Origin of the sequence: Streptomyces sp. NPDC050085, from assembly GCF_044460595.1 — a bacterium.
Classification (GTDB): domain Bacteria; phylum Actinomycetota; class Actinomycetes; order Streptomycetales; family Streptomycetaceae; genus Streptomyces.
The window spans coordinates 461372-576714 of record NZ_JBITJZ010000001.1; the positions used below are offsets into that span (position 1 = coordinate 461372).

General features: G+C 71.2%; 94 protein-coding genes, 2 tRNA genes and 3 pseudogenes (2 of these 99 running past the window's edge). 43 read left to right on the top strand and 56 right to left on the bottom strand.

From position 1 onward, the window contains the following. The 4 genes from ACIBUY_RS01875 to ACIBUY_RS01890 all read right to left on the bottom strand — a co-directional run. Positions 1–187: the 5' end (the start) of a DEAD/DEAH box helicase gene (locus tag ACIBUY_RS01875; protein ID WP_399151411.1), read on the bottom strand. Its footprint begins 2618 nt before the window's first position; only the first 187 of its 2805 coding nucleotides appear in the window; it begins with the start codon at positions 185–187; its stop codon lies beyond the left edge, outside the window. A 186-nt stretch (positions 188–373) separates the two neighbouring features. Beyond that, positions 374–461: transfer RNA gene (locus ACIBUY_RS01880), tRNA-Leu, on the bottom strand. 181 nt (positions 462–642) lie between these two features. After that, positions 643–727: transfer RNA gene (locus ACIBUY_RS01885), tRNA-Leu, on the bottom strand. Between the two features lie 123 nt (positions 728–850). After that, positions 851–1132: an ANTAR domain-containing protein gene (locus tag ACIBUY_RS01890; RefSeq protein ID WP_365574140.1), complete on the bottom strand. Its 282-nt coding sequence runs from the start codon at positions 1130–1132 to the stop codon at positions 851–853. Between the two features lie 383 nt (positions 1133–1515). Here ACIBUY_RS01890 and ACIBUY_RS01895 point away from each other — a divergent pair, with 383 nt between their 5' ends. The 6 genes from ACIBUY_RS01895 to ACIBUY_RS01920 are packed head-to-tail and all read left to right on the top strand — an operon-like array spanning position 1516 to position 10351. Beyond that, a complete protein-coding gene (locus ACIBUY_RS01895; RefSeq protein ID WP_399151412.1) occupies positions 1516–3906 on the top strand; it encodes a glycosyltransferase in 2391 nt (796 codons plus the stop codon). Then, positions 3903–5441, top strand: coding sequence for an ArnT family glycosyltransferase (locus tag ACIBUY_RS01900; RefSeq protein ID WP_399151413.1), 1539 nt, complete (start codon positions 3903–3905; stop codon positions 5439–5441). Before ACIBUY_RS01895 ends, ACIBUY_RS01900 begins: the two co-directional genes overlap by 4 nt. After that, positions 5438–6712: an alkaline phosphatase family protein gene (locus ACIBUY_RS01905; RefSeq protein WP_399151414.1), complete on the top strand. Its 1275-nt coding sequence runs from the start codon at positions 5438–5440 to the stop codon at positions 6710–6712. The genes ACIBUY_RS01900 and ACIBUY_RS01905 overlap by 4 nt, the downstream gene beginning before the upstream one ends. Then, complete coding sequence (locus ACIBUY_RS01910) at positions 6709–7701, top strand: hypothetical protein (RefSeq protein ID WP_365574152.1); 993 nt, start codon at positions 6709–6711, stop codon at positions 7699–7701. Before ACIBUY_RS01905 ends, ACIBUY_RS01910 begins: the two co-directional genes overlap by 4 nt. Beyond that, positions 7698–8837, top strand: coding sequence for an endo-1,3-alpha-glucanase family glycosylhydrolase (locus ACIBUY_RS01915; RefSeq protein WP_399151415.1), 1140 nt, complete (start codon positions 7698–7700; stop codon positions 8835–8837). Before ACIBUY_RS01910 ends, ACIBUY_RS01915 begins: the two co-directional genes overlap by 4 nt. A gap of 32 nt (positions 8838–8869) precedes the next feature. Continuing rightward, positions 8870–10351: a metallophosphoesterase gene (locus tag ACIBUY_RS01920; RefSeq protein WP_399151416.1), complete on the top strand. Its 1482-nt coding sequence runs from the start codon at positions 8870–8872 to the stop codon at positions 10349–10351. A gap of 24 nt (positions 10352–10375) precedes the next feature. Here ACIBUY_RS01920 and oxc read toward each other — a convergent pair whose 3' ends face one another. Continuing rightward, positions 10376–12139 (bottom strand): oxalyl-CoA decarboxylase, encoded by a 1764-nt coding sequence (gene oxc, locus ACIBUY_RS01925; RefSeq protein ID WP_399151417.1) that lies wholly within the window; start codon positions 12137–12139, stop codon positions 10376–10378. A gap of 251 nt (positions 12140–12390) precedes the next feature. Between oxc and ACIBUY_RS01930 the strand changes: the two genes are divergently transcribed. Beyond that, positions 12391–13935 (top strand): FadD7 family fatty acid--CoA ligase, encoded by a 1545-nt coding sequence (locus ACIBUY_RS01930; RefSeq protein ID WP_399151418.1) that lies wholly within the window; start codon positions 12391–12393, stop codon positions 13933–13935. 11 nt (positions 13936–13946) lie between these two features. Here ACIBUY_RS01930 and ACIBUY_RS01935 read toward each other — a convergent pair whose 3' ends face one another. The 7 genes from ACIBUY_RS01935 to ACIBUY_RS01965 form a co-directional block, all read right to left on the bottom strand. Then, positions 13947–14879, bottom strand: coding sequence for a LysR family transcriptional regulator (locus tag ACIBUY_RS01935; protein WP_365574196.1), 933 nt, complete (start codon positions 14877–14879; stop codon positions 13947–13949). 57 nt (positions 14880–14936) lie between these two features. Beyond that, on the bottom strand, positions 14937–15908 hold the full coding sequence (locus tag ACIBUY_RS01940) for a 2-dehydropantoate 2-reductase (protein ID WP_365574166.1): 972 nt from the start codon (positions 15906–15908) through the stop codon (positions 14937–14939). Between the two features lie 116 nt (positions 15909–16024). Beyond that, on the bottom strand, positions 16025–16249 hold the full coding sequence (locus ACIBUY_RS01945; RefSeq protein ID WP_365574169.1) for a formate dehydrogenase subunit delta: 225 nt from the start codon (positions 16247–16249) through the stop codon (positions 16025–16027). Between the two features lies 1 nt (position 16250). Beyond that, complete coding sequence (gene fdhF, locus ACIBUY_RS01950) at positions 16251–19025, bottom strand: formate dehydrogenase subunit alpha (protein ID WP_399151419.1); 2775 nt, start codon at positions 19023–19025, stop codon at positions 16251–16253. Further along, a complete protein-coding gene (locus tag ACIBUY_RS01955) occupies positions 19022–20635 on the bottom strand; it encodes an NADH-quinone oxidoreductase subunit NuoF (protein WP_365574175.1) in 1614 nt (537 codons plus the stop codon). The genes fdhF and ACIBUY_RS01955 overlap by 4 nt, the downstream gene beginning before the upstream one ends. 2 nt (positions 20636–20637) lie before the next feature. Continuing rightward, positions 20638–21111 carry an NAD(P)H-dependent oxidoreductase subunit E gene (locus ACIBUY_RS01960; RefSeq protein WP_365574178.1) on the bottom strand — a complete coding sequence of 158 codons (474 nt, stop codon included), beginning with the start codon at positions 21109–21111 and terminating at the stop codon, positions 20638–20640. Positions 21112–21280: 169 nt separating this feature from the next. Then, on the bottom strand, positions 21281–22054 hold the full coding sequence (locus tag ACIBUY_RS01965) for an acyl-CoA dehydrogenase family protein (protein ID WP_399151420.1): 774 nt from the start codon (positions 22052–22054) through the stop codon (positions 21281–21283). A 212-nt stretch (positions 22055–22266) separates the two neighbouring features. Here ACIBUY_RS01965 and ACIBUY_RS01970 point away from each other — a divergent pair, with 212 nt between their 5' ends. Continuing rightward, positions 22267–23007: a GntR family transcriptional regulator gene (locus ACIBUY_RS01970; protein WP_399151421.1), complete on the top strand. Its 741-nt coding sequence runs from the start codon at positions 22267–22269 to the stop codon at positions 23005–23007. On the opposite strand, the gene ACIBUY_RS01975 is transcribed toward ACIBUY_RS01970, so the two are convergent. The 7 genes and pseudogenes from ACIBUY_RS01975 to sucC all read right to left on the bottom strand — a co-directional run bounded on the left by ACIBUY_RS01975 (position 22991) and on the right by sucC (position 30606). Further along, positions 22991–23530, bottom strand: a complete 540-nt coding sequence (locus tag ACIBUY_RS01975; RefSeq protein WP_399152147.1) for a beta-class carbonic anhydrase — start codon at positions 23528–23530, stop codon at positions 22991–22993. The genes ACIBUY_RS01970 and ACIBUY_RS01975 overlap by 17 nt on opposite strands. A gap of 207 nt (positions 23531–23737) precedes the next feature. Continuing rightward, positions 23738–24079: pseudogene (locus tag ACIBUY_RS01980) on the bottom strand (CoA transferase); the annotation flags it as partial. Between the two features lie 40 nt (positions 24080–24119). After that, on the bottom strand, positions 24120–25676 hold the full coding sequence (locus ACIBUY_RS01985) for an aldehyde dehydrogenase family protein (RefSeq protein ID WP_399151422.1): 1557 nt from the start codon (positions 25674–25676) through the stop codon (positions 24120–24122). A gap of 189 nt (positions 25677–25865) precedes the next feature. Next, entirely contained in the window at positions 25866–26549 is a 684-nt protein-coding gene (locus ACIBUY_RS01990; protein WP_365580898.1) for a GntR family transcriptional regulator, read from the bottom strand. Positions 26550–26897: 348 nt separating this feature from the next. Next, a complete protein-coding gene (locus tag ACIBUY_RS01995; protein ID WP_399151423.1) occupies positions 26898–28442 on the bottom strand; it encodes an aldehyde dehydrogenase family protein in 1545 nt (514 codons plus the stop codon). Positions 28443–28576: 134 nt separating this feature from the next. Continuing rightward, positions 28577–29461 (bottom strand): succinate--CoA ligase subunit alpha, encoded by an 885-nt coding sequence (gene sucD / locus ACIBUY_RS02000; RefSeq protein ID WP_399151424.1) that lies wholly within the window; start codon positions 29459–29461, stop codon positions 28577–28579. Between the two features lie 11 nt (positions 29462–29472). Further along, positions 29473–30606 carry an ADP-forming succinate--CoA ligase subunit beta gene (gene sucC / locus ACIBUY_RS02005; RefSeq protein WP_399151425.1) on the bottom strand — a complete coding sequence of 378 codons (1134 nt, stop codon included), beginning with the start codon at positions 30604–30606 and terminating at the stop codon, positions 29473–29475. Between the two features lie 117 nt (positions 30607–30723). On the opposite strand from sucC, the pseudogene ACIBUY_RS02010 reads away from it, so the two are divergent. The 6 genes and pseudogenes from ACIBUY_RS02010 to ACIBUY_RS02035 form a co-directional block, all read left to right on the top strand. After that, a pseudogene (locus tag ACIBUY_RS02010) lies at positions 30724–31089 on the top strand (acetolactate synthase); the annotation flags it as partial. Between the two features lie 373 nt (positions 31090–31462). Further along, the gene (locus ACIBUY_RS02015; protein ID WP_399152169.1) at positions 31463–31792 is read left to right on the top strand and encodes a hypothetical protein; all 330 of its coding nucleotides are present in this window, start codon (positions 31463–31465) and stop codon (positions 31790–31792) included. Between the two features lie 15 nt (positions 31793–31807). Beyond that, on the top strand, positions 31808–33037 hold the full coding sequence (gene frc / locus ACIBUY_RS02020) for a formyl-CoA transferase (RefSeq protein WP_399151426.1): 1230 nt from the start codon (positions 31808–31810) through the stop codon (positions 33035–33037). A 4-nt stretch (positions 33038–33041) separates the two neighbouring features. After that, on the top strand, positions 33042–35195 hold the full coding sequence (locus ACIBUY_RS02025; protein WP_399151427.1) for an acetate--CoA ligase family protein: 2154 nt from the start codon (positions 33042–33044) through the stop codon (positions 35193–35195). A gap of 122 nt (positions 35196–35317) precedes the next feature. Further along, positions 35318–36703 carry an OFA family MFS transporter gene (locus tag ACIBUY_RS02030; RefSeq protein WP_365579441.1) on the top strand — a complete coding sequence of 462 codons (1386 nt, stop codon included), beginning with the start codon at positions 35318–35320 and terminating at the stop codon, positions 36701–36703. Between the two features lies 1 nt (position 36704). Then, positions 36705–38090, top strand: a complete 1386-nt coding sequence (locus ACIBUY_RS02035; protein WP_399151428.1) for an OFA family MFS transporter — start codon at positions 36705–36707, stop codon at positions 38088–38090. A gap of 133 nt (positions 38091–38223) precedes the next feature. Here the strand turns inward: ACIBUY_RS02035 and ACIBUY_RS02040 are convergent, their stop codons facing one another. The 15 genes from ACIBUY_RS02040 to ACIBUY_RS02110 form a co-directional block, all read right to left on the bottom strand. Then, on the bottom strand, positions 38224–39408 hold the full coding sequence (locus tag ACIBUY_RS02040; RefSeq protein ID WP_399151429.1) for a sugar phosphate isomerase/epimerase family protein: 1185 nt from the start codon (positions 39406–39408) through the stop codon (positions 38224–38226). Positions 39409–39532: 124 nt separating this feature from the next. Further along, entirely contained in the window at positions 39533–40924 is a 1392-nt protein-coding gene (locus ACIBUY_RS02045) for a nucleotide pyrophosphatase/phosphodiesterase family protein (RefSeq protein WP_399151430.1), read from the bottom strand. Beyond that, entirely contained in the window at positions 40921–42093 is a 1173-nt protein-coding gene (gene eboE / locus ACIBUY_RS02050) for a metabolite traffic protein EboE (RefSeq protein ID WP_399151431.1), read from the bottom strand. The genes ACIBUY_RS02045 and eboE overlap by 4 nt, the downstream gene beginning before the upstream one ends. Positions 42094–42096: 3 nt before the next feature. Next, entirely contained in the window at positions 42097–42948 is an 852-nt protein-coding gene (locus ACIBUY_RS02055; protein WP_399151432.1) for a TatD family hydrolase, read from the bottom strand. Further along, positions 42948–43577: an EboA domain-containing protein gene (locus ACIBUY_RS02060; RefSeq protein WP_399151433.1), complete on the bottom strand. Its 630-nt coding sequence runs from the start codon at positions 43575–43577 to the stop codon at positions 42948–42950. The genes ACIBUY_RS02055 and ACIBUY_RS02060 overlap by 1 nt, the downstream gene beginning before the upstream one ends. Continuing rightward, the gene (locus ACIBUY_RS02065; protein WP_399151434.1) at positions 43574–44443 is read right to left on the bottom strand and encodes a sugar phosphate isomerase/epimerase family protein; all 870 of its coding nucleotides are present in this window, start codon (positions 44441–44443) and stop codon (positions 43574–43576) included. The genes ACIBUY_RS02060 and ACIBUY_RS02065 overlap by 4 nt, the downstream gene beginning before the upstream one ends. After that, complete coding sequence (locus ACIBUY_RS02070; RefSeq protein WP_399151435.1) at positions 44440–45987, bottom strand: UbiA family prenyltransferase; 1548 nt, start codon at positions 45985–45987, stop codon at positions 44440–44442. The genes ACIBUY_RS02065 and ACIBUY_RS02070 overlap by 4 nt, the downstream gene beginning before the upstream one ends. Continuing rightward, positions 45984–47123, bottom strand: coding sequence for an inositol-3-phosphate synthase (locus ACIBUY_RS02075; protein WP_399151436.1), 1140 nt, complete (start codon positions 47121–47123; stop codon positions 45984–45986). The genes ACIBUY_RS02070 and ACIBUY_RS02075 overlap by 4 nt, the downstream gene beginning before the upstream one ends. Positions 47124–47250: 127 nt before the next feature. Then, positions 47251–51078: a ThuA domain-containing protein gene (locus ACIBUY_RS02080; protein ID WP_399151437.1), complete on the bottom strand. Its 3828-nt coding sequence runs from the start codon at positions 51076–51078 to the stop codon at positions 47251–47253. A 204-nt stretch (positions 51079–51282) separates the two neighbouring features. Next, positions 51283–52281 (bottom strand): sugar phosphate isomerase/epimerase family protein, encoded by a 999-nt coding sequence (locus ACIBUY_RS02085; RefSeq protein ID WP_399151438.1) that lies wholly within the window; start codon positions 52279–52281, stop codon positions 51283–51285. Between the two features lie 14 nt (positions 52282–52295). Then, positions 52296–53543 carry a Gfo/Idh/MocA family protein gene (locus ACIBUY_RS02090; protein WP_399151439.1) on the bottom strand — a complete coding sequence of 416 codons (1248 nt, stop codon included), beginning with the start codon at positions 53541–53543 and terminating at the stop codon, positions 52296–52298. A gap of 55 nt (positions 53544–53598) precedes the next feature. After that, entirely contained in the window at positions 53599–54657 is a 1059-nt protein-coding gene (locus tag ACIBUY_RS02095) for a substrate-binding domain-containing protein (protein WP_365579414.1), read from the bottom strand. A gap of 51 nt (positions 54658–54708) precedes the next feature. Beyond that, positions 54709–55719 (bottom strand): ABC transporter permease, encoded by a 1011-nt coding sequence (locus ACIBUY_RS02100; protein ID WP_365579412.1) that lies wholly within the window; start codon positions 55717–55719, stop codon positions 54709–54711. 166 nt (positions 55720–55885) lie between these two features. Beyond that, positions 55886–57382, bottom strand: coding sequence for a sugar ABC transporter ATP-binding protein (locus ACIBUY_RS02105; RefSeq protein ID WP_399151440.1), 1497 nt, complete (start codon positions 57380–57382; stop codon positions 55886–55888). A gap of 151 nt (positions 57383–57533) precedes the next feature. Next, positions 57534–58715: an ROK family transcriptional regulator gene (locus ACIBUY_RS02110; RefSeq protein ID WP_365579408.1), complete on the bottom strand. Its 1182-nt coding sequence runs from the start codon at positions 58713–58715 to the stop codon at positions 57534–57536. Positions 58716–58942: 227 nt separating this feature from the next. On the opposite strand from ACIBUY_RS02110, the gene ACIBUY_RS02115 reads away from it, so the two are divergent. From ACIBUY_RS02115 to ACIBUY_RS02125, 3 genes are read left to right on the top strand one after another with little or no spacing between them, the layout of a single operon-like run. Beyond that, on the top strand, positions 58943–60145 hold the full coding sequence (locus tag ACIBUY_RS02115) for a low temperature requirement protein A (protein WP_365579406.1): 1203 nt from the start codon (positions 58943–58945) through the stop codon (positions 60143–60145). Positions 60146–60166: 21 nt separating this feature from the next. Beyond that, positions 60167–61012: an NAD(P)H-binding protein gene (locus ACIBUY_RS02120; protein ID WP_399151441.1), complete on the top strand. Its 846-nt coding sequence runs from the start codon at positions 60167–60169 to the stop codon at positions 61010–61012. A 21-nt stretch (positions 61013–61033) separates the two neighbouring features. Next, on the top strand, positions 61034–61618 hold the full coding sequence (locus ACIBUY_RS02125) for a TIGR03086 family metal-binding protein (protein WP_365579402.1): 585 nt from the start codon (positions 61034–61036) through the stop codon (positions 61616–61618). 44 nt (positions 61619–61662) lie between these two features. On the opposite strand, the gene ACIBUY_RS02130 is transcribed toward ACIBUY_RS02125, so the two are convergent. The 4 genes from ACIBUY_RS02130 to ACIBUY_RS02145 form a co-directional block, all read right to left on the bottom strand. Beyond that, positions 61663–62343, bottom strand: a complete 681-nt coding sequence (locus ACIBUY_RS02130) for a GntR family transcriptional regulator (protein ID WP_365578913.1) — start codon at positions 62341–62343, stop codon at positions 61663–61665. 153 nt (positions 62344–62496) lie between these two features. Then, a complete protein-coding gene (locus ACIBUY_RS02135) occupies positions 62497–63444 on the bottom strand; it encodes a beta-ketoacyl-ACP synthase III (protein ID WP_365578915.1) in 948 nt (315 codons plus the stop codon). A 113-nt stretch (positions 63445–63557) separates the two neighbouring features. Further along, complete coding sequence (locus ACIBUY_RS02140) at positions 63558–63701, bottom strand: hypothetical protein (RefSeq protein WP_365578917.1); 144 nt, start codon at positions 63699–63701, stop codon at positions 63558–63560. Further along, positions 63661–65022, bottom strand: a complete 1362-nt coding sequence (locus tag ACIBUY_RS02145) for an OFA family MFS transporter (RefSeq protein WP_365578919.1) — start codon at positions 65020–65022, stop codon at positions 63661–63663. The genes ACIBUY_RS02140 and ACIBUY_RS02145 overlap by 41 nt, the downstream gene beginning before the upstream one ends. Before the next feature lie 228 nt (positions 65023–65250). Between ACIBUY_RS02145 and fdhD the strand changes: the two genes are divergently transcribed. Continuing rightward, positions 65251–66126 carry a formate dehydrogenase accessory sulfurtransferase FdhD gene (gene fdhD / locus ACIBUY_RS02150; RefSeq protein WP_399151442.1) on the top strand — a complete coding sequence of 292 codons (876 nt, stop codon included), beginning with the start codon at positions 65251–65253 and terminating at the stop codon, positions 66124–66126. Positions 66127–66211: 85 nt separating this feature from the next. Here fdhD and ACIBUY_RS02155 read toward each other — a convergent pair whose 3' ends face one another. Then, a complete protein-coding gene (locus tag ACIBUY_RS02155; RefSeq protein WP_365578923.1) occupies positions 66212–66643 on the bottom strand; it encodes a MarR family winged helix-turn-helix transcriptional regulator in 432 nt (143 codons plus the stop codon). Positions 66644–66740: 97 nt separating this feature from the next. Between ACIBUY_RS02155 and ACIBUY_RS02160 the strand changes: the two genes are divergently transcribed. Both ACIBUY_RS02160 and ACIBUY_RS02165 read left to right on the top strand, forming a co-directional pair. Beyond that, positions 66741–67664, top strand: coding sequence for a zinc-binding alcohol dehydrogenase family protein (locus ACIBUY_RS02160; RefSeq protein WP_399151443.1), 924 nt, complete (start codon positions 66741–66743; stop codon positions 67662–67664). Positions 67665–67849: 185 nt separating this feature from the next. After that, the gene (locus tag ACIBUY_RS02165) at positions 67850–69031 is read left to right on the top strand and encodes a hypothetical protein (protein ID WP_399151444.1); all 1182 of its coding nucleotides are present in this window, start codon (positions 67850–67852) and stop codon (positions 69029–69031) included. Here the strand turns inward: ACIBUY_RS02165 and ACIBUY_RS02170 are convergent. Next, on the bottom strand, positions 68976–70016 hold the full coding sequence (locus tag ACIBUY_RS02170; RefSeq protein ID WP_365578929.1) for a bile acid:sodium symporter family protein: 1041 nt from the start codon (positions 70014–70016) through the stop codon (positions 68976–68978). The two genes, ACIBUY_RS02165 and ACIBUY_RS02170, sit on opposite strands and share 56 nt — an antisense overlap. A 164-nt stretch (positions 70017–70180) precedes the next feature. Here ACIBUY_RS02170 and ACIBUY_RS02175 point away from each other — a divergent pair, with 164 nt between their 5' ends. Continuing rightward, positions 70181–71059 (top strand): LysR substrate-binding domain-containing protein, encoded by an 879-nt coding sequence (locus ACIBUY_RS02175; RefSeq protein ID WP_399151445.1) that lies wholly within the window; start codon positions 70181–70183, stop codon positions 71057–71059. A gap of 28 nt (positions 71060–71087) precedes the next feature. On the opposite strand, the gene ACIBUY_RS02180 is transcribed toward ACIBUY_RS02175, so the two are convergent. Continuing rightward, positions 71088–72059, bottom strand: a complete 972-nt coding sequence (locus tag ACIBUY_RS02180; protein WP_399151446.1) for an Lrp/AsnC family transcriptional regulator — start codon at positions 72057–72059, stop codon at positions 71088–71090. A 176-nt stretch (positions 72060–72235) separates the two neighbouring features. On the opposite strand from ACIBUY_RS02180, the gene ACIBUY_RS02185 reads away from it, so the two are divergent. The 7 genes and pseudogenes from ACIBUY_RS02185 to ACIBUY_RS02215 form a co-directional block, all read left to right on the top strand. Continuing rightward, positions 72236–73720 carry an MFS transporter gene (locus ACIBUY_RS02185; protein ID WP_365578935.1) on the top strand — a complete coding sequence of 495 codons (1485 nt, stop codon included), beginning with the start codon at positions 72236–72238 and terminating at the stop codon, positions 73718–73720. 235 nt (positions 73721–73955) lie between these two features. After that, complete coding sequence (locus ACIBUY_RS02190; protein WP_399151447.1) at positions 73956–75782, top strand: AMP-dependent synthetase/ligase; 1827 nt, start codon at positions 73956–73958, stop codon at positions 75780–75782. 111 nt (positions 75783–75893) lie between these two features. Continuing rightward, positions 75894–77150: an ABC transporter substrate-binding protein gene (locus tag ACIBUY_RS02195; protein WP_399151448.1), complete on the top strand. Its 1257-nt coding sequence runs from the start codon at positions 75894–75896 to the stop codon at positions 77148–77150. A gap of 22 nt (positions 77151–77172) precedes the next feature. Beyond that, positions 77173–79848, top strand: coding sequence for an ATP-binding cassette domain-containing protein (locus tag ACIBUY_RS02200; RefSeq protein ID WP_399151449.1), 2676 nt, complete (start codon positions 77173–77175; stop codon positions 79846–79848). Then, the gene (locus ACIBUY_RS02205; protein ID WP_399151450.1) at positions 79845–80588 is read left to right on the top strand and encodes an ABC transporter ATP-binding protein; all 744 of its coding nucleotides are present in this window, start codon (positions 79845–79847) and stop codon (positions 80586–80588) included. The genes ACIBUY_RS02200 and ACIBUY_RS02205 overlap by 4 nt, the downstream gene beginning before the upstream one ends. Positions 80589–80722: 134 nt before the next feature. Then, positions 80723–81514: an aldo/keto reductase gene (locus tag ACIBUY_RS02210; RefSeq protein ID WP_399152148.1), complete on the top strand. Its 792-nt coding sequence runs from the start codon at positions 80723–80725 to the stop codon at positions 81512–81514. Positions 81515–81639: 125 nt separating this feature from the next. Next, positions 81640–81738 (top strand): annotated as a pseudogene (locus ACIBUY_RS02215) (glycoside hydrolase family 48 protein); the annotation flags it as partial. A gap of 45 nt (positions 81739–81783) precedes the next feature. On the opposite strand, the gene ACIBUY_RS02220 reads toward ACIBUY_RS02215, so the two are convergent. Continuing rightward, positions 81784–83649 carry a rhamnogalacturonan lyase gene (locus tag ACIBUY_RS02220; RefSeq protein WP_365578945.1) on the bottom strand — a complete coding sequence of 622 codons (1866 nt, stop codon included), beginning with the start codon at positions 83647–83649 and terminating at the stop codon, positions 81784–81786. Positions 83650–83755: 106 nt separating this feature from the next. After that, the gene (locus ACIBUY_RS02225) at positions 83756–84709 is read right to left on the bottom strand and encodes a helix-turn-helix transcriptional regulator (protein ID WP_399151451.1); all 954 of its coding nucleotides are present in this window, start codon (positions 84707–84709) and stop codon (positions 83756–83758) included. A gap of 39 nt (positions 84710–84748) precedes the next feature. Between ACIBUY_RS02225 and ACIBUY_RS02230 the strand changes: the two genes are divergently transcribed. From ACIBUY_RS02230 to ACIBUY_RS02250, 5 genes are all read left to right on the top strand, one after another. Beyond that, on the top strand, positions 84749–85228 hold the full coding sequence (locus tag ACIBUY_RS02230) for a hypothetical protein (protein ID WP_399151452.1): 480 nt from the start codon (positions 84749–84751) through the stop codon (positions 85226–85228). Then, positions 85225–85710, top strand: coding sequence for a hypothetical protein (locus ACIBUY_RS02235; protein WP_365578951.1), 486 nt, complete (start codon positions 85225–85227; stop codon positions 85708–85710). The genes ACIBUY_RS02230 and ACIBUY_RS02235 overlap by 4 nt, the downstream gene beginning before the upstream one ends. Positions 85711–85793: 83 nt before the next feature. Then, positions 85794–86777 (top strand): aldo/keto reductase, encoded by a 984-nt coding sequence (locus tag ACIBUY_RS02240; protein WP_399151453.1) that lies wholly within the window; start codon positions 85794–85796, stop codon positions 86775–86777. A gap of 86 nt (positions 86778–86863) precedes the next feature. Beyond that, positions 86864–88099 carry a serine hydrolase domain-containing protein gene (locus tag ACIBUY_RS02245; RefSeq protein ID WP_399151454.1) on the top strand — a complete coding sequence of 412 codons (1236 nt, stop codon included), beginning with the start codon at positions 86864–86866 and terminating at the stop codon, positions 88097–88099. 39 nt (positions 88100–88138) lie between these two features. Then, complete coding sequence (locus ACIBUY_RS02250; RefSeq protein WP_365578957.1) at positions 88139–88852, top strand: TetR/AcrR family transcriptional regulator C-terminal domain-containing protein; 714 nt, start codon at positions 88139–88141, stop codon at positions 88850–88852. Here the strand turns inward: ACIBUY_RS02250 and ACIBUY_RS02255 are convergent. Further along, a complete protein-coding gene (locus ACIBUY_RS02255; protein ID WP_399151455.1) occupies positions 88842–89549 on the bottom strand; it encodes a class I SAM-dependent methyltransferase in 708 nt (235 codons plus the stop codon). The two genes, ACIBUY_RS02250 and ACIBUY_RS02255, sit on opposite strands and share 11 nt — an antisense overlap. Positions 89550–89582: 33 nt before the next feature. After that, positions 89583–89888 carry a 4a-hydroxytetrahydrobiopterin dehydratase gene (locus ACIBUY_RS02260; protein WP_365578961.1) on the bottom strand — a complete coding sequence of 102 codons (306 nt, stop codon included), beginning with the start codon at positions 89886–89888 and terminating at the stop codon, positions 89583–89585. Between the two features lie 39 nt (positions 89889–89927). On the opposite strand from ACIBUY_RS02260, the gene ACIBUY_RS02265 reads away from it, so the two are divergent. Continuing rightward, positions 89928–90731, top strand: coding sequence for a helix-turn-helix domain-containing protein (locus ACIBUY_RS02265; RefSeq protein ID WP_399151456.1), 804 nt, complete (start codon positions 89928–89930; stop codon positions 90729–90731). Here ACIBUY_RS02265 and ACIBUY_RS02270 read toward each other — a convergent pair. Continuing rightward, complete coding sequence (locus ACIBUY_RS02270) at positions 90713–91153, bottom strand: hypothetical protein (RefSeq protein WP_365578965.1); 441 nt, start codon at positions 91151–91153, stop codon at positions 90713–90715. The genes ACIBUY_RS02265 and ACIBUY_RS02270 overlap by 19 nt on opposite strands. 183 nt (positions 91154–91336) lie before the next feature. Here ACIBUY_RS02270 and ACIBUY_RS02275 point away from each other — a divergent pair, with 183 nt between their 5' ends. From ACIBUY_RS02275 to ACIBUY_RS02295, 5 genes are read left to right on the top strand one after another with little or no spacing between them, the layout of a single operon-like run. Then, positions 91337–95020 (top strand): nitrate reductase subunit alpha, encoded by a 3684-nt coding sequence (locus ACIBUY_RS02275; protein ID WP_399151457.1) that lies wholly within the window; start codon positions 91337–91339, stop codon positions 95018–95020. A gap of 4 nt (positions 95021–95024) precedes the next feature. Then, positions 95025–96677: a nitrate reductase subunit beta gene (gene narH / locus ACIBUY_RS02280; protein ID WP_365578969.1), complete on the top strand. Its 1653-nt coding sequence runs from the start codon at positions 95025–95027 to the stop codon at positions 96675–96677. After that, positions 96674–97273: a nitrate reductase molybdenum cofactor assembly chaperone gene (gene narJ / locus ACIBUY_RS02285; protein WP_365578971.1), complete on the top strand. Its 600-nt coding sequence runs from the start codon at positions 96674–96676 to the stop codon at positions 97271–97273. Before narH ends, narJ begins: the two co-directional genes overlap by 4 nt. Beyond that, on the top strand, positions 97270–97992 hold the full coding sequence (narI, locus tag ACIBUY_RS02290; protein ID WP_365578973.1) for a respiratory nitrate reductase subunit gamma: 723 nt from the start codon (positions 97270–97272) through the stop codon (positions 97990–97992). Before narJ ends, narI begins: the two co-directional genes overlap by 4 nt. Before the next feature lie 22 nt (positions 97993–98014). Then, positions 98015–98878 carry a helix-turn-helix domain-containing protein gene (locus tag ACIBUY_RS02295; protein ID WP_399151458.1) on the top strand — a complete coding sequence of 288 codons (864 nt, stop codon included), beginning with the start codon at positions 98015–98017 and terminating at the stop codon, positions 98876–98878. Between the two features lie 56 nt (positions 98879–98934). On the opposite strand, the gene dnaK is transcribed toward ACIBUY_RS02295, so the two are convergent. The 4 genes from dnaK to ACIBUY_RS02315 form a co-directional block, all read right to left on the bottom strand. Continuing rightward, positions 98935–100773, bottom strand: a complete 1839-nt coding sequence (gene dnaK / locus ACIBUY_RS02300; RefSeq protein WP_365578977.1) for a molecular chaperone DnaK — start codon at positions 100771–100773, stop codon at positions 98935–98937. Positions 100774–100889: 116 nt separating this feature from the next. Next, positions 100890–101315, bottom strand: a complete 426-nt coding sequence (locus tag ACIBUY_RS02305; RefSeq protein WP_365578979.1) for an OsmC family protein — start codon at positions 101313–101315, stop codon at positions 100890–100892. Between the two features lie 55 nt (positions 101316–101370). After that, positions 101371–103170, bottom strand: a complete 1800-nt coding sequence (locus ACIBUY_RS02310; protein WP_399151459.1) for a hypothetical protein — start codon at positions 103168–103170, stop codon at positions 101371–101373. Continuing rightward, a complete protein-coding gene (locus tag ACIBUY_RS02315) occupies positions 103167–104228 on the bottom strand; it encodes an ATP-binding protein (protein WP_399151460.1) in 1062 nt (353 codons plus the stop codon). Before ACIBUY_RS02315 ends, ACIBUY_RS02310 begins: the two co-directional genes overlap by 4 nt. Positions 104229–104445: 217 nt before the next feature. Here ACIBUY_RS02315 and ACIBUY_RS02320 point away from each other — a divergent pair, with 217 nt between their 5' ends. After that, on the top strand, positions 104446–106083 hold the full coding sequence (locus tag ACIBUY_RS02320; RefSeq protein ID WP_365578985.1) for a DUF6345 domain-containing protein: 1638 nt from the start codon (positions 104446–104448) through the stop codon (positions 106081–106083). A 188-nt stretch (positions 106084–106271) separates the two neighbouring features. Here the strand turns inward: ACIBUY_RS02320 and ACIBUY_RS02325 are convergent, their stop codons facing one another. From ACIBUY_RS02325 to ACIBUY_RS02335, 3 genes are all read right to left on the bottom strand, one after another. Further along, complete coding sequence (locus ACIBUY_RS02325) at positions 106272–107666, bottom strand: amino acid permease (RefSeq protein WP_399151461.1); 1395 nt, start codon at positions 107664–107666, stop codon at positions 106272–106274. An 88-nt stretch (positions 107667–107754) separates the two neighbouring features. Beyond that, entirely contained in the window at positions 107755–109869 is a 2115-nt protein-coding gene (locus ACIBUY_RS02330) for a phage holin family protein (RefSeq protein ID WP_399151462.1), read from the bottom strand. 79 nt (positions 109870–109948) lie between these two features. Continuing rightward, positions 109949–110365, bottom strand: coding sequence for a hypothetical protein (locus ACIBUY_RS02335; RefSeq protein WP_365568111.1), 417 nt, complete (start codon positions 110363–110365; stop codon positions 109949–109951). 82 nt (positions 110366–110447) lie between these two features. Between ACIBUY_RS02335 and ACIBUY_RS02340 the strand changes: the two genes are divergently transcribed. Beyond that, positions 110448–111224, top strand: a complete 777-nt coding sequence (locus tag ACIBUY_RS02340; RefSeq protein ID WP_365568114.1) for an MBL fold metallo-hydrolase — start codon at positions 110448–110450, stop codon at positions 111222–111224. Beyond that, complete coding sequence (locus ACIBUY_RS02345) at positions 111221–111859, top strand: DedA family protein (RefSeq protein ID WP_365568117.1); 639 nt, start codon at positions 111221–111223, stop codon at positions 111857–111859. Before ACIBUY_RS02340 ends, ACIBUY_RS02345 begins: the two co-directional genes overlap by 4 nt. Here the strand turns inward: ACIBUY_RS02345 and ACIBUY_RS02350 are convergent. From ACIBUY_RS02350 to ACIBUY_RS02360, 3 genes are all read right to left on the bottom strand, one after another. Beyond that, entirely contained in the window at positions 111839–112888 is a 1050-nt protein-coding gene (locus ACIBUY_RS02350; RefSeq protein ID WP_365568119.1) for an MBL fold metallo-hydrolase, read from the bottom strand. The two genes, ACIBUY_RS02345 and ACIBUY_RS02350, sit on opposite strands and share 21 nt — an antisense overlap. Next, a complete protein-coding gene (locus tag ACIBUY_RS02355) occupies positions 112885–114198 on the bottom strand; it encodes an aminotransferase class I/II-fold pyridoxal phosphate-dependent enzyme (RefSeq protein WP_399151463.1) in 1314 nt (437 codons plus the stop codon). Before ACIBUY_RS02355 ends, ACIBUY_RS02350 begins: the two co-directional genes overlap by 4 nt. A 190-nt stretch (positions 114199–114388) precedes the next feature. After that, complete coding sequence (locus tag ACIBUY_RS02360; RefSeq protein WP_365568125.1) at positions 114389–115135, bottom strand: ANTAR domain-containing protein; 747 nt, start codon at positions 115133–115135, stop codon at positions 114389–114391. Positions 115136–115209: 74 nt separating this feature from the next. Here ACIBUY_RS02360 and ACIBUY_RS02365 point away from each other — a divergent pair, with 74 nt between their 5' ends. Beyond that, on the top strand, positions 115210–115343 hold the start of the coding sequence (locus tag ACIBUY_RS02365; protein WP_365568128.1) for a GAF domain-containing protein. The gene runs 1000 nt beyond the window's last position; only the first 134 of its 1134 coding nucleotides appear in the window; its start codon is at positions 115210–115212; the stop codon falls past the right edge of the window.

Genomic DNA, 115343 nt, shown 5'->3' on the forward strand with positions numbered 1-115343 from the left:
CCCACGGCACGGCGAACCCGCCGTCCCCCCGCGGTGGCCTGCAGACGGTGCGCGCCCGGCCGGGGACGGACTCCGGCTGCAGCCACAGCCCCCACCCGGCGGCGAGCGCCGCCTGCAGCCCGTCGATCCCGGACCTCGGGCCGCCGACCCGAGCCCGCCTGCCAACCGTCGCCTCCTGCACCACCATGTCCCCCCACTACCGGCAGTCACCTTCCCCGCCCGCAGCGTGCCATGATCGGTGCGCCGGTCCGTGCCGGTCCTGAGACATTCACCCGGTCGGTGTGAGCGCCTCGCGCACATCAACGCGACAACAAAAAAGTGCCGGTCGAGATGAATCTCGACCAGCACTCTTCGGATCCCGTGAACCACGGGTTGGTGTCCGAGGGGGGACTTGAACCCCCACGCCCGATAAAGGGCACTAGCACCTCAAGCTAGCGCGTCTGCCATTCCGCCACCCGGACAAGGTGTACGTCGCCCGTGTGCGGGGTCTCCCCGCGGCGACATGACCACCATACCAAGGATGGGGGGCGCCTCTCACCTGCATAAACCTGCCATCGGCCGACATTCCCGCGGAGGCGCGGGCAGATACACGAAAGTGCCGGTCGGGATCTCTCCCGACCGGCACTTCATCGCTACTCTCTGTGTCCGAGGGGGGACTTGAACCCCCACGCCCGATAAAGGGCACTAGCACCTCAAGCTAGCGCGTCTGCCATTCCGCCACCCGGACAAGGTGTCTGCGCGCTGACGAGCAGCCCCGCAGCGACACCACAACGATACCAAGGATTCAGGGTGCCCTTCACCCACGAACCCCCTCACGGTGAGCGACGAAGAGCTGACCGAAAGCGTCCGCTCAGCCCGCCACGACGTCCGCCGCCACCAGTCTCACCTTCCGCCCCTCCCGTTGCGCGAGCGCGACGAGGGCCCGGAAGGCCGTCGCCTCGTCGCAGCCCTGCCGGGCCATCAGCATGCCCTTGGCCCGCTCGATCAGCGCCCGGCCCTCCAGGGCGTCTTTCAACTGACGGTTCTCCGTGCGCAGCGCCTCCATGTCGTCGAGGAGGGCGAGTGCGGCACGGAGCGCGTTCAACAGCGTGGCCGCGGCATCCTCCGGCGCGGCCGGCGGTTCTGAAGACATACCGGCCATCGTTCTCGCGGAACGAAGGGCTCGCCAGAGGGCCCGTGAAGAATGAGCAGACTTTCAACGACACGTAATGCACGGCATACGTCCACGTCCCCCGCTGGGGCGGCTGGGGCCATTCACAGGTCGTGGGACGCCCGTCGCCAACTCCGGTTAACAACAGGAAAATTGCGCCTGGACCCCCACCCAATCAGGGACGAACCGAGCGGGTCCGCGCTAGCCTCTGGCATCTGCTCCTGACCGTGGAGCAAGTACCTGGCACTGCCTCTCTCATCTCCTCCCCGCGCCGCGTCGAGACCGCACGCCGCGAGGGTCACCGCTCGCTTTCTCGGTGCCCGTCGTGCTGCGCGCGCCTCGGGCACGTCCCAGGGGGGACCTTCATGACGCATGTCATCGATACGGGTGTGTCCACGGTCGAGGGGCCACAGCACGCCCCGCCCAAGCTCACGGTCGTGGTGCCCACACGCAACGAGCAGGAGAGCGTTCCGCTGCTCCTGGATCAACTCGGCCCGGCTGTCGCTCCGTTGAACGCCGAGATCCTCTTCGTGGACGACAGTGACGACGCGACCGTGGACGAGATCGGGGCGGCAGCGGTCGGGGCGCCGGTTCCCGTGCGGGTGCTGCACCGGGAGGCGGGCACCCGCGGCGGCGGGCTCTCGGGTGCCGTGGTCGCCGGGGTCCGTGCCGCGCGCGGTGCGTGGGTGCTGGTGATGGACGCGGATCTGCAGCATCCGCCGCAGGCCGCCGCTCTGCTCGCCCGGACCGCGATGCGCGAGGGGATCGATGTCGCGGTCGGCACGCGGTACGCGGGCGGCGGCGCCAGCACCGGGCTCGCGGGTGCCGGGCGACAGGCCACGTCGTCGGGTGCGACCCGGCTGGTCAAGGCGTCCTTCCCGCGCCGTCTCGCGACGGTGAGCGATCCGCTGAGCGGCCTCTTCGCGTTCCGCAGGGACGCCGTGGACGTGGACCGGCTGCGGCCCGTCGGGTTCAAGATCCTGCTGGAGATCCTGGTCCGGCATCCGGCGGCCCGGGTCGCCGAGGTGGCGTACACGTTCGAACCCCGGCAGGCGGGGCGTTCCAAGGCGTCGGCGCGGGAGGGCCTCGCCTTCGTACGGCATGTGGGGCGGCTGCGGCGCTCGGTCGCGGGCGGGCAGCGGCGCCTGGCGCGGATGGCGGCGTTCGGCGCGGTGGGCGCGTCCGGGATCGTCGTGAACACGGCCGCGCTGTGGTTCTTCTTCGACGTGCTCGGGGTGCATCATCTGGTCGGCGCCGCCCTCGCCACGCAGTTCTCGACCGTGTGGAACTTCGTCCTCACCGATGCCCTGGTGTACCGGAAGGAGCAGCGGCGGGGGCGGTGGGCCGGGCGCGCCGGCCGGTTCTTCGCGATGAACAATCTGCTGCTGCTCGCACGGCTTCCGCTGCTGCAGTGGCTCGTCCTCGCGGGCGTCGGAGTGCTCACCGCCAACGCCCTCACCCTCGTACTGCTCTTCCTCCTGCGGTTCCTGCTCAGCGACCGGATGATCTACCGCGGCAGCGAGGCGAAGGTCCGACGCCGTGACCCGGTAAGGGTGCTGGTGGACAGCGGCGGCACCGTGCCCGTCTCCCCCGCCTCGGCCAAGAAGCGGTCGGTGTATCTGCCGTACCGCTACGACGTCGCCGGCACCGTCACCATCGGCTCCCAGATCCGGCTGCCGGAACTGGAGTTCTTCCGCGCCCAGTGGGTCCCGGACGCCGACGTGGACATCGCCGTACGCGTCGGGGACGTGGGGCGGCGCAGGCCGCGGCGGCGGGCCGCGCTCACGGAGGACCCGGGCGAGCAGGGCACGGCACTGCGCTACGAGGAGCATCTGGGCCGGTTCGGCGCCAACTTCCGGGTGGTCCTCGGCCCGCCGATCACCGTGGAGGTGGGGCCGCTGCTCGCCCGGTCCCCGCACGTCGTGTACACGAACGTCGTCGAGGCGCTGCTGCGGTTCGTGCTGATCTCGCGCGGGCGGATGCTGCTGCACTCGGCATGCCTCGAACTCGGCGGCCACGGCGTGATGTTGAGCGCGCTGACCGACACCGGCAAGACGGCGACGATCCTGCGGCTGCTGCGTGAGCACGGCGGACGGTTCCTGTCCGACGACATGACGGTGGTCGACGCGAGCGGGCTCGCCGTGTGCTTCCCGAAACCGCTGACGATCAGCTCCCACACGCTGCGCGCCGTGCAGGCCGAGGATCTGACGCGCAAGGAGTGGCGGCGGCTGAACTTCCAGTCGCGGCTGCACTCCAAGGGCGGGCGGTCGATCGCGCTGATGCTGTCCCGGTTCAACCTGCCGATCATGGGCATCAACGCGCTCACGCAGATCCTCGTACCACCGCCGAAGTACAGCGTGGACCGGCTGGTGCCGTGCCGGCTCGGGTCGCGTACGCGCGTGGAGGAGCTGTTCATCATCGAGCGGGGGGCGCCGCGCCTGTCCGGGCTCGACCCGTCCGCCGCGCTGGAGCGGATGCTGGTCAACACCGAGGACGCGTACGGCTTTCCGCCCTACCGTTACCTCGCGCCCGCGCTGCGCGTCGACGGCATGGACCACGACCGGCTGCGGGCCAGGGAACGGGAGATCCTGACCGGGTTCCTGTCCGGTGTACGGACCCGGGTGCTGGCCTCCGACAGCTTCGGCTGGGCCGACGAGATTCCGCGGCTCGTGGGAGACACCCCGGCACAGCCGGTGACCGTGAACTCCCTGGAGGCGTGGCCTCGTTGGGGTCTGCGCCCCGGCACGGCGGCATGAGCGACCGGCTTTCGCTGCCCGCCAGGGCCCCGCACGCCGCCCCGGAGCCCTCCCCCCAGGGCTCCGGCCGCGGGGCCGCGCTGCGACGGGCGGCGCCGTTGGCCGCGGTGCTGCTCGTCGCGGTGTTCCTGCGCTTCTTCCGGCTGACGGCGACGGGGTTCAACAGCGACGAGGCGGTGTACTCGGGTACCTCCGCATCGCTGGCCGGAGATCCTGAACTCGGCTCGCTCTTCCCGGTGTTCAGGGCGCATCCGGTGCTGTTCCAGTCGCTGGTCTCGCTGGCGCTGCGGGTCCGTCCCGGCGACTGGGCGGCGCGGGCGGTGCCCGCGCTGCTCGGCGCGGCGACGGTGGCCCTGACCTACGCGCTGGGCCGTCGGCTGTACGGGCGGCGGGCCGGGATCGTGGCGGCGCTGCTGCTGGCGGTCATGCCGTACCACGTGGCCGTCAGCCGGCAGGTGCTGCTCGACGCGCCGATGACGCTGGCGGCGACGGGGGCGCTGTACTGCGTCGTGCGGTACGCCGAATCCCTTTCTCCGCGCGACCTGTTGGCGACCGGCGCGATGCTCGGGCTGACGTTCCTCGCCAAGGAGACGTCGATCGTGCTGCTCGGTTCGCTCTACGCGTTCTTCGCGCTGACGCCCTCGGTCCGCACCCGGTGGCGGCATCTGCTGCCCGCGCTCGGGGTGCTGGGGGTGGTGGCGCTCGCACATCCTCTGTCGCAGGCGCTCGCCGGGCACGCGAAGGCCGGCGGGAACTATCTGCTGTGGCAGATGTTCCGTAAGGCCAACCATCCCTATGGGTTCTACGGACGTGAAGTGCCGTTCGCCATGGGCCTGTTGGTGGTCGTGGCGGCTGTGGCGGGGCTCGTGCGGCTGCGGCGTGAGAACACCTGGCGGGAGCGGCTGCTCGTGTGCTGGGTCGCGGTGCCCGCGCTGTTCTTCACGGTGTGGCCGGTGAAGGGGTTCCAGTACCTGCTGCCCGCGGCTCCCGTGTTCGCCGTCCTCGCGGGGCGGACGCTGGCCTCGTTCCCACGGGCGGTGCGGTGGCAGCGGGCGGGGGCGGCGGCCGCGGTGTGCGCGGTGGTCGTGGCGACGGCGGTGCCGACGGTCCTGGCCGTCACCCAGTCTCCCACCAGCACACGGTTCCTGGCGGGCAGCGGGGGTCTGCCCGGCGGGCGGGAGGCCGGGCGATGGGTGCGGGCGAACGCCCCGGACGGGGCACGGCTGCTGGCGATCGGGCCGTCCATGGCCAACGTCGTGCAGTACTACGGCCTGCGGCCGGTCTCCGCGCTCTCCGTCTCCCCCGACCCCGCGCGCCGCAATCCGAGCTATCGGCCGGTGCCCAATCCGGACCGGGCGATGCGCGACGGCACGTTCCAGTATCTGGTGTGGGACGCGTACACGGCACGCAGAACGCCGTTCTTCACCGCCATGTTCCGTGACCTGGTGGGGCGTTACCACGGGAAGGCCGTGTTCACGGCGCGCAACGCGAACGGGGTGACGGTGGTCGTGGTGTACCGGGTGAGGGCGTCATGAGGGCACGGCGGCCGTGGTGGCGGGCCGTGCTCGTCGCTGCGCTGATCGGGGCGATGGCGGCATCCGGCGCGGCGGCGCAGGCGGCAACTCCCCGTCCGCGTACCCCCATTGAGCACTTCGTCTATCTGATGCAGGGCGACCGCACCTTCGACCACTACTTCGGTACGTACCCGGGGGCCGAGGGACCGCCCGCCGACGCGCGGCAGGACGGGATCGCACCGTATCCGCTGCACGGCGCGACTCCCGGGTCGCCGGGGGCCGGGCCCCGCCTCGTGCGACAGCAGGTCGACGGCGGGAAGATGGACTCCTTCGTCTCCGCCATCACGCGGCAAGGGCGGGACGGACGGCTCGCCATGGGCCGTTACGACCGCCGTGACCTGCCCTTCTACTGGAACGCCGCGGACCGGTACACGCTCTTCGACCACTTCTTCTCCTCCTCGCTCGACGGCACCCGCGCGAACCGGGCCCACTGGGTGAGCGGCCGCGCCGACCTGACCGGGCCCACGCTCTTCGACCGGCTGTCCGATGCCGGGGTGAGCTGGACGTTCTATGTGCAGAACTACGATCCGCGGCAGACGTACCGCACCGCGTCCGCGTCGGATCCCGCCACGCAGACGGTGCGGGTGCCGCTGCTCGACATGCCGCGGTTCGTCAACGACCCCCGACTGTTCGGGCACATCGCGGATCTGTCGCAGTACTACCGGGACCTGGAGGAGGGCGCGCTGCCCGCGGTGGCGTTCGTCGCGTCCTCGGGTGCGGCCGAGCGTTCGGCACGGTCGGTGCCCACGGGACAGCGCCTGGTGCGGGAGTTGAGTACGCAGCTCATGGTCAGCCGGTACTGGAAGTCCTCCGCGCTGCTGTGGTCGTACGACGGATCGGGCGGCTGGTACGACCACGTGAAGCCGCCCGCAGGCCGCGGGCTGCGCGTGCCCGCGCTGCTGGTCAGCCCGTACGCGGCGCGCGGCAGGGTCGCGCACGGGACGTACGAGGCGGCGAGCGCGCTCAGGTTCGTCACCGAGAACTGGGGGCTGCGGCCGCTGGGTGCGCGGGACGCGCAGGCACCGAGCCTGGCGTCGGCCTTCGACTTCCAACAGGCGCCCCGGCACGCCGAGTTGATTCCGATGAGCGCCAAGGAGGCGGCGCTGCCCGTGGCGCACCGGCCCTCGTCCGGGATCGTGTACACGGTGTATGCCGGTGCGGTCGCGGTGGCCGTGGCCTGCCTGTTCACGGGGTTCCGGGGGCGCCGGGCGGTCAAGGCGAGGCGGGCGTGAGGCGGGGCGCCGTGCTGGTGTGCGCGCTGCTGCTGTGGGCGGGCGGCGGCTGGTTCACCACGGCCCAGGCCGCCCGAACGGTCACGGTCACCGTGCGGACGGTGCCCGCGCTCGCCGGAGCGCGGTTCGCGTTCGACGGGCAGGTGGCGGTGACGGGGGCCGACGGTGTGGTGCGATTCAGCGGAACGCACGACTTCGCCCCGCACACGCTGACGGTCGACGACAGTCAACTCACCTACAAGGACCGGAGGTTCACGTTCGCGCGATGGGCGGGGCAGCGCGATCCCGATCAGGCGTTCCGGCGCACGGTGCGCGGACTGCCGCGGCGCGCGGACTACGCGGTGACCGCGGCGTTCACCGGCCGCTTCCGGACGACGGTGCGCTGCGTCGACGACCGGGGGCGTGCCGTGCCGGCCGGGCGGATCCCACGGGTGACGCTGCGCGCCGACACCGGGGCGAGCGCCCGGGTTCCGGTGGGGCGGCCGGTGTGGCTCGACGGGCTGCTTCCCGTGTACCGCAAGAGTGTCCTGACCGTGCGGCGTCTGCGGTACGCGCTGGTGGACGCGTCGGCGTACGGGGCCAACACGGTGGACGCCGGGCGGCAGCGGTTCGTGCCCGCGCGGGGCGCGGACGAGGTGGTGTTCACGACTCCGTTCCACGATCTGTCGGTGTCGGGCCGCGACGCCGTGTTCGGTTCGCACGCGGGGCGGCGCGTGCGGGTGGTGCTGCCCGACGGCAGCGTGCGCACGGCGGGCTTCGGAGCCGATCGCACCGCGGTCCTGCGGGATCTGCCGCACGGCCGCTACGACGTCGAGATCATCGGGGCCGAGGGGCTCGGCGCGCTGCAGACCGTACGCCTGTCGCGGGACCAGGCGGTGCGGGTGCGGGTGGTGAGCCGGGCCGACCTGCTGCTCGCGGGCGGTGCGGTGGCGGTGTTCGCCGGAGGGCTGCTCGGGGTGGGGCGGCTGCTGCGGAGGCGGAAGGCATGAGAGGCAGACGGAAGGTGCCGCTGGTGCTCGCGATGGTGCTGTGTCTGCTGGGGCTCGGTCCGTTCGGAGCGCGGGGCGACGCGGCGGCGGACAGCGGGCGCCCTCCCCTGCTCGCGTACTACTACCAGTGGTTCGAACCCGCGTCGTGGCAGCGGGCCAAGACCGACTACCCGAGCCTCGGCCGGTACTCCAGCGACGATGCCGCGGTGATCCGCACGCACATCGCGTGGGCGAAGTCCGCCGGGATCGACGGCTTCGTGGTGAGCTGGAAGTCCGGGACCGTCAACGACCGACGGCTGGAGTCGCTGCTGGACCAGGCGCGCGCACAGGACTTCAAGGTCGCGGTGATCTACCAGGGGCTCGACTTCCGTCGCCGCCCGCTCGCACCCGCCCGCGTGGCCCGGGACTTCCGGCTGCTGCGCGACCGCTACACCCGTGATCCCGCGTTCTTCCGGCTCGGCGGCACACCGCTGGTCCTGTTCAGCGGGACCTGGGAGTACTCCACCGCCGACATCGCCGGCATCACCGGGCCCGTGCGCGACCGGATGCTGGTCCTCGGCACGGAGAAGAACCCGGCGGGGGTGCGGCGCCTCGCGCGGGTGACGGACGGGGACGCCTACTACTGGTCGTCGGTGAACCCGGACACCAACGACCGGCACGCGCCCAAGCTGCGCGAGATGGCGCAGACGGTCAGGGCGGCGCACGCTCCGGGGCAGCGCTACTGGATGGCGCCGGTCGCCCCCGGCTTCGACGCGCGGCTCGTCGGCGGAACGCGCGAGGTGCCGCGCCTGGGCGGGCGCACCCTGGCCCGCGAGTACACGGCAGCCCTGGCATCGAAGCCGGACGTGCTGGGGCTCATCAGCTGGAACGAGTTCAGCGAGAACTCCCACGTCGAACCGTCCGTCGACCACGGCACCCAGGCCCTGGACACGCTGCGCGCGCTGCGCGGCATGCCCGCCGCGTCCACGAACCCCACGGCGCCGGACGCCGCCCACCGCAGTGCCCACTCCACCGCGTCCGCCCGCTGGCCGAACGTGCTGCGGATGGCCGCCGTGGCCGCGCTGGTCGCCTGCGCCGTGCTCGTACCGGTCAGCAGAGCAAGAAGATCCGCGAGAGAGAGGGAGACCCGCACATGACGCTTGGTCTGAGGAACAGCAGAAGATTCCAATTGATCAGCAGCCACGCCCGCCGCACCCGGCGGCGTTCCCTGCTCGGCGCCGCATTCGCCCTGACGCTCGGGGCGAGTGCGGCGCTGTCGTTCGCGGGGCCGGCACACGCCGAACCACCGGGAGCCGACCCGCAGTTGACGCGTGCCCCCTATCTCACGGACGCGACGACGACATCGGTACAGGTGTCGTGGGCGACCACCACCCAGAGCCGCGGCCAGGTCCGCTACGGGCCGCCCGGCGACTGCGCCGCGCACACCGCCACATCGACGGCGCTCGGTTCGCCGATCACGGTCGGCACCCTGCGCGAGTACGCCAACACGGCCCGGATCACCGGCCTGAGCGCGGGCACGGACTTCTGCTACCGCGTCTACACGGGCTCCGGCACGGACCTGCTCGGCACCTTGCCGACACCGACGGCGACCACTCCGGACGCGGCGGACTCCACGGCCCCGTTCACGTTCGCCGTGCTCGGCGACACCGGTGAGACGACGAACAGCGGTGTCGACGACGGGTCGGTGAACGTCAACCAGGCCCATGTGCACCGCCTCATCGGCGAGAGCGGCGCACGCTTCGTCGTGCAGACCGGCGACATCACCCACCCCGGAACGTCGCAGACGCAGTACGGGGACCTCAACCAGACGGGGCCCGGGGTGAGTTCATGGTTCGGGCCGTCCTACTGGGCCGGGCCCGGCATGAAGGTGCCGCTGTTCGGGACCGTCGGCAACCACAGCATGACGCCGACGTATCTGTCGGTGTGGAAGCAGTCCGCGGTCACGGCGGCGTCGAACGGCGTCTTCGACCTGGTCACCTACCCTTCCTACCTGGGTTCGACGGGGATCGACTACCCGACGACGTACTACGCCTTCACCACCGGCGGTGTCCGCTTCTACCTGCTCGACGCGGCCTGGGGGAACTCCAACACCGGTGGCGCGACGGGCGGTACGTGCGGCACGCACTGCGCGATCTACGAGCAGGACGCACACGCCCACTGGCAGCCGGGATCGGCCGAAATGCAGTGGCTGCAGGCCGACTTGGCGGCCCACCCGACGGGCGCGAAGTTCGCGTTCTTCCACTTCCCGCTGCACTCGGACAGCGCGAGCGAGCCCTCGGACACCTATCTGACCGCGCCGGGCGGCCTGGAGGACGTACTGCGCACCGGCGGGGTCGACCTCGTCTTCAACGGCCACTCCCACATCTACCAGCGCAACGACACGACCCCGGTCTCGTACGTGACCGGGGGCGGCGGCGCGGACGTCAACACCGTGGGCACGTCGGGGTGTTCGGCCTCGGACGCGTACGCCGTCGGCTGGTCGTACAGCCGCGGCCGGGGCACGGCGTGCGGGAGTGCGACCGTGCCGACGGACGACGCGCAGGTCTACCACTTCCTGAAGGTGACGGTGAGCGGCGCCGCCGTGACGGTGGCGCCCACCAACTCCCTCGGGCAGACCTTCGACGTGCGGACCCATCCGCTCACACCGTGAGGCCGGGCGACCGGCTTCAGGGGTTCAGGCCTTGGCGGGGCCGATGTTTCCGACGCCCTTCGGGTTGAGGTGGGCGATGTGGCCGCTCTCCGTGCCGGCCGACGGGTCGATGACGCAGTCGATCAGCGCCGGGCCGCCGGATTCGAGGGCCTCGGTGAGGGCCGCGGTGACCTCCGCGGGGGTCGTCGCGCGGTAGCCCTTGCCGCCGAAGGCCTCGATCATGCGGTCGTGGCGGGCCGCAGTCATGAGGGCGGTGGGAGCAGGGTCGTCGGGGCGGCCGCTGGCCTCGTCGCCCCGGTAGACGCCGCCGTTGTTCATGATCACGGTGATGACCGGCAGCTGGTAGCGGCAGATCGTCTCGAGCTCCATGCCGGAGAAGCCGAAGGCGCTGTCGCCCTCGACCGCCACCACCGGCTGCCCGGTCTCCACGGCCGCGGCGATCGCGTATCCCATGCCGATGCCCATGACGCCCCACGTCCCGCTGTCCAGGCGGTGACGCGGAACGGACATGTCGATCACGTTGCGTGCCATGTCGAGCGCGTTCGCGCCCTCGTTGACGAGATACGTCTCCGGGCGCGGCCGCAGCACGTCGCGCACGGCCCTGAGCGCGCCCATGAACTGCATCGGGTGCGGGTCCGCCTCCAGGCGCTTGGCCATCTTCGCGACGTTCTGGGTGGAGCGGGCCGCGAGCTCTTCCTTCCAGGCGGTCGGCGTCGTGATCTGGCCGGGCTTGGCGCGTTCCGCGATCGCGTCGAGCACGGACTCGATGTCGCCGACGAGCGGGGCGGCGATCGGCTGGTTGCTGTCGATCTCCCTCGGCTCGATGTCGACCTGGATGAACTGGGCGTCGGGGTTCCAGCCGCGCTCGCCGTGGTTGAGGAGCCAGTTCAGGCGGGCGCCGACCAGCATGACGACGTCGGCGCGCTTCAGGGCGAGCGAGCGGGCGGTGGCCGCGGACTGCGGGTGGTCGTCGGGGAGGAGGCCCTTCGCCATCGACATGGGTACGTAGGGGACGCCCGTCGATTCGATGAAGTGGCGGATCTTCTCTTCGGCCTGCGCGTAAGCGGCGCCCTTGCCGAGGACGACCAGGGGGCGCTCGGCGGCCGCGAGGAGTTCGATCGCCCGGTCCACGGACTCGGGTGCGGGCAGCTGGCGCGGGGCCGGGTCGACGAGGCGGCTCAGCGTCTTCGCGCCCTCCGCCTTGTCCATGATGGAGCCGAGCACCGCGGCGGGGATGTCGAGGTAGACGCCGCCGGGGCGCCCGGAGATCGCGGTGCGCAGGGCGCGGGCGATGCCGCGGCCGATGTCCTCGACGCGGCTGACCCGGTAGGCCGCCTTCACGAACGGCTGGGCCGCGGCGAGCTGGTCCATCTCCTCGTAGTCGCCCTGCTTGAGGTCGACGAGGTGGCGCTCGCTGGAGCCGGAGATCTGCACCATGGGGAAACAGTTCGTGGTGGCGTTGGCGAGCGCGACCAGGCCGTTGAGGAAGCCCGGCGCGGAGACCGTCAGGCAGATGCCCGGCTTCTTGGTGAGGTAGCCGGCGATCGCGGCGGCGTGCCCGGCGTTCGACTCGTGGCGGAACCCGACGTAGCGGATGCCCTCGGCCTGTGCGAGGCGGGCCAGGTCGGTTATGGGGATGCCGACCACGCCGTAGATGGTCTCGACGTCGTTCATCTTCAGCGCGTCGACGACGAGGTGGTACCCGTCGGTCGGCTCGGCCGGCAGGTCTGCTGCGGCCGCGGTCCCAGCGGGGTTCTCGGCTTGCGAGGGGTTCGAGGGGGCGGTCATGGTCCGGGTCCTCCTTGGGCAGGTCCTGCCGGAGCGGCTACTGACCCCACCTTCGACAGCCCGCCCGTCCGCGTCCAAGACCCATCGGCTTCCAGCCGATAAGCAGCGTCTATCGACTGTGCCACTGGGGCTGTGACCTGCGGTGACGGGTTCGATAAGCGGTCACTATCGGGTGTTCGGCAGTGCGTATTGGACGCGGGTCGCCGCTCCCCTCACGCTCGCTGAGTACGCACAGCCGGAAGGGGGATGGCATGGTCACGTCGGTGTCGGCTCGTGTGTCGGGGACGCCGCACTACCGGCCGCCCGCGGTCACCGGTCTCACCGATCTCCTCGACCGGCAGGTACGGGAACGGCCCGCCGCCCAGGCCCTCGTCGCCACCGGGGACCGGCTGCCGCTCGGCTACCGGGACCTCGCCGCGCTGGCCGACCGACTGGCGCAGGAGCTCGTCTCGGCCGGGCTGCGCCGCGGTGACGTGGTGGGCCTGGTGTCGTCCAACACCGTCGAGTTCGTCGTCGCCCTGCTCGGCGCGGCCCGGGCGGGACTGGTGACGGCGCCGCTGAACCCGGCCGTCACTGCAGCCGAACTCGACTTCCGTACAAGGGAGTTGGGGGCACGGGCCGTGCTCGCCGCCGAACACGGTGTGGGCTGGACCGTGCGGGTGGTGCTGCGGCCGGGCGGCGCGGCCACGGTGGGGCTGCGGCCCGGCGCGCTCGCGCCGGGCGCACCCCGGGGTCTCGCCGAGGACGACGCCCTGGTGCTGTTCACCGCGGGCACCATGGGCCGGGCCCGGACGGTGCCGCTCACGCATGGCAACGTGGCGGCCTCCGTGCGCGGCATCTGCGCCACGTACGAGCTCGGGCCGGGCGACGCGACGGTCGCCGTGATGCCGTTCTTCCACGGGCACGGCCTGTTCGCCACGCTTTTGTCGACCCTGGCGACCGGCGGCCGGGTCCTGCTGCCCGCATGCGGGCGGTTCTCGGCGGAGACGATCTGGGACGACCTGCGGGCCGCGGGCGCCACCTGGTTCACCGCCGTGCCGAGCCTGCACGAGGCGCTCCTCGACCGTTCCGAGACGCAGGACCCGGGACCGCATCCGCCGCCCCTGCGGTTCGTACGCAGTTGCAGCGCACCCTTGAACGCCGCCAGCCAGCGTGCCCTCGAGCGGGTGTTCCGGGCGCCGCTGCTGTCCGCGTACGGGACGACGGAGTCCACGCACCAGGTCTCCAGTGAGCCGCTGCCCGAGCGCGGGCAGCTGCGGCACGGTTCGGTGGGCCGGGCGACCGGGGTGCGGCTGCGGGTCGTCGGCCCGGACGGGCGGGTGTGTCCTGCCGGGGTGCGCGGCGAGGTGTGGGTGCAGGGGCCGACGGTCGCGCGCGGCTACCTCGCCGAGCCCGCGGGCACGGCGCGGGGCTTCACCGCCGACGGCTGGCTGCGCACCGGCGATCTCGGCTCCCTGGACGAGGAGGGGTATCTGTCGCTCGCCGGACGCATCGAGAACCTCATTGCGCGCGGCGGCCGGACGGTCTCGCCGGAGTACGTGGAGGACGTCCTGGCCGGTTGTCCCTCGGTCGCGGAGGCGGCCGTGTTCGGCGTGCCCGACGGGGACGGGCAGCGGGTGGGGGCCGCGGTGGTGGTGCGGGGCGAGGAGAGCGCGGGTCCCGAGGAGATCCTGCGGTACTGCCGCGACCGGCTCGCGGCGTTCGCGGTGCCCGACCGACTCGTCCTGGTCCCCTCGCTGCCGCGCACCGCGCAGGGCGGCCTCGACCGGCTGGCCCTGCGGGAGCGGTACGCGTGAGGACCCTGGGTTCAGCCGACCCGCTCCGGTACCGCCAGCGGCTGGGCGAAGACCTCGTCGAGGCCGAGGCCCGTCGCCGCGCTGACGAAGGCGCGGGCGGCGACCGAGCCGGGGGTGCCCGCGTGGATCGCGACCGAGACCTGGGCCCCGGCCTCCGGGTCGACCAGGGGCAGCGCGCGGGCCCGGCCGACCACCGGCATCGCCCGCAGCCAGGTGTGCGGGACGATGCTCGCCCAGTCCCCGCCGCCCACGTGCGCGTACAGGGAGGCGATCGAGTCGGTCTCGACCTGGGGGGTCACTTCGAGGCCCTGGTCGGCGAAGACCTTGTCGATGTGCCGCCGGATCCGCATGTCGGGGGTGAGCAGGGCGAGCGGGAGCTGTGCCGCGTCGGCCCAGGTGAAGCTGCCCGCGCCGGACGTGGACTGGTCGTCGGACACCAGGAGCAGGTAGCGCTCCTGGTAGAGCGGGACGATCTGCAGGCCCTCCTGGTCGTAGGGGTCGAAGTGGGCGATGGCGACGTCGAGTTCGAAGTCGCGCAGCTGGCGGTGGAGTTCCTTCGTGGACAGGCGCGAGCGCACCTGCACCTTGGCGAGGGGGTGCGCCGAGCAGAACGCGGCGACCGGCAGGGCCAGCGTGGTGGACGCCGTGGGGTCGGTGCCCAGGCGCAGCGTGCCGGTGATGCCGGACTGCACGGCGGCCACCTCCGCCTTGAACGCCTCCTGTTCCGCGAGGATGCGCTTGGCCCAGACGACCAGGCGCTCCCCCTCCGCGGTCAGGCCCTGGTAGGTGTGGCCCCGGTTGATGAGCGTGACGTTCAGCTCGCGCTCCAGTTTGGCGATGGCCGCCGAGAGCGCGGGCTGGGAGACGTAGCAGGACTCCGCGGCGCGCGCGAAGTGCCGCTCGCGCGCCACGGCCACGAAGTACTCCAACTGCCTGAACAGCATGTACGACTCCCTTCCTGCCATGATCCTCGGGTGGCCGGGGCCCCGGCGGCAAGGCTGTTACGGCACCACCGTGCGGGCCAGCAGATCGGTGGCGGCGTGCACGGTGCGCAGCGTCGGTGCCTCGGCGCCGGTGATGTCGGCCATCTCGACGACGGCCGTGACGATGGCGTCGAGCTCCAACTGCTTGCCGGCCTCCAGGTCCTGGAGCATGGACGTCTTGTGGTGGCCGACGCCCTCGGCGCCGCGCAGCCGCTTCTCGATGGAGATGTCGGGCCGGGAGCCGACGCGGGCGGCGATGTCGAGGATCTCCTCCATGACGCGGGTGACCATGGTGCGGGTCAGCGGGTGCCGGCAGATGTCGGCCATGGTGGCCCGGGTGAGGGCGCTGATCGGGTTGAAGGCGGCGTTGCCCATCAGCTTGATCCAGATGTCGTCGCGCAGGTTCTGCTCGACCGGGCACTTGAGACCGCCCGCGACCATGGCCTCGCTGAGCGCCGCGCACCGCTCGGAGAGGCCGCCGCCGGGCTCGCCGATGGAGAACCGGGTGCCCTCCAAGTGCCGTATGACGCCCGGGGATTCGATGACGGTGGCCGGGTACACGACACAGCCGATCGCCCGTTCCGGGGGCAGTACCTTGCTGGTGGCTCCGCCGGGGTCGACGGCCTCGATGCGGCGGCCCTCGTACGGTCCGGAGAGCTGGTGGAAGTACCACCAGGGGATGCCGTTCTGCCCCGCGACGACCGCGGTGTGTTCGCCGAGGAGCGGGGTGATCAGGGCGCCGCTGGTCGGGTACGCGTGGGCCTTCAGGCCGAGGAAGACGTAGTCCACCGGGCCGATCTCGTTCGGGTCGTCGGTGGCGTGCGGGTGGGCGGTGAAGTCGCCGCGCGCGCTGAGGACTTGGACTCCGTGGCGCTGGATCGCCCGCAGGTGGTCGCGGCGGGCGATGAGATGGACCTCGGCGCCGCCGCGATCCAGCGCGGCTCCGACGTAGGCGCCGATCGCTCCGGCGCCGACCACTGCGATCTTCATCGTGACTCCTCCGGGAATTCGAGGGTGTGGGGAGTTACTGAGGAACGTGCGGGTGAGAAACCGGTGGGGCGACGCGGTTGCACGGCCGCGTCGCCCCACCCTCCGTGGGAACCGCTTCAGCGCATGAGCTTCCTTGCGGCGACGACGAGCGGGTCCAGTTCGCCGTCGCCCTCGTCCACGTAGGCGTCCACGTATCCGAAGAGCCGCTCGCGCATCCGCGGATCCCAGAACTTGGTGAGGTGGCCGGCTATCGCTTCGGCAGCCTCGGCGGCCGGGACGTGCGCATGATTCCTGGCGATGTCGTTCGCCATCCGGCACTCGGCCGGCACCGTGGAGGACACGTCAGTTCACCACCGTGGCGCGCGCCGGCCGCACCTGGACGGCGGTCACCTTGTACTCGGGGCAGTTGGTGGCCCAGTCCGAGTTCTCGGTGGTGACCACGTTCGCCCCGGTGACCGGGTGGTGGAACGTCGTGTAGACGACGCCGGTCGGCATCCGGTCGGAGATCTGCGCCGTGAGCGTGGTGGTGCCGACGCGGCTGGAGAGGGTGACCGTGTCACCGTCGCCGATGCCGCGCTCCTCCGCGTCGTGCGGATGCAGTTCGAGGACGTCCTCGGGGTGCCAGGCCACGTTGCCGGTGCGCCGGGTCTGCGCGCCGACGTTGTACTGGCTGAGGATGCGGCCCGTGGTGAGGACCAGCGGGAAGCGGCGGGTGCTGCGCTCGGTGGTCGGCACGTACGACGTGACGACGAAGTGGCCCTTGCCGCGGGTGAACGCGTCGGTGTGCATGATCGGGGTGCCTTCGGGGGCCTCCTCGTTGCACGGCCACTGGACGCTGCCGAGCTTGTCGATGAGGTCGAAGGAGACCCCGGCGAACGTCGGGGTGACCGCCGCGATCTCGTCCATGATCTGCGACGGGTGGTCGTAGGACATGGGGTAGCCCATCGCGGTGGCGATGTCGCAGACGATCTCCCACTCGTGCTTGCCCGACTTGGGCGCCATCACCTGGCGGACCAGGTTGATGCGCCGCTCGGCGTTGGTGAACGTGCCGTCCTTCTCCAGGAAGGAGGCGCCGGGCAGGAAGACGTGGGCGAACTTGGCGGTCTCGTTGAGGAACAGGTCCTGGACGACGACGAGTTCCATCGCTTCGAGCGCGGCCGTCACGTGCCCCAGGTTCGGGTCGGACTGGGCGATGTCCTCGCCGTGCACGAACAGGCCGCGGAAGGAGCCGTCGATCGCCGAGTCGAACATGTTGGGGATGCGCAGGCCGGGCTCGGCGAGCAGGGTGCCGCCCCACAGTTCCTCGAAGACGCCGCGCACCGCGTCGTCGGACACGTGCCGGTAGCCGGGGAGTTCGTGCGGGAAGGAGCCCATGTCGCACGATCCCTGTACGTTGTTCTGCCCGCGCAGCGGGTTCACGCCGACGCCGTCGCGCCCGATGTTGCCGCAGGCCATCGCCAGGTTGGCCATCCCCATGACCATCGTCGAGCCCTGGCTGTGCTCGGTGACGCCGAGGCCGTAGTAGATGGCGCCGTTGCGGGCGGTCGCGTAGAGGCGGGCGGCGGCGCGCAGTTCGGCGGCGGGGACGCCCGAGACCTCCTCGGTGGCCTCGGGGCTGTTCTCCGGCCGGGCCACGAACGCGGCCCACTCCTCGAAGCCCTCGCAGCGCTGCGCGACGAAGTCCTTGTCGACGAGGTCCTCGGTGACGACGACGTGCGCCATCGCGTTGACCACGGCGACGTTGGTGGAGGGCCGCAGCTGGAGGTGGTGGCGGGCCTCGATGTGCGGAGAGCGCACCAGGTCGATGCGGCGCGGGTCGACGACGATGAGCTCGGCGCCCTCGCGCAGCCGCTTCTTCATCCGGGAGCCGAACACCGGGTGTCCGTCGGTGGGGTTGGCGCCGATGACGACGATGACGTCGGCCTCGGCGACCGACCGGAAGTCCTGGGTGCCGGCCGATTCGCCGAAGGTCTGCTTGAGGCCGTAGCCGGTGGGCGAGTGGCAGACGCGGGCGCAGGTGTCGACGTTGTTGTTGCCGAAGGCGGCGCGGACCATCTTCTGGACGACGTACACCTCTTCGTTGGTGCAGCGCGAGGAGGAGATGGCGCCGATCGAGCCCGTGCCGTAGGTGCCCTGGATCTCGCGCATCCGGCGGGCGACCGTGCCGATCGCCTCGTCCCACTCGACCTCGCGCCACGGGTCGGTGACGGACTCCCGCACCATCGGCTTGAGTTGGCGGTCGGGGTGGGTGGCGTAGCCGAAGGCGAAGCGGCCCTTGACGCAGGAGTGGCCCTCGTTGGCTCCGCCGTCCTTGTACGGGACCATGCGCACGAGTTCGTCGCCGCGCAGCTCGGCCTTGAAGCTGCAGCCGACACCGCAGTACGCGCAGGTCGTCACGACCGACCTGGTCGGCATCCCGAGGTCAACGACCGAGCGTTCCTGGAGAGTTGACGTCGGGCAGGCCTGGACGCAGGCGCCGCAGGAGACGCACTCGGAGTCCATGAACGACTCCCCCGCGCCCGCCGACACCTTGGAGTCGAAGCCACGTCCCTCGATGGTCAGCGCGAACGTGCCCTGCACCTCGCCGCAGGCCCGCACGCACCGCGAGCACGCGATGCACTTGGAGGGGTCGAAGTCGAAGTACGGGTTGGAGGTGTCCTTCTCGGCGTCGAGGTGGTTCTCGCCCTCGTAGCCGTAGCGGACCTGGCGCAGGCCCACCACGCCCGCCATGTCCTGCAGTTCGCAGTCGCCGTTGGCGGGGCAGGTCAGACAGTCGAGGGGATGGTCGGAGATGTAGAGCTCCATGACGCCCTGGCGCAGCTTCTCCACCTTGGGCGTCTGGGTGCGCACCGCCATGCCCTCGCTGCACGGGGTGGTGCAGGAGGCGGGGGTGCCGCGGCGGCCGTCGATCTCCACGACGCACAGCCGGCAGGAGCCGAACGCGTCGAGGCTGTCGGTGGCACACAACTTCGGTATGTCGACGCCTGCTTGGGCCGCCGCGCGCATCACGGACGTGCCCTCGGGCACCGTCACCGGCATCCCGTCGATCTCGACGCGGACCGTGGCCGGACCCGGCCGCTCCGGTGTTCCGAAGTCGGGTTCCTTGAGGAGTGTCATGCCGTGCCCTCCGTCCGTGCGGTCACGGATGTGTTGACGGGTTGGATGTCGAGGAGCTTGCGGCCGCCGAGGAAGTCGTCGGGGAAGTGGGCGAGCGCGCTGCGGACCGGCATCGGGGTCAGCCCGCCCATCGCGCACAGCGAGCCGTCGGTCATCAGGTCGCAGAGGTCTTCGAGGAGCGCCAGGTTCTCGTCGCGGTGTGTGCCCGCCACGATGCGGTCGATCACTTCGACGCCGCGGACGGCGCCGACCCGGCAGGGCGTGCACTTGCCGCAGGACTCCTCGGCGCAGAACTCCATGGCGAACCTGGCCTGCGCCGCCATGTCCACGGTGTCGTCGAAGACCACGACGCCGCCGTGCCCGAGCATGGCCCCGGCCTCGGCGAACGCCTCGTAGTCCATCGGCAGGTCGAACCGGTCCTCCGGGAGGTACGCGCCGAGCGGCCCGCCCACCTGCACGGTGCGCACCGGGCGGCCGCTGAACGTGCCGCCTCCGTAGTCCTCGATCAGCTCGCGCAGGGTGATGCCGAAGGCGGTCTCGACGATGCCGCCGCGCTTGATGTTCCCGCCGAGCTGGAAGACCTGGGTGCCGCGGGAGCGGCCGACGCCGAGGTCCTGGTACGCCTTCGGGCCCTCGGCCAGGACGACGGGGACGGTGGTGAGGGTGAGGACGTTGTTCACGACGGTCGGCTTGCCGAACAGGCCCTCGATCGCGGGGATCGGCGGCTTCGCCCTGACCATGCCGCGCTTGCCCTCCAGGCTCTCCAGCATGGAGGTCTCCTCGCCGCAGATGTACGCGCCCGCGCCGACGCGGACGTGCAGCTCGAAGTCGAGTGACGAGCCGAGGATGCCCCGGCCGAGCCAGCCCTCGGCGCGTGCGATCTCGATCGCGGCGCCCATCGTGGCGATGGCGTCCGGGTACTCGGAGCGCAGGTAGATGTAGCCCTCGCTCGCGCCGACCGCGTGCGCGGCGATCGTCATGCCCTCGATGAGCAGGAACGGGTCGCCCTCCATGACCATGCGGTCGGCGAAGGTGCCGCTGTCGCCCTCGTCGGCGTTGCAGCAGACGAACTTCAGCTCGGCCCCTTCTCCTCGGCAGTCCAGGACCGTCTTCCACTTGATGCCGGCGGGAAATCCCGCGCCTCCGCGCCCGCGCAGCCCCGACTCCGTGACCTGGGTGACCACGTCGGCCGGGTCGAGCGCGAGGGCCGCGCGCAGTCCGCGCAGGCCGCCGTGGGCGACGTAGTCCTCGGGCGAGAGCGGGTCGATGACGCCGACGCGGGCGAAGGTGACCCGGTTCTGCCGTGCCAGCCACGGGAGTTGGTCGACGGGGCCGAGGCGCAGCGGGTGTTCGCCGCCGGTCGGCATCCCGGCGGCGAGGAGTCCGGGCACGTCGTCGGGGGTCACCGGGCCGTAGCCGATGCGGCCCTGCTCGGTGACGACCTCGATGAGCGGTTCGAGCCAGAGTGCGCCGCGGGAGCCGTTGCGCACGACCTGCACGTCGAACTCGCCCTGTTCCGCTCCCTGTTGAAGTGCGGTGGCGACCTCGTCGGCGCCGACCGAGCGGGCCGCCGAGTCGCGGGGGACGTACACGATGGTCGGGTTCTGCATCGTCACACCGTTCCGTTGAGGATCGCGCCGAGCCGCTCGGGGCCGACGCGGCCGTGCAGCCGGCCGTTCGCCTCCACCGACGGTCCGAGTGCGCAGTTGCCGAGGCAGAAGACCTGCTCGACGGTGACCGCGCCGTCCGCCGAGGTCTCTCCCAGGGGCAGTCCCGCCTGGCGTGCGTAGTCGACGAGCCGGTCGGCGCCGAGTGCCTGGCAGGCCTCCGCGCGGCAGATGCGGACCGTGCTGCGGCCCGCGGGCTCGCGGCGGAAGTCGTGGTAGAAGGTCACCACACCGTGGACGTCGGCGCGGGAGAGGTTGAACGCGTCGGCGAGGACGGGGATGGCCTCCTGCGGTACGCAGCCCAACTCGGCCTGCACCGCGTGGAGTACGGGCAGCAGCGCGCCGCGCTCGTCGCGGTGCGCGGCCGCCACTCTCCTGACCACGCTCTCGACCGACACGTCCGTCCCGCTGGTCGTCATGATCGCTTCGCCTCCGTCATGCGGGTCCCCGGCGAGAGGCGCAGGGGACGGTGGGACCGTCGAGCACTACCCCATACAGACTTCTGTATACAGAAGCCCAAAGTAAAGACCCTGGCGGGATCCCGGCCTCCACCGGCACCCCCATTCCCTTGATCGGCCCGCCTGTTGATCACACGGCGAGCGAGACGTCCGACCCGGCGGCCGGATCACCCGCCGCCTCCATACCGGCGGCGGCCCGCAGTTCGAGCAGCCACGGCAGGACCGTGTGCAGCAGCACGTCGAGCCCGCCGCCGTCCTCGCCGAGGAGCGCCTCCGCGGGCACGAGCGCCGGGTCCGCCAGCACGGTGGAGGTGGCGCTGCCGCGCGGCCCCGAGCGGGAGGGGCGTGCGGGCACGAACAGGTCGGGCGCGTGGGCGGCAACGGCCCACAGGCTCAAGCCCGTTGAGGCGGACACCGGCCGGGACGACCAGAGGTAGAGGTCCGCCTCCCCGGCCGCGACCACGTGGTGCTTGCGGGCGCGCAGTGCGACGACTCCGCCGGAGCGCTCGGCCGTGCCGCGGGGCGAGAGCAGCGGGGTGCCCACGCCGGGGTCCCCGGCCTCGTCCTCGGCGAGCGCGAGCGAGCACAGGTGCCGCCCGGCCACGATCTCGCGGCGCAGCCAGGGATCGGCGTACGCCTCGAGCACGGCGACGGCGGCGTAGTGGGCCTGGAGCACGGCGGCGGTGGCGGGACAGGCGCGAGCGGTGCGCTCGACCACGTCGGCGGCCTCCGCCAACTCCCGGCCACCGCCGCCGAGTTCGGCGGCGACGGTGAGCCCCAGGAGCCCGGCGCCGCCGAGGGCGGAGACGGCGGCACGCGGGAAGATCCCTCGCGTGCGCACGGCTTCGGCTCCGGGTGCGACGGCTTCGGACAGAACGCGGGTGAGTGCGGTGCGGTACGACACCGGGTGACCCCCTCGTGAGCGACGTCTGGTCCATCTCCCCTACAGGACGATGATTGCATACAGTATTTCGCATTCACTGTTCGCGCCAGAGGTTCGTCGCACTCTTTCCAGGTCCGTCGTTCCCGACCATGGACGGGGCTGCTCATTGCATACTCAACTCGGTATCCCAAGACCTGACGCATCATCAGATCCCCGTGAGGGAGGGGCCGTTCATGCCCGACACATCCACCGCCGTGGCCGCCAGGGGGCCGATATCGCGGCCGGTTCCGCTGCGGCAGGCCGTCTACGACGCACTGATCGAGATGATCATCAACGGCACCCTGGCACCGGGCCAGCGCCTCGTCGAGGCCGAACTCGCCGAGCATCTCGGGGTCAGCCGGCAGCCGGTCCGGGAGGCGCTGCAACGGCTGCAGGCGGCCGGCTGGGTCGACCTGCGTCCCGCACAAGGCGCATACGTCCACTCGCCGACCGTCGAGGAATGTGCCCAACTCCTGGGTGTGCGGGCTGTGTTGGAGACGTACTCGGCACGCGGCGCCGCGCAGCACGCGACGACGAAGGACGTCACGCATCTGTGGGAGCTCCAGGACACGGGCATCGCCGCGCTCGCCGCCGGCGACGCCCGGGCCATCGTGGAGGCCAACGCCCGGCTGCACGCCCACATCACCCGGCTCTCGCGCAACGCGGTCCTGGCCGAGCTCATCCCGCAGGTGGACCAGCGGGTGCGCTGGTACTACATGCCGATCGCCAAGCCGCGCGGCAAGGACGCCTGGAGCGAGCACGCCCTGATCATCGAGGCGATCGCCACGGGCGACCCCGACCGCGCCGAGGCCCTGATGCGCCGGCACACGCAGAACACCACCGACTTCTACTGCAAGCAGATCGCCGCCGCGGTCGGCCTCGTCGACCGACCGCGACAGCGACGGCACGGCCGGGGGATCACGCCCCGGCCGTGACCTCTCTCAGCCATCCGGTCCGTACGTCGAACACGAACCCCCGGACGTCGTCGACGTGCAGCAGGAACGGCGAGGTGCGCACCTTCTGCAGGGACTGCCGCACGTCCTGATCGACGTCCTTGAAGCCCTCCACCGCCCAGCTGGGACGCTGCCCCACTTCCCTCTCGAGCTCGTGCCGGAAGTCGTCGGTCAGACCCTGCAGCCCGCAGCCGGTGTGGTGGACGAGGACCACGCTGCGGGTACCGAGCGCCCGCTGACTGATCGTCAGGGACCGTATGGTGTCGTCGGTGACCACTCCCCCGGCATTGCGGATCGTGTGACAGTCCCCGAGGGCGAGGCCGAGGGCCGCGTGCAGATCGATGCGCGCGTCCATGCAGGCCACGACGGCCACTTCGCGCACCGGGCGCGCATCCATGCCCGGGTCCTCGAACGCGGCGGCGTAGCGGGCGTTCGCCTCGACGAGACGGCCGATCGAGGTCGGGGGCGCGGCCTCGACCTCGTCGGTGGCCGAGGCAGGGCTCATTTCTGCTGTCGACATTCCTGGCTCCCTCAAAGGATTCGGATGCGCGGTCGCGTACAAGGTTCGGTGGCCGCGTTCGAGTGCGGCTCTCGTCCGCAATGAGGCCGCCCCGGACCCGGCGGGTTCGGCGCGGGGCGCGGGGCGGAGTTCAGCAGATCGGCGTCGGGCCGTGTTCAGACGACGCCCTGCCCCTTGAGTGAGGCGGGGGTTGATGGTGTGGATGTGGTCCCAGGTGAAGCCCATGCGGTCGATGGCGCCGGGGCCGAAGTTTTCGACCAGGATGTCGGAGCGGGTGATGAGGGTGGTGAGGAGTTCTTTGCCGCGTTCGGTTTTGGTGTTGAGGGTGATGGAGCGTTTGTTGCAGTTGAGCATGGTGAAGTAGAGGGAGTCGGCGTCGGGGAGGTCACGCAGTTGGGTGCGTGTGATGTCTCCGGACGGCGCTTCCAGTTTGATCACGTCCGCGCCCAGCCAGGCCAACAGCTGGGTGGCGGAGGGTCCTGACTGGACATGGGTCATGTCCAGCACGCGCACACCTTCAAGAGCCTTCGTCATGGTCGCCTCCTTGCCGGTAGTGGTGTCGTACGGGCCGTCGTCACGGCATGAGCTGGTACGCGGGGAAGTTGCCGGGCAGTCGCTCCCCCGCCGGCCCCTGCGTGACGGCGCGGACGAGGAGTTCACCGCCGACGAAGGCGCCGCTCCACGACGCACCGAACCCGCCGAACAACTCCTCGCGGTCACCGCGCGAACGCGGCTTGCCCTCACCGATCTTGAACGCCCTGATCTGCGGCGCGAGCCGGTTGAACGTCGCCTCGTCGTCCGTCGACAAGGTCGCCACCAACGCACCGTTGGACGCGTTCATCGCCGCCAGCAACTCCGCCTCCGTATCCACCAGCACGATCGTGTCCACCGGCCCGAACGGCTCCGCGTGATGCAGCGGAGACGACGCCGGCGGCCCGAGGAGGGTCACGGGAGCCACGTACGCGCTGGTGTCCTGGCCCGGCAGCAGCAGGGACTCGCTCAGCTCGCCCCGGTGCAGCGGCACAGCGCCGCGGCTGATGGCCTCACTGACCAGGTCGGTGAGTTCCTTGGCCTTCGCCGCGTTGATCAAAGGCCCGAAGTCCAGCTCCGGAAACGGGTCTTCGGGCCGCTCGACCGCCAGCGGGTGCCCCACCCGTAGCGGACGTACGGCGGGAAGGTAGGCGTTCAGGAAGGTGTCGAAGGCTTCGCGCTGCACGACGAAGCGCGGGTAGGCCGTACACCGCTGCTTGCCGTAGTCGAACAGCTTCGGAATCGTCGCCGTGAGCTTGCCCCAGTCACTGAAGTTCCAGATCCCCCACGCGTTCAAGCCCTCCTGCTCGAGCACGTGCCGCTTGCCGAGGTCAGCCACCGCCGTCGCCACCGCCGCGCCCGTGTCCCGGCCGCCGACGAACGACACACAACCGATCTCGGGCGCCCGCACCAGGGCTTCGGAGAGTTCACCCCCGCTCCCGCTGACCAGCGTCACCGGAATGCCCTCACGCGCAGCCAGCGCACACGCCAGCGTCAGGCACGACACCCCGCCATCCGTCGGCGTCTTCGCAATCACCGCGTTCCCCGCCAACGCCTGCACCAACATCGCATGCACCAACACACTCATCGGATAGTTCCAACTCGCGATGTTCGACACCGGCCCCGCCAACGGCACCCTCCCCTCCACCATCTCCTCGACGTGATCCACATACCACCGCACCCCGTCGATCGCCCGATCCACATCCGCCGTCGCCAACCGCCACGGCTTCCCGATCTCCCACACCAAGAGGAGAGACAGGAGATCGCGGTGTTCGGCGAGGGCGTCGAGTGTCGCGGTGATGCGTGAACGGCGTTCGGACAAGGGGACGTTGCGCCAGGCGCGGTGCTGATCGAGCGAGGCGCGGACGGCGCGATGGGCGGCCGCCGCGTCAAGCCGCGGCGGGCCCGCGATCGGGCTCCCGTCGACGGGTGACGTGGCCGGCAGCACCCGGCCGTCCGCGTGCCATTCGCCGTTCCAGTAGTTGAGGACCCGGTCGTCCCGGAACGCTTCCGGGGCCACGGCGAGACAGCGCCGCCAGGCGTCGGGCCAGGACGTACCCGCCTTGAGAACAGGGCGAGTTGGAGTGAGGGTGGTGGGCATGGAGGTGTCTCCGCTCTCGGTGCACAGTCGAGACGAGGAGGCCTGAGGCCTTCCTGGGACAGGTGGAGGCGCGTGACGGGCGGGTCACCCGCACCACTCACCGGTTAACCACGGTGACACTCTTCATACAGTATTCGTCGACTGTATGCAATATCCCTGTGTGCCGCTGCCCCGATACTGGCGGTCGGGCTACTTCCCCTGGTCGCGTGCGTGGTACGACGTGCGCGTGTGCTCCGTGTGCAGCCGCATCACCGCCGCGGCCCGCTCCGCGTCACGGGCAGCGAGCGCCGCGATCAACTCCCGGTGTTCGACCCAGGATCGGCGGCCCCGCTGCCGGGCGACCGGCGCGTAGTACCAGCGCACGCGACGGTTCACCTGCGCCGCCAGATCCGCGAGGACCGCATTGCCCGCCAGCTCCATGACCGTGCCGTGCAGCCGGGCGTTGAGCTCGACCGCACCCTCCACGTCCTCGGCGGCGACCGCGCGCTCGCCGGCCGCGCAGAGTTCCTCGAGCACGGCGACGGCCCGGGCGTTCACCCCGGCGACGGCGAGGCGGACCGCCTCGGTCTCCAACAGGGAGCGCACACCCAGGAGTTGATCCGCCTCCTCCTCGCTCGGCTCGTGGACGAACGCGCCCTGGGCCGGGCGCAGATCGACCCAGCCCTCGGTGCTCAGACGCTGCAGCGCCTCCCGCACCGGCTGGCGCGATACGCCGAGCCGTCCGGCGAGTTCGGTCTCGACGAGGTGCGATCCCGGCGGCAGGGTGCGCGTGATGATGAGCTCGAGCAGAGCGTCGTAGATGCGCTGACGCAGCGGCCCCGGCCGCTCCAACTTGGGTACGACCCCTTGCGGCAGTCCAGCGATCGGCAACATCACGACCCCTCCCGAATGCGTCCAGCCTACGGCGCGCGATCACCCGGGACCCCAGTCCTGTGACATCTCTTGCTGGCTCCGAGCTCATCCTGTACACAGTATCCAGTCGACACCTTTCGGCCGGTGGCCGAATCCCGCACGAGGCGCGAAGCGACCTCAAGTGCGGGCCACGGATGGCGACTTGGCCCCTCCCGATACGTGTACGCAGGCGAGCTCCGTATCGCCACGCGGCACGGCGACGGGGTCCTCCGGCGGGGAGCGCCCCCTGCGCCGAGAGGACCCCGTCGCAGCCGTCACCGGCCACGCAGTCCTGCGCGTCTCGTCCTGCGGGTCTCGCGTCTGGCGTGCTCAGGCGCGCTGCGTCGTCGTGTAGTAGTCGGGGAAGTTGCCGGGCAGCCGCTCCCCCGCCGGCCCCTGCGTGACGGCGCGGACGAGGAGTTCACCGCCGACGAAGGCGCCGCTCCACGACGCACCGAACCCGCCGAACAACTCCTCGCGGTCACCGCGCGAACGCGGCTTGCCCTCACCGATCTTGAACGCCCTGATCTGCGGCGCGAGCCGGTTGAACGTCCCCTCGTCGTCCGTCGACAAGGTCGCCACCAACGCACCGTTGGACGCGTTCATCGCCGCCAGCAACTCCGCCTCCGTATCCACCAGCACGATCGTGTCCACCGGCCCGAACGGCTCCGCGTGATGCAGCGGAGACGACGCCGGCGGGTCGAGCAGCGTGACCGGGTGGACGTACGCGCTCGTGTCCTGGCCGTCGAGGAAGCGCGCCGGGTCGGGCGCGGAGCGGTGCAGGGGGACTGCGCCGCGGCTGATGGCCTCGCTGACCTGGTCGGTGAGTTCCTTGGCCTTCGCCGCGTTGATCAGCGGCCCGAAGTCCAGCTCGGGGTAAGGGTCTTCGGCGTTCTCGACCGCCAGCGGATGGCCGATGCGCAAGGTCTGCACAGCGGGCAGATACGCGTTCAGGAAGGCGTCGAAGGCTTCGCGCTGCACGACGAAGCGCGGGTAGGCCGTGCACCGCTGCTTGCCGTAGTCGAACAGCTTCGGAATCGTCGCGGTGAGCTTGCCCCAGTCACTGAAGTTCCAGATCCCCCACGTGTTCAAGCCCTCCTGCTCGAGCACGTGCCGCTTACCGAGGTCAGCCACCGCCGTCGCCACCGCAGCACCCGTGTCCCGACCGCCGACGAACGACACACAACCGATCTCCGGCGCCCGCACCAACGCCCCCGACAGCTCTCCCCCGCTCCCGCTGACCAGCGTCACCGGAATGCCCTCACGCGCAGCCAGCGCACACGCCAGCGTCAGGCACGACACCCCGCCATCCGTCGGCGTCTTCGCAATCACCGCATTGCCCGCCAACGCCTGCACCAACATCGCATGCACCAACACACTCATCGGATAGTTCCAACTCGCGATGTTCGACACCGGCCCCGCCAACGGCACCCTCCCCTCCACCATCTCCTCGACGTGATCCACATACCACCGCACCCCGTCGATCGCCCGATCCACATCCGCCGTCGCCAACCGCCACGGCTTCCCGATCTCCCACACCAGCAACAGGGCGAGCAGTTCCCGGTGTTCGGCGAGCGCGTCCAAGGTGGCGGCAACGCGGGCGCGGCGCTCGGGCAGCGCGATGTGGCACCAGGCGCGGTGCTGGTCAAGGGACGCACGGACGGCGCGATGCGCGGCCGCCGCGTCAAGCCGCGGCGGGCCCGCGATCGGGCTCCCGTCGACGGGGGTGGCGGCGGGCAGGGCGCGGCCGTCGTCCTGCCAGGTGCTGTTCCAGAGGTTGAGGGCGCGGTCGTCGCGGAAGGCCTCGGGCGCGACGGCGAGGCAGCGCCGCCAGGCGTCGTCCCAGGAGGTTCCGGCTTTGAGGGTGGTGGCCATGGTTCTCTCCGCTCTCGGTACGCAGTCGGGGGCGGTCCACGCGCAGGGCTGCCGTGTGGACGGGAGGTGCCCCGCGGGCACCTCCCGTATGCGAACTGCCTTATGGAAATGTCGCCTTGACGGCTAGCAGAGTGTCACTGCTCGTCGGAAAGCCGGTCGAGCACGAGCCGTGCGGTCTCCGTGGGCGTCGACCCGACGCGTACGCCGACGGCTTCCAGCGCCTCCTTCTTGGCCTGCGCCGTACCCGACGAACCGGAGACGATGGCGCCCGCGTGCCCCATCGTCTTGCCCTCGGGTGCGGTGAACCCGGCGATGTAGGCGACCACCGGCTTGCTGACGTTGTCCCGGATGTACGCGGCGGCGCGCTCCTCCGCGTCTCCGCCGATCTCCCCGATGAGGACGATGAGTTCGGTCTCGGGGTCCTGCTCGAAGGCGGCGAGGCAGTCGATGTGCGTCGTACCGATGACGGGGTCGCCGCCGATGCCGACGCACGAGGAGAAGCCGATGTCCCGCAGCTCGTACATGAGTTGGTAGGTCAGCGTGCCCGACTTGGAGACGAGGCCGATGCGGCCCTGCTTGGTGATGTCGGCGGGGATGATGCCCGCGTTGGACTGTCCGGGAGAGATGAGGCCGGGGCAGTTGGGGCCGATGACCCGGGTGCCCTTCTGCTTCGCGTACGCGTGGAAGGCGACGGAGTCGTGGACCGGGATGCCCTCGGTGATGACGACGGCGAGCGGGATGCCCGCGTCGGCCGCCTCCACGACCGCGGCCCTGGCGAAGGCGGGCGGCACGAAGACGACGGTGACATCGGCGCCCGTGGCCCGCATGCCGTCGGCGACGCTGCCGAAGACGGGCACGGACCGGTCGTCGAAGTCGACTGCGGTGCCCGCCTTGCGGGGATTGACCCCGCCGACGACGTTCGTACCCGCGGCGATCATGCGGCGGGTGTGCTTGGTGCCCTCGGCCCCGGTCATGCCCTGGACGAGGACCTTGCTCTCCTCGGTGAGATAGATGGCCATGTCCGGGCTCCTCAGGCGGTCGCGGTGGCGAGGTCGGCGGCGCGGCGCGCGGCGCCGTCCATGGTGGTGGCCTGCTGGATCAGCGGGTGCGGGTGTGCGTCGAGGACGGCGCGGCCGCGCTCGGCGTTGTTGCCGTCGAGCCGGACCACCAGCGGCTTGGTCAACCGGACGCTGTCCAGGGCCTGGACGATGCCGTCGGCGACCTTGTCGCAGGCGGTGATGCCGCCGAAGACGTTGACGAAGACGGACTTGACGGCAGGGTCGGACAGGATGACGTTCAGGCCGTTCGCCATGGTCTCGGCGGACGCGCCGCCGCCGATGTCCAGGAAGTTGGCGGGCCGTGCGCCGCATCCGGCGACGACGTCGAGGGTCGACATGACGAGCCCCGCGCCGTTGCCGATGATGCCGACCTCGCCGTCGAGCTTGACGTAGTTGAGTCCCTTGGCCGCCGCCTCGGCCTCCAGCGGGTCGTCGTGCACGACGCCGGCCGCACCCCAACGCCCTTGCCGGAAGCGGGCGTTGTCGTCGAGGGTGACCTTGCCGTCGAGCGCGAGGATCTGCCCCTGCCGGGTGCGCACGAGCGGGTTCACCTCGACGAGGACGGCGTCCTCGCGGGTCAGGACGGACCACAGGCGTACGAGGACGTCGACGGTCTGCGGCGGAAGTCCCGCCGCCTCGGCGATCTGCGCGGCCTTGGCGGTGGTGACACCCTTGGCCGGGTCGATGGAGATGCGCGCCACGGCCTCCGGCCGGGTGGCGGCGACCTCCTCGATGTCCATGCCGCCCTCGGCGGAGGCGATGGCGAGGAAGGTGCCGCCCGCGCGGTCCAGTACGTAGGAGACATAGAACTCGCTGTCGATGTCGACGGGTTGGGCCAGCATCACCTTGCGGACCGTGTGGCCCTTGATGTCCATTCCGAGGATCTGACGGGCCGTCCGTTCGGCGGCGGCCGGGTCCGCGGCGAGCTTCACACCGCCCGCCTTGCCACGTCCGCCGGTCTTCACCTGAGCCTTGACGACGACTTTGCCGCCGAGCCTGCGCGCGATCTCGCGCGCTTCCTTCGCCGAGGCCGTGACCTCGGCCTGCGGCACCAAAATGCCGTGTTCCGCGAAGAGTTCCCTTGCCTGGTGTTCGTACAGGTCCATTTCCGGCTCCTGAAAGAAGTGCCGCACGCCCCCTGGACACCACCATCGGATGCGGGATACCAAGTTCATACAGTATTCGACCACTGTATGCAATGTACGAAGGGACGGGTGAGCGCCATGCGTCAGTACGCCGCGCAGGACGAGGCGGGAGCCGGCCCGGACCACGAACCCGGCGGTCATCGGCTCGCCGATCTCCTGGTGCACGCACGCCGTCCATTGGTCGTACTCAGCGGCCGGGACTGGTCAACACGCCTTCTGTGGACGGCTGTTGAACTGGTGCGGCGCCTGAACCTGCCCGCCTGCACGGACGGCGCGACCCGGGGCGTACTGCCTCGCGGGGACCGGCACCACGTCCGGCTCGCGCGTCGCTACGCGTACGCGAACGCCGACCTGATCGTCTCCGTCGGCGCGCCATTCGATGGATCCGAGGTCTTGTCGCCGGACGTCACCGTGGTGCAGATTGACCTCGCTCACCGCACCGGCGACGCACCCCGCCCCCTCGGCCTTGGCACGGTCGGGGACGCGGGGCTCGTCCTGGAGCAGGTGACCGCGGCTGCCCCGGGACGCTTCGGCAACGGAGCTGCCCTGCGCACCCCGTGGCTGGACGAGCTGCGTGCCGCGGAACGGATCGCCGTCGACAAGCTCCGCCCGCACCTGCGGTCGGACGCCTCCCCCATCCATCCGTACCGGCTCGCCGGTGAGATCGACGGCTTCCTCACCGAGGACTCGCTCTGCATCGCGGACGGCGGCGGCATCGCCTCCTTCGCCGAGCAGGTCGTGCACCCGAAGGCTCCCGGCAGTTGGCTGGATCCCGGGCCATCGGGCGCACCGGGCGCACCCGGCGCCTGCATCCGGGATGCCGTCGCCGCCCGGCGGGGCCGGCCCGGCACGGAGGTCGTGGCCGTCCTCGGGGGGCGGCGCGCTCGACGGCACCGGCAAGGGCGTCGCGACGCTCGTGCGCCACGACGTCCCGTTCATCGGGATCGTCGCCGGCTCTCAACAGGCCGTCGCCCAGCACGAGTTCGCCCGCCGCCTCGCCGGACACGGCGAAACGGTCCGGGCCCCCCGCGCCATCGGACCGGCCCTGCGCCGCGCTCGCGCGTCGGGCCGGCCGTCCCTGATCACCGTATGGGTCGATCCCGACGCGTACGCCCACGGAACCACGAACCAGAACCCGTACGAGTAGTGAGGTGAGTCGGCAGTGACGAAGGCTCTTGAAGGTGTGCGCGTGCTGGACATGACCCATGTCCAGTCAGGACCCTCCGCCACCCAGCTGTTGGCCTGGCTGGGCGCGGACGTGATCAAACTGGAAGCGCCGTCCGGAGACATCACACGCACCCAACTGCGTGACCTCCCCGACGCCGACTCCCTCTACTTCACCATGCTCAACTGCAACAAACGCTCCATCACCCTCAACACCAAAACCGAACGCGGCAAAGAACTCCTCACCACCCTCATCACCCGCTCCGACATCCTGGTCGAAAACTTCGGCCCCGGCGCCGTCGACCGCATGGGCTTCACCTGGGACCACATCCACACCATCAACCCCCGCCTCATCTACGCCTCCATCAAAGGCTTCGGCGACGGCCCCTACACCAACTTCAAAGCCTACGAAGTCGTCGCCCAAGCCATGGGCGGCTCCATGGCCACCACCGGCTTCCCCGACGGACCACCCCTGGCCACCGGCGCCCAAATCGGCGACTCCGGCACCGGCATCCACACCGTCGCCGCCATCCTCGCCGCCCTCTACCAACGCGAAACAACCGGCCGCGGACAACGCGTCAACGTCGCCATGCAACACGCCGTCCTCAACCTCTGCCGCGTCAAACTCCGCGACCAACAACGCCTCACCCACGGCCCCCTGCCCGAATACCCCAACGACGACTTCACCAACGAAGTCCCCCGCTCCGGCAACGCCTCCGGCGGCGGCCAACCCGGCTGGGCCGTCAAATGCGCCCCCGGCGGACCCAACGACTACGTCTACGTCATCGTCCAACCCGCCGGCTGGAAACCGATCACCCACCTCATCGGCCGCCCCGAACTCGCCGACGACCCCGACTGGGCCACCCCCGAAGCCCGCCTGCCCCAACTCAACAAAATGTTCCAACTCATCGAGGAATGGACCACCACCCTCCCCAAATGGGACGTCCTCGAACAACTCAACACCCACAACATCCCCTGCGGCCCCATCCTCTCCACCAAAGAAATCATCGAAGACCCCTCCCTCATCGCCAACGACATGATCATCGACGTCCCCCACCCCCAACGCGGCACCTTCAAAACCGTCGGCTCGCCGCTCAAACTCTCCGACTCACCCACCACCATCACCACCTCCCCCCTCCTCGGCCAACACAACGAAGAGATCTACATCAACGAACTCGGCCTGGGTGACGAGGAATTGCGCCTTCTCAAGTCGAACGGAGTGATCTGAATTGATGGCACAGGACCCGACCGCGACGGTGCGTGACCTGCTCGACGCCGTACGCGCCGAGGGGCGCACCGCGCTCACGGCGCCCGAGGGCAAGGTGATCGCCGACGCCTACGGGATCGCCGTCCCGGGCGAGGAGCTCGCGACCGACGCCGCCGCGGCCGTGGCGGCCGCGGCGCGCTTCGGCAAGCCCGTGGTGATGAAGATCGTGTCCCCCGACATCCTGCACAAGACGGATGCCGGCGGTGTCGTCGTCGGTGTGCAGGGGGACGACGACGTACGCGCCACCTACGACAGGATCATCGAGAACGCCCGCGCCTACTCGCCCGACGCCCGCATCGAGGGCATACAGGTGCAGGAACTGCTGCCCACCGGGGCGGAGTCGCAGGAGGTCATCGTCGGGGCGGTCACCGACCCGACGTTCGGCAAGGTCGTCGCCTTCGGGCTCGGCGGTGTGCTGGTGGAGGTCCTCAAGGACGTCACCTTCCGCCTCGCTCCCCTGACCGACGACGAGGCCCTCGGGATGCTCGACTCCATCAAGGCCGCCGAGATCCTGCGCGGGGTGCGCGGTGCGCGGGGAGTCGACCGCGCGGCACTCGCCGAGCAGATCCAGCGGGTGTCGCAGCTCGTCGCGGACTTCCCGGAGATCGCCGAGATCGATCTCAACCCGGTGATCGCGACCCCAAAGGGCGCGGTCGCGGCCGACATCCGGGTGATCCTCGCCGAGGGGACGCCGAAGCCTCGGCGCACCTTCACGCGCGAGCAGATCCTCTCCACCATGAAGCGCCTCATGCAGCCGCGCGCGGTGGCCGTGATCGGCGCCTCCAACGAGCAGGGCAAGATCGGCAATTCGGTCATGCGCAACCTCATCGACGGCGGCTTCTCCGGAGAGATCCATCCGGTGAACCCCAAGGCCGATGACATTCTGGGCCGCAAGGCGTACAAGAGTGTCACTGAAGTGCCTGGTGAGGTGGATGTGGCAGTCTTCGCGATCCCTGCCAAGTTCGTCGCGGCGGCTCTGGAGGAGGTGGGGCGCAAGGGCATTCCCAACGCGGTGCTGATCCCCTCGGGGTTCGCCGAGACCGGTGAACACGCCCTCCAGGACGAGATCGTGGAGATCGCGGAGCGCTACGGGGTGCGCCTGCTCGGGCCGAACATCTACGGCTACTACTCGACGTGGCAGGACCTGTGCGCCACCTTCTGCACTCCGTACGACGTGAAGGGCGGGGTCGCGCTGACCTCGCAGTCCGGCGGCATCGGCATGGCCATCCTGGGCTTCGCCCGCACCACCAAGACGGGTGTCTCGGCGATCGTGGGGCTCGGCAACAAGTCGGACCTGGACGAGGACGACCTGCTCACCTGGTTCGGCGAGGACCCCAACACCCAGTGCATCGCGATGCACTTGGAGGACCTCAAGGACGGTCGTGCCTTCGTGGAGGCGGCGCGTGAGACGGTGCCGAAGAAGCCCGTCGTGGTCCTGAAGGCCGGGCGGACGGCCGCGGGTGCGAAGGCCGCGGGCTCGCACACGGGCGCACTCGCGGGCGACGACGCCGTGTACGACGACATCCTCAAGCAGGCCGGCGTCATCCGGGCCCCCGGCCTGAACGACATGCTGGAGTACGCGCGGGCGCTGCCCGTGCTGCCCACTCCGCAGGGCGACAACGTCGTGATCATCACGGGCGCGGGCGGCTCCGGCGTACTGCTGTCGGACGCGGTGACGGACAACGGACTCCAACTCATGGAGATCCCGGCCGACTTGGACGCCGCCTTCCGGAGGTTCATCCCGCCCTTCGGGGCCGCGGGCAATCCCGTCGACATCACGGGTGGCGAGCCCCCGTCGACGTACGAGGCGACGATCCGTCTCGGTCTCGAGGACCCGCGCATCCATGCGCTCGTGCTCGGCTACTGGCACACCATCGTCACCCCTCCCATGGTCTTCGCAGAGGTAACGGCCCGCGTCGTCCAGGAGTTCCGGGAGCGCGGTATCGAGAAGCCGGTGGTGGCCTCGCTGGCCGGGGACGTCGAGGTCGAGGACGCGTGCCAGTACCTCTTCGAGCGGGGGGTGGTCGCGTACCCGTACACGACCGAGAAGCCCGTCGCCGTCCTCGGGGCGAAGTACAAGTGGGCTCGCGCCGCCGGGTTGCTGGGGGGCCGCGGATGACATGACCCGAGGTGGATCCGGCCGGCGGTGCGCGTCGGCCGGATCCAGGACCCGCGCGCACACGAAAGAAATTTGGACAGGGGGCGCTGGCCAGATCTTTCGATGCAAGGGGTGCGACCGTCATGACCACAACCGATCTCACGAGTTCCGTCCCCTACAGGGAGGTGACGGACGCCAACGGGCGCATGTACCGCGTTGGCGAGACCGACGTCGACATCATGGGACGCAAACGCAAATGGATGGTGATCCTGCCCTGGGTGGGCATGATGGGGATCTCCTCCGCCGAGTACGCGTTCGCGTCCGCCGAGGACACGCTGCACGAGGCACGGCACTGGTCCTCGGGATCCATCTTCTGGATGCTGACCGTCTGGGTGTTCTTCCAGGCCGCGGTGGCCTTCCCGGCCGGCCGGCTGCGGGAGAGCGGCAAGCTGCCGGCCCGCTGGGCGATGATCATCGGAGCGGGCGGAACGCTCCTCGGCTATCTCTCGCTGGCCTTCGCACCGCACGTGGTGCTCGCCTTCGTGGGCTTCGGCATGTTCAGCGGCATGGGCGCGGGCATGGTGTACGCCACCTGCGTCAACATGGTCGGCAAGTGGTATCCGGAGCGCAAGGGCGGCAAGACCGGCTTCGTCAACGGCGGCTTCGCCTATGGCTCGGTGCCCTTCGTCTTCCTGTTCACCACGGTGATGGACCTGACCAACTACCGGGTCATCCTGGTCGCGGTCGGTCTGTTCCTGGCCGGCATGGTGGCGACGGCCGGTTACTTCTTCAAGGACCCGCCGAAGAACTGGTGGCCTGCCGAGATCGACCCGCTCAACCCGCCGGCGGACCCGCGCGCGCGTCGCGCGCTGGAGAAGAACCCGCCGGCCGTGCACCAGTACAGCCCCACAGAGGCGTGGAAGACCGGCCGGGTGGCGTTGATGTGGTTCTGTCTCGCCTGCACCTCGGGCGTGAACATCTTCGGCATCTCGTTCCAGGTCGACATCGGTGAGCACGCGGGCTTCGCCGGCGGGATCGTGGCAACCGCCATGTCCCTCAAGGCGATCGTCAACGGCACCGGGCGCGGTGTGATCGGCTGGCTCTCCGATCTCTACGGACGCAAGCAGTGTCTGCTCGCGGTCTGCGTCATCCTCGGCCTCGCCCAGTTCGGCATTCTCTGGTCGGCCGAGCAGAAGATCCTTCCCCTGTTCCTGATCTTCTCCGCCATCTCCGGCTTCGGAGGCGGCGCGATCTTCCCGATGTTCGCGGCGATGACCGCGGACTACTTCGGCGAGAACAACAACGCGACCAATTACGGGATGGTCTACAGCTCGAAGCTGGTCTCCGGACTCGGCGCGGGCATGGGTGCCGTGGTCGTCGACGCCTGGGGGCTCGACGGCGCCTTCATCCTGGCCGGCTGCATCTCGTTCTTCGCCGGATTCGTCGCACTGTTCCTGTCCCCACCCGGTCGACCCAAGATCCGTGGAATTCGGCCGAACCCGCAACCGCTCGGTGAGGAGATGGCTTGATATGACAGCGGAGCCCATCGCCGCAGGAAATACGGCGCCGGCCACCGGCGCCACGTACCGCGAGACAACTGACGAGAACGGCCGGGTCTATCGCATGGGCGAGACCGACCGCGACATCCTCGGCCATTCCCGGAAGTTCATGGTGTACCTGCCATGGGTCGCGATGATGGCCATCAGCGTTTCCGAGTACGCGTACGGCTCGGCGGAGGACACCCTGTCCGCCGCGCACGGCTGGACGCAGTCGAACACCTTCTGGATCCTGAGCGTGTGGGTGTTCTTCCAGGCAGGCATCGCCTTTCCGGCAGGCTGGCTGCGGGAGAAGGGCATCTTGCCCGCCAAGCGGGCGGTGATGATCGGCGCCTTCCTGTGCATGCTGGGATTCCTCGCGCTGTCCCACTTCCACAATGTGTGGCTGGCGATCCTGGGGTTCGGAGTCATCGGCGGCCTCGGCTCCGGACTCGTCTATTCGACCTGTATCAACATGGTCGGAAAGTGGTTCCCGGAACGCAAGGGCGGCAAGACCGGCTTCGTCAACGGCGGCTTCGCCTACGGTTCACTGCCGTTCATCTTCATCTTCAACTACGGCTTCGACACGTCGAACTACCACCGTGTGCTCGACATGATCGGCGCCTATGTGCTGGTGGTCGTCCTCGTCTGCGCGTTCTTCTTCCGGGACCCGCCGAAGAACTGGTGGCCGCACGACGTCGACCCGCTCAACAAGAGCGGCGACGACAAGCGCGCCAGGTCGCTCGCCAAGAACCCGCCCGCGGTACGCCAGTTCACGCCGATGGAGGCCATCAGGACCGGCATGCTGCCGATCATGTGGCTGAGCCTGGTCCTCACGGCCGGTGTCTCGATCTTCGGCATCTCGTTCCAGGTGGACTTCGCGAAGGAAGTGGGCTTCGGTCCGCTCGTCGCGGCCTCCTCGATGGGTGTCATGGCGGTCATCAACGGGGTCGGGCGTGCCGTCGTCGGCTGGCTGTCCGACATCTGGGGCCGCAAGCTCAGCCTGGTCTTCGTGATCGTCGTGCTGGGCCTCGCCCAGTTCGGCGTGATCTGGGCGGGTGACATCAAGAGCGAGTGGCTGTTCCTGTTCTTCGCGTTCCTGTCGGGCTTCGGCGGCGGCGCGTTCTACCCGATGTTCGCGGCACTGACCCCGGACTACTTCGGCGAGAACTACAACGCCACCAACTACGGCCTCGTGTACAGCGGCAAGCTCGTCAGCGGCCTGTTCGGTGGCGGACTCGGCTCGATGGTGGTCGCCGCCTGGGGCTACAACGGGGCGTATGCGCTGGCCGGGGCGATATCCATGGTGGCCGCGGCGTTCGCGCTGCTGTTGCGGCAGCCGGGGCGGCAGGAGGCGGAGAAGGTGATGGCCACTTCCTAGCGGTGGGCCTCGCCTCCTGGTAGTGCGGATCGGATCGACCAGTGGAGCACCGAAAAGGCCCGGCCGTACTCGGCCGGGCCTTCAAGGCGATGCATAGGTCACATATGTAGTGCCGTTATCGCCACCCGCGTCTTCAGCGCTTCTTGCGCAGCGCGGCCATGTTGTCGTAACCGGTCTTGGCGTACTTCAGGGACTGCCCGAGGTCGCTGTCGCTGGGTGCGTTGTCCTGCTCGACCATCGGGTTGTGGTAGTTCTTCTCGCCGACCCGGCCGAAGAACGTGGTGTAGTCGATGACTCCTTCCCCGAAGGGGACCATGTCGTAGCCCATGCCGTTGGTGTCGTTGCGCGTGCCGTCCTTGGCGTGGAACAGCGGGTAGCGCTTGTTGTGGGCACGGACCAGGGCGGCCGGGTCGAAGACCTTCTCCCGCTGGGAGCCGTCGTGCGCGGTGTACGTGTGGAACTTGTACTGCGCGACGTGCGCCCAGAAGATGTCCATCTCCAGCCAGACCGTCCTCGGGTCGCTGACCTTGAGGAAGTACTCCAGCTTGCGGATGCCGGAACTGCGGGTCGGGCGGCCCTGCGCGTCGAGCGGGCCGCCGTCGAGCAGGAAGCCGTACGCCGCGTCGTGGTTGTGCGTGTAGAGCTTGAGGCCGGCCTTGTGCGCGAGGTCACCGAGGGCGTTCCACTTGTCGGCGGCGACGTCCCAGTCCGCCTTGTACGAGCTGTTGGTGGGGTCGCCGCCGGTGCCCATGTGGTCCATGCCGAGGATGTTGGCGATTTCCAGGTGCTTCTTGAACGTGTCGATGTCGGGCTGGCTGAGCGGCCACGAGGACGGGATGAAGCCGTGGTTGCCCTGCGCGCGCAGGCCGTACTCGTCGAGCCAGGAACGCAGCAGCTTGGCGCCCTCGACGGACTCGAGGTTGGCGCCGCCCGGCGCGTTGGCGTGCTGGCCGTAGCCGGCGAACTCGACCTGCTTGTAGCCGTAGCGGGCCAGTTCCTTGAACACCTCGCGGAAGCCGGAGGGCAGGTCGGTGGCGAGCGGGTCCCGGCCGGTGGCGTCGCGGACGGTGTAGAGGATGATGCCGCGCTTGTTCGCGGGCACGAGCTCGTTGCCGCGGCCGCCGCCATCGTGTCCGTGGTCGTGACCGTGGCCGCCGCCGCCCATCTGCGGCTGGGCGAACGACGGGGCGGCGCCGAACACGGGCGCGGCGATCGCGCCCGCGGCGACCGCGGTGCAGGTGCTGAGGAAGCGGCGGCGGTTGATGCCGAGACGGTGTCGCAGAGCGTCGTCGGCAGGGGTGTCGTGGAAGTCGGTCACGGGTGCCTCTTTTCGGCTGGTCGCGACGTGCGGGCGGATTCCACTGGCGTGTCGTCAGTGGCGTGTGCTTCACTCTCTGTAACTGGTCCTGGTCAGGGGGATGTTGGGCCGAGCCATGCCTGGCTCAGCTCAGTCCTGCCAGATCCAGGAGCAGGGATTTCACTGCGGTGGCCGGGAGCCGGCCGGGAAGTGCATGGGGGGTGGAGCTGATGATGAGCGGACCGTCGTCGTCGCTCGTGGGGAGGCGGCCGTGGCTGCCGCGAATAGGTGAGGGGTCCAGGGGCACGACCGCCATGCGGTAGCGCATGCCGAGCTTCTTGCGGGCGAGCGCGCCCGCGGCCTTGACCTTGACGTAGGGGTCCTGGGGGTCCATGAACAGTTCGACCGGGTCGTAGCCGGGTTTGCGGTGGATCTCGACGAGCTGCGCGAAGTCGGGCGCACGGCTGTCGTCGAGCCAGTAGTAGTACGTGAACCAGGCGTCGGGTTCCGCGATCGCGACGAGTTCGCCGGAGCGCGGGTGGTCGAGCTGGTGGTCCTTCTTGCCCTTGTCGTCGAGGAGTTGCTCGATGCCGGGCAGGTCGGCGAGTGCGGCGCGGGTGGCGTCGAGGTCCTCGGGCCGGCGCACGTAGAGGTGGGCGATCTGGTGGTCGGAGACGGCGAAGGCGCGTGAGGCCATCGGGTCGAGGTACTCCATGCCGTCCTGCGTGTGCACCTCGAGGAGGCCGGCGCGGCGCAGCGCCCGGTTGATGTCGACGGGCCGGTCGACGCGGGTGATGCCGTACTCGGACAGGGCGACGACGGTGCGGCCCTCGGCGCGGGCGTCGTCGAGGAGCGGGGCGAGGGCGGAGTCGAGCTCGGCGGCGGCCCGGTGGGAGCGGGGGTCGTCGGGGCCGAAGCGCTGCAGGTCGTAGTCGAGGTGCGGGAGGTAGCACAGGGTCAGGTCGGGGTGCCGGGTCGCCATGACGTGGCGGGTGGCGTCGATGATCCACTGACTGGAGACCAGGTCGGCGCCCGGTCCCCAGAAGTGGAAGAGGGGGAACGTGCCGAGTTTCTCGGTGAGTTCGTCGTGCAGGGCCGGGGGCCGGGTGTAGCAGTCGGGTTCCTTGCGGCCGTCGGCGTAGTAGACGGGACGGGGGGTGATGGTGATGTCGGTGTCGGCGCCCATGGCGTACCACCAGCAGATATTGGCGACGGTGTAGCCGGGGTGGGCGCGGCGGGCGGCGTCCCAGAGCTTGTCGCCGGACACGAGGCCGTTGTGCTGGCGCCACAGCAGGACGTCACCGAGTTCGCGGAAGTACCAGCCGTTGCCGACGATGCCGTGCTCGGACGGCATGGTGCCGGTCAGGAACGTGGACTGGGCGGCGCAGGTGACGGCGGGCAGCACGGTGCCCAGTGGTGCGCGGGAGCCGGACTGGCCGAGCGACTTGAGGTGCGGCATGTGGTCGAGGAGACGGGGGGTGAGGCCGACGACGTCGAGGACGAGCAGTGGGGTCGGCTTCGGTGCGGCGTCCGTCATGGCAGCTCCTTGAGGCCGAGGTCGGTCAACAGGTCGCGGGCGAGGGTGAGTTCGGCGGCGATGCCGTCGGCGAGCTGGGGCCGGGCCCTGGGGCGCAGTTCGGGCGGCAGGGCCTGCCAGGTGTAGGTCTCGACCTCGAGGTGGTGGGTGAGCGGGTGCGCGCCGCCGACGAGTCGGGCCAGCGTGTCCTTGAGGACGTCGAGCGTGGAGGTGAGCGGGGCGGCGGGGGCCGCGTGCAGGGGGACGTGGAAGTGGGCGCGCCAGGGTCCGGCGTCGGGCAGGGCGGCGCCGTTCAGCGCGGGGCCCAGGTCGTCGGTGCCCCGCAGGCCGTCGGGGGTGACGGTGCGGGTCTGGTGCAGGAAGCGGGGTTCGTCGAAGGCGGCGAGTGCCTCGCGGACGTCGGGGAGGCGGGGGTGTTCGGCATGCAGTGCGGCGGAGAGCTGCGATTTGACGACGGGGACGCGGGCGGCGGCGAGGCGGTCGAGCGCGCCCCCGGGGTCCTCGAAGGAGGTGGCGAGATGGCAGGTGTCCAGGCACAGGCCGATGCGGTCGGGGCGGGCGACGGCGGTGAGCGGGGCGATGGCGTCGGCGGTGGTCTCGACGGTGCAGCCGGGTTCGGGTTCCAGGCCGACGCGGATCGATTTGCCGGTCAGTTCCTGGAGGGCGTCGAGGCGTTCGGCGAGCGTGACCAGGGCGGTGCGGGCCGCTTCGGCGCTCCGGTCGTCGTAGGCGGTGCGCCAGGCCAGCGGCAGCGTGGAGATGGTGCCGTCGGTGACGTCGGCGGGCAGCAGTGCGGCCAGCAGGTGGGCCAGTTCGCCGGTGTGGGCGAGACGCTCGGGGTCGGCCCAATCGGGCTTGTATACGCGGTACTTGACCTCTTCGGCGCCGAATCCCTCGTAGGGGAAGCCGTTGAGGGTGACGACTTCGAGGCCTCGTCGGTCGAGTTCGGCGCGCAGGCCGCGCAGCGCGGCCGGGTCCGTGGTCAGGGAGCGGGCGGCGTCCTTGGCGAGCCACAGGCCGATGCCGAGGCGGTCGCGGCCCAGGCGCTTGCGGACCGGCTCGCTGTGGTCGCGCAGTTGGGCGAGGACGCCGTCGAGGGTCTCGGCAGGGTGGACGTTCGTGCAGTAGGCGAGGTGGACGGTGGAGCCGTCGGGGTGGCGGAAGCGCATCGGTCACGAACCTCCGCGCAGGATGGAATTGCCCTCGTGGGTCGCTTCCCGTGGCGCTGGGGCGTCGAGTTGGAGCCGTCCGCTCAGCCCGTAGAAGGCGACGGGGTTGCGCCACAGGACGAGATCGACGTCGTCGTGCGTGAAGCCGGCGGCCAGCATCGCGTCGGCGACCTTGCGGGTCTTGAGCGGGTCGCTCTTGCCCCAGTCGGCCGCCGAGTTCACGAGGACCTTCTCGGGGCCGTAGGCGCGCAGGATGCCGACCATGCGGTCCTCGTCCATCTTGGTGTCGGGATAGACGGAGAAGCCGAGCCAACTCCCGGCGTCCTTGGCCTCCTTGACGGTCGTCTCGTTGAGATGGTCGATCAGGACGTGCTCGACGGGCAGCGCGGACTCGCGGACCACGTCGAGGGTGCGGCGCAGACCGGCGAGCTTGTCGCGGTGCGGGGTGTGGACGAGCGCGGGCAGCTCGTGGTCGGCGGCGAGCTGCAGCTGGGTGGACAGGGCGGTGTCCTCGGCCGGGGTCATGGAGTCGTAGCCGATCTCGCCGACCGCGACCACGTTGTCCTTGACCAGGTAGCGCGGCAGTTCGTCGAGGACGGGGGTGCAGCGCGGGTCGTTCGCCTCTTTGGGGTTGAGGGCGATCGTGCAGTGGTGGGCGATGCCGTACTGGGCCGCACGGAAGGGCTCCCAGCCGAGCAGGGCGTCGAAGTAGTCGTAGAAGGAGGCGGGCGAGGTGCGGGGCTGGCCCAGCCAGAAGGCGGGCTCGACCAGGGCACGGACCCCGGCGGCGTACATCGCCTCGTAGTCGTCGGTGGTGCGCGAGGTCATGTGGATGTGGGGGTCGAAGATGCGCATCAGGACTCCTCGTTCGCGGGGGCCGTGAGGGCCAGGACGCGGTGCAGGTCCTCGGGGACGGTCCGGCCCGCGGCGGTGCGCTCCTGGGCGAAGTCACCGAGCATGCGGGCGAGTTCGGCGTCGCCGTGGGCGCGGCGCCACAGTCCGGCGACGGCGTCGACGCCGACCCCGGTGAACAGGCACTTGAGGACGGCGTGCCGCCAGTGGTGGGCGGGCAGGTGCTCGGCGGCGTACGGACCGACGGCGGCGGCTACCAGGCGGGTGTCGTTGGTGCGCAGCGCGTCCTCGATCAGCGGCAGACCCTCCGGGCCCGGCACCAGATGGGGCAGGGCGGCCAGGACCGCGCGGCGCTCGGCGGCGGTGCCCCGCGCGTACAGGCGGGTGAGGGTGTCGGTGTCGGCGCGGGCCGCGTGCAGCAGCAGGACGCGGGCGGCGTCGGCGTGGTCCTGGCCGGTGCGGCGGCCGGCCTCGGCGAACCTCAACTCCCAGACGGGCGGGGTCTTCTCGTCGCTCGTGCCGGTGTGGGCCGCGGCCTCGGCGAGGGCCTGGTCGAGCCAGGCGCGGGCGGCTCCCGCGAGGGCCGTGTCGAGGTGGGCGCGGAGTGCCGCGACGGTGGGGGTCTTGTTCATGCGCTGCCTCCTCGTGCTGCTGCTCGCAGGAAGTCGATGGACCGGGCGGCCTGGTGGGGGCCCACATGGGAGTGACGGGGCAGTTCGACGACGGTCAGGCCCCGGTATCCGGTGTCGGCGAGCGCCTCGATCACCGGCGGGAAGTCGATCTCGCCGTCGCCGAACGGCAGGTGTTCGTGGACGCCGCGGCGCATGTCCTCGATCTGGACGTGCCGCAGCCAGGGCGCCGCCGCGCGGACGCAGTCGGCGGGCGGGTCGGGCTCCAGGCACTGGCAGTGTCCGATGTCGACGGTGAGGCCCAGGACGTCGGGGCTGTCGAGGGCGTGGCGCAGCTGGTGGAAGTCGGCGAGCGTGGCCAGGAGGTGGCCGGGCTCGGGCTCGATGGCGAGAGGGACACCGGCGGCGGTGGCTGCGTCCAGGACCGGGGCGAGTTCGTCGGCGAGGCGCTTCCAGGCGGTGTCCGGGTCGGTGCCGTCGGGGGTGATGCCGCTGAAGCAGTGCACCGCGTGGGCGCCGAGGTCGGAGGCGACCTGTACGGCGCGGACGAGCAGCCGGGCGCGGGCGGCGCGGGCGTCCGGGTCGGGGTCGAGGAGGGAGGGGCCGTGTTTGCGGCGCGGGTCGAGGACGTAGCGGGCGCCGGTCTCGACGGTGGCCGTCAGGTGGTGCCGGTCCAGGGCGCGGGCCACCTGGCGGGTGCGGGCCGCGAGGTCCGGGGCCAGCGGGTCCAGGTGCATGTGGTCGAGGGTGAGGCCGACGCCGTCGTAACCGAGGTCGGCGAGGAGAGCGAGGGCGTCGTCGAGGCGGAGGTCGGTGAGGCCGTTGGTGCCGTAGCCCCATCGCGGGGGCTGCGCCGGGCGTGGGCTCATGTGACGCTCACCTTCCGGGAGAAGCGGCGGGCGAGCGGGGCGAGAGCCGCGGTGAGCAGGGCGGTGCCGGGAGCTCCCGAGCGCGCGGCCAGGGCGGCCTGGAGCGGGATCATGGCGCGGATTCCGGCGCCGACGGCGCGTTGGGTCAGGGGCGGTGACGGGTTGAGGGTGGCGTGGAGAAGGGGGCGGGCCGTGGTCGCCGCGTATGCGGTGGGACCCGGCAGGCCGAAGGGGGCTGCTACGCCTCGGCCTGCCGGGAGCTTGGTGAGGTGCGTGGTCAGAGCGGTCACGATGGCGAGGGCCGCGGCGGGGGTGGCGGGGCTGCCGCCGGTGGTCTCGTTGCGGGACACCGTGGTCACGGCCGCGGTGTGGGCGGCGAGGGTCAGCGCTGCGGGGAACGCTGCGCTCAGGCTGTCGGGCCGTCGGCCGGGGCCGCGCGCTTCACGGCCCCGGGCGGGGCCACGGGGTGCTTCCAGCAGCAGGCCGAGCTCGCGAGCGGCGGAGGCCACCGCCGCGCGTCTCGCCGGGCCTGAGCGCCGGGCTGCACGCGTGCCGGGGCCCGCACCCATGACACCGGCGGCATCCTTCAGCGGCCCGAACTCCCGTCGCGCAGAGGCTGCTTCCGCCCCCCGACCCTCACCGAAGAGCAGGGCCGCACGCACTCCGGAGCCCGCACCCACAGCACCAGCCGCATCCTTCAGCGGCCCGAACTCCCGTCGCGCAGAGGCTGCTTCCGGCCCCCGACCCTCACCGAAGAGCCGGGCCGCACGCACTCCGGAGCCCGCACCCACAGCACCAGCCGCATCCTTCAGCGGCCCGAACTCCCGTCCCGCACAGGCCACTTCCCCGCCCCCACTCGCACCGGAGCGCACGGCGACACGCACACCGGAGCTCGCGCCCACGGTGCCGGCGGCGCCCCTGCGCAGCCCGAACTCCCGTCCCGCAGAAGCCACTTCCCTACCCCCACCCGTACCGGAGCGCAGAGCACCATGCCCCTCTCGGGTGTCAGGGGTCTCCCGGGTCTCACGGCCCGCGTTGCTGGCCGTGTGGGAGGCCGACGCGCCCAGCAGCACGTCGAGACCTCGCGCGGCGCCCATCGCCACCGGGCCTGCCGGGGTGTGTTTCAGGCCCAGGTCGTATGCCCAGACCGTGGCGGCGAGTGCCGTGCTCAGTGCTCCCGTGGTGCGGCCCGCGCGGAAGGCGAGGCACAGGCCCGCCGCGGTGAACGCGCCGGCGGCGGTCAGTGCCGCCGCCGGGTGGATGCGGCCCGAGGGGATCGGGCGGTGGGGGCGGTCGACGGCGTCCTCGGCGCGGTCAGCCCAGTCGTTGAGGGCCATGCCCGCCTCGTACAGGCACAGGGAGGAACCGATGGCCAGGAAGGTGCCGCGGCCGGGGCGGGCGCCGACCGCGGCCGCGCCCGCGAGGGCGTCGCCGGGGACGGTGAACAGGGCGGGCAGGCGCAGGAGTTCGGCCCAGGCGCGCAGTCGGCCTCCTCTGACACGGGCGCTGGCACGGGCGCTGACACGGGCTCTGACACGGGTCATCGGGCCTCCCGCAGGCGTCGGCCGAAGTCCACCAGCGTGGCGAACTGCTCGCCGAGCGCCGAGGAGGCGTCGCCGTCCGGGTCCTTGAAGTAGAAGCCCAACTCCGGGCGCGGGCCGGTCAGTCCGACGGTCCGGGCGCGCAGGAGCAGCCGGGCGAGGTCCAGGACCAGGGGCGCGGCGAGCGCCGAGTCGCAGCCCTGCCACGTCGTCTGCAGGACCATGCGGGCGCCGAGGAAGCCGTCGAAGGCGATGTGGTCCCAGGCGGTCTTCCAGTCGCCGAGAGCGGGCACGTCGTCGATGTGGACCTCGCCCTGGGGGGAGATCCCGAGGGTGTCGGCGAGGACGCGTTCCTTGCCGGCGTTCTTGGCGGCGGCAGCGGCGGGGTCGGCGAGGGCGGCCCCGTCGCCGCCGCCGAGGAGGTTGGTGCCGGACCAGGCGCGCACGTCGAGGGCGCGCTGCAGGAACATCGGGCCGAGCACCGAGCGCAGGAGGGTCTGGCCGGTCTTGCCGTCGCGGCCCGCGTAGGGCACGGAGGCGGTGGCGACCGTGGACGCCAGGGCCGGGTGGTGCAGGCCGCTGGAGGGAGTGAAGTTGACGTAGGTGCAGTCGGCCTGGAGGGCGGCCGCGGCATAGAGGGAGCTGGGCGGGAGAACGCCGTCGGCGGGGACGGGTTCGGTGGAGGCGACGTTGACGACGACGGCTCCGGCCAGGTCCTGTCGGCGTACGAAGTCGCGGATGTCGGCGGCGAACGAGGCGATCAGCTCGTCCTGCGGGCGCCCGTCGTCGCGGCCCGGCAGGGGGCCGCCGGGTCTGATCTCCCGGTCGGCGGCGGCCAGTTCGGCGGCGACTGCGGCGGGCAGGCCGTGGGGCAGGACACCGCCGGCGGCGAGGTGTTCGGCGCGTTTGGGCAGCGGGCAGGAGGCGGTGTCGTGACCGCCGAAGACGAGCGACGACAACGTTGGCAGAGCGGAGTCGGTGAAGGGGGTGGTCTCGGTGACCATGCCGGTCGGCGGGTGCAGGCCCGCGGCGACGGCGGCGCAGCCCGCGACGGCGGTCGTGGCGACGGAGCCGCGTGCGCCGATGAGCCAGACCCCGAAGCGGGGCGAGGTGGTGGGGAGGGACGGTTCGGCGGACATGGGCAGCCTCCTTGTCGAACACGAACCGGGGGGTGGACCTGGCACGAGCGGCGCCGGACGGTGCGGATGCCGGGCGGGACGGCGGGCGGAGGTCCGGCGTCCTCCGCCCGCCGCCGAACTGGGTGCCCTAGCTGGGCAGTTCCTTGAGCTGGATGTTGCGGTAGGAGACCTGGTCGTCGGCGCCGTGGTTCTGGATGCCGATGTAGCCGTCGGTCAGGCTCCGCTCGGGGTCCTTGTTGGTGAAGTCGTTGATCTTGACTCCGTTGAGGAACACCTGGAGGCGTTCGCCCTGGACCTTGATCTCGTAGGAGTTCCACTGGCCCGGCGGGCGCAGGACCGCGTCACGGGCCTTGATGTTCGCCGCCTTGAACGTGTACACCGAGCCGGTGGTGCGGTCGGGTGCGTCGGTGGCGTCGATCTGGATCTCGTAGCCCTTGTTCACCGCGGACCAGGGGTCGTCGGAGGCCGGGAAGCCCACGAAGACACCGGAGTTGTCGTCGCCCTGCATCTTCCAGTCGAGCTTCAGGGAGTACGACGTGAGCTCCTTGGCCTGGTACCAGAGCAGGCCCATGCCGCCCTCGGACTCCAGCGTGCCGTCCTTGACGTTGAACCGGCCGGGTCCTGCCTGCTTCCAGCCGTCCAGGGACTGGCCGTTGAAGATGGGCCGGTAGTCCTTGTTCGGCTTGCAGTTGGCGTTCTCCTGCCCTGTGGCGTACTTCAGTCCGCCGAGCAGGTGGGTGCGGTAGGCGGCGTCCGCGTAGGACTCCTTGGTGTGGCCGAGGCCGGTGTAGAAGGAGCGGCCGCCGCCGTAGCTCTGGCACCAGGCGATCGGGTGGTCGCCCTTCATGTTCCCGCCCTGGTAGGTCGTCTCGTCGAGCGTGGCGAGGACGTGCACCTTGTCGCGCGGGTTGGTGCGGTAGTTGTACAGCTCGTCGGTCTTCTCCCAGGTGTCGCCGAGGTGGGCGGTGGCCGGGTTGGCGTGGTCCTCGACGCGGACGGTGGCCTTCTGGATGGCCGGGTGCGAGTCGAAGTAGGCGCCGACGAGGCCGCCGTAGTACGGCCAGTCGTACTCGGTGTCGGCGGCGGCGTGGATGCCCATGTAGCCGCCGCCCTTGGCGATGAAGTCCTCGAACGCCTTCTGCTGGGTGTCGTTGAGGACGTCACCGGTGGTGGACAGGAAGACCACCGCGTCGTAGCGCGCCAGGTTGTTGGTGGTGAACTGGTCGGCGGACTCGGTGGCGTCGACGGTGATGTTGCTGGTCGTGCCGAGTTCCTTCAGGGCGGCGATGCCGTCCGGGATGGCGTCGTGGCGGAAGCCGGCCGTCTTGGAGAAGACGAGGACCCGCTTGGCGTCCTTCACGGGGGCGTCGCCGGTGATCTCGAAGTCGTCGACGTCGTAGAGGGCGCCGTCACCGCCCTTGAAGACGAGGTACAGGTCGGTGGTCTTCTTGGGCACGCCCCGCAGGGGCACGTCGACGTTCTGGAAGGTCTCCCAGCTGCCGGTCACGGGGACCGTGGTGGAGCCGAGGAGGGGTCCGGTCGCCGAGCCGGTGCGCACCTCGAGGAAGCCGCCCGCGCCGCCGGAGGAGATCCGGGCGGTGAGCTTGTTGGCTCCGGTGAGGTTGTACGGGGTGAAGGAGATCCAGTCACCGTCGTTGATGTCGCCGACGGTCTTGCCGCCGTTGGCCTGGGGCTTGCTGATCTGCGAGATGCCCTGCTGCGCCGTGTAGTGCTCGGCCTGGCGGTGGCGCGGCTGGAGCTGGACCGAGGCGTGGGTGGTGAGCGGCGCCTGGCCGCCCCCGCCGCCGTCGGTGTACTCGGCGTCGAGCACGCCGTAGATGTTGGCGTTCGGGTCGTGCTCGGCGTCGGCGGGTGCGGTGATGGTGCCTTCGCAGCCGTTGGCCGAGGTGATCGCGTGGGCGTGGTGGTCATGGCCGAGGAGGTAGCGCACGGTGACCTTGGAGCAGTCGATCGTGCCGTCCTCCGGATCGGTCACGGACACCTTGAACGGGATGGTGTCACCGAACTTGAACACCGAACCGTTCGGCGGGGAGAGGAACTTCACGCTCGGCGCGGTGTTGCCGACGACGACGCGGACGTTCGCGGAGCCGGTGCGCCCGGTGCCGTCGTCCCCCGTGACGGTCACCACGTACGTGCCGTCCTTGCGGTACGTGTGGCTGGGGTTCGCGCCGGTGCCCTTGGTCCCGTCGCCGAAGTCCCAGCTGTACGTGATGGGGTCGTTGTCGGCGTCGGTACCGGTCGCGGTGAACCTGGTGCTCAGCGGCGACTGGCCGGACGTCCTGGTGGCCTTGGCCTCGACGACCGGGGAGTGTCCGCCGGTCGCGTTCTCGATGCGGTACAGCGCCGAGTTCTCGTCGCCGCCGAACCAGGAGAGGCCGTAGTCGAGGACGTACAGGGCGCCGTCGGGGCCGAAGGCGCTGTCCATGACCTGGGTGCCGGACCACGGGAAGTCGTTGATCTTCGTGACGTTGCCGGAGGCGTCCTGCTCGATCCGCTTGATCCACTGGCGGCCGAACTCGCCGGCGAAGAAGTTCCCGTCGTACTCCTCGGGGAACTTCACCGGGGAGTCGAGGTTCGCGTCGTAGCGGTAGACCGGCATGGCCATCGGCGACTCGGAGCCGGTGCCGAACTCGGGCACGCTGCCGCCGTCGTACGGGATCCAGGCGGGCTGGGCCGCGGGCAGGTCGGTGATGCCGGTGTTGTTCGGGGACTCGTTCTTCGGCGCGTTGCAGTCGAAGGACGCGCCGGAGGCCTTGGTGGCGAAGTCGTAGTCGACGTAGGCGTCGTTCTTGCCGGTGCAGTACGGCCAGCCGAAGTTGCCCGCCTTGGTGATCTTGGCGAACTCGACCTGTCCGCCGGGTCCGCGCTTCGGGTCGGCCGCGCCCGCGTCGGGCCCGTAGTCACCTACGTACACGGTGCCGGTCGGCTTGTCGACGCTGATGCGGAACGGGTTGCGGAAGCCCATCGCGTAGATCTCGGGACGGGTCTTCTCGGTGCCCGGGGCGAAGAGGTTGCCGGCCGGGATGTCGTACGTCCCGTCGGCCTTGACCTTGATGCGGAGCACCTTGCCGCGCAGGTCGTTGGTGTTGCCCGCGCTGCGCTGGGCGTCGAAGGCGGGGTTGCGGTCGGCCCGCTCGTCGATCGGCGTGTAGCCGTCGGAGGCGAAGGGGTTCGTGTCGTCGCCGGTCGACAGGTACAGGTTGCCGTCGGCGTCGAAGTCGATGTCGCCGCCGACGTGGCAGCAGGTGCCGCGGGACGTCTTGACCTCGAGGACGTTCTTCTCGCTGGCCTTGTCGAGGGTGCCGTCGGCCTTGAGGACGAAGCGGGCCAGGCGGTTCACACCGTCGAACTTGGCGAAGTCGGCGGCGGTGCCGTTCTCCGGGGCGTCACCGGCCGGGGTGTTCAGCGGCGGCGCGTAGTAGAGGTAGATGAAGCGGTTGTCCTTGAAGCCGGGGTCGATGCCGACGCCCTGCAGGCCCTCCTCGTCGTGGTTGTACACGTCGAGCTTGCCGGCGACGGAGGTGTTGCCGCCCGCGTCGGTCAGGCGCAGCGTGCCGTCGCGGGAGGTGTGCAGGACGCTGCGGTCCGGGAGGACGGCCAGGGACATCGGCTCGCCGGTCTCGTCCGCGCCCTTGGCGAGGGTGACCTGCTGGAAGTCCGCTGCGGCGGCGGGCCCGTCGGGCTCGGGGTGGGCACTGGCCGTGCCCGGCAGCGACAGCGCCAGCGAGGAGCTGACGAGCAGGCCGCCGGTGAGCAGGGCGAGTGTCGTGCGGAGCCGGGAGCGACGGGTGGGATGGGCTCTGGTTCTGCTGCTTCTGTTACTGCTGCTTCTGTCTCTGTTGCTGTGCACGAAGGTCCCTCCGGGAACGGGGTGGGCCGTACGGGGTGGGTGCATAGACGTGCGGTGCCTGCGGGCGCCGGGGTGCGCCGTCACCCCGGAGGTTTGTGTCGTGCATGTGACAACGAAGCTAACTCCGTTTGTCCGACCCGGATACCCCTTGTGCGCCGAGTAGTTGAGCTTTCTCCTGCGCGTGGACAAAGACGGTTTCCGGGCAGGGCTCAGCGACTGCGCGACCACGACGGGGGCACGGTCGGGTCGCGCAGCGCTGCGGGTCGACCTGGGGCGTGTCCGCCGAGGTCAGCTGCTGAAAGCGGCGTCGAAGGACGACGTGGGCGGCTCGAAGTCGAATTGCTTCAGGCTCCGCAGCGCCTCGGGAGCGCCCTGCAGGCGGTCCATGCCGGCGTCCTCCCACTCCACCGAGATCGGACCCTGGTAGTCGATCGAGCGCAGCATCCGGAAGACGTCCTCCCAGGGCACGTCGCCGTGGCCCGCGGAGACGAAGTCCCAGCCGCGGCGCGGGTCGCCCCACGGCAGGTGGGAGCCGAGGCGCCCGTTGCGGCCGTCGAGGCGCTTGCGCGCCTCCTTGCAGTCGACGTGGTAGATCCGGTCGCGGAAGTCCCACAGGAACCCGACGGGGTCGAGGTCCTGCCACACGAAGTGGGACGGGTCGAAGTTGAGGCCGAAGGCGGGCCGGTGGTCAACTGCCGCCAGCGCCTTGTGCGTTGTCCAGTAGTCGTACGCGATCTCGCTCGGGTGCACTTCGTGCGCGAAGCGCACCCCCTCCGCGTCGAAGACGTCGAGGATGGGGTTCCAGCGGTCCGCGAAGTCCTGGTAGCCGCGCTCGATCATCGACTCGGGAGCCGGCGGGAACATGGCGACGAGGTGCCAGATGGACGAGCCGGTGAAGCCGATGACGGTGTCGACGCCGAAGGCCGCGGCCGCACGGGCCGTGTCCGCGATCTCGGCCGCGGCCCGCTGCCGTACGCCCTCGGCCTCGCCGTCGCCCCAGATGCGGGCGGGCAGGATCGCCTCGTGGCGCTCGTCGATGATGGCGTCGCAGACGGCCTGGCCGACCAGGTGGTTGGAGATCGCGAGGCACGTGAGCCCGTACTTGTCGAGCAGGGCGTGGCGCCCCTTCACGTACGCGGGGTCGGCGAGGGCCTTGTCGACCTCGAAGTGGTCGCCCCAGCAGGCGAGTTCGAGGCCGTCGTAGCCGAAGTCGCGGGCCAGGCGGCAGACCTCTTCGAGCGGGAGGTCCGCCCATTGTCCGGTGAACAGGGTGAACTGGCGTGGCACGGTGACAAGCCTCCTCAAGCCTGGACTGGGGTGTACACGGAGTTCTTCGCCGCGCTCTCCTCGACGGCCGCGAGGACGCGCTGCACCTGCAGTCCGTCGGCGAACGACGGGCTGGGCGTGGTGCGTTCGGCGATGGCGTGCACCAGGTCGCGGGCCTGGTGGGTGAACGTGTGCTCGTAGCCGAGGCCGTGGCCCGGCGGCCACCACGCCTCCAGGTACGGGTGGTCGGGTTCGGTGACGAGGATGCGGCGGAAGCCCGCGCTGACGCCCGGCTCGGTGTGGTCGTGGAAGTAGAGCTCGTTGAGGCGCTCCAGGTCGAAGGCCAACGAGCCGCGCTCGCCGTTGAGTTCGAGCTTCAGGGCGTTCTTGCGGCCGGTCGCGAACCGGGTCGCCTCGAAGGAGGCGAGCGCGCCGGAGGCGAAGCGGCCGGTGAACAGGGCCGCGTCGTCGACGGTGACCTGACCGACGCCCCGCTCCCCTGCCCCGGCCGACGACAGGCCCGAGGAGGCGCCGTCGAGCAGCGGGCGTTCGCGGACGAACGTCTCGGTGAGCGCGGAGACGCCCGCCACCGGCTCGCCCGCCACGAACTGGGCGAGGTCGACGGCGTGCGCGCCCAGGTCGCCGAGCGCGCCCGAGCCCGCGTACGGCTTCTGCAGGCGCCAGGTCAGCGGGAACGACGGGTCGACGAGCCAGTCCTGGAGGTACGTGACGCGCACGTGCCGCAGGGTGCCGACGCGGCCCTCCGCGACCATCCGGCGGGCCAGGGCCATGGCGGGGACGCGCCGGTAGTTGAACCCGGTCATCGCCAACTGCCCGCGCTCCGCGGCCCGTTCGGCGACCTCGGTCATCGCCTCGGCCTCCTCCACCGAGTTCGCGAGGGGCTTCTCGCACAGCACGTGCTTGCCCGCCTCGAGGGCCGCGATGGCGATCTCGGCGTGGCTGTCTCCCGGCGTGCAGATGTCGACGAGATCGACGTCGTCGCGGGCGATCAGGGCCCGCCAGTCGGTCTCGGCCGCGGCCCAGCCGAGCCGGTCGGCCGCCGCGCGCACGGCCGCTCCGTCCCGGCCGCAGACCGCGGCGAGCCGGGGCGTGAGCGGCAGGTCGAAGGCCCGGCCCACGGTGCGCCACCCCTGCGAGTGGGCGGCGCCCATGAACGCGTAGCCGACCATGCCCACGCCCAGGACGGGCCTCGGCTTCACTTCTCCGTCGTTGTCGCCGCCGCCCGATTCCCGAGACGTCGTGCCCGTGCTGCTGCCTGCCATGCGGAAGTCCTCCTCGTCCACGCGGTGATCGCCAGGTGCCTCGTGCCCGCGCCGGTCACTTGAAGCCGGTGGGCAGGTACTGGCTGACGTTGTCCTTGTCGACGACGGCCGAGTAGAGGGTGACCTGGGAGGGGATCTCGAACTCGGCCATGCCGCCGATCCCCTTGCCCTGGCCGAGCGCGCGGGCCAGGTCGATCGCGGAGGCGGCCATGGTCGGCGGGTACAGGACGGTGGCCTTCAGGACGCTGTTGTCGGCCTCGATGGCCTGCATCGCGGAGAGGGCGCCGGCGCCGCCGACCATCAGGAAGCCGTCGCGGCCCGCCTGCTTGATGGCGCGCAGGGCGCCGACCCCCTGGTCGTCGTCGTGGTTCCACAGGGCGTCGAAGTTCTTCTGCGCCTGCAGGAGTTGGGACATCTTGGCCTGTCCCGACTCGACGGTGAAGTCGGCGGCCTGGCGGGCCACCTTCTCGATGTTGGGGAAGTTCTTCAGGGCGTCGTCGAAGCCCTGCGTGCGCTGCTTGGTCAGCTCGAGGTTGTCGATGCCGGCGAGCTCGATGACCTTCGCGTTCTTCTTGTCCTTGAGCTTCTCGCCGATGTAGTTGCCGGCATTGAGCCCCATGCCGTAGTTGTCGCCGCCGATCCAACACCGGTACGCCTGCGGGGTGTTGAAGATGCGGTCGAGGTTCACGACGGGTATCCCGGCACGCATCGCCTTCAGGCCGACCTGGGTCAGCGCCTTGCCGTCGGCGGGCAGGATGACGAGGACGTCGACCTTCTTGTTGATGAGCGTCTCGACCTGGCCGATCTGCGCGGCGACGTCGTTCGAGCCCTCCGTCGTCTCGAGGGTGACGTCGGAGTACTTCTTCGCCCGCGCCTTGGCGTTGTCGTTGATGGCGTTGAGCCAGCCGTGGTCGGCCTGCGGTCCGGCGAAGCCGATGGTGACCGGCTTGCCCTTCTTGTCGTCGGCGACCGGCTGGTCGGCGGCCTTGCTGCTGTCGCCCTTGTCGCTGGGCTCGTTGCTGGTGCAGGCCGTGAGCAGGCCGCCCGTGGTCACGGCGGCGGCCGCGCCGAACAGGATGTTTCTGCGGCTCGTGACGCTTGTCGACTCTGGCATGGCGTCGTCCCTTCGCGGGTCAGGAGGTTCGCTGGTCAGGAGGTGCGCGGGTCAGGAGGTGGAGTTGGCCGTGCGTCGCTGGACCAGGACCGCCGCCACGATGATCGCGCCCTTGGCGATCTGCTGGACGTCGCTCTGCAGGTTGTTCAGCGAGAAGATGTTCTGGATCGTGGTGAAGATCAGGACGCCGAGGACCGAGCCGACGATGGTGCCGCGGCCGCCGGTGAGCAGGGTGCCGCCGATGATGGCGGCGGCGATGGCATCGAGTTCGTACAGGTTGCCGTTGGTGTTCTGGCCGGATCCCGCGAGGACGATCAGCAGGAACGCGGCGATGCCGCAGCACAGGCCCGACAGCAGGTACAGGTAGAGCCGCTGCCGGCGTACGTCGATGCCGGCGAGCCGGGCGGCTTCCGCGTTGCCGCCGACGGCGACGGAGCGGCGGCCGAACGTGGTGCGGTTCAGCACCAGCCAGCCGATGATCGTGACCGCGGCGAAGACGAGGACCAGGGGCGGGATGCCGAGGACGTAGGAGGGTCGCTCACCGAGCTTCAACACCGAGTCCACGGTGACCACTTGGGTCTTGCCGTCGGTCAGGTGCAGGGCGAGACCGCGGCCCGAGGCGAGCATCGCGAGGGTGGCGATGAACGGGACCATGCCGCCGTACGCGATGAGGACGCCGTTGACGAGACCGCAGGCGACGCCGACGACGACCGCGGTGAACAGGATGCCGACGAACCCGTACTCCTGTGTCGCCACCGTGGTGGCCCAACAGCTGGCCAGGGCGACGATCGCGCCCACGGAGAGGTCGATGCCGCCGGAGATGATCACGAAGGTCATGCCGACGGTGACGACGCCGATGACGGACGCCTGGGTCAGGATGAGCTGGACGTTGTCGGTGTCCAGGAAGGAGTCGGGCTGGGTGATGCCGCCGATGACGACCAGGGCGACGAGGACGCCGAGCAGGGAGAGCGTGCGGACGTCCAGGCGGACGGCCTTGGGGGTTCTGGGGGCCGCGGCGCGCTTGGGCTCCGCCGGGCGGGTGGGTGTGGCGGGCTGCGTCATGTCGCCGGGGTCCCTTCTGGGCGGGGGTCACTGTTCTGCGGGGCTGGTGTGCTGGTCGACCACTCGCCGTGGAGCGGATGTGGTGTGTCGGGTGCGCGTTGTACGTGGCTGAGCACGCAGTTCCCCGCGCCCCAGACGAGGCTGATCTCGCCCCTGGCCGGGGCTCTCACGTCGGGGTTCCTTCCATGACCAGGTCCAGGACTCGGTGTTCCGTCAGGGACGTGGCCGGGGCCTCGTGGACGATGCGGCCTTCCCTGAGGACCAGGACGCGGTCCGCGAGGCCCAGGACCTCGGGGACCTCGCTGGAGACCAGGAGGACGGCGAGGCCCTCGTCGGCGAGGCGGCGGATGACCGCGTAGAGCTCGGCGCGGGCGCCGACGTCGACGCCCCGGGTCGGCTCGTCCAGGAGCAGGACCTTGCAGCCGCGCAGCAGCCAGCGGGCCAGGACGGCCTTCTGCTGGTTGCCGCCGGAGAGGGTGCGCACGGGCGCGGACGGGTTGTCGGGGCGCAGCGAGAGCTCCCGCGTGGCCTTCAGCGCGGCCGCGCCCTCGCGGCGCCGGTCCACCCAACCGCCGTACGAGAAGCGGGACATGGAGGAGACGGAGACGTTGCGCGTGACCGACTCCAGCATCAGCAGGCCCTGCGCCTTGCGTTCCTCGGGCGCGAGGCCGAGGCCGGCGCGGACCGCGGAGCGCACGCTGCCGGGGCGCAACACCTTTCCCTCGACGGCGACCTGACCGGTCGTCGGTTTCCGCGCGCCGTAGATCGTCTCCAGGATCTCGGAGCGGCCCGAGCCGACGAGTCCCGCCAGGCCGACGATTTCGCCGGGGCGGACTTCGAGGTCGAGTGGCTCGAACTCGCCCTGGCGGGACAGGTTTTGCACGGAGAGGACCGGCGCCGGTGTCTTGTTCGCGATCGCCGGCGCCGGGCGGTCGGGGAAGACGTACTCGACGTTGCGGCCCGTCATCAGCGCCACCACGTCCCGCGTCGGCGTGTCCTTCGCGGGCAGTCCCCCGGCCACGGCCCGGCCGTCCTTGAGGAGGGTGACGCGGTCGCCGATGCGGCGGATCTCCTCCAGGCGGTGCGAGATGTAGACGACCGCCACGCCGTCCGCGGTGAGGTTCGCGACGATCCGGAAGAGGTTGTCGACCTCGTCGGGGTCGAGGGCCGCGGACGGCTCGTCCATGACGATGAGGCGTACGTCGTGGGAGAGGGCCCGGGCCATCGAGACGATCTGCTGCCCGGCCGCGGAGAGGTCGCCGACCAGGGTGCCGGGGTCGATCTCCCCGTGCCCAAGTCGCTTGAGCAGTGCGGCAGTTGCCGCCTTGGCGTCCCGTCCTCGTACGACGAAACCGGCGGCGGTCGGCTCGTGCCCGAGGAACACGTTCTCGGCCACCGACAGGCCCTCGACCAGGTCGAGTTCCTGGTAGATGGTGGCGATGCCGAGGCGCATCGCGGCGATCGGCGAGCGCAGGGTGACCGGCTCCGAGCGCCAGGTGATGGCACCCTCGTCGGGCTGGTGGGCGCCGGCGAGGACCTTGATGAGCGTGGACTTGCCCGCTCCGTTCTGGCCGAGCAGACAGTGCACCTCACCGGCCTGGACCTCGAGGTCCACTCCGTCGAGGGCGCGTACGCCGGGGAACGACTTGGTGATGCCGGACATGGTGAGCAGCGGTGGTTCTGGTGCCGAAGATGCCGAAGATGCCGAAGGTGGCAACGGTGCCATGGCGGTTCCCCTAGCAGCGGGTGCGGACCGGTTTCAGGGCAGGGCAGAGCAGGGCGCTGTGCAGAGGTGCTTGATCCCGCGGCAGTGCCTACGCGGGTGAGAACAGGTGGTCGCTGATCAGGCGGGCGCCGCCGATGACGCCGGCGGTGGGGCCCAACTCGCCCAGGACGATGGGCAGATTGCCGGTCGCGAGCGGCAGCGACTGGCGGTAGACCTGGGTGCGCAGGGCGGCGAGGAGCGTGTGGCCGAGGCCGGTGACACCGCCGCCGATGACGACCAGGCCGGGGTTGAAGAAGCTGACGAGGGACGCGATGACCTGTCCCGTGCGGTTGCCGCCCTCGCGGATCAGGTCGAGGGAGGTGCCGTCACCGGCGGCCGCGGCCACCGCGACGTCGGCCGCGCTGAGCTTGCCGGCCGATTCGAGCCGCCCCGCGAGTTCCGGGGAGCGTCCGTCGCGGGCGGCCTCCTCCGCGTCACGGGCGAGTGCCGCGCCGCTGAAGTAGGCCTCCAGGCAGCCCTTGTTGCCGCAGGCGCACTGCCTGCCGTCGGGCTCGACCTGGATGTGCCCGATGTCGCCCGCGGAACCGGTCGTGCCGCGGTAGACCTCGCCGCCGACGACGATGCCGCAGCCGATGCCGGTGCCGATCTTGACGCAGAGGAAGTCGCGCGCCTGGCGGGCGACGCCCGCGTGCTGCTCGCCCATCGCCATCAGGTTCACGTCGTTGTCGACCATGACGGGGCAGCCCAGTTCCTGACTGAGCGCCTCGCGGACCGGGAAGCCGTCCCAGCCGGGCATGATCGGCGGTGCGACCGGGACGCCTTCGGGGAAGCGGACCGGACCGGGCACGCCGATGCCCGCTCCGTCGAACCCCTCGGCGAGTCCGGACGCCTTCAACTTGGCTGCCATGGCGAGGACTTGCTCGAAGACCGCGACCGGCCCCTCGCGGACGTCCATGGGCTGGGTGATGTGCCCGAGGACCTCCAGCTCGGCGTTGGTGACGGCGACGTCGACCGAGGTCGCGCCGATGTCGACGCCGAGGAAGCGGAGTTCGGGGGCGAGCCGGATGTTGTGGGAGCGGCGGCCGCCGCGGGATGCGGCGAGTCCGTCGGCGACCACGAGTCCGGTCTCCAGGAGGCGGTCCACCTCGACGGCCAGCTTGGAGCGGGACAGATCGATCTGATCGCCCAGCTGGGCACGGGAGTTGGGACCGCCGTCGCGCAGCAGTCGCAGCAAGCGCGCCTGGTGCGCGTTCGCGGGTCGAGCCGTCATGCGTCTCACGTGCCCCTCCCCGCCTCTTCGGGCTCCAGTGGTCGTTCTTTCGATGGGGAACGTAGCAGCGCCTGCCGGGTGTGGGAAGAAGTTGCGCAGGAATTACCCATGACTTTCTCCCGTCACAGGACAAAGACCGTTCCTCGAGACGCTCCCCCGCCCGTCGCGCGGGCGGACCGTAGTCTGTGCGCCGCGACAACGCGCCACGTCACAGGGGGTAGTCCGACATGACGCCGGAGACGGCACCAGCACCGCACGCACAGAAGCCCGAGGAGTCCGGGCCCGCCGTCACCCAGCGGGTCACGACGCTGGAGCTCTTCTTCGACCTGGTCTTCGTCTATACGTTGACCCAGCTGACCGTGCTGATCGCGCACGACCTGTCGTGGGCCACCGCGGGCCGCGTCGTGCTGATCTTCATGGTCCTGTACTGGATGTACTCGGCGTACGGCTACCTCACCAACCAGGTCCCGCCGGACCGGCCCTCGCGGCGCCTGCTGCTGATGCTCGGCATGGCGGCGTTCCTGATCTGCGCCCTGTCGATCCCGCACGTCTTCGATCCGCACGCGAACGCGGGCGTGGTCTTCGGCCTCGGCTATGTGCTGGTCGTCGTCGTGCACAGCGTGCTGTACACGCGCAGTCACGGCAGTGACGTCCTGTGGTACGCGGTGCCCAACACCCTTGCGGCGCTGGCCATCACGGGCGCGGGTCTGTGCACGGGGCTGACGTCCGACGGTCTTTGGGTGCTCGCGATCGCGGTGCAGTTCGTGACGCCGCGCCTGGCGGAGCGGGGCCCGGCCCGCCGCTCGGGCCGGGCACCCGCCGAACTCCGTGCCCAGTTGGGCGGCTTGCACCCCGGTCACTTCGTCGAACGGCACGGGCTGCTGCTGATCGTGTCGTTCGGCGAGTCGGTCATCGCGATCGGGGTCGGCATCGGCGACCTGCCGTTCACGGTGAGCGTGGGCACGGGCGTCTTCCTGGCGCTCGCCCTGGCCGGGGCCCTGTGGTGGACGTACTTCGTGCGCGACGAGGGCGGCGCCGAGCACCGCTTCGCGGCCACCCCGCCCGACCGCCGCTTCCGCCTGGCCATGACCGCGTACTACTACGCGTTCCTGCCGATGCTGCTCGGTGTCGCCTTCCTCGCCGCGGGCATCAAGAAGTCGCTCGGCCACATCGGCGAGCACCTGCACACCGGCCCCGCGCTCGCACTCTCCGGCGGCGTGGCACTGTTCCTGGCGGGCGACGTGGCGTTCCGGGCGACGATGCGACTGTTCCCGCTGGGGTTCCGGGCGGCGGCCGTGCCAGTGGTGGCGGCGACCGCGCTCCTCGGCGTTCACGTCTCCGCGCTGGCCCAACTCCTCGCTCTGGTCGCCACGTTGGTGATCATGCTGGCCGCTGAGGCACGCTGGTCCCCGAGCGCGCCCGCGGAGTGAGGCGCCGGACAGGGGGTTCGCATGATTCTGGTGACGGGTGCGACGGGGAACGTCGGCGCGCAGGTGGTCCGCGCGGTGGCCGCGACGGGCGCGCCGGTACGGGCGCTCAGCCGGGCCGGATCGCCCGAGGGACTGCCGCCGGGCGCGCAGGCGGCGGCCGGCGACCTCAACCGGCCGGAGTCGGTGCGGTCCGCGCTGACCGGCGTCGACGCGCTGTTCCTGCTGCCGGGGTACGGCGGGCAGCGGCAGATCCTGGCCGACGCCCGGGAGGCGGGGGTGCGGCGGGTCGTGCTGCTGTCGAGCGGTTCCATCCCGGGCGGCGAGCGGACCAACGCCGTCACCGGCTACATGATGGAGTCGGAGGACGCGGCGCGCGACTCGGGACTGGCCTGGACGTTCCTGAGGCCGTGTGCCTTCATGTCCAACACCCTCGAGTGGGCGGACCAGTTGAGGAAGGGTGACGTGGTGCGGGCCGCGTTTCCCGAGGTGCGGGCCGCGGTGCTCGACCCGTACGACATCGGGGAGGTCGCCGCCCGCGTCCTGCTCGCACCCCCGGGCCCCTACGACGGCCGGGCGCTCGCCCTGTCCGGGCCCGTGGCGCTCACCCCGGCGGACCGTGTCCGGATCCTCGCCGAGGTGCTCGGGCGACCGCTACGGTTCGAGGGCCTGACGAACGAGGAGGCGCGGGCCGACTTCGCCGCGCGGATGCCCGAGGCGTACGTGGACGCCTTCTTCCGGTTCTACGTGGACGGGACGCTGGACGAGTCACCGGTGCGGGACACGGTGGAGAAGGTCACGGGCCGGGCGCCGCGCACGTTCGAGCAGTGGGCCCAGGAGCACGTGCACGCATTCGATCCGGCCGCCTAGGCCGTACTTGGGGGAGGAACCATGAGTCCGATCGACGGCTACGAGCTGATGGAGCAGGCGCACGCGTATCTGCGGGCCGCCGTGCGCGGGGTGCCGGCGGACGGCTGGGACCGGCCGACGCCGTGCACCGAGTGGACGGTGCGCCAGGTGCTCAACCACGCGCGCCTCGACCAGCAGGCGCTCGTGATGCAGATCGCCGACGTCGCGCCGAGCGGCGACCCGTTCGCCCCGGTGGACGAGGTCGGCCCCGATCCGGTGGGCGAGTTGGAGCAGGTGCTGGACGTGGCCACGGCCGCGTGGGAGTCCGTCGGCCGGGACGCCGAGGAAGTGGTCACGCCGATCGGCACCGTGGCGTCCCGGCTCGGCACCGCCCTGGCCGCCCTCGACGCGGCGGTGCACGCCTGGGACATCGCCCGTGCCACCGGACAGGAACTGCCGCTCTCCGACGAGTTGGCGGCCGGTCTGCAGGAACCGGTCACCCAGTTCGTCGATTTCGTCCGGGACAACTACCAGAAGTACGCCCCGGTCGTGGTGGTCCCCGAGCAGGCGGGCGCCGCGGCCCGCCTGCTGGCGTTCACGGGCCGCGACCCGGAGTGGAAGCCCTAGGGCGTGTCGGTCGCTCCGCCCGGCGGTCTCACCCGGCCCGTCGGTCAGTCGCGGTCGTCGCGGTGGTGATACGTCTCGCGGGTGTGCTCCGTGTGCGCCCGCATCACCGCCGTGGCCCGTGCCTCGTCGCGCCCCGAGATCGCCGTGATCAGTTCGCGGTGCTCGATCCAGGACTGCTTGCCGCGCTGGCGGGCGACCGGCTGGTAGTACCAGCGCACGCGGCGGTCGACCTGGCCGGCGAGTTCGGCCAGGACCACGTTGCCCGCGAGCTCCATGACCTTCGCGTGGAACTCGGCGTTGGTCGCGACCACCAGCTCCACGTCCCCGTCGGCGACCGCCTTCTCGCCCTTCGCGCAGAGCTCCTCGAGGGCGGTGATCCCGGTCTTGCCCGCGTTGGCCGCGGCGAGCCGGGCGGCCTCGGCCTCCAACAGCGTGCGGACGGTGAGGAGTTGGTCGGCCTCCTCCTCCGTCGGCTCGTGCACGAACGCGCCCTGCGCCGGGCGCAGGTCCACCCAGCCCTCGGTGTTGAGCCGCTGCAGCGCCTCGCGCACCGGCTGGCGGGAGACACCGAGGTGTCCGGCCAGCTCGCTCTCGACGAGGTGCTGTCCCGGCTGCAGGGCGCGGGTCGTGATGAGTTCGAGCAACGCCTCGTAGACACGCTCGCGCAGCGGTCCGGGGCGTTCGAGCTTCGGCACCGCCCCCTGCGGCAGTCCTGTGGACAACATCGCGGTCCCCCTCCTGGGCCTCGGAGCATGCGGAAGGCCGATTCCGAAACACAATCTCTCAATTGTCTTTGGAATACAGTCTACCGAGCACAATGGCCACCGCCAGGGGCAGTTGGCCTCGTCACATCCCGGGTGCCCCGTGCTCCCCGCGCGTCACGGGCAGCGTACGACCTGACCCGCGTACGAGAGGTTCCCGCCGAAGCCGAAGAGCAGGGCGGGCGCACCGCTCTCGACCTCGCCGCGCTCGATCAGCTTGGACAGGGCCATCGGGACGCTCGCGGCCGAGGTGTTTCCGGACTCGATCACGTCCCGCGCGACCACCGCGTTCACGGCGCCGATCTTCTCCGCGAGCGGTTCGATGATGCGCAGGTTGGCCTGGTGGAGCACGACGGCGGCCAGGTCGGCCGGGGTGAGGCCCGCCTTCTCGCACGCCTCGCGGGCCAGCGGCGGCAGTTGGCGCGTGGCCCAGCGGTACACGGACTGGCCCTCCTGCGCGAAGCGGGCGGGCTCGCCCTCGATGCGTACGGCGTTGCCCATCTCCGGGACCGAGCCCCACAGGACGGGTCCGATGCCGGGCTCCTCGCCGTCGGCGCACGGCTCGACGACCACGGCGCCCGCGCCGTCCCCGGTCAGCACGCAGGTGGAGCGGTCGGTCCAGTCGGTGACGGCCGACATCTTGTCCGCGCCGATGACGAGGGCACGCGTGGCGGCGCCCGCGCGCAGCGTGTGGTCGGCGGTGGCGAGGGCGTGGGTGAACCCGGCGCAGACGACGTTCAGGTCGAGCGCCGCCGGGGACGGAACGCCCAGGCGGTGGGCGACGCGGGCGGCCGTGTTCGGGGAGCGGTCCACGGCGGTGGAGGTGGCGACGATGACGAGGTCGATCGCGTCGGCGGTGAGGCCCGCGGCGGCCAGCGCCTTGGCACCGGCGTGCGCGGCGAGTTCGTCGACCGGCTCGTCGGGGCCCGCGATGTGCCGGGTGCGGATGCCGACGCGGGAGCGGATCCACTCGTCGCTGGTGTCGACCATGCCCGCCAGGTCCTCGTTCGTGAGCACCCTGGCGGGCTGGTAGTGGCCGATACCGACGATGCGCGAACCGTTCATGGAGGTCCCCTCGTGTACGCGTTGCGGACGTCCCAGTGTGGTCAGCGACCGGCGAGTACGAGGTGACGTAAAGCGACAGGATTGTGCGGCCCGGGTTGGAGAGTTCTACCCGATCACCCGGTGAACAGCTGGGTGGCCTTTTGCACCAGTTCGTACAGTCCGTAGGCGAGCGGCGCCCCCACCCAGAGCCAGGCGACGGCGATCAGACCGCGGCGCCTAGGCGGGCTGCTGACGGTCGTGGGCGGGGTCGAGGTCATCGCTGGTCTCCCTGGGGGCGGGGATGTGGTGGTGGCGGGCGTGGACGGGCCGGACGAGTTCGTTGGCCACGAAGCCGACGACGAGCAGGCCGATCATGATGCCGAACGAGAGCCCGTAGAGGGCGGATCCGTGCTTTCCGGCGTCCTTCTGGCTGTCGGCGACCCGGTTGACGATGAGCGGGCCGAGCACGCCGGCCGTGGACCAGGCGGTGAGCAGCCGGCCGTGGATGGCGCCCACCTGGTAGGTGCCGAACAGGTCCTTCAGGTACGCGGGTACGGTCGCGAAGCCGCCTCCGTAGAAGGAGAGGATCACGAGCGCGCAGACGACGAAGAGGGGCTTGGAGGTGTCTCCGTAGAGCGCGATGAGGAGGTACATCAGGGCGCCGGCGCCGAGATAGAGGCGGTAGACGTTCTTGCGGCCGATGAGGTCGGAGGTGGAGGACCAGCCGATGCGTCCGGCCATGTTCGCGGCGGAGAGCAGGGCGACGAATCCGGCCGCGGCGGACACCGAGACCGGGGTGCCGGTGTCGGCGAAGAAGTCCGTGATCATGGGGGCGGCCTTCTCCAGGATGCCGATCCCGGCCGTGACGTTCATGCAGAGCACGAGCCAGAGGCACCAGAACTGGGGGGTGCGGATCGCCTGGTTCGCCGACACCTGGGGGCCGGCCGCGGGCATCCGCGTCCCCGCGTCCTTCGCCGCCCCCTTCACTGCCACCGGGGCCCGCGGCACCCGCACCAGCAGCACGCCCAGCGACATGAACACGGCGTAGACGAGTCCGTGCACCAGGAACGCAAGCGCAATGCCCCCGCTGTCGGCGCCGAACGACTCCAGCATCTGGGCGCTCCACGGTGACGCGATGAGCGCGCCGCCGCCGAAGCCCATGATCGCGATGCCGGTGGCCATGCCGGGCCTGTCGGGGAACCACTTGATCAGGGTGGAGACCGGGGAGATGTAACCGATGCCCAGGCCGATGCCACCGACGAAGCCGTAGCCAAGGACGATCAGCCAGTACTGCTCGGTGGCGGCACCGAGCGCGGAGAGCAGGAAGCCCGAGGAGAAGCAGACGAGGGCGACGGTCATCGCCCAGCGCGGACCGTTGCGCTCGACGAGCGTGCCGCCGAACGCGGCGGACAGGCCGAGCATCACGATGCCGAGCTGGAACGGCAGCGCGCTCTGCGTGCCGCTCAGGTCGAGGGCGGATTCGAGGGGCGGTTTGAAGACGCTCCAGGCGTAGGCCTGGCCGATGGAGAGGTGGACCGAGAGCGCGGCAGGGGGGACGAGCCACCGGGACCAGCCGGGTGGTGCGACGGGGGGCCTCATGATCCCGAACGGTAGGGATCCACAAGGGAGTTGGGAAGACGCCGGGCGAGGCCTTGTCGGCAGAACGCCCATACTGTAGACAATATTCCATCGGGGCGCCGGGGGGTTGCAGCGTCCAGGACCGCCCGCAGGACAATGGCTCCACAGGACACTGGCTCCACAGGACACTGGCTCCACAGGACAGTGACTCCACAGGACAGTGACGGAACGAACCGGATCGGATCGGATATGGGACGAGTCACCGAACGACGCAAGGTGATCCGCATCAGGGGCGGCCAGGTCTCGGAGCGCCCCGACACCCTCGTCGCCGAGGAACCCCTGGAGATCCGGCTGAACGGCAAGCCGCTCGCCATCACCATGCGCACACCGGGCGACGACTTCGCGCTCGCGGCGGGCTTCCTGGTGAGCGAGGGAGTGCTCGGCTCCGCCGCCGATCTGCAGAACATCGTGTACTGCGCGGGGGCGACCCTGGAGGTCCCCCCAGGCCCTTCAGGCGCTGGGCGAGGCTCGAACACGTACAACGTGGTGGACGTGCGCACGGCGCCGGACGTCGTGATGCCCGACATCACGCTGGAGCGCAACGTCTATACGACCTCCTCGTGCGGCCTCTGCGGCAAGGCGAGCCTCGACGCGGTGCGCACCACGGCCCGGTTCCCGATCGCCGACACTCCCCCGGTCCGGCTCGAACCCGAACTGCTCGCGTCGCTCCCCGACCGGCTGCGCGAGGCCCAGCGCGTGTTCGACCGGACCGGGGGCCTGCACGCCGCGGCACTGTTCGACGAGGCGGGGCGGCTCGTCGACATACGGGAGGACGTGGGCCGGCACAACGCGGTCGACAAGCTCGTCGGCCGCGCCCTGCAGAACGGGGACCTGCCGCTGTCGCGCTCGGTCCTGCTGGTGTCCGGGCGCGCCTCGTTCGAGCTGGCGCAGAAGGCCGTCATGGCGGGCATCCCGGTGCTCGCGGCGGTGTCGGCCCCCTCGTCCCTCGCCGTCGACCTGGCCGCCGAGACGGGCCTGACCCTGATCGGCTTCCTGCGGGGCACCTCCATGAACGTGTACGCGGGTGAGCACCGGGTCGCCCTGGGGGCCGCGGCCGCTCACTGACCCCGGCGCCCGCGGCACGACGGCGGGACCCGGACCGGCGGGGAGCGCCCCCTGCGCCGACCGGGCCCCTACGTTCCCGGGTACCTCATTCCGGGATGCCCGACACCCGCCGGACCATGTCCAGGAACACCTTCCGCTCGGCGGCGTCGAGGGGCGCGAGCAGTTCGTCGTTCGCGGCACGGGCCGCGCGGGCGCAGCGCTCGACGAGGCGCCTGCCGTCTCCGGTGATGGTCACCGCGTTCTTGCGCCGGTCCTTGGGATCGGGCGCGCGCTCGACAAGTCCCGCGTCCTGAAGGTCGTTGAGGACGCCGACCATGTCCTTGGGGTCGAGCCCCACACCCCGCACCAGATCGGCCTGCGCCACGGGCTCGAGGTCGGCGACCGCACTCAGGACGACGTGGTGCCACATCTTCAGCCCCTGCTCGGCGAGGGCGTCCGCGACGAGGCCACGCCCGCGCGCGGCGGCGCGGCCGAGCAGCCAGCTGGGCAGATCGCGGATGGTGCTCGGAGTCTCCATGTCGGCAGTCTAGCGAGAAATCATTGGACTCCCCAACGAAAGAAGGGTTACCGTTGGGACTCCCAACGAATGATGGCCCAGGGAGGCGATGACGCGCATGCGTCGTGTCCGGTACGAACACAGCGGCGGCCCCGAAGTCCTGTTCCTGGAGGAGGCGCCCGTCCCGGAGCCGGGCCCCGGCCAACTCCTCGTCCGCACCGAGGCCATCGGCGTCACCCTGCCCATGGTGCGCAAGGTCCGCGAACAGCGCGAGCCCATCCCGCTGGGCGGCGAGATCGCGGGCGAGGTCGTGGCGCTCGGCGAGGGCGTGACGTCGTACGCGATCGGCGACCGCGTCACCGGCCTGTCCCTCGGACACGGCTACGCCGACCACGCGCTGCTGCACGTCGCGATGGCCTCACCGGTGCCGGACGCGGCGAGTGCGGTGGACGCCGTGGCCCTCGTGCGCAGCGGGCTCGTCGCGTACGGGGCGCTGCGCGCGGCGCGGCCCGAGCCGGGCGAGGCCGCGCTGGTCACGGCCGCGGCCAGCGGGGTGGGTCATCTCGCCCTGCAATTGGCCCGGTTGGAGGGCGCCGGGCGGGTGATCGCCGCGGTCTCCGACCCGCGCAAGGCCGACTTCCTGCGCGGCCTCGGGGCGGACGCCGTGGTCGCGTACGGCGCCGAGTCCTGGGGCGAGCCCGTGGACTACGTGCTCGACGCGGTCGGCGGCGACCTCCTCAAGCCCTCGGTCGAGGCGCTCGCACCGCACGGCCGGCTCGTCGCGTACAGCTCGGGCGGCGGCACCGTGGAGGCGTACGACCTGCTGGTCGGCGCGAAGTCGGTCATCGGGTTCCAGATGGCGCTCATCGCGCGGGGCCGGCCCGAGACGTACGCGAAGTGGCGTGCGGAACTGTGGGAGTTGTTCCTGACGGGCCGTCTGAAGCCTTTCGTGCACGAGGAGTTCACGCTCAAGGACGCGGCGCGGGCGCACGAGGTGATCGAGCGGCGGGCCAACCTCGGCAAGGTCGTACTGCGGCCCTGACGCTCTGCGGCATTCCCTGACGAGGGTGACGGCCTGTTGAGCATGTCCGTGTGGTTGCCGCTGGATCGAGTGCGGGGGCGGCACTAGGGTCGCGTCATGTGAGGGGCCGTCAGGTTGCGTGGGCGTCTTGCGGCCGGTGGGGGCTCGGTGCACTCCGCGGCGGAGCCGCTGATCGACGCTGGCCCGTGCGCCTGATCGGCCTGCTCACCGTTGTCGCCTGCTTGATCGTTCTCGTGGTCGCCCTCCCCCAGCGGGAGGGCGACTCCCGTTGCGGGGCACGGTCCGTCGCCGCATGGGCCCCGGCCGACGAAGCGACTCGCGCGTGGGAGTCGTACGGGAACGACAACTCCCGTACCGACGACTGGACCGGCGGCGACGGGACGCATTCCGTTGCGCTCCCCGACGGGCGGGTGCTCTGGCTGTTCTCCGACACGTATCTCGGGGTCGTGCACCCGGCCCCGAATCCCGAGGGACAGCCGTACGCCTGGCGTGACGCGGGTGCCCCCTTCGTGCGCAACTCCGCCGTCGTGACGGACCGTTCGGGGCGGTCGGCGCGGACCGTGGCCGCCCCGCTGTTCCCGGACACGGGCGTCGGCGAGTGGCGGTGGCCCGTGGCCGCGCGGGTCGAGCCGCGGTCGCCGGGCTCGGGCCAGCAGGTCGTACGCGTGCTGCTGTGGACGCGGGCGGCCGGTACGGGTCCGTACATCTACGGCGTGCCGACGGCCACCGAGGTGGCGACCCTGTCGCTGCCGGACCTGCGGCTCGAAGGCATCACGCAGGTCCTCGACCAGCGGCAGGTGGCGGATCCCGCGCGGCGCGTGCTGTTCGGTACGAGCACGGTCGACGCGGGCGACTGGACGTACGTGTTCGGCGGGGACGACGGACAGGCCGCCGTGCACCGCGCCCATGTGGCCCGGGTGCCGCGCGGGCGGCTCGGGTCCGTGGCGGCGTGGGAGTTCTGGGACGGGCAGCGCTGGCGCGGCGGGGCGCGGCCCGCGCCGGTGCTCGGGGACGGACAGCGGCGCGGCGTGGGCAGCGCGTTCGGGGTGGTGCGGGACCGGGGGACGTACGTGCTGTTCACGATGGCGGCGGGGACGGCGGGGCTCACGCACGTCGTCTCGTACTGGGCGTGCTCCCCGACCGGGCCCTGGCACGGGCCCGCGCGGGCGTTCACGGCGCCGCTGCCGGAGGGCACGGTCGCCGCGTACAACCCGCAGGTGCATCCGGCGCTCGGCGGAGGCGGTGGACGGCTGGTGCTGAGCTACGACGTCAACTGGCTGGACGCGGCGCCCGCCACCGCGCAGGCGCAGCTCAGCCGGAACGTGTCGCTGTACCGGCCGCGGTTCGTGTCGGTGCGGTTGGAGTGAGCCCCTGTGCCGGCTCCTCGGGATCCTTCGCGCGGCGCTTGGCGATGACCGCGCACACCATCAGCTGCATCTGGTGGAAGAGCATCAGCGGCAGGACGGCGAGCGAGGCGTGCGCGCCGAACAGGACGCTCGCCATGGGCAGTCCGGACGCCAGGGACTTCTTCGAGCCCGCGAACTGGATGGCGATCCGGTCGCCCCGGTTGAAGCCGAGGGCCTTGGCGCCGTACCAGGTGGCCGCCAGCATCACGGCGAGCAGCACCGCCTCCACGGCGAGCAGGCCGGCCAGGCGGACGGCGCTGACCTGGTGCCAGATGCCCTGGACCATGCCTTCGCTGAACGCGGTGTAGACGACGAGCAGGATCGAGCCCCGGTCGACGTAGCCGAGGATCTTCTTGTGGCGGGTCAGGAATCCTCCGACCCAGCGGCGCAGCAACTGGCCCGCGAGGAACGGCACGAGCAGCTGCAGCACGATCTTGAGGAGCGAGTCCGCGGAGAAGCCGCCGCCGCTGCTGCCGAGCAGGCCCGCCGCGAGCAGTGGCGTGATGACGATGCCCGCGAGCGAGGAGAAGGAGCCCGCGCAGATCGCCGCCGGGACGTTGCCGCGCGCGATCGACGTGAAGGCGATCGACGACTGGATCGTGGACGGGACGAGGGTGAGGAAGAGCAGGCCCTCGTACAGGTTCTGCGGGAGCAGGACGGGGACCAGGCCGCGGGCCGCGAGGCCGAGCAGCGGGAACGCCACGAACGTACAGGCCAGGACCGTCACATGGAGCCGCCAGTGCCGCAGGCCGTCCATCGCCTCACGGGTCGAGAGTCTGGCCCCGTAGAGGAAGAAGAGGAAGGCGACCGCCGCGGTCGAGGCGCCCGACGCGACGTCGGCGGCGGCGCCGCGGGCCGGCAGGAGCGCGGCGAGGCCGACGGTCCCGATCAACGCCAGGATGTACGGGTCGATCGGCATCCAGGTCGGCCGGCTGAGGCGTTTCATTGGTTCCTTGATCTTCGGTGCTCTCGGTTCATGTGCGCGCGGTTCATGTGCGCGCGGTTCATGTCGTGCCCTCTCGATGATCCTCCTGATCATCGTGATCGGGAATCCTGCATACCGTTCTGACTGTCATCGCGAATCATGATGGCCGCGGGTAGGGTCGCGGCATGTACGACCCCGGGCAGTTGAGGACGTTTTTGGCCGTCGCGCAGACGCTGAGCTTCACGCAGGCCGCGCGCCGGCTCGGCCTTCGGCAGTCGACGGTCAGCCAGCACGTGCGGCGCCTGGAGGACGCGGCCGGGCGGACGCTGTTCACGCGGGACACGCACTCCGTGGAGCTGACCGAGGACGGGGAGGCGATGCTCGGGTTCGCGCGGCGGATCCTCGCGGTGCACGAGCAGGCGGCGGCGTTCTTCACGGGGACACGGCTGCGGGGGCGGCTGCGGTTCGGGGCCTCCGAGGACTTCGTGCTGACCCGGCTCACCGAGATCCTGGAGTCGTTCCGGCACCAGCATCCCGAGGTGGACCTGGAGCTCACGGTCGAGCTGTCGGGGACGCTGCACGAGCAGCTCGCGGCCGGGAAGCTCGATCTCGTCCTGGCCAAGCGGCGGCCCGAGGATCCGCACGGGGAGTCGGTGTGGCACGACCGGCTCGTGTGGATCGGCGCGGAGCGGCTGCGGATCGACCCGGAGCGGCCCGTGCCGTTGATCGTGTTCCCGCCACCGGGGATCTCGCGGGCCATGGCCCTGGAGGCGCTCGAGCGGCACGGGCGGGCCTGGCGCATCGCCTGTACGAGCGGGTCGCTGAACGGCCTGATCGCGGCGGCGCGGGCCGGTCTCGGCGTGATGGCGCACTCCCGGGGGCTCATCCCGCCGGGGCTCGTGCGGGTCCCCGACCGGGTGGGGCTGCCGGAGCTGGGGTCGGTCGACTTCGTGCTGCTGTACGGGTCCGCCGAGCGGGGGCGCGGGAAGGGTGGGCCTGCGCGAGCGCTGGCGGAGGCCATCCTGGCGGGGGCCGACCGGTTGCATCGGGCCTCGCGCGCCTGATCCCCCTGAGCCGCCCCTCAGTCCCTCATCACCTGACCCGCGGCCGATACGTCAGCTGCTTCACCCGGCGCATGAACGGCGCCGTCTCCACGTGCTCGACGCCCTCCAGGCGGCCCAGCTTCCCGCTGACGTACGCGTACAGGTCGGCCGTGTCCCTCGCCAGGGCCGTGACCACGATGTTCGACGGGCCCGCCGTCGCGGCGGCGAAGGCGATCTCCTTGTGGTCGGCCAGGGCGCGGCCCACCGCGTCCAGGTGGCGCGGCGCCGCGGTGATCCACAGGACCGCGGCCACCGTGAAGCCGAGGCGCAGCGTGTCGTACTCGATGTCGATGTAGAGCGAGCCCGAGGCCATGAGGGCGGCCATGCGGCGTTTGACGGCGGACTCCGACCTGCCGGTGGCGCGCTGGAGTTCGGGGTAGGTGGCGCGGCCGTCCCGCTTCAGGACGTCCAGGAGCGGGGCGTCATCGGGGCCCGCCGCCGCCGGTTCCGCCGTGGCGGGTGCGGGGCGCAGCGCGGCGATCTGCTCGGGCGTCAGCGGGCCCTGCTTGCGCAGCCAGCCCTCGGGACCGCCGAAGAAGCGGTGCAGCAACTGCAGGGCCCGGATCTCGACGATGTGCGGGGTACGGGGCAGTTTGCCGAGGAGCAGGTCGTCGTGGTCGCCCGGGGTGCGCGGCACGGTGATGCAGACGACCTCCGTGCCGCCCGAGGCGAGCCCGATCCACAAGGTGTCGGGGCGGCGGGCGAGCGCGGCCGCGATGGTCTCGGCGCCGTCGGGGGCACAGCGCAGGCGCAGCATCCAGGTGTCGTGGCCGAGCAGTTGGCTGTCCTGGAGGCCGACGACGCGCAGGCCGCCGCTCTCGACGAGCCTGCGGTAGCGGCGGGCCACGGTCTGGTCGGAGACCCCGAGCACCTCGCCGATGCGGCTGAAGGGGGCCCGCGCGTCCACCTCCAGGGCGTGGAGGACTTGGGTGTCGAGCGCGTCGTAGGGGGTGGAATCCATCCTCGAAGCACCTCTCTTTGTCGAATTCCGTCGGATCCGACCCCGTGGCACGGCAGATCCGCCGCTCCCCGCCATCGTACGGAGTGACGAAGCAATCCAACCGGGTCGAGCCGGATCAACCGGATCGAGTCGAACCGAGCCGAATCGGTCGGCGATACGAAAGGTCGGAACTCACCATGCGTACATGGGGGACCCTGACGGCGGTCTGCCTGGGCACGTTCATGCTGCTGCTCGACGTGTCCATAGCCGTCGTGGCGCTGCCGGACATGGCCGGCGCGCTGCATGCCTCGCTCAGTGATCTGCAGTGGGTGATGGACGGATACGCGCTGGCGCTCGCCGCGCTGCTGCTCGGGACCGGGGCCGCCGCCGACATTCTGGGGCGGCGCCGGGTGCACGTCGTGGGCGTGGTCGTGTTCGCGCTCGCCTCGCTGGTGTGCGGCCTGTCGAGCGGTCCCGGGATGCTCGTGACCGCGCGCGTCGTGCAGGGGCTGGGCGCCGCGGCGATGTTCGCGACCACGCTGCCGATCATCGGGTCCGTCTACCAGGGGCGGCAGCGGTCGATCGCGCTCGGCGTGTTCGGTGCCGTCAGCGGGGGCGCGGCCGCGATCGGACCCGTACTCGGCGGGCTGCTCACCGAGGGGCCCGGCTGGCGGTGGATCTTCTGGGTCAATCTGCCGGTGAGCGTCGCCGCGGTGTGGCTGACGCTGCGGGCCGTGCCGGAGTCGCGCGGGCCGAAGGAGCGGCGCATCGACTGGGCCGGGACCGTGACGTTCGCGGCGTTCGCCGGGGGTGCGACCTACGGCGTGATCCGCGCCGGGGAGCGGGGCTGGAGCGAGCGGGGTGCGCTGGTCGCCTTCGCCGCGGCGGCCGTGGCGCTGCTGGCCTTCGTGCTCGTGGAGCGGCGTTCCGCGCATCCGATGCTCGATCTGGCGCTGTTGCGCAGGCCTGCGTTCGTGGGCGTGATGGTGGGCGCGTTCGCCTTCAACGCGGCCGCTTTCGGGGTGATGCCGTACCTGTCGCTGTGGCTGCAGACGCTGCTCGGGATGAGCCCGGTCCGCGGCGGTCTGGTGTTCCTGTCGCTGTCGGGGGCCTCGGTGGTGGTGTCGATCCTCGGCGGGAAGCTGCTGCACGGGGTGCCCGCGCGGATCACGGTGGGCGGCGGGCTCGTGCTGATCGGGGTCGGGGTGTGCTGCCAGGGCGTGCTCGACGCGGGCTCGACGGCGGCCACGCTGGTGCCGGGTCTGGTGCTGACCGGGATCGGGGTCGGTCTCGTCGCGCCGGGGCTCGCGGGCGCCGCGCTGGCCACGGTCGAGCCGGCCAGGGCGGGCATGGCGGGCGGTTCCCTCAACACGTTCCGCCAGCTCGGGTACGCGCTCGGGATCGCCGTCTTCGGCACCGTGCTGATCTCGCGGATGCAGGACACCCTGCCGCGCGGGGCCGCGCACGCGCTCGCGGGCGGCGGGGCGGACGCCCTGCGCGGGCAGGTGCCTGAGCACGCGCTGCGCACGGCTTTCGCACAGGGTCTCAACTCGGCTTCGCTGCTTGCCGGTTGTGTGGCGCTCGTCGGGGGCTTCGTGGTCCTGGCCCTGGTACGGTCGCCCCGGACACCCGTTGCGGAACCGACCACTCCGTCCAAAGAGCCGGTCGGTTCGCCCCGGTGACCTCTCCGTAGGGATTCGGTGGAGACCGATGAAGAACGGTGAAGAGGGGCAGGAGATTACGCCCGCGAAACTTACTGAAGCGTAAGTATTCTGTCCCGCCCCTTCCCTTGTGGCCGCATTTAACCGGCTGACCTGTGCATATTCCGCGCGCTTCCGGCGAGTTGACACCCCTCCCGCCGGGGCGCGCGGTCGGGTACCGTCACCGACGCTGTGCGGAGCGCCACAAGGAGCAACTTTGCGCGAGTTCACCAATCCCGCTCTGGCGTCGGCGCCGCCGGTGGGCGGCCTGGCCGACGCCGTCTTCGATCATGCCCTGGAGGACCCCTCGCACATCGCCTTCGGGCGCAAGGACAAACAGGGGCACTGGCGTGAGGTGACCGCGGGCGAGTTCGGCGACGAGGTCCTCGCGCTGGCCAAGGGGCTGCTCGCGCAGGGCATCCGGTTCGGCGACCGCGTCGCGATCATGTCCCGTACGCGCTACGAGTGGACGCTCTTCGACTTCGCCCTGTGGACCATCGGCGCCCAGGTCGTCCCGATCTATCCCACGTCGTCGGCCGAGCAGGTCTTCTGGATGCTGTACGACGCCCAGGTGACGGCGGCGGTCGTGGAGCACGAGGACCACGCGATGACCATCGCCACGGTCATCGACCGGCTGCCGCAGCTGCACCGCCTGTGGCAGCTGGACGGCGGCGCGGTCGACGAGGTGACCGCCTCCGGCACCCACATCGACGACGACACCGTGCACCGGCACCGGCGCGCGGTCACCCCGGACTCGGTCGCCACGATCATCTACACGTCCGGGACGACGGGCCGCCCCAAGGGCTGTGTGATCACGCACGCGAACTTCATGTTCGAGGCGGACACGATGGTGACGCGCTGGGAGCCGGTGTTCTCCTCCAAGCGCGACAACGCGGCGTCCACGCTGCTGTTCCTGCCGCTCGCCCACGTCTTCGGGCGGATGGTGCAGATCGCGGCCGTGCGCGGCGGCGTGAAGCTCGGGCACCAGCCGCAGCTGAACGCGGCGGCGCTGCTGCCCGACCTCCAGGCCTTCCGACCCACCTTCATCCTCGCGGTGCCGTACATCTTCGAGAAGGTCTTCAACGCGGCCCGCAGGAAGGCCGAGAAGGACGGCAGGTCCGGGCCCTTCGACAAGGCCGTGGAGTGTGCCGTGAAGTACGCGGACGCGCAGGAGGCCAAGGCCTTCGGCACGGGCCCCGGCCCGTCCGCCTCGCTGCGCATGCAGCACTCGCTCTTCGACAAGCTCGTGTACTCCAAGGTGCGCGAGGCGATGGGCGGCAAGGTGCGGCACGCGATGTCGGGCGGCTCGGCGATGGACCGCAGGCTCGGCCTGTTCTTCGCGGGCGCGGGCGTCACGATCTACGAGGGCTACGGGCTGACCGAGTCGACCGCCGCGGCCACCGCGAACCCGCCGGAGCAGACCCGCTACGGCACGGTCGGCAAGGCGATCCCCGGCACCACGGTGCACATCGCGGAGGACGGCGAGGTGTGGCTGTACGGGGGCAACGTGTTCCAGGGCTACCTCAACGACCCGAAGGCGACCGACGCGACCCTGCACGACGGCTGGCTCGCCACCGGTGACCTGGGCTCCCTCGACGAGGACGGCTATCTGACCATCACCGGGCGCAAGAAGGAGATCCTGGTGACCTCCGGCGGCAAGAGCGTCTCGCCGCAGCAGCTCGAGGAGCGGGTGCGCGACCACCCGCTGGTCGCGCAGTGCATCGTCGTCGGCAACGACCGGCCCTACATCGCGGCGCTCGTCACCCTCGACTCCGAGGCCGTGGAGCACTGGCTCGGCATGCGCGGCAAGCAGCTGATGACACCGGTCGATCTGGTGCACGACCCGGATCTGGAGATGGAGGTGCGGCGCGCGGTGGTCGCCGCGAACACCCTCGTCTCGCAGGCCGAGTCGATCCGCACGTTCCGGATACTGGCCCACCAGTTCACCGAGGAGCACGGGCTGCTCACCCCGTCCCTGAAGCTGAAGCGCAAGGCGATCGAGACGGCGTACTCGGCGGAGGTGGACGCGCTGTACCGGGCGTGATCCGTACGCCCACCGGTTTCTGACGGTTCATCAATTACCGATGCGTCAGTTATTGACGGTTCATCAGGTCGGACACAGAATCACCCTCACTTCGACGGAGGGGGCCCGACCGTGTCGCGACCGATCCGCGCCATCACCGCCACCGTGGCGGCACTTCTGCTCGCCACCGCCTGCAACTCCACCGCCAACAGCAACTCCCCGGCGGACAAGGGGAGTTCCGTACGCGGTGTGACCGCGGACGCCATCAAGGTGGGCGGCATCGTCTCCATGACGACCGCGAGCGGGTACAGCAAGAAGGACACCGATCTGGGGGCGAAGGCCCGCTTCGACCGTGCCAACGCCGAGGGCGGGATCAACGGGCGGAAGATCGACTACCTGGGCGCCGAGGACGACGGGCAGGACCCGGCGAAGAACCTGGCCGCCGCCCGCAAACTCGTCCAGCAGGACAAGGTGTTCGCGATCGCGCCGATGAGCTCGGTGACGTTCTCGGGGGCGGACTTCCTGCAGAAGCAGCAGGTGCCGACGTTCGGCTGGGGCACGATCCCCTCGTTCTGCGGACCGACGTACATCTACGGCTTCGGCGGCTGCATGGTGCCGATGCCGGGCGGCACCATCTCGCAGACCTGGCCCGAGGGGCTCAAGCAGGTCACGGGCGGCGCGAAGGGCAAGTCCGTCGCCATCCTCGCCAACGACAACGACGCGGGCACCTTCGCCATCCGCACGTACAAGCAGGGCTTCGCGGAGGCCGGCTACAAGGTCACCTACGCCAAGTCGTCGGTGCCCGCGACGTCGGTGCCGAGCGACTGGTCCGCGTACACGAAGGAACTGCTGCGCAGCAACGGCGGCAAGGCACCGGACGCCGTGGTGTCGGTGATGCAGACGCCGTACAACATCGGCCTGTTCACGGCGATCAAGCGCACCGGCTTCAAGGGCGTGCTCACCGATCCGACCGACTACGACCCCGGGCTGCTCGCCAAGAACACGACGAAGCAGGCGCTGGACGGCGTGCACATCCTGCTGTCCTTCGAGCCGTTCGAGTCGTCGACGCCCGCGATGCAGCAGTTCAAGGCGGACATCAAGAAGGCGGCGGGCGGCAAGGACGTGCCGCTCAACATGCACATGATGACCGGCTACATGAGCGCCGACCTGTTCCTCGCCATCGCGAAGAAGGCGGGCAAGGACCTGACCGTCGCCTCGTTCCAGGAGGCCGCGGACGGATTCTCGGACACCGGGACCATGGTCGGCGACCGCCAACTGCCCCGCGGGCAGAAGGAGTCGTTCGGCTGCGGGGCCCTCGTGCAGCTCAAGGACGGGGCGTACCGGGTGTCGTCGGCGTTCAAGTGCTATCCGCCGATCCCGTTCAAGTAGCGGCGCCTGAAGGGGACTTCGCATGAATGACCTGCTGGCCTTCGTGCTGAGCGGGCTGGTGTCGGGCGCGCTGTACGCGCTGCTCGCCACCGGGCTCGTCCTCTCCTACTCGGCCTCCGGCCTGTTCAACTTCGCGCACGGCGCGACGGCGTACCTGTGCGCGCTCGCCTTCTACGAGCTGCACTCCGGCTTCGGCTGGCCCGCCGTGCCGACCGCGCTGCTCGTGGTCCTCGTCGCGGCTCCCTTGCTGGGGTGGGGACTTGACCGGCTGATGTTCCGCAAACTGGCGCGGGTCGGGGAGAGCGCGCAGATCGTGGCGACGATCGGGCTGCTCGTCGCGCTGCCCGCGCTCGGCCTGTGGGTGGTGGATCTGCTCGACGACGCGGGGGCCTCGGTGAAACCCGCCGAGAACCAGTTCGGCCTGCCGGGCGTGGGGCCGAGCCCCGCGAAGAACTGGCAGCTGATGGACGGCGTCGGCATCGACTCCGACCAGCTGATCACCTGGGTGACGACGGCCGTGGTCGCGCTCGGGCTCTGGATCGTCCTGCGGCACACGGCACTTGGGCTGAAGCTGCGGGCCAACGTCGACAACCGGTCGCTCGTCGAGCTGCGCGGAACGAGCGCGGACCGGCTCTCCTCGGTGGCGTGGATGATGTCGTCGGGGCTCGCGGGCCTGGCGGGTGTGCTCGCCACTCCCCTGCTCGGGCTCTCCTCGCACGACTTCACCCTGTTCCTGTTCGTGTCGGCGACGGCCGCGGTGCTCGGCCGGTTCATGTCGGTGCCGCTGGCGTTCGCGGGCGGGCTCGGGCTCGGGGTGCTGCAGAACCTGGTCGCGGGGTACGCCTCGTTCGCGGAGAAGATCACCGGGTTCCGTACGGCGGTGCCGTTCCTGATCCTGTTCGCCGGGCTGCTGCTGCTCACGCGGCGGCAGCGCACGGCGGGCACGGCCGCGGTGGACGCGCCGCCCGTCGACTATCTGGCGGGGCGTTCCCGGGCGCGGCGCTGGGGCCCGTGGGCAGTGGCGGCGGTGCTGATGGCCGCGGCCTTCTACACGGTGACGACGCCGTTCTGGAGCGGCATCCTCGCCCAGGGTCTGGCGATCTCCCTGGTGTTCATGTCGTTCACCGTGGTGACCGGGCTCGGGGCGATGGTGTCGTTGGCGCAGGCGTCGTTCGTGACGGGCGCGGCGCTGGTCGCCGGGATCCTGATGAGCCACGGGGTGCCGTTCGTCGGCGCGGCGCTCGTCGGGACGTGCGCGGCGGCGGCGCTCGGCGCGCTCGTGGCGCTGCCCGCGCTGCGGCTCGGCGGCCGCTCGCTGGCCCTCGCCACGCTCGCCCTGGCCTTCCTCGCCGACCAAGTCCTGTTCCAGATGAGCTGGTTGAGGAACGGGGACACCGGCTGGGAGATCCCCCGAGCCGTCTTCGGACCGGTCGATCTGGGCGACGACCGGGCGATGGGCGTCGCCATGGTCGTGCTGTGCGCGGCGGCGGTGGCGGGGCTCGGCGCGCTGCGCGGCTCGCGGGCCGGGCGGGCGATGCTCGCGGTGCGCTCGGCGCCGGCCGCGGCGATGGCCTCGGGCGTCTCCGTGGTCCGCACGAAACTGCTCCTGTTCACCGTCTCGGCGGGCCTCGCCGGATTCGGCGGCGTGATGTACGCGTCGTACAACACCCGTATCACCGCGACCGACTTCACGGCGATGACCGGTCTGATCTGGCTCGCGGTGGTGGTCGCGGCAGGCGTGCGGCGGCCGCAGTTCGCGGTGGTCGCGGGCCTCACCTTCGCCGTGGTCCCCCACCTCATCAGCGACTACGTGACGGAGTCGGTGCAGCTGCCGGTCATCCTGTTCGGGCTCGCGGGCCTCGCGCTCGCCAACGACCCGGACGGGTACGCGGCGGCGTTCTCGGTGCGCCGCCACCGCCGCAGGGCGACGGCGGCACTGGAGGGCGCCTCGTCTCAGGAGCCCGTCACCGCCGCACCGGACCCGGACGCGGCGCTCCAACTCCTGGGCGTACGGGCCGGATACGACGGTGCGCCGGTCCTGCAGGGCGTCGACCTCACCGTCCGCCCCGGCGAGATCGTGGCACTGCTCGGGCCGAACGGCGCCGGGAAGTCGACCGCGTGCAAGGTCGCCGCGGGACTGATGTCACCGCTGCGGGGACAGGTGTACGTCGCCGGGCGCGCCGCGGGTGGCGAGGGTGCCGTGCGGCGGGCACGCGCCGGGGTGGTGCTCGCACCCGAGGGCCGCGGCATCTTCCCGTCCCTCACGGTGGACGAGAACCTGGCGCTTCAACTGCCTCTCAAGACAGACAGGTTGGCGGTCTACGAGCGGTTCGCAGGGCTCGCCGCCCGTCGCGACGTCACGGCGGGCTCGCTCTCCGGCGGCGAGCAGCAGATCCTCGCGCTCGCCCCGCTGTTGCACAGTCCCCCGCGCGTACTGATCGCCGACGAGCCGTCGCTCGGCCTCGCGCCCCGGGTCGTCGACGAGGTGTACCGGCTGCTCGCCGAACTCCGCGACGCGGGCACGGGGTTGCTGCTCGTCGAGGAGAAGGCGTCGGAGATCCTCGGCGTCGCGGACACCGTGGCGTATCTCGCGCAGGGGCGGGTCACCTGGTGCGGGCCGCGCGACAAGGTCGAGGCGGAGCGGCTCACGGACGCGTATCTCGGCATCTCGGCGACCAGTACGGAGGCCACGTCATGAGCGAGACGTACGTCCTGGAGGCCGAGGGCATCGGCGTGCGGTTCGGCGGGATACGCGCTCTGGACGGCGTCGCGCTGCGCCTCGCCCCCGGCGAGGTCTGCGGCCTCATCGGTCCGAACGGGGCGGGCAAGACGACGCTGTTCGACGTCGTGTCCGGGATCCGGCGGCCCGACGCGGGCCGGGTCCTGCTCGACGGCGCGGACATCACGCGGCGCTCCCCGGTGTGGCGGGCGCGGCACGGGATGCGCCGCACGTTCCAGCGCCAGCAGCTGTTCGGGCAGCTCACCGTCGCGGACAATCTGCTGGTCGCGCAGGAGTGGCGGCGCGGCGGCGCGGACGCGGAGCGGACCGGGCAGCTGCTCGACGCCTGCGGCCTGGCCGCGCTCTCGGACACGTACGCGGGAACGCTGCCGGTGGGGCGGGCCCGCATGGTGGAGCTGGCGCGGGCCGCCGCCGACCGCCCGCGCGTCCTGCTGCTCGACGAGCCCGCGTCCGGCATGACGGCCGACGAACGGGGACTGCTGGCGGCCGCGGTGCGGCGCCTGGCCGATCAGGACGGCTGCGCGGTGCTGCTCGTCGAGCACAACGTGGCCTTCGTGATGGAGCTCTGCTCCCGGGTCGTGGTCCTCGATCTCGGCAGGGTCCTCGCCGAGGGCACGCCCGCCGAGATCCGCGCCGACGAACGGGTGCGCGATGCCTACCTGGGAACCCAGACCCCGACCCAGAGTTCACATACGTGACTGGCAGACTTGGTCGTCGGCACAGGAATGCGCCTACGCCCGTGATCGTTGACCATGGGAGTACCACCCGACGACTTAAGGATCGACACCTCGTGAGCAAGGTCCCCCCGATCATCCTGAACAACGGCGTCGAGATGCCGCAGCTCGGTTTCGGCGTGTGGCAGGTGCCGGACGACGAGGCCGAGAAGGCCGTCGCGACGGCGCTGGAGGCCGGGTACCGCAGCATCGACACCGCCGCCATCTACGGCAACGAGGAGGGCACGGGCAAGGCGATCGCCGCGTCCGGCGTGGCCCGCGAGGACCTCTTCGTCACGACGAAGCTGTGGAACGCCGACCAGGGCCACGACGCCACCCTGCGCGCCTTCGACACCTCGCTCGCCAAGCTCGGCCTCGACCACGTGGATCTGTACCTGATCCACTGGCCGCTGCCGTCCAAGGACACGTACGTGGACACGTACAAGGCGCTCGAGAAGATCTACGCGGACGGCCGCGCCAAGGCCATCGGCGTCTCGAACTTCCTGCCCGAGCACCTGGACCGGCTGACCGCCGAGACCTCGGTGATCCCGGCCGTGAACCAGATCGAGCTGCACCCGCACCTGCAGCAGCACGCCCTGCGCGAGAAGCACGCGGAGCTCGGCATCGCCACCGAGGCCTGGTCGCCGCTCGGCCAGGGCAAGGGCCTCCTAGAGGTCCCGGCGATCGTCGCCATCGCCCAGAAGCACGGCCGCACCCCGGCCCAGGTCGTCCTGCGCTGGCACGTGCAGCTGGGCAACGTGGTGATCCCCAAGTCCGTGACGCCGTCGCGGATCAAGGAGAACATCGACGTCTTCGGCTTCGAGCTCGACCCCGAGGACCTCGGCGCGATCAGCGCGCTCAACGAGGACCGGCGGCTCGGCCCGGACCCGGCCACGTTCGACGTCGCCTGATCCCCGGGATCAGCGGGCCGGAGAAGATCATGTGCGGCGGGCCGCCGGCCCGCCGCACGGCCGTGCGAGCGGACGTTGGTGTGGTAGTGCTCGGCGCCCTCAGGCAGACAGCTGCCCTCGATGTGCCAGCCGGCACGTTCCGGATCCCCTCCACGCTCCAGTGGTCGGGCAAGCCGGACACCTGGAACGCGTCAAGTCCCGGCGCGGACGACGCCGTGTACGTACCAACGGTTCTGGGCCCAGGCGGACATCGCGCTCGCCATGGACTCCTACGGCGTCGTGATCGTCGGCCGCGGTGGTGTCGGCATCTTGTTCCCGATGAAGAAGCTCGGGTGCGGTGGCTGGTTGTACGCGGTGTTCTGCCAGGCCAGGCCCGTGCGGTACATCGTGTCGTGGAGCAGGGTCGTGATGCGGGTGCTCGTCTCGATCGGGGTCGAGTAGATGCGCAGGGCCGTGTTGTCGGACGTCGGCCAGACGACCTCCTCGCGCCAGTCGCCGAGGATGTCGCCGGAGAGCGACGGGGTGGCCTTGGTCGAGTTGTTGGAGTGGACGCCCGAACCGGTCAGCAGCCGGGTGTCCGCGGACGTGCCGTACTTGTCGATGTGCGTGCCGTCGAGGAGTTCGCGGGTGGTGTCGCCGTCCCACCAGGACAGGAAGTTGACGGAGGACGGCTCGCGGCCCTTCGTCGCGCCCGCCTCGTCGCGGATCGATGAGTCCGACGCCGACCAGGCCTCCGCGCCGTCGTTGCCCGCGTAGATGTCGTCGGCCACGCCACGGCCGTTGTCGCAGCAGGCGGCGAGCTTCCACTTCACCGTGCCGTTGGCCGGGTCGATGTACAGCTCGGCCGGCTGGGACGAGGACTCGGAGACCTTGAAGTACTCCAGGCCGGGCGAGGACGGGTCGAGGTCGGCGAGGTGCTGGGCGTCGCCGTGGCCCGTCTTCGTGGTCCACAGGCCCGACCCGTTGTCGTCCACGGCCATCGCGCCGTACACGATCTCGTCCTTGCCGTCTCCGTCGACGTCCCCGACGGAGAGCGAGTGGGAGCCCTGACCGTCGTACCCCTTGCCGGAGTTGGTGGACGCGTTGGTGTCGAACGTCCAGCGGCGCGTGAACCTTCCGTCGCGCCAGTCCCAGGCCGCGATCACCGTCCGCGTGTAGTAGCCGCGCGCCTCGATCAGGGAGGGCCGGGAGCCGTCGAGATACGCGGTGCCCGCGAGGAAGCGGTCGACGCGGTTGCCGTACGAGTCGCCCCACGACGACACCGTGCCGCGCGCGGGCACGTAGTCGACGGAGCTCATCGCGGCGCCGGTCCGCCCGTTGAACATGGTCAGGTACTCGGGCCCCGACAGGACGTATCCGCTGGAGTTGCGGTGGTCGGCGGAGGCGCTGCCGATGACCGTGCCCCGGCCGTCGACCGTCGCGTCGGCGGTCTTCATGGCGACCTCGGCCTTGCCGTCGCCGTCGTAGTCGTACACCTGGAACTGCGTGTAGTGCGCGCCGGAGCGGATGTTGCGGCCGAGGTCGACGCGCCACATCCGCGTGCCGTCGAGCTTCACGGCGTCGACGATCGTGTTGCCCGTGTATCCGGACTGGGAGTTGTCCTTGGCGTTCGTGGGCTGCCACTTGAGGACGAACTCGAGGACGCCGTCGCCGTCGAGGTCGCCGACGGACGCGTCGTTGGCCTCGTAGGTGTACGCGACGCCGTCGGGTGTCGTGCCGCCCGCGGGCGGCGTGATCGGTACGTCTTTGTAGCCCGTGCGGAACTGGACGGCGTGTGCCGAGTCCGCCTGCTCGGTGCCGTTCACGATCGCGCGGACCGTGTAGTCGGCGGAGCTGGGCGCGCCGGAGTGGAAGAAGTTCGTGGAGCCGGTGACCGGCGTGGAGTTGACCTTCGTACCGGCGCGGTAGACGTTGAAGGACACGTCGTCGGGGTCGGTGCCGAGCCAGCGCCAGGTGACCAGGTTCCCGGCGTCGGTGTGCACGCTGACCAGGCCGCGGTCGAGGCGCTCGGCCTGGCGTGCGGTGGCCGCGGAGGCCTCGTCGCCAGGCAGGAGGGTGAGCCCGGTGGCGGCGAGGGCCGCGGCCGTCGTGGTGGCGAGCAGCAGACGGCGGCGTCTGCGATGGGGGCGGGGCATGACGGACTCCTGGGGTGGGAACGTGCGGATGCCTTGCGTTCCGTCAGTTGCCGCCGACGAGAGGCGAGTTGCCGCGGCATGCCGATCAATTGCCGTGGTACGCAGCTCAGTTGCCGTCCGCGTACATCTGCGCCAGGGCCGCCGCCGTCGCCGCGATCCGCTCGCGCAGCTCGACCGGCTCGAGGACCTCGACGTCCGCGCCGAGCCGCAGGAAGTCGTCGTGCGCACGGCCGATCGACTCGATGGGGAGCGTGGCCCGCGTCCAGCCGTCGGGCTCCGCGGGGCCGAGGGCCGCGGTGGCGGGGAGCCGGTCCGCGGCGCCCGGCGCGATCCTGATCACGGCCTCGCCCGTGTGCAGCCGCCGGTGGAAGTCGTCCTGGTACGCCCTCCAGTACGCGGCCAGGTCGAAGTCGGCGGGCGGCGTGAACTCCTCCTCGGTGGCGCGGAGTTCGAGGATCTGGTCGACGCGGTAGGCGCGCGGGCCGCCGCTGCCCGCCGACGCGACGACGTACCAGCGGCCCGCCTTGAGCACGAGTCCGTACGGTTCCAGGCGTCGCTGCACGTCGGTGGGTGCGCGCCAGCGGCGGTACGTGACGTGCAGGACGCGCCGGTCCCAGACGGCGGCGGCCACCGCGGGCAGGTGCACGACGGGCTCCTCCTCGGCGTACCAGCCGGGTGCGTCGAGGTGGAAGCGGGCGCTGATCCGGTCGGCGTGCGTGCGCAGTTCGGCGGGGAGCGCGGCCCGGACCTTCAACTGGGCGGCGGCGAGCACCGGGCCGAGTCCGAGGTCGGCGGCGGGGCCCGGCACCCCGGCGAGGAACAGGGCCTCGGCCTCCTGGCTGGTCAGGCCGGTCAGCCGGGTGCGGTAGCCGTCGAGCAGCCGGTAGCCGCCCGCGTGCCCCGCGTCTCCGTACAGCGGAACGCCCGCGGCCTGCAGCGCCTCCACGTCGCGGTAGACGGTGCGTACGGAGACCTCGAGCTCGGCGGCGAGTTGGGCAGCGGTCCGGGAGCCCCTGGTCTGGAGCAGCAGCAGGATCGAGACGAGACGGCTGGACTTCACTGACACAGGATGTCAGTGAAGTCGGCTTAGCGTCCCGCCATGACCTTCCGAGAGAAGCTGCTGACCGTGGCACCGCCCCTGGAAACGGCGGGGCGCCGCGTCAAGCGCTACCACGTGACGGACGACCCCCTGGGCCTCGCGCCCGACGTCGCCGAGGCCGCGTACGCGATCCTGCCGAAGCTGCTGCCGGAGCCGGACGGCACGCCACCGGGCACGTTCACCGTCCTGCACCAGGGTGGCGACGGCGGCGTGTACCTCAACGCCTACAGCTGGGTGTGGGACAACGTCCTGCACTTCCGGGGTGCCGCCGCGGCCCAGCCGGCGCTCGGCTGCCCGGACGGCGACCCGACCCACTTCGTGCTGCCCGAATCCCCGTGGATCGGCTGCGTCTGGGAGCTGCCGCCGATCCTGCACGAACGCGACGCCTGGGTCCGGCACCTGCTGGCACCCGACTCCCCCGATCTCGACGCCTACGTACACGACACGCTGCCCGAGGGCACGACAGGAGACCGCTCATGAGCACCGCCCGCGACTTCGACTTCTTCATCGGCGACTGGGACACGGTCCACCGCCGTCGGCTCGACTTCCTCGACCCGGACAGCGGCTGGGAGGAGTTCGGCGCGACGAACCGCTGCTGGGCCCTGTTCGGCGGCGCCGCCAACATCGACGAGATGCCCGTGCCGTCGCAGGGCTGGACGGGGCTCACGCTGCGCCTCTTCGACCCGGAGACCCGGCAGTGGTCGCTGAACTGGTCCACGGACCGCACCGGACGCCTCTTCCCGCCCGTCGTCGGCCAGTTCACCGACGGGCGCGGGGAGTTCATCGGTGACGACACACACGACGGCAAGGACGTGAAGGTGCGGTTCGTGTGGTCGGGGATCTCGGCGACCACGGCGCACTGGGAGCAGGCGTTCTCGCTCGACGAGGGCCGTACGTGGCTGACGAACTGGACGATGGCCTTCACCCGCCGGTCCGACGAGCCGGACGGCGAACGCGCTTGACTTCGCGTGCACTTCAACACGTTGACTCCTGCTCACAGCCCGGCCCGCAGCAGGCGGCCGGGCCCCGCAAGGGGGGATCTCGCATGAAGTACCGCACCATCGGCACGGCCGAGTCGACGCGCCGCGAGGTGAGCGTTCTCAGCCTCGGCGCCATGCTGTTCGGCACGCTCACCGACGAGAAGACGTCGTTCGCGATCCTCGACCGGTACGTCGAGGCGGGCGGCACCTTCGTCGACACCTCCGACAACTACGCGTTCTGGCAGACCGGCAGCGTCGGCGGCGAGAGCGAGACGGTCCTCGGCAACTGGCGGCGCAGCCGCGGCATCGGCGACGAGATCGTCATCGCCACGAAGCTCGGCGCCGCCCCGCTCGCACCGGGCACCGGGTACGTGGACAACGGGGAGGGTCTGTCGGCCCCGGCCATCCGCAGGGCCGTGGCGGGCAGCAAGGCGCGGCTCGGCATGGACCGCCTCGACGTGCTGTACGCGCACATTCCCGACCCCGAGGTCGAACTCGCCGAGACGGTACGGGAGTTCGGGTCGCTCGTGAACGAGGGCTCGGTCGGACTGCTCGGCGTCTCCAACCACTGGGCGTGGCAGGTGGAGCGGGCCCGGGCCATCGCGCGGGCCGAGGGCCTGCCCGGGTACGAGTTGCTGCAGTACCAGCACAGCTATCTGCGGCACCGCATCGACACCCCGAGCCAGCTGTCCCCGGACGGTGAACTGGGCACCGCCGACGGCAACCTGCTCAGCATGGTGCGGGCCGAGCGGGACCTCACGCTGGTCGCGTACTCGCCGCTGCTCGGCGGGGCGTACGTACGGGACGACAAGAAGCTCAGCCCGGGCCACGACCACGGCAGCGTCAAGCCGCGGATGGCGGCGCTGAAGGACGTGGCGAAGTCCTCGGGGGGCACCGTGAACCAGGTGGTGCTCGCCTGGATGATCGGCGCCGACGTCCCGGCGATCCCGCTGGTCGGCGCGTCGTCCGTGGCGCAGATCGAGGAGAGCCTGGGGGCGGTCGACCTGGAGCTGACCGAGGACGAGCGGGCTCGCCTGGACGTGGTCTGACCCGGCCTCGGACCGGCGGTCGGCCGCCGCTTCCTTGCCTGCCCTGAACTCCGGTGTCACCATTGGTCCGAAATTACGGTCGGTGGGTGACGCGGGAGGTCGCGATGGGCACGGGCACGAGACGAACGGGCGGCGCCCTGGCGCTCGGGGCGGCGGTCGCCGGTCTGGGAGCGGGGGCCGGCTGGCTGTGGCGGCACCAGGCCGAGATCGCGTTCTCCCGCCCGGTCAACGAGTGGGCGTTCACGCACATGTCCGCGGTCCTGCCGACGGAGCCGGTGGCCCGGGCCGCCACGCCCCGGCCGCTGCCGTCCGCACCGGGGCTGCACGGATTCGCGTACGAGCACGACGGCGAGCGGCGCACCCTCGCCCAACTGCACGCGCGGACCCACACGACGGGCTTCGCGGTGCTGCACCGCGGGGTGCTCGTGCGCGAGGAGTACCCGGGACGCTTCGCCTCGCCGCAGGCCAGGTTCCAGCTGTTCTCGCTGACCAAGTCGGTCACGTCGATGCTCATCGGGATCGCCCTGGAGGAAGGCGCCCTCGGGTCCCTGGACGACAAGGTGGTCACACTCCTGCCGCAGCTGGCGGGCAGCGCGTACGACGGGCCGACGGTCGGGGACCTGCTCCACATGAGCAGCGGCGTCGGCTTCGTGGAGGACTACGCCGACCCCCACTCCTCGTTCGCGCGCTTCGAGCGGGCGGTGTCGGGCGGCGGCTCCCTCCTGGAAGTGGTGCGCTCGCTGCCGCGTGCGGCGGAGCCCGGCGGTACGTTCAACTACTCCACGGTGGACTCCCAGGTCCTCGGCTGGGTCCTGGAAGCGGCGACGGGCACGACCCTGGCGCAGTACGCGCACAGCCGCCTGTGGAGCCGCATCGGGGCGGAGCGCGACGCGTACTACTTCCTCACCCGGGGGCGGCCGCGCACCGCGCTCGGCGGCGGTTCGCTCAACGCGGCGGTGCGGGACATGGCGCGGATCGGCCTGCTGATGGCGCGCGGCGGCGAGCTGGACGGGCAGCGGATCGTGCCCGCGGCGTGGGTCGGGCGCAGCCGCGGCGCGGGCCTGCCGCACCTGGACGTGGGCGCGCTCGGCCCGGACTTCCCCCGGCACTACGGGTACGCGAACCAGTGGTGGACGCTCGGCGGGGAACGCCGCTCGTTCACCGGGATCGGCATCCACGGGCAGTACCTGTGGGTCGACCCCGAGGCCGATGTGGTGGTGGTCAAGACGAGCGCGTGGAACACGGCGGAGGACGAGGCCAGGGACGCCGAGACGGTGGCCGCGCTGCGGGCCCTGGTCACACACCTGGAGACGGCCGGCTGAGCCCCTGCGGCGGCAACGGCGGTCGATAGGATGACCGACATGACCGCATCACGGGCGAAAGCAGCGCCGCAGGCCACGCCGCGGCGCGGTCGTCCGCCGTCCACCTCGCTCAACCACGACCTGATCCTCGACACCGCGTTCGCCCTCGTCGACCGCGAGGGCGCCGACGCCCTCACCCTGCGCCGCCTCGGCTCCGACCTGGGCGCCAACCACACCGCGGTGCTGCGGCACTTCGCGGGCAAGGACGAGATCCTGCTCGGGCTCGCCGAGCGTCTGCTCCAGGAGGCGATGGACGGCTTCGCACCGTCCGGCGACTGGCGCGCGACGCTGGAGACGCTGGCCCGCAGGGTGCGCGCGGCGTGCCTGGCGCACCCGCAGGTCGCGGTCCTCGTCGCCACGCGCGTCACGCGCCGCGAGGCGGAGTTCCACGGCGCGGACGTGGTCATCGGCGCCCTGCGCAGGGCCGGGTTCGGCGACCGCGACGCGGCCCGCTACTACCGGTCGCTGGTCGACACCGCCCTGGCCGTGTCCTCGTACGAGGCGTCGGTCGTCGCCCTCGGCAGCGCCACCCGGGAGGGCGACCGGATGGCGTGGCGCCGCGAGTACCTGGCCGTGTCGCCGAGCCGCTACCCGGACCTGGCGGCGGTCGCCCCGCATCTGGCCGGGGCCGACGAGGACGACCAGTTCGAGACGACGCTCGGCCTGATGCTGGACGCGATCGCCCTGCGGGCCGCAGGGACTCCTAACGGCTGAAGGCCAGCACCGTGTACGTGGGTTCCGGCCGCGGGACCTCCTGCCCGGGCAGCGCCTCGAGCCGCCGGGCCAGGTCCTCGCCGCCGTCCGCGTGGATCCGCCCCTCCCGTACGTCCCGCGCGAGCCGGGCCGGGGTGCGGCCCTGCCCGTGCCCCACGAAGGTGGCCCGGCCGCAAGGACGCAGCCCGTGTCCGTCGGCGTACGCCGTGATGAGCTCGGCCGCGTCGGCCGGGCGGCGGCGGGCGTACGGCTCGACGAGCGCGCAGATGTCGCTGCCCATCAGGTGCGCGGCGCCCTTGTCGACGGTCGTGAGGTAGACGCCGCCGGGGCGCAGCACGCGCGCGGCCTCGGCGACGACGGGCGCCGCGTCGTCAAGGAGGTGGAGCAGCCAGATCGACGTGACGGCGTCGAACGTGCCGTCCGCGAAGGGGAGTTGACGGGTGTCGGCGCGCGCCACCGCCCCGTCGAGACGGGGCCCCGCCGCGCGCAGCATGCCCTCGGCCAGGTCCACGCCGAAGGGGCGCAGGCCCGGCCGGGCCAGGCGGCGCGTGACGATGCCGGTGCCGCAGGCCAGGTCGAGCAGGGCCCGGGCGGTGGGCGGGACGAGGGGGAGGATCGCGTCGGCGGCGGCCCGGGCGCGGGGTTCGCCGCCGCGGGTCGCGTCGTACCGGGTCGCTTCCTGGTCGTAGTCGAGCACGACCCCGACTTTAGGGGGTGTCCGGGGAGAAGATCACGTCGCGCCGTGGCCGGGGGCCAACTCCTCCACCCTTCGGGCCAGTTCGAAGTCCTTCACCGTCACGGCGCCGCCCGCGTCGTGCGTGTTCACGGCGAGGGCAACGGTGTTGTAGCCGAGGGTGAGGTCGGAGTGGTGGTTCAACTCCTCCTGTGTCTGGGCGATGTGCACGACGAGGGCGGTCGCCGCGAAGTGCGAGCCCAGGCGGTAGGTGCGGGTGATGCGGGCGCCGTCGAGCGACCAGCCGGGCAGTTCGGCGAGGCGGTCCTCGATCTCCTTCTGGGAGAGCGGTTCTGTAGGCATGCCTCCAGCGTGCCACCGACCCCGGGTTACGGTCTCCCCATGACAACTGCGGCGCGCAAGAACACGTCCGAAGTGGGCCGGCTGTTGCGCGGTTGGCGCGAGCAGCGGCGGGTCAGTCAGCTGGACCTCGCGCTGCGCGCGGACTCGTCGGCGCGGCACATCAGTTTCGTGGAGACGGGCCGCTCACGCCCGAGCGAGGAGCTGATCCTGCGCCTCGCCGAGCACCTCGACGTACCGATGCGGGACCGCAACGCCCTTCTGCTGGCGGCGGGTTACGCTCCCCGGTTCACCGAGACCCCGCTGGACGACCCGTCGATGGGCGCGCTGCGGGAGGGCCTGGAGCGGCTGCTGCGCGGGTACGAGCCGTATCCGGCGCTGATCGTCGACGCGACGTACAACGTGGTGGCGGCGAACCGCGGCATCGCGATGCTGATGGCGTCCCTGCCCGAGGACCTCCTCGCCCAGCCGCTGAACGCGATGCGGCTCACCCTGCACCCGCGCGGCCTCGCGCCGCGGATCCGCAACCTGCGGGAGTGGCGCGGGCACCTGCTGGCCCAGATGGAGCGGCAGATCGCCCTGGCCCGCTCGGACGCGCTGCGGGAGCTGTACGAGGAGGTCGCGGCGTACCCGGTCCCGGCGGACTCGGGCTCCGAACCGGCCGAGCCCGTACCGTATTTCGCGCTGCCGATGGTGATCGAGCACGAGGGGCACGTGCTGTCGTTCGTGTCGTCGATCTCGACGTTCAACACGCCGATGGACGTGACGGTCGCCGAGCTGGCCGTCGAGACGCTGCTCCCGGCCGACCCGGCGACGGTCAAGTTCCTTCAGTCCGAGGTGAGTTGAGACCGGGCGGCGCGCAGGGCCGCGTGCTGGAGCGCGGCGAAGGCGGCGACGGTCACGGCTTGCAGCGGCACCCACACGGTCCCTGCCGTGCTCGGTGACAGCCAGGCGAACAGCGCGATGAGACTGAGCGCCGCCCAGGTCAGGTTGGCCTCGACGACGACCCGCACCCCGAGGACGGGCGGGCTGCTGCGCGCCGCGAGGGCCGCGACCGCGATGCCGTAGGCGACGAGGAGGGCACCGAGGCCGAGGAGCAGCCCGCGGTCGACGCCGAGGAAACGGCCGAGCGGGCCGGACGCGGCGACGTAGGCGAGGCCGTTGCCGGTGGTGACGGCCGCGTCCAGGGCCAGGAACCGGCGCAGCCAGGTGCGGCCGTGCACCGACGTGTTCGGGACACCGGTCGTCGACGTGGTGGTGGCGGACATGCGATCACTCTCCGTGGTCGGTGGGGCGGTCTCGTGCTCCGTCCCCCCGAGGATGTCCGCGGCCGGGCCGCCCGTCGATTACGCCCCGGGTAATGGCGCGGGCACCCGTACGGCCCTCGCCCGCAGGTGGCATCGCTCCCCCGCCCCTAGCGTGCGAAGGACGGGACAGCGAGGGAGCACACGGTGACAGACACGACGCGCACCCCGAAGGAGCCGGCCGCGCCGCTGCTCGGCGCGGGGCGGTTCTTCACGCGCGGCAAGGCCGCCCCCGACCTGCACAGCGTGCAGATCAAGGGCGGCCGGGACGGCGACGTGTTCTACCGGGACCGGTGGAGCCACGACAAGGTCGTGAACTCGACCCACGGCGTGAACTGCACCGGCTCGTGCCGGTGGAAGGTGTACGTCAAGGACGGCATCATCACGTGGGAGACCCAGCAGACGGACTACCCGAGCGTGGGCCCCGACCGTCCCGAGTACGAGCCGCGCGGCTGCCCGCGAGGAGCGGCCTTCTCCTGGTACACGTACTCCCCCACCCGCGTGCGCTACCCGTACGTCCGGGGCGTCCTCCTGGAGCTGTACCGGGAGGCGAAGGCCCGCCTCAAGGACCCGGTGCTCGCGTGGGCCGACATCCAGAACGACCCCGAGCGGCGCCGGAAGTACCAACTGGCGCGCGGCAAGGGCGGGTTGGTGCGGGCCACGTGGGACGAGGCGGTCGAGATCGTCGCCGCCGCGCACGTGCACACCATCAAGACGTACGGGCCCGACCGCGTCGCGGGGTTCTCGCCGATCCCGGCGATGTCGATGGTGTCGCACGCGGCAGGGGCCCGGTTCATGTCGCTGATCGGTGCGCCCATGCTGTCGTTCTACGACTGGTACGCCGACCTTCCCGTGGCCTCGCCGCAGGTCTTCGGCGACCAGACGGACGTACCGGAGTCGGGTGACTGGTGGGACGCCGCGTATCTGATGATGTGGGGCTCGAACGTCCCCGTCACGCGGACGCCCGACGCGCACTGGATGGCCGAGGCCCGCTACCGGGGCCAGAAGGTCGTCGTCGTGGCGCCCGACTACGCGGACAACGCCAAGTTCGCCGACGAGTGGCTGCACCCGCACCCCGGCACCGACGGCGCGCTCGCCCTGGCCATGGGGCACGTGATCCTCAAGGAGTACTTCGTCGACCGGGAGACGCCGTTCTTCGCGGACTACGTGAAGAAGTACACGGACCTGCCGTTCCTGGTGACGCTGGAGGAGAAGGACGGCGGGTACGTCCCGTCGAAGTTCCTGCGCGCCTCCGACCTCGGGCAGAGCGACGAGGGCGCCGAGTGGAAGACCGCCGTCCTCGACGAGGCGACCGGTCGACCCGCAGTCCCGAACGGCTCGCTGGGCTTTCGCTGGACCGAATCCGGCAAGGGCAAGTGGAACCTCGAACTGGGCAACATCCGCCCGCAGTTGAGCCTGCACGGCAGCGAGGTGGCGACCGGCGTCGAGGTCCTCCTGCCCCGCTTCGACACCGACGGCGGCACGCACGGGCAGGGCCGCGGCGAGATCGTCCGCCGCGGCGTCCCGGCGACCCGGCTCGGCGGGGAAGGACCGCTGGTCACCACCGTCTTCGACCTGCTGCTCGCCCAGTACGGCGTCGGCCGCGACGGGCTGCCGGGGCAGTGGCCCTCGTCGTACGAGGACGAGGACGCGCCCGGTACGCCGGCCTGGCAGGAGCTGCACACGTCGGTGCCCGCCGCCAAGTGCGTGAAGATCGCCAGGGAGTTCGCGGGCACGGCCGAGAAGTCGCGCGGCCGCTGCATGATCCTGATGGGCGCCGGGACGAACCACTGGTTCCACTCCGAGACGATCTACCGGGGCTTCCTGTCCCTGCTCCAGCTCACCGGCTGCCAGGGCAGGAACGGCGGCGGCTGGGCGCACTACGTCGGGCAGGAGAAGTGCCGGCCGGCCACCGGCTGGGCCTCGCTCGCCTCCGCGAACGACTGGTCGCGGCCGCCGCGGCAGATGATCGGCGCCGCGTACTGGTTCCTCAACACCGACCAGTGGCGCTACGACAAGTTCGGCGCCGACGTGCACGCCTCGCCGCTCGGCAAGGGCGCCTTCGAGGGGATGACGGGCGCCGACTGCGTGGCCCTGTCGGCCCGTTCGGGCTGGATGCCGTCGTACCCGACGTTCGACCGCAACCCGCTGGACCTCGGCGAGCAGGACGTGGCCGCGACCGTCGGCGAACTCAAGGCGGGCTCCCTGAAGTTCGCCTGCGAGGACCCGGACGCGCCGGAGAACTGGCCGCGCGTGCTGACCCTGTGGCGGGCCAACCTGCTGGGCTCGTCGGCCAAGGGCGCCGAGTACTTCACCAAGCACCTGCTGGGCACGCACTCGAACCTGCGGGCCGAGGAGGCGGGCCCCGGGCAGCGGCCCACGACGGTGACCTGGCGGGACGAGGCCCCCGAGGGCAAGCTCGACCTGCTGCTCTCCCTCGACTTCCGGCAGACGTCGTCGACGCTGCTCTCCGACGTCGTGCTGCCCGCGGCGACCTGGTACGAGAAGCACGACATCGCCTCCACCGACATGCACCCCTACGTGCACTCGTTCACCCCGGCCGTGGACCCGCCGTGGCAGGCCCGCTCGGACTTCGACACGTTCAAGGCGCTCGCGAACCGGCTCAGCGAGCTGTCCGTGGACCATCTCGGCGTGCGCAAGGACCTGGTGGCGGCGCCGCTGCAGCACGACACCCCGGGCGAGACCGCGCAGCCCGGCGGCGTCGTCCTCGACTGGCGCAAGGGGGAGTGCGAGCCGGTGCCGGGCAGGACGATGCCGAACCTGGTCGTCGTCGAGCGCGACTATACGGCGATCGGCGCGAAGTTCGCCGCGCTCGGCCCGCTCGTCGAGCAACTGGGCCTGCCCGCCAAGGGCATCGCGCTCAAACCCGACCAGGAGGTCGAGCACCTGCGGGAGTTGAACGGCACGGTGCGCGGCGGCCCCGCCGACGGGCGGCCGATGCTCGACACCGCGATCAAGGCCGCGAACACCATCCTCGCCCTGTCCGGCACCACCAACGGCCGCCTCGCCACCCAGGGCTTCCACACCCTGGAGGCCCGCACGGGCCAGGGCATGGCGCACCTGTCGGCGGAGCACGAGGGCAAGCGCATCACGTACGCGGACACGCAGGCCGCGCCCGTGCCGGTGATCACCTCGCCGGAGTGGTCGGGCAGCGAGTCCGGCGGCCGCCGCTACACGGCGTTCACGCTCAACACCGAACACCTCAAGCCCTGGCACACCTTGACGGGTCGTCAGCACTTCTTCATCGACCACGACTGGATGCACGAGCTGGGCGAGGCGCTGCCCGTGTACCGGCCGCCGCTCGACATGAACCGTCTCTTCGGCGAACCGACGCTCGGCCCCGACGGGGAGAAGGAGGTGACGGTCCGCTACCTCACCCCGCACAACAAGTGGTCCATCCACTCCGAGTACCAGGACAACTTCTTCATGCTGGCCTTGTCCCGCGGCGGCCAGTCGATCTGGATGTCCCCGCAGGACGCCGACGCGATCGGAGTCAAGGACAACGAGTGGATCGAGGCGGTGAACAGGAACGGTGTCGTGGTGGCCCGCGCGATCGTCTCCCACCGCATGCCGGCCGGCACGGTCTACATGCACCACGCGCAGGAGCGCACGGTGGGCGTCCCGAAGGCGGAGACCAACGGCCGCCGCGGCGGCATCCACAACTCCCTGACCCGGGTCCTGATGAAGCCGTCCCATCTCATCGGCGGCTACGCCCAGTTGTCGTGGGCGTTCAACTACCTGGGCCCGACGGGCAACCAACGCGACGAGGTGACGGTCATCCGCCGCCGCTCGCAGAAGGTGGAGTACTGAACCCATGCGCATCATGGCTCAGATCGCGATGGTCATGAACCTCGACAAGTGCATCGGCTGCCACACCTGCTCGGTCACCTGCAAGCAGGCGTGGACCAACCGCAACGGCATGCAGTACGTCTGGTTCAACAACGTGGAGACCCGCCCGGGGCAGGGCTATCCGCGCCGCCACGAGGACCAGGAGAAGTGGAAGGGCGGCTGGGAGCTCAACAAGAAGGGCGCCCTGAAGCTCAAGCAGGGCGGCCGCATCAAGTCGCTCCTGGAGATCTTCTCCAACCCGAAGCTGCCCGAGCTGAAGGACTACTACGAGCCCTGGACGTACGACTACAAGAACCTCACCGACGCCCCGCTCGGCGACGACTACCCGGTGGCGCAGCCCCGTTCGCTGATCACCGGCAAGCCGATGAAGATCGAGTGGTCCTCGAACTGGGACGACAACCTGGGCGGCGCCACCGAGTACGGCGATCTCGACCCGATGGTGGAGAAGACCCGCCAACAGGCACGTCAACAGGCACGTCAACAGGCATCGGACAAGGTGAAGTTCGCGTTCGAGCAGACCTTCATGTTCTATCTGCCGCGCATCTGCGAGCACTGCCTCAACCCGGCGTGCGCGGCCGCCTGCCCCTCGGGCGCGATCTACAAGCGCGCGGAGGACGGCATCGTCCTGGTCGACCAGGACAGCTGCCGCGGCTGGCGCAAGTGCGTGACCGGATGCCCGTACAAGAAGGTCTACTTCAACCACCGCACCGGCAAGGCCGAGAAGTGCACCATGTGCTACCCGCGCCTCGAAGTGGGCCTGCCGACGGTCTGCTCGGAGACCTGCGTGGGGCGGCTGCGCTACCTCGGCGTCATCCTCTACGACGCCGACAAGGTGACGGCGGCGGCCGAGACCGAGGACGACAAGGACCTGTACGAGGCCCAGTTGGGCGTCTTCCTCGACCCGGAGGACCCGGGGGTGCAGCGCGCCGCCGAGGAGGCGGGCATCCCGTTCGACTGGATGGAGGCGGCCCGCCGCTCCCCCGTGCACGCGCTCATCAGCAAGTACAAGGTGGCGCTTCCGCTGCACCCGGAGTACCGGACGATGCCGATGGTCTGGTACATCCCGCCGCTGTCCCCCGTCGTCGACGCCCTCAGCGAGACGGGCCACGACGGTGAGGACCACGAGAACCTGTTCGGCGCGATCGACACCCTGCGCATCCCCCTCGAGTACCTGGCGGAGATCTTCACCGCGGGCGACGTGGGCCCGGTCCGCTCCTCCCTGGAGAAGCTCGCGGCGATGCGCTCGCACATGCGGGCCATCAACCTCGGTGACCTGCCGGACGGTTCGATCGCCGAGTCGGTCGGCATGTCGGGCGTCGAGATCGAGGAGATGTACCGGCTCCTGGCCGTCGCGAAGTACGAGGACCGGTACGTGATCCCGACCGCGGCGATCGGTGACGCGCAGCGCCTGGAGGAGTCGGCGCTGCCCGACAACTGCTCGCTGGAGTACGAGGACGGGCCCGGCATGGGCGGTGAGGGTCCCTTCGGCGGCGACTCCGGTGCGACCACGAGCGGCGGGCGCAAGCTGCTGCCGGTGGTCTCGGTGGAGACCTTCCACCTCACCAAGGAGCGGCAGACCGCCGACAAGGAGGACGACCAGGAGGAGAAGCTGCCATGACCGACCGGACCTCCCTGCTGTACCAGGCGGCCGCGCTGTGCCTGACCTATCCGGACGCGGAGCTGTACGAGCGGCTGCCCCTGGTGCGGGCCGCGGCGCCGGAGCTCGCCCCGTTCGTCGACCACGCCGAGGCGGTCGGCGCACAGGAACTGGCGGCGCACTACGTCCAGGTCTTCGACTTCAAGAACCGGCACAGCCTGTATCTGACCTGGTGGCGCGACGGTGACACCCGGCGGCGCGGCATGTCCCTGGTGGAGATGAAGGAGACGTACCGCGCGCACGGCCTGGAGTTCACCGGCGAGGAGCTGCCGGACTTCCTGCCCGCGGTCCTGGAGTTCTCCGCGCAGGCCGGACCGTTCCTCCTGGAGGAGCACCGCAGCGGCCTCGAACTGCTCCGCATCGCGCTGACCGAGCACGGCACCGCGTACGCGGGCGTGCTCGACTCCGTGTGCGGGACGCTGCCGGGGCCCTCGCCCAAGGACCGGGCGGCGGCGCTCGCACTGGCGCGCAACGGGCCGCCGCGCGAGGAGGTCGGCCTCGAACCCTTCGGCTTCCGCGAAGAACTGCCTCTCCTGGTCAAGGAGCACGCCCCGTGAACACGCTTCTCTGGGGCGTCCTGCCCTACGTAGTCGTCGTCCTCCTGGTCGCCGGACTGATCTGGCGCTACCGCTACGACAAGTTCGGCTGGACGACGCGCTCCTCCCAGGTCTACGAGTCGAAGCTGCTGAACATCGCCTCGCCGATGTTCCACTACGGCATCCTGTTCGTCCTCGCCGGACACCTCGTCGGCCTGTTCGTCCCGATGTCGTGGACGTCGAACCTGGGCATCAGCGAGCACACGTACCACCTGCTGTCGCTGTGGGGCGGCACGTTCGCGGGTGCCCTCGCCGTGCTCGGCATCGCCATGCTCGTGCTGCGCCGCCGCATCAACACCCCGGTCTTCAAGGCGACCACGCGCAACGACAAGGTCATGTACGTCTTCCTGCTGGGCGCGATCGTCCTCGGCATGACCGCCAAGCTCACGCACGCCTCCGGCGACGGCTACAACTACCGCGAGACGATCGGCCCTTGGGCCCGCAGCCTGTTCACGCTCAGCCCGGACGTGTGGCGCATGGACGGTGTGCCGGTGCTGTACCTCGTTCACGCAGTGGTGGGCATGCTCCTGATCGCGCTGGTACCGTTCACCCGGCTCGTGCATATGTTCAGCGCGCCGGTGCAGTACCTGTTCCGACCGTACGTGGTCTATCGCAGCCGCGATCCGAAGCAGTTGGCGTCGCGGCCGGAGCGACGGGGGTGGGAGCGCACCGGCTCATAGCCGTCTTGGGGGGCGTGGAGAGGTGAGTGAACGGCGTCCTGCCCCGACGGTGGGCCAGGTCGTCCTCGGCCGACGCCTGCGCGATCTGCGGGAGGCCGTGGGACTCAAGCGCGACGAGGCGGCCCGCTCCCTGCGGGTCACCGGGGCGACGATCCGCAGGATGGAGACCGCCGAGGTCGCCCTCAAGATCCCGTACGTGCAGATGCTGTTGGAGCTGTACGAGGTTCCCGAGGCGGAGATCGAGGCGTTCGTCGCGCTCGCCGAGGAGGCGAACCTGCCGGGCTGGTGGCAGCGCTTCCACGACGTGCTGCCCGAGTGGTTCAGCCTGTACGTCAGCCTGGAGGGCGCGGCCGAGCTGATCCGCTCGTACGAACCGCACTTCGTGCCGGGCCTGTTGCAGACCGAGGAGTACGCGCGGGCCGTGTTCGACGCCGGCACGGTGGGCCGCTCGCAGCCGGACGAGATCGAGCGGCACGTGTCGCTGCGCATGGCGCGCCAGTCGCTGCTCACCCGGGAGGACGCGCCGCACCTGTGGGTCGTCATGGACGAGACGGTGCTGCGGCGTCCGCCGGGCGGCCCCGCCGTGCTGCGCGGGCAGCTGGACCGCCTGATCGAGGCGGCCCGACTCCCGCACGTCACGCTCCAGATAGCCGAGTTCGCCTCGGGCCCGCACCCCGGCACGTTCGGCCCGTTCACCCTGTTCCGCTTCCCGGTGCGGGAGCTGCCTGACATGGTGTTCAGCGAGTACGTCACGGGGGCGCTGTACCTGGACTCGCGCGAGGAGGTGGGCGTGCACCTGGAGGTGCTCGACCACCTGGTGGCGCAGGCGGCGGGAGCGGAGCGCACCGTGGAGATCCTTGAGAAGTGGCGTACGCGCCTGAATTGAAACCCCTCCGGCGATTGAGGAGCGGGGTCCGGGGCTCAGCCCCGTGAGCTCAGCGGCTACGAGGCCGTACCTTTCTCGTCGTCGACGATCTCCGCATCCACCACGTCCTCCTTCGGGTCTTCAGAGGGGGTACTCTCCGCCCCCGCCCCCTGGTACATCGCCTGCCCCACCTTCTGGCTGACGGTGGCCAGTTTCCGCACCCCCTCCCTGAGGGCGTTCGTGTCGGTCGGGTCCGCGGCGAGGACGCCCTTCAACTCCTCTATGGCGGCGTCGACTTCGCCGCGCACCTCGGACGGAACCCGTTCCTCGTTGTCCCGCAGGAACCGCTCCGTCTGGTACACGAGCTGCTCCGCCTCGTTGCGGGCCTCGGCGGCCTCGCGGCGCTTGCGGTCCTCGTCGGCGTGCGCCTCGGCCTCCCGCATCATCCGGTCGATGTCGTCCTTGGGCAGCGCCGAGCCGCCGGTCACGGTCATCTTCTGCTCGCGCCCGGTGGCGAGGTCCTTCGCGGAGACGTGCATGATCCCGTTGGCGTCGATGTCGAAGGTGACCTCGATCTGCGGTACGCCGCGCGGCGCGGGCGGCAGCCCCGTCAGGTCGAAGACGCCGAGCTTCTTGTTGTAGGCGGCGATCTCCCGTTCGCCCTGGAAGACCTGGATGCCGACGGAGGGCTGGTTGTCGGTGGCGGTGGTGAAGATCTCCGAACGCCTCGTCGGAATGGTCGTGTTGCGTTCGATGAGCCGCGTCATGACGCCGCCCTTGGTCTCGATGCCGAGGGACAGCGGCGTGACGTCGAGCAGCAGGACGTCCTTGACGTCGCCGCGGATGACACCGGCCTGCAGGGTCGCGCCGAGGGCGACCACCTCGTCCGGGTTGACGCCCTTGTGCGGGTCCTTGCCGGTCAGCTCCCGTACGAGTTCCGTGACCGCGGGCATGCGCGTGGAACCGCCGACGAGGATGACGTGGTCGATGTCCTTCAGCTCGATGCCCGCGTCCTGCACGGCCTGGTGGAACGGCTTCTTGCAGCGGTCGAGCAAGTCCCCTGTCAGTTCCTGGAACTGAGCCCGCGTCAGCTTCTCGTCGAGGTGCAGGGGGCCTTCGGCGGACGCCGTGATGTAGGGCAGGTTCACCGTCGTCTCGCTCGACGAGGACAGCTCGATCTTCGCCTTCTCGGCGCCCTCGCGCAGCCGCTGCAGCGCCATCTTGTCCTTGGCGAGGTCGATGCCGTACGCGTTCTTGAACTGCTGCACGAGATGGTCGACGACCCGCTGGTCCCAGTCGTCGCCGCCGAGCCGGGTGTCCCCGTTGGTCGCCTTGACCTCGATGACGCCGTCGCCCATCTCCAGGAGCGAGACGTCGAACGTGCCGCCGCCCAGGTCGAAGACGAGGACCGTCTGCTCGTCGCCCTTGTCGAGGCCGTAGGCGAGGGCGGCGGCGGTCGGCTCGTTGATGATGCGCAGCACCTTCAGCCCGGCGATCTCGCCGGCCTCCTTGGTGGCCTGCCGCTGCGCGTCGTCGAAGTAGGCGGGCACGGTGACGACGGCGTCGGTGACGTCCTCGCCGAGATAGGACTCCGCGTCGCGCTTGAGCTTCTGCAGGACGCGGGCGGACAGTTCCTGGGCGCTGTAGCGGGCCCCGTCGATGGCGCCGCTCTCGGGGAAGTGCCAACTCCCGTCGCCCATGTGGCGTTTGACGGAGCGCGCGGTGCGCTCCACGTTCGTGACGGCCTGGCGTTTGGCGACCTCGCCGACCAGGACCTCCTTGTTCTTGGCGAAGGCGACGACGGAGGGGGTGGTGCGCGCGCCCTCCGCGTTGGCCACGACGGTGGGCTCACCGCCCTCCAGTACGGCCACCACCGAGTTCGTCGTGCCGAGATCGATACCGACCGCACGCGCCATGACGTGCCCCCTGTCCCATGAGTAGGCCCGCTCAAGTCGTTCTGCATTCCGGGTTGTCCGGAAATCCAGCACAAAACTTGAGCGGGCCTACGTCAAGGGGGCGGACGGGCCCGCGATCAGGCGAGCTTGGCCGTCAGCGAGATCGTCGTGCCCGTGAGCGCCTGACTGACGGGGCAGTTCTTCTTGGCGTCCTCGGCCGCGGCCTGGAAGCCCTGCTCGTCGAGGCCGGGCACGGTGCCCTCGACCGTGAGGTGGATGCCGGTGATGCCCTCACCGGGCTGGAACGTCACGTCCGCGGAGGTGACCAGCTTGGTGGGCGGCGTACCGGCGCCGGACAGGCCGTGCGAGAGCGCCATGGAGAAGCAGGACGAGTGCGCGGCCGCGATCAGCTCCTCGGGGCTGGTCTTCCCGTTCGCCTGCTCGGCGCGGGACGGCCAGGACACCGGCTGCTCGCCGATGCCGGAGGAGTCGAAGGTGACGACGCCGTTGCCCTCGAGAAGGGTGCCTTCCCACACGGTGTGTGCGGAGCGCGTGGTTGCCACGGTGGAGTTCCTTTCGGATGCGGTTGTCTCTGCCCCCATCCGATCACATCCGCCTTCATTGCACCTGGAACACGGGCCCACGCGCCGTGAACGGCAGCCGGGCGCCCCGCGGGACCAGATAGGCGTGCTCCCTCGGCACCCGCAGCACGTCGCACTCGCCGTCGGTGATGATCAGCAGCGGGGCGGCCGCCGGGAAGTCGTCGGCGCGGCGCAGCAGGTCGATGCCGGGCTGCAGGACCGTGCCGCCGCGTCCCCTGATCCGCACGCGGTTCGCGATCTCCGTCGCCGGGAGGTATCCGGCGTCGTACGGGCTCGCGTCGCAGAAGACGACGCGGGCGGCCGGTACGTCGCGGGCCTGCGCGTACGAGGCGATCGCGCCGAGTGCCTTGCCGAGCAGCGTCCGGCTCATCGAACCGGACGTGTCCAGGACGACGCCGAACGTGCAGCGGGCGATCTCCTCGGGCGGGAAGGAGCGGCCCGCGCGCGGGATGTCGGGCGTGGAGGCCTGGCGGCGCGCCGGGCGGGCGTAGCTGCGCACGGGCTCGGGCCGGGGCACGAACTCGTCGAACCAGCGGGCCAGTTGGGCGTCCCACGGCACCGGCGGGTGGGCGAGCGCGCGGATCTCCTCGACGAGCCCGAGCGGCAGCAGCCCGCGCTCCTGCTGGTGGTGCAGGTCGAGGCCCTGGGCGAGGCCGCGCCGGTAGAACTCGTCGAGGTCCACGAAGTCCCTTACGGGGCCGAGCGGTTCACCGAGGATGTCGCCGCGCCCCTTGCCGCGCAGCGTCGCGAGGCGGCGCCGCGTGCGCAGGTCCCCGGCGATCCGGTCGTACACCTCCTCGGTGGACAGGCCGCTCAGCTCCGGGTCGTGCAGCAGCCCTTCGGGCATCTCGCCGATCCGCATCTCGCGCAGCCAGCCGTTGATGACGTAGTCGGCGGCGACGTTGAAGAGGTACGGGTCGCGGGCGCCGCGCCGGTCCCCGTGGCGCAGGGCGGCGTGCAGCATCTCGTGGCCGAGGATGAAGCGCCACTCGTCGTCGGTGTGGCGCTTGAGGGGATTGACGTAGATCTCACCGAGGTCCGCGTTGACGGCGGCGACCGAGATGTCGTGGGCGCGGGCGAGCTCCGCGTCGGCGACGAGGGTCATGCCCGCGGCGATGCCGCCGAGCAGCGGGTACGACGACACGAACCAGCCGAGCGCGCGCCCCCAGGGCCTCAACGGCACGCGCTCGCCCGTGAGTTCGTCACGCCGGCCGCCCGCGACGTCCATGGCGGCGGACATCGTACGGGTGAGGGCGTGCGCGAAGGCCGTCTGCCAGTCGGGGGCCCGGCCGTGTCCTGGCCAGGGCGTCAGGAGCTGGTCGGGGGCGGGCCCGCCCGCACCGCAGTGGGCGTACGCGGGCGGGATGCCGTCGCGGCGCCAGCGCGCGGCGAGCTGCTCCTCGTCGCCGCCGGGGAACACGGCGGGCAGCCCCTCCGGGGGCCGTCCGACCGGGAACGTCTGCTGGAAGCGGTGCACGACGACGCAGCGGGCCGCCAGCTCGTACGCGTCCGGCTGCACGCGCTCGCCCTGCGCGGCCGGGACGTGCCCGAAGCCCAGGTGGAGCAGGCAGTGCGCCAACGCCCAGGCCCACTCGGCGGGTTCGGCCCGGCGGGTGGGGTGGACGTGGACGCAGCCGTCGGAGTCGACCAGGGCCCAGCCGTGCTCGGGCACCACGCGGCAGCCGGTGCGGCAGAACCGTACGTCCATCGAGTCGAGCGCGGGGTTGGCCCGCACCATCCCAAGTCCCTTGAGATAGGCCTCGGTTGCGGGATCGGGCCGCTGCTGCGCGTCCTTCTGCTTCCGTGCGCGGTTCATCGGCGGGCCGCCACCAGGCGCGGCATGTCACGGGCCGCCTCCACCAGGAACCACGCGGGCAGCAGCGGATTGCCGTCGGCGTCGTCGGCGATGACGGTCTGCGCGACCTCGACGGAGATCTCCGCGAGCTGTACCAGCAGGGACTTGGCGCGGTACGCGGTCTGTCGGACCGACGGCGAGGCGTGGTCCTTGGACGCCGGGAGGTCCTTGGCGAGGCGGCCGCGGAACGAGTCGGCGAGGTAGTACAGCAGGTCGCGGTCCTCGACGCGGTGCGGCCAGCGGGCGTCGCCCTTGAGGATCGCGTCCAGGCCGAAGCGGCTGCGGACGATCTTCACGTAACCGCAGAACGCGACGGCGTGCGCGGGCGTGAGCATGCCGTGGGCGAGGACCTTCAGGGTGTCCTCGTCGAGCGCAGGACCGAAGGAGTGCAGGGCGTCGCTGAGCATGTGCCACGAGCGCGGCGTGGAGAAGGGCTCCTCGGTCTTCGGCGGCTTCGACCACAGGTGGTCGGGCCGGTCGGTGAGGTGGTCCTGGATCCAGGGGTGGATGTCGGCGCCCGCCGCCCAGCCGAGCCAGTCGCTCGCGGAGGCCGTCAGGTGGACGTGCGCGAGCCGGTTGACCAGGGCCGAGGCGATGGGCCGGGCCAGGGCGTTGTCCGTGGCGCGGTTGCCCGCGCCGATGACGATGGAGCCCTCGGGCAGCTCGTAGTTCCCGATCCGGCGGTCCAGGATCAGCGAGTAGAAGGCCTTCTGCACGTCCGGCGTCGCCGCGTTCAGCTCGTCGAGGAACAGGCAGTACGGCTCGTCGCGCGCGATGGCCTCGGGCGGGCAGAACACCGAGCGCCCGTCGCGGATCTGCGGCACCCCGATCAGGTCCTCGGGCGCCAGCTGCGTACCGAGCAGGCTCACGCACTCGAGCCCCAGGGAATCGGCGAAGGCGCGCACGAGCGACGACTTGCCGATGCCGGGCGCACCCCAGAGGAAGACCGGCCGCACGGTCGCGAGACCGAGCAGCAGCTCCGGGATGCGGGAGGGGGTGACCGTGACGGCGGCCTGCACGTAGTGACTCCTGGAAGGGTGAGCGGGAGGTGAGCGGAAGGGAAGGGCGGGGCGCGCAGAGTGCGCGGCGTCCCGTGCGACCAGTGTGACCTGCAGCGTTCGCTCACGCAGCCGATTTTCCCGGGGCTCCCACATGGCCGGAAAGCGCGCTGGGCAAGCCGCGACGACGGTGACACTTTGAGGCCCCCAACTCTGGGGATTCGCAGGGGGTTTGGCCATGCGCATGATCTATTCGGACCGCGGTCCGTCACCACTGGAGACCGGGAAGCCCGGCGCGGCCGACCGCGACTCGACGTTCGGCTGGTGGGGTGCGTTCAGCATCCAGAAGTTCGTGAACCAGAACCCGCTCTCGCACACGCACGAGGACGCGACGGGCTGGCTCGCGTATCTGCAGCAGTTCTACGACCGCAACTTCTGGTTCGCCGACAGCGGCGTCCAGGTGTGGGCGTACGAGGAGACGTACGACAACTGGCAGGACCGGTACGGCGTGGACGCGGTCGTCGCCGTCTACCACTCGGGCCACGGCGGCATGGACGGCAACGGGGTGTTCTTCGCGCCGCTCGGCGCGACGTGGGACAACCGCTCGGACGCGGTGTCCAACCGGATGGCCTTCGGCAACGAGCGGGCCAACTACGTGTTCTGGTCGACGTGCAACTCGCTGCGCGTCCTGGACGGGCACTCCCCCGTCCGCACCTGGGCGGGCCCCAACCTGGGCTCGCGGATGATCTTCGGCTTCGAGACGACGAGCATCGACAGCGGCGACTACGGCAAGAAGTTCTGGGAGAAGTGGCGCGCGGGCCAGACCTACTGCGACGCGTGGCTCAACGCGAGCTGGGACATCTACCACGGGCAGGCCCCGTCGGTCGCCGCCACCGGCGCCACCCAGGCCGAGGCGCAGAACCGCCTCAACTCCGAGCGCAACTTCTACCGCGAGCACGTCTCCGACGCCTGGTACGCCTGGCGCTGGTACTACGCGCGCGAAGGCCTGCGCGACCCGCTCACCCAGGCGCCGCCCGAGCCGCAGATCGTGCAGCTCACGCCGCGCAACCCCGGGCAGGAACTCACCGAGCTCGGGCAGCTCGCGCACTTCCCGCAGGCCGCTCTGCAGGAGGTCCAGGTCGAGCGGCAGGGCGTGCTCAGCGCCAACTCCGGCGACCGGTTCGTGTCGACGGCGCCGGGCGCGGTGCGCTGGGTGAAGCTCGCCGAGGCCAACCACCGCAACACCCGCAGGCTCGCGACCGAGCGTGCGGTCGAGCTGGCCCGGCAGTTCGTGGAGCAGCACGCGCAGACCACGGGCGGCGCCGAGCTGGTCGTCGACGGCGTGCACGACCTGATGCAGAACTCCGGCAAGAAGGACGGCTCCCAGATCGGCGAGCCCGTGTCGCTGCAGACGCACGTCACGTTCCGCCAGGCCTTCGGCGGCGTCCCGGTGATCACTCCGGGTCGCGGCGAGTTCCGGGTGGCCCTGGACAACGACGGCACGGTGGTCCAGGCGACGCTGTCGACGCGGCAGCCCACCGGCGAGACGCGCACCCCGAGCTCGGCGGTCGCGCCCCCGTCCGGCAAGGGCAAGGCGGCCATGGCCTCACCGGGTGCACGCGACCCGCGCCAGGCCCTGGACGAGGCGCAGCAGCGGCGCATCGCGCATCTGACGGCGATGGCGGCCGACGGGGAGCGCTCCGCGGCCGACATCGAGGCGCAGCTGGAGGTCAGGGACGTGCCCGGGACGTTCGAGGTGGGCTACGAGGTGGAGGGCAACGAGGCGTATCCCGCTGCGCGGAAACTGGTGGAGCTGGGTTCGCGTGACTCCATGTACAAGAAGCTGAGGTGGATCGTGGCGCCGCTTGCGCGGTGACGTCTGCCGGGCCGCGCTTTCGTACGCGGCTGCGGCCCGGTGGGGGCTGGTCGCGCCCCGCGGCGGAGCCGCTAGTGACACAGCCCCGCGCCCCTGAAGGCTTGCGGCTACGCCGCTTGCCTTCAGGGGCGCGGGGAACTGCGCGCAGCAGGACCACCGGCCGGCACTCGCCGACGAGACCACCGGAGTTACGGCGACCAGGCGGCAGCCCGCTGCTTGCGCGCGGCCATCCACGCGTACACGAGCACGCCCACGAAGAGGAACAGCACACCCTGGTACACGGCCGCATACCCCGCCCCGCCGACCAGCCACATCGAGAAGCCGAACGCGGCCAGGGCCAGGGCCATGTCCCGCACCAGGCGCGAGCGACGGACACGGTGGCCCTGGCCCGACAGCAGGAAGTAGATCTGCGCGGCGGTGGCCAGCAGGTAGGGGACGGTGGCCGTGAACGTCGTCACGAGGACGAGGGTCTCGAAGACGCCGCTGGAACCGGCGGTGTAGTTGTAGATCGTCAGCAGCGAGGCGAGCGTGACGGCCACGATCACGCCGAACGTCGGAACACCGCGCCGCTTGCGCTCGAACGCGGCAGGGAACAGCCCGTCCTTGGCCGCGGCGTACGGGGTCTGGGCGCTGAGCAGCGTCCACCCGTTGAGCGCGCCGACCATGGAGACCAGCGCGGCGACCGCGACGGCGGTGCCGCCCCACGTGCCGCCGAACATCGCGTTCACGGAGTCGGAGAACGGCGCCGTGGAGTTCACCAGCTCGTCGTGCGAGACGGTCCCGAACACGGCCACCGTGCACAGCAGGTAGAGCAGCGCGGCAAGCCCCGTACCGAGGACGGTCGCGCGTCCGACGTTGCGCTGCGGGTCGCGGACCTCGCCGGCGCTCACGGACGCGGACTCGACGCCCAGGTAGCTGAAGAGCAGGATCGCGGCGGACGCGGAGACGGCGCCGAGCGCGGAGTCGCCGCTCGCCCGGAACGGGCCGAGGTTGTCCGCCTGGAAGAAGAAGAGCCCGCCGATCGCGACGAGCAGCAGCGGCGCGAACTTCAGGACGGTGGAGACCAGTTGGACCGCGCCGACGTACCGCGTCCCGGCGAGGTTGGCGAGCGCGGGCAGCCACTGGCACATCAGGGCGGCGACGATCGTCCAGAACGTCGAGCCGTGGATGGGGAGCAGCACGTCCAGGTAGCCGACGGCGGCGACGGCGAGCGCGGCGTTCGAGACCCAGGTGGTGATCCAGTACGACCAGGCGGCGAGGAACCCGGCGAAGTCGCCGAAGGCCTCACGGGCGTAGACGTACGGGCCGCCGGTCTGCGGGTGCCGGTTCGCGAGGCGGCCGAAGACGAGGGCGAGGGCGATCGCGCCGACCGTGAGGACGCCGAAGGCGACGAGCGCGATCGTGCCGTACGGGGCCACGGACGCGGGGAGCAGGAAGATGCCGCCGCCGATGATGTTGCCCATGACCAGGGCCGTGGCGATGGGGAGGCCGAATCGGCGGGCGTGCCGGGAGTCGTCCTGGTGGTCGCCCGGTGAGTCGCCGGCGGCCGGAGCCGTGGTGTCCGCGGTTCCGGAGTCGTGCATGGGGTGGTGCGCCTCTCGGTCGTGCTGAGCCGTCACGGGATCGCCGGGCGGCGCTCCATGGTCGGGTGGGCGGGCGGCCCACTCCAAATCATGCGGATTTGTCCTGCGTGTGCGGGGGCGACACCGCAAAAGATCCGATCTCGGCGTCCTGCTCCGGGGAATTCTCCAGCGGGATCTGCGGGCCGCGGCCCTCGCGCAGCCAGCGGCGCAGGATCCGGTGCACCTCCTCGGCGCCGACGAGGTCACAGCCCTCCGCGACCGGCTCGGACAGGGCCACCGGAGAGAGCAGGAACGGACGGCCCTGCGCACCGCCGAGGCCGCCGTGCGAGCCGATCTGCTCCTCGAACGCGAGCACCTCGCCGTCGACGGGGTCGTACCAGGAGTTGACCATGATGTCGGCGGTGTGCGGGAAGGAGTCGGTGCGGCGCACGGCGTCGGCGGCGCCGGGCCCGAAGTCGGCCAAGGGGCCCTGCCCGTCGGCGAGTTCGGCGATCGGGACCTCGATGCCGCGGGCGCCGAGGACGACCGCGCCGTGCTCCTCACTGCGTACGAGGAGGAAGCCGATCCCGGGGTGGTTGGCGAGGGTCGCGAGCAGCGCCGGGTGGCGGGCGTCGAGCTCCTCCTTGCTCATGCGGTGGTGCACGTCGGGGAAGGAGACGAGGCCCAGGTTGCCTGAGGCGAGGACGACCGGCTCGCTGCGCCGGTCCTTGGCGGTGCTCTCCTCCCCCGTCTCGACCGGCCGGTGCAGCGCGGCCCGCACGGCGGAGCGGGCCTCGGCGCCGCTGTGGGTGCGGCGGGCCTTGCGCGGCACGGGCAGGCCGCAGCCCGCGCGCACCAGGTTCTGCAGGGTGAGGCCGTAGCGGGCGTGGAAGGTCTCGCCGGGGCTCTGGCCGTGGTCGGACAGGACGACGATGCGGTACGGGCGCGGAGCGTGCTCGACGACCTTCTCGATCAGCGCGAGGGAGCGGTCGAGGCGCTCGAGGACCTTCTCGGCGTCGCGGCCGAACGGTCCCGAGTGGTGCGCCACTTCGTCGTAGGCGACGAGGTCGGCGTAGACGGCGCTGCGGCCGGCCAGCAGGTCACCGATGACGGCCGCGACGACGACGTCCCGCTCGACGACGGTCGCGAAGGCCCGGATGAAGGGGTAGAGGCCGCCGCGGCCGATGCGCGGGCGCCTGCGGCTGAGCCGCGCGTGGGTGGACTGGCCGATCTCGCGGCCGACCTCGGCGAAGAAGGAGAGGGCGGTGCGCACGGCGTTCGCGGGGTCGGAGAAGTACGCGAAGTATCCGGCCCTCGACCTGTTCTCCTTGCCGCGCCGGGCCGCCACGGAGAGCACGAGGGCGACCTCTTCGGCGCCGCCGCTGAACAGGTTGCCGCGGCTCGCGCCGTCCAGGGTGAGCAGGCCGCCGTCGCCGGTGCGCTCGATGGCGCGGCGCTGCAGTTCGGCGGCGCTGGTGGGGCGGTTGGAGACCTGGATCTCGCCGGTGTCCTTCTCGTACCAGCGGAAGGCGGGCACGTCGTGGTTCGAGCCGTGCAGGATGCCGAGCTGGCTCGCGCCGGTCTGGCTCGACCAGTCGGTGCGCCACGGCGTGAGGCGGTGGCTGCCGTCGTGCAGCCAGCCGCGGACGGTGGGCATGACGCCGTCGCGGGCGGCGCGGCGCAGCACCTCGTGGCCGACGCCGTCGAGCTGGAGGAAGACCGTGCCGGGGGTGGGCGGGCAGGCGTCGGCGCCCTCGTCCTTGCGGCGTCGGCGGTCGGCGAGCCGGTACAGGCGGCGCCGGTACGCGTCGTCGTCGCGCACGGCGAGCGCACCGCCGGTCGCCGAGGCGACGGCCGACATCACCGCGGCGACGACAACCGCGGTCTCCGGGCCGGCCTCGCCGCGGCCGTCGGGGATCAGGCGCAGGGCGAACAGGAGCAGCGCCCCGTTCAGGAAGAAGACGACGAGGCCGAGGACGAGTGCCGGGACGAGGAGGAGGGCACGGACGAGAATCGGCCATACCAGGGCCGACAGGACCGCGAAGGCTCCGGCGCCGAGCGCGGCGGTGGTCGCGACGCGGGTGGCGCTGTCCCCGTTGTCGGACTGGAGCTGGAAGTCGGGCAGGATCCCGGCCAGGATCAGCATCGTCACGGTGCTCGCCGCCCAGACCGTCAGCGAACGCCACGCGATGCTCGCCATCCGTCTCCATCGGCCTGCGCCCATGTCTCCGGCTCCCCTCGCCCGCACTGTCGTCACGCCAGGGTTTCACACGTTTTGCGCGGGTCGTGGTCGACGGGTCCGGCTAGCAGCCGTCGTACCCCGCGGTGGGCATCGACAGGCGGCGGTGGACGCGTGCCTTCATCTCCGCGCTGTACGACGGCTCGGCGAGGCCGGCCGTCTCCAGGCGCACGCCCCGTCGCGCGCACTCCGCCGAGAACGCGTCGACCGAGCTCAGTGCCGCGCGCAGGACGCGGTCGCACGGGGCCACGAAGACGTCGACGAGGCCCGCGTCCACGTCCGTCCACAGCACCTCGTGGTCCGGGCGCAGGGCGTGCACGAGGAGTTCGCGGGTGATCACGTAGCCGCGCTCGGCGGCCCAGCGGGCACACATCGCGTGCTGGCTGCGCGAGTCCACCAGGAACGGGTCCTCGTCAAGATCCGCGAGCGGCGTCAGACTGGCGATCGCCGCCACCCTGACCTCCCGGTCGGCTGCGCCCATGGTGTCCCCCTCACCTCAGCTTTCGGCGACGACCCTACTCCTGCACGTAGGCTCGGGGCAGTCGCACGCAAGGAGGCAACGGGTGCCGGTGGAGATCACCTGGTGGGGTCATGCCACCTGCACGGTCGAGGATTCGGGCACCCGGGTACTCACCGATCCGCTCTTCGCCCGGCGTCTGGCGCATCTGCGCCGGCGCCGGGGCGCGCCCCCGCCGCCGAGCGCCGCCCGCGCCGACGTGGTGCTCGTCTCGCATCTGCACGCCGACCACCTCCACGTGCCCTCGCTCGCCCGGCTCGCGGCGGGCACCCGGGTCCTGGTGCCGCGCGGCGCCGCGCGCGCCGTGCCCGGTCTGCGCAGGCTGGGCGGGCGGCTGCACATCACCGAGGTCGAGGCCGGGGCCCGTATCGAGGTCGGGGGCGTCGCCATAAGGGTGGTGCCCGCCGAGCACGACGGGCGGCGGCTGCCGGTGGGGCCGCACCGGTCGCCCGCGCTCGGTTACGTCGTCAGCGGCGAGGCCCGTACGTACTTCGCGGGCGACACCGGCCTGTTCGACGGCATGGCCGACGCCGTGGGCGAGGTCGACGTGGCGCTGCTGCCGGTCGGCGGGTGGGGGCCGTATCTCGGGCCGCACCACCTCGATCCGGCGCGCGCGGCGGAGGCTCTGGCCCGCCTTGCGCCGCGCAGTGCGGTGCCGGTGCACTACGGGACGTTCTGGCCGATCGGGATGGACGCGGTGCGGCCGCACGAGTTCCACACGCCGGGCGAGGAGTTCGTCCGGCAGGCGGCGCTGCGCGCGCCCGGTGTGGCCGTGCACCGGCTCGGGCACGGCGAGAGCGTCCGTCCCGAGGTGGCGAGATGAGCGGGATGGTTCTCGCCGCCGTGGCCCAGGTGCCGCCCGAGTCGACCCAACAGGCCGTCGGCTACCCGTCGTTGTTCCTGCTCGTCGCGATCGGCGCGCTGGTGCCGGTGATCCCGACGGGTGCGCTGGTGAGCTCCGCGGCCGTCGTCGCGTTCCACCAGTCCGCGCCGTACTCGCTGCTGCTGGTGTTCGTGACCGCCGCGCTCGCCGCGTTCCTCGGGGACATCGCTCTGTACTGGCTGGGCCGGCGCGGGATGCGGTCGAAGAACGGGTCGAAGTGGCTGGAGGCGATCCGGTCGCGGGCGCCCGAGGAGCGGCTCGCGCAGGCGCAGGACAAGCTCGCCGACCACGGGGTGATGGTCCTCGTCCTGTCCCGGCTCGTGCCCGCGGGGCGGATCCCGGTGATGCTGGCGTGCCTGATGGCGAAGATGCCGCTGCGGCAGTTCGCGCGCGGTGACGTTCCGGCGTGCCTGGCGTGGGCGGTGACGTACCAGGTCATCGGGATTCTCGGCGGCTCCCTGTTCAAGGAGCCCTGGGAGGGGGTCGTCGCGGCGGTCGCGCTGACCGTGCTGGTCGGCGCGGCCCCGATGGTGTGGCGCAGGGTGCGGCGGGCGTCAGGCAGTCAGCACGCGTGACGCGCCGACCGGCAGGTCCCAGAGCGCGGCGCGCGGCAGTCCGGCCCGGTCCCAGGCGGCCCGCAGCCGGACGAGCGGCTCCATGACCGGCTCGGCGGAGAGCAGGAACGTGGCCCAGTGCATCGGCGCCATGATGCGCGCGCCGACGTCCTGCGCGGCCCGCACGGCGTCCTCCGGGTCGCAGTGCACGTCCTGCAGCCACCAGCGCGGGTCGTAGGCACCGATCGGCAGCAGGGCGAGGTCGATGCCGGGGTAGCGGGCGCCGATCTCGGAGAACCAGTGGCCGTATCCGGTGTCACCGGCGAAGTAGATGCGCTGCCCCTCGCGGTCGGTGAGGACCCAGCCGCCCCACAGGGTGCGGCAGGTGTCGGTCAGTGAGCGCTTCGACCAGTGGTGCGCGGGGACGAAGTCGAACCGGACCCCGTGCAGTTCCGCCGCCTCCCACCAGTCGAGCTCGGTGACACGCGTGAAGCGGCGCCGGGTGAACCAGCGGCCGAGGCCCGCGGGAACGAACACGGGCGTGTGGCGCGGGAGCCTCTTGAGGGTGGGCCAGTCCAGGTGGTCGTAGTGGTTGTGGCTGATGACGACCGCGTCGACCGGCGGCAGCGCGCTCCAGGCGACGCCGACGGGGGTGATCCGGGCCGGGGTGCCGAGGATCTTGCGGGACCAGACCGGGTCGGTGAGGACGGTGAGGCCGCCGATGCGGACGATCCAGCTGGCGTGGCCCGCCCAGGTGACGGCGGCGGTGCGGGCGTCGACGTCGGGCAGCGGGCCCGGCTCGAACGGCAGGTGCGGGATGTCGGCGAGGCCCTCGGCGCCGGGCCTCACCTTGCCCTCGCGGGCGAACCGGGCGAAGGCGCGCAGGCCGGGCAGCGGTGCGGTCAGCCGGTCCGCGAAGGACCGGGGCCAGCGGCGCGGTGCGCCGGTGGTGGTGCCTCCCCCGCCGAGCGGCCGCGGCTCGACGGGGGACTCGAGGGACGCGGTGGCATCAGCTCGCTGTGCCGTGGTCGATTCGGACGCCTGGGTCATCGCTCGGACTCCCATCCTTCGCCTGCCGCTGTGCTGCCTTCCGTGCTCACCGGTCCCACGCTCGCACGGAGGTCCTCGAGGGCCGATCCCACTACGGTCAACTGGCGCACCACGTGCGGCAATTCCAGCGGCGCCGACGAGGTGAGAGACGCCCCGCGCTCCTCGGGGGTTGACCCGAGCAGCGGCCCCGTCGACAGCCGGAAGCGCAGCGCCGCCGGGTCGTCGCCGAAGCGGTGCCCGCCGGGGGCCGGCATGCCCAGGAGTTCGGTGAGCAGGTCCTCCAGGTCCTGGGCGTCGCTGACCCCGTGGGCGGCGAGCGGGTGGCGCAGCGGGGCCAGGTCGACGTAGAGGTGGCGGCCCGCGCGCGGCGGCCTGGCCAGGCCGCCGTGCCCGAGGACGACGCCGTGCGCGGCCGCGGCGACCAGGGCGTGCAGCCGCGCGGCGGCGGTGCGGCGCTCCGTGACGTCGTCGCTCTCGTTGAGGACGTACGTCGCCGCGGCCGCGACCGGGGCCGCGAGGACGGCGCCGGTCGCGGTGAGGAAGTCGAGTGCGCGGGCGGCGAGCCGGTCGCCGCGCGCGGTGGGCGGGAAACGGGCGCAGGCCGCGGGCAGCGACGGCGGCAGGAACGCGCCGGTCAGCTCGGTCAGTACGGTGACGTGCGCGGGGAACATCTCGGCGGGGCTGAACAGGACGGTGTCCGCGCCCGGGTGCAGGGTGTCGCGCCAGGTCTCGTCGCTCACCACGTGCAGGCCCTCCCCCACGGCGGCCTCCACCGCCTCGTGCAGCACCTCGGGCGGCGGCACCGTCGCCGTCGGGTCGTCGGCGACGGACAGGACGAGCAGCCGGGGGTTGCCGCCCTCGGCCCTGACGCGGCGGACCGTCTCCAGGAGGGCGTACGGGTCGGGCACTCCGCCGCACTCGGCGGGGGTCGGCACGTGGAACACGTCGCGGCCCAGGAGTCTGGCCTGCGGCACCCACCAGGCCGGGCAGGGGCGTGGCACAAGCACGTCGCCGCCGAGCGCGGCGGTGAGCGCGAGCAGCAGGGGTGCGCCGCCCGGGGCCGCGATCAGCCGCCCGCGTTCGGCCGCGAGTCCCCGGCGCTGCCAGTAGCCGCGGGCCGCCTCCAGGAGGGCGGGCGACCCGCCGGGCGGCTCGGCGTGCGGGCGTCCTGCGGCCGAGGCGACGACGCCCGCGAGCTCGGGCAGGACGGGCAGTCCCGGCTCGGGCAGGGGCGGGCCGTAGCGGACGGGGCCGCGGCTCTCGCGCACGGGGCGGCGTGCGCCGTGGGCCGTGGGGTCCGATGGCCGCATGCTGCCTCCGTGCCGTGTGTCCGTCGCCGCGCGGGTGGTGCGCTGCCTGCCCCCAGCGTCACATCCGTCCGGGAACCTGGCGCGCCGTACTGCTGCCCGGTGCGTACCCGTGGGGTGGGCGGGACAGACGAGTGGCCCGGCGCGGGGACTGCGCCGGGCGGGTGACGGACGGGGGACGGGGCGGGCCGGGTCAGCGCGTGAGCGCGGCGAACTCCCGCTCCAGGCCGCGTCCGCGCCGCTCGACGACGGCGGACGCCACGTCGGCCAGTTTCCGGTTGCTGGTCTGCGAGATGCGGCGCAGCACGGTGAACGCGTCGTCCGGGTCGCAGGCCAGCACGTGCATGACGATCCCGCACGCCTGGTCGACGACGGGCCGCGAGCGCAGGGCCGCGCCCAGCTGGTCGAGTTCGGTCAGCGCCTGCTGGTACGAACGGTCGCGGACCAGGCAGGTCGCCGCGAGACCCCCGAGTGCGTGGACGGGCCCGTGACCGGCGTCGCGCAGCGCGCCGGCGCGGAAGCTGTAGAGGCTGAGGGTGACGGTGAGGTCGGCGCTGCGGAACGGGATGGTCACGCTGGAGCGCACCCCGGAGTCGAGGGCGAGGGCCCGGTAGTCGGGCCAGCGGCGGTCGCTGAGGAGGTCGGTGGCGTCGACGGCCTGGCCGCGCTGCTCGGCGGCGGGGATGGGGCCCTCGCCGGAGCGCAGTTGGACGGAGGCGAGGGCGGCCAGGTCGGGGTGGGTCGCGGCGGACGGGTGCTCGTCGCTGCCGTCGGTCACGGTGGCCACGGCGCCGCAGCAGTCGGCGGTGCAGCGGACGGCCTCCTCGGCGAGTTCGGAGAGCCTGCGGGCGGGCAGACCCGCTTCGGCCGCCTCCGGGGCGGGGTGGGGCGAGGTGCGGGTGATGTTCACATGCGGGGCGGACGGGTCGGTCTTGCGCATCGGGAACGCCTCCTCGTTGTTCCGGCTTCCCCGGGTCGGCCTCGGAAAACGGCTGGGCCCGGTACTTTCTCGGCATGGCTCAAACGGAGGAATTCGGTGAAGAACTCGCGGACTTCATGCGCCGCGTGGCCGAGTTGAAGGTGGCACGGTCCCTGCCCGCGGACGAGCTGGCCACCGTGCTCGACGCGGCCCTGTTCGAACTCGATCA

Excerpts from the sequence above, each read along its gene's own strand:
- ACIBUY_RS01935 (WP_365574196.1), bottom strand. The coding sequence starts at position 14,879 with ATGCTGTTCAGGCAGTTGGAGTACTTCGTGGCCGTGGCGCGCGAGCGG.
- ACIBUY_RS02235 (WP_365578951.1), top strand. The coding sequence starts at position 85,225 with ATGAGCACCGCCCGCGACTTCGACTTCTTCATCGGCGACTGGGACACG.
- ACIBUY_RS02220 (WP_365578945.1), bottom strand. The coding sequence starts at position 83,649 with ATGCCCCGCCCCCATCGCAGACGCCGCCGTCTGCTGCTCGCCACCACG.
- ACIBUY_RS02060 (WP_399151433.1), bottom strand. The coding sequence starts at position 43,577 with ATGAACAAGACCCCCACCGTCGCGGCACTCCGCGCCCACCTCGACACG.
- ACIBUY_RS02210 (WP_399152148.1), top strand. The coding sequence starts at position 80,723 with ATGCCGCAGCTCGGTTTCGGCGTGTGGCAGGTGCCGGACGACGAGGCC.
- ACIBUY_RS02345 (WP_365568117.1), top strand. The coding sequence starts at position 111,221 with ATGAGCGGGATGGTTCTCGCCGCCGTGGCCCAGGTGCCGCCCGAGTCG.
- ACIBUY_RS02240 (WP_399151453.1), top strand. The coding sequence starts at position 85,794 with ATGAAGTACCGCACCATCGGCACGGCCGAGTCGACGCGCCGCGAGGTG.
- ACIBUY_RS01985 (WP_399151422.1), bottom strand. The coding sequence starts at position 25,676 with ATGCCCACCACCCTCACTCCAACTCGCCCTGTTCTCAAGGCGGGTACG.
- ACIBUY_RS02055 (WP_399151432.1), bottom strand. The coding sequence starts at position 42,948 with ATGCGCATCTTCGACCCCCACATCCACATGACCTCGCGCACCACCGAC.
- ACIBUY_RS02265 (WP_399151456.1), top strand. The coding sequence starts at position 89,928 with ATGACAACTGCGGCGCGCAAGAACACGTCCGAAGTGGGCCGGCTGTTG.
- ACIBUY_RS02075 (WP_399151436.1), bottom strand. The coding sequence starts at position 47,123 with ATGTCCGCCGAACCGTCCCTCCCCACCACCTCGCCCCGCTTCGGGGTC.
- ACIBUY_RS01890 (WP_365574140.1), bottom strand. The coding sequence starts at position 1,132 with ATGTCTTCAGAACCGCCGGCCGCGCCGGAGGATGCCGCGGCCACGCTG.
- sucD (WP_399151424.1), bottom strand. The coding sequence starts at position 29,461 with ATGGCCATCTATCTCACCGAGGAGAGCAAGGTCCTCGTCCAGGGCATG.
- ACIBUY_RS02035 (WP_399151428.1), top strand. The coding sequence starts at position 36,705 with ATGACAGCGGAGCCCATCGCCGCAGGAAATACGGCGCCGGCCACCGGC.
- ACIBUY_RS02320 (WP_365578985.1), top strand. The coding sequence starts at position 104,446 with ATGCGCATGATCTATTCGGACCGCGGTCCGTCACCACTGGAGACCGGG.
- ACIBUY_RS02105 (WP_399151440.1), bottom strand. The coding sequence starts at position 57,382 with ATGTCCGGCATCACCAAGTCGTTCCCCGGCGTACGCGCCCTCGACGGA.
- dnaK (WP_365578977.1), bottom strand. The coding sequence starts at position 100,773 with ATGGCGCGTGCGGTCGGTATCGATCTCGGCACGACGAACTCGGTGGTG.
- fdhD (WP_399151442.1), top strand. The coding sequence starts at position 65,251 with ATGGGACGAGTCACCGAACGACGCAAGGTGATCCGCATCAGGGGCGGC.
- oxc (WP_399151417.1), bottom strand. The coding sequence starts at position 12,139 with ATGACCGCCCCCTCGAACCCCTCGCAAGCCGAGAACCCCGCTGGGACC.
- ACIBUY_RS02200 (WP_399151449.1), top strand. The coding sequence starts at position 77,173 with ATGAATGACCTGCTGGCCTTCGTGCTGAGCGGGCTGGTGTCGGGCGCG.
- ACIBUY_RS02350 (WP_365568119.1), bottom strand. The coding sequence starts at position 112,888 with ATGACCCAGGCGTCCGAATCGACCACGGCACAGCGAGCTGATGCCACC.
- ACIBUY_RS02355 (WP_399151463.1), bottom strand. The coding sequence starts at position 114,198 with ATGCGGCCATCGGACCCCACGGCCCACGGCGCACGCCGCCCCGTGCGC.
- ACIBUY_RS02090 (WP_399151439.1), bottom strand. The coding sequence starts at position 53,543 with ATGGCAGGCAGCAGCACGGGCACGACGTCTCGGGAATCGGGCGGCGGC.
- ACIBUY_RS01995 (WP_399151423.1), bottom strand. The coding sequence starts at position 28,442 with ATGGCCACCACCCTCAAAGCCGGAACCTCCTGGGACGACGCCTGGCGG.
- ACIBUY_RS02155 (WP_365578923.1), bottom strand. The coding sequence starts at position 66,643 with ATGGAGACTCCGAGCACCATCCGCGATCTGCCCAGCTGGCTGCTCGGC.
- ACIBUY_RS02205 (WP_399151450.1), top strand. The coding sequence starts at position 79,845 with ATGAGCGAGACGTACGTCCTGGAGGCCGAGGGCATCGGCGTGCGGTTC.
- ACIBUY_RS01895 (WP_399151412.1), top strand. The coding sequence starts at position 1,516 with ATGACGCATGTCATCGATACGGGTGTGTCCACGGTCGAGGGGCCACAG.
- ACIBUY_RS02230 (WP_399151452.1), top strand. The coding sequence starts at position 84,749 with ATGACCTTCCGAGAGAAGCTGCTGACCGTGGCACCGCCCCTGGAAACG.
- ACIBUY_RS02025 (WP_399151427.1), top strand. The coding sequence starts at position 33,042 with ATGGCACAGGACCCGACCGCGACGGTGCGTGACCTGCTCGACGCCGTA.
- eboE (WP_399151431.1), bottom strand. The coding sequence starts at position 42,093 with ATGCGCTTCCGCCACCCCGACGGCTCCACCGTCCACCTCGCCTACTGC.
- ACIBUY_RS02145 (WP_365578919.1), bottom strand. The coding sequence starts at position 65,022 with ATGAGGCCCCCCGTCGCACCACCCGGCTGGTCCCGGTGGCTCGTCCCC.
- narH (WP_365578969.1), top strand. The coding sequence starts at position 95,025 with ATGCGCATCATGGCTCAGATCGCGATGGTCATGAACCTCGACAAGTGC.
- ACIBUY_RS02140 (WP_365578917.1), bottom strand. The coding sequence starts at position 63,701 with ATGACCTCGACCCCGCCCACGACCGTCAGCAGCCCGCCTAGGCGCCGC.
- ACIBUY_RS01905 (WP_399151414.1), top strand. The coding sequence starts at position 5,438 with ATGAGGGCACGGCGGCCGTGGTGGCGGGCCGTGCTCGTCGCTGCGCTG.
- ACIBUY_RS02170 (WP_365578929.1), bottom strand. The coding sequence starts at position 70,016 with ATGAAACGCCTCAGCCGGCCGACCTGGATGCCGATCGACCCGTACATC.
- ACIBUY_RS02160 (WP_399151443.1), top strand. The coding sequence starts at position 66,741 with ATGCGTCGTGTCCGGTACGAACACAGCGGCGGCCCCGAAGTCCTGTTC.
- ACIBUY_RS02250 (WP_365578957.1), top strand. The coding sequence starts at position 88,139 with ATGACCGCATCACGGGCGAAAGCAGCGCCGCAGGCCACGCCGCGGCGC.
- ACIBUY_RS02180 (WP_399151446.1), bottom strand. The coding sequence starts at position 72,059 with ATGGATTCCACCCCCTACGACGCGCTCGACACCCAAGTCCTCCACGCC.
- ACIBUY_RS02110 (WP_365579408.1), bottom strand. The coding sequence starts at position 58,715 with ATGACGGCTCGACCCGCGAACGCGCACCAGGCGCGCTTGCTGCGACTG.
- ACIBUY_RS01940 (WP_365574166.1), bottom strand. The coding sequence starts at position 15,908 with ATGAAGATCGCAGTGGTCGGCGCCGGAGCGATCGGCGCCTACGTCGGA.
- ACIBUY_RS02125 (WP_365579402.1), top strand. The coding sequence starts at position 61,034 with ATGAGTCCGATCGACGGCTACGAGCTGATGGAGCAGGCGCACGCGTAT.
- ACIBUY_RS01900 (WP_399151413.1), top strand. The coding sequence starts at position 3,903 with ATGAGCGACCGGCTTTCGCTGCCCGCCAGGGCCCCGCACGCCGCCCCG.
- ACIBUY_RS02175 (WP_399151445.1), top strand. The coding sequence starts at position 70,181 with ATGTACGACCCCGGGCAGTTGAGGACGTTTTTGGCCGTCGCGCAGACG.
- ACIBUY_RS01915 (WP_399151415.1), top strand. The coding sequence starts at position 7,698 with ATGAGAGGCAGACGGAAGGTGCCGCTGGTGCTCGCGATGGTGCTGTGT.
- ACIBUY_RS02130 (WP_365578913.1), bottom strand. The coding sequence starts at position 62,343 with ATGTTGTCCACAGGACTGCCGCAGGGGGCGGTGCCGAAGCTCGAACGC.
- ACIBUY_RS02100 (WP_365579412.1), bottom strand. The coding sequence starts at position 55,719 with ATGACGCAGCCCGCCACACCCACCCGCCCGGCGGAGCCCAAGCGCGCC.
- ACIBUY_RS02270 (WP_365578965.1), bottom strand. The coding sequence starts at position 91,153 with ATGTCCGCCACCACCACGTCGACGACCGGTGTCCCGAACACGTCGGTG.
- ACIBUY_RS01990 (WP_365580898.1), bottom strand. The coding sequence starts at position 26,549 with ATGTTGCCGATCGCTGGACTGCCGCAAGGGGTCGTACCCAAGTTGGAG.
- fdhF (WP_399151419.1), bottom strand. The coding sequence starts at position 19,025 with ATGACACTCCTCAAGGAACCCGACTTCGGAACACCGGAGCGGCCGGGT.
- ACIBUY_RS01960 (WP_365574178.1), bottom strand. The coding sequence starts at position 21,111 with ATGACGACCAGCGGGACGGACGTGTCGGTCGAGAGCGTGGTCAGGAGA.
- ACIBUY_RS01930 (WP_399151418.1), top strand. The coding sequence starts at position 12,391 with ATGGTCACGTCGGTGTCGGCTCGTGTGTCGGGGACGCCGCACTACCGG.
- ACIBUY_RS02360 (WP_365568125.1), bottom strand. The coding sequence starts at position 115,135 with ATGCGCAAGACCGACCCGTCCGCCCCGCATGTGAACATCACCCGCACC.
- ACIBUY_RS02310 (WP_399151459.1), bottom strand. The coding sequence starts at position 103,170 with ATGAACCGCGCACGGAAGCAGAAGGACGCGCAGCAGCGGCCCGATCCC.
- ACIBUY_RS02330 (WP_399151462.1), bottom strand. The coding sequence starts at position 109,869 with ATGGGCGCAGGCCGATGGAGACGGATGGCGAGCATCGCGTGGCGTTCG.
- ACIBUY_RS02095 (WP_365579414.1), bottom strand. The coding sequence starts at position 54,657 with ATGCCAGAGTCGACAAGCGTCACGAGCCGCAGAAACATCCTGTTCGGC.
- ACIBUY_RS02015 (WP_399152169.1), top strand. The coding sequence starts at position 31,463 with ATGCCGTCGCCGCCCGGCGGGGCCGGCCCGGCACGGAGGTCGTGGCCG.
- ACIBUY_RS02335 (WP_365568111.1), bottom strand. The coding sequence starts at position 110,365 with ATGGGCGCAGCCGACCGGGAGGTCAGGGTGGCGGCGATCGCCAGTCTG.
- sucC (WP_399151425.1), bottom strand. The coding sequence starts at position 30,606 with ATGGACCTGTACGAACACCAGGCAAGGGAACTCTTCGCGGAACACGGC.
- ACIBUY_RS02120 (WP_399151441.1), top strand. The coding sequence starts at position 60,167 with ATGATTCTGGTGACGGGTGCGACGGGGAACGTCGGCGCGCAGGTGGTC.
- ACIBUY_RS02030 (WP_365579441.1), top strand. The coding sequence starts at position 35,318 with ATGACCACAACCGATCTCACGAGTTCCGTCCCCTACAGGGAGGTGACG.
- ACIBUY_RS02185 (WP_365578935.1), top strand. The coding sequence starts at position 72,236 with ATGCGTACATGGGGGACCCTGACGGCGGTCTGCCTGGGCACGTTCATG.
- ACIBUY_RS01955 (WP_365574175.1), bottom strand. The coding sequence starts at position 20,635 with ATGCAGAACCCGACCATCGTGTACGTCCCCCGCGACTCGGCGGCCCGC.
- ACIBUY_RS02260 (WP_365578961.1), bottom strand. The coding sequence starts at position 89,888 with ATGCCTACAGAACCGCTCTCCCAGAAGGAGATCGAGGACCGCCTCGCC.
- ACIBUY_RS02065 (WP_399151434.1), bottom strand. The coding sequence starts at position 44,443 with ATGAGCCCACGCCCGGCGCAGCCCCCGCGATGGGGCTACGGCACCAAC.
- narJ (WP_365578971.1), top strand. The coding sequence starts at position 96,674 with ATGACCGACCGGACCTCCCTGCTGTACCAGGCGGCCGCGCTGTGCCTG.
- ACIBUY_RS02135 (WP_365578915.1), bottom strand. The coding sequence starts at position 63,444 with ATGAACGGTTCGCGCATCGTCGGTATCGGCCACTACCAGCCCGCCAGG.
- ACIBUY_RS02045 (WP_399151430.1), bottom strand. The coding sequence starts at position 40,924 with ATGACGGACGCCGCACCGAAGCCGACCCCACTGCTCGTCCTCGACGTC.
- ACIBUY_RS01975 (WP_399152147.1), bottom strand. The coding sequence starts at position 23,530 with ATGAGCCCTGCCTCGGCCACCGACGAGGTCGAGGCCGCGCCCCCGACC.
- ACIBUY_RS01970 (WP_399151421.1), top strand. The coding sequence starts at position 22,267 with ATGCCCGACACATCCACCGCCGTGGCCGCCAGGGGGCCGATATCGCGG.
- ACIBUY_RS02115 (WP_365579406.1), top strand. The coding sequence starts at position 58,943 with ATGACGCCGGAGACGGCACCAGCACCGCACGCACAGAAGCCCGAGGAG.
- ACIBUY_RS02070 (WP_399151435.1), bottom strand. The coding sequence starts at position 45,987 with ATGACCCGTGTCAGAGCCCGTGTCAGCGCCCGTGCCAGCGCCCGTGTC.
- ACIBUY_RS02325 (WP_399151461.1), bottom strand. The coding sequence starts at position 107,666 with ATGCACGACTCCGGAACCGCGGACACCACGGCTCCGGCCGCCGGCGAC.